Consider the following 102,208-nt stretch of genomic DNA (forward strand, 5'->3'; position numbering starts at 1 on the left):
CCGCCTCAACGCCAAGGCACGCGATGCGCGCACCGCCTACGCCAATGCAACTTGACAACAGAGATAGTCGCTCACCCCAACCCTCTCCCCGCAAGAGCGGGGCGAGGGAGCGCTCCGTTCGCGCCGCGAGCAGCGCGATGCCTCAACTATCCCAGCCGCTCCCCTTGATCCCCGGGTTCGCATAGACAATGCCGCCGTCCACCGCGATGGTCGCGCCCACCACATAATCTCCCGCGCGCGAGGCGAGATAGATCGCAGCGCCCGCCATGTCCTCATCGGTACCGATGCGGCCCGCGGGCACGCGCGTCGAAACCTCGTCGGCATGATCGCGTGCGGCCCGGTTCATGTCGGATTTGAACGGGCCCGGCGCGATCGCGGTGACCACGACGTGGTCGCCGATCAGCTTCACGGCCATGCGCCGCGTCAAATGGATCAGCCCGGCCTTGCTCGCCGCGTAAGAATAGGTCTCTCCCGGATTGACGAAGATGCCGTCGATCGAGGCGATGTTGATCACTTTCGCCGGTCGCTCTGCTGATGCCGCCGCGCGCAGCGTGGGCGCCAGCGCCTTGGTCAGGAAGAACGGCGCCTTGACGTTGAGGTTCATCACCTTGTCCCAGCCGCTCTCCGGAAATTCGTCGAACTCCGCGCCCCAGGCCGCGCCCGCATTGTTGACGAGGATGTCGAGCTTTGGCTCGCGCTTGGCGAATTCGCTCGCGAGCAGCTCGGCGCCGGCCAGCGTCGAGATGTCGATCGGCAGCGCGATGCATTCGCCGTCATATTGCGCGGAGAGCTCGTTCGCAGTCGCTTCGCAAGGCCCGGCCTTGCGCGCGGTGATGTAGACCTTCGCGGCCCCTGCACTGAGAAATCCCGCCGCGATCATCTTGCCGATGCCGCGCGAACCGCCGGTCACCAGCGCGACGCGGCCTTTGAGCGAGAACAGATCGTTGAACATGGTGCCTCCCCTTGGTGTTTGGCGACGTTTTGAGCGGGGTAGGGAGGGGAGTCAAGGAAGGCGCCGCCTCGTCGTCCTGGCGAAAGCCAGGACCCATTACCCCAAGACGGAATTGCCTGAATGAGCTATGGCCTCAGCGCGTCGCAAAGTGGACAGCGGTGGCAATGGGTCCTGGCTTTCGCCAGGACGACGTCTGAATTTGGGACGACAGCGGAGATTTGAAACTACGCCGCCGCGATCCTGCGGAAGCCGTTCCACATCGCGGTCGCGGCGCCCGAGGTCAGCACCGGCAGAATCCGCGTGTCCTGGTAATTGCCGTTGAGCGAGACGCGTGGCAGCGCGGTCATGTGGCCGGCGTTTTCGGCGAACAGCATGCCGGGCCGCGTCGTCACCGCGGTCTTGAAGCCGGCGGATGCAGCGAGCACGAATTCACGCTCGCCCGCCGCCTCCCGATCACCATAGGGATAGGCAAGATGCTGGACATTGCGGCCGAGCGCCTGCTCGATCCGGGCGCGGCTCCCGGCCATCTCCTGCGTGGCGATCGCTTCGCTTTGCTTGGCGAGATTGCAATGGCTGACGGAATGCGCGCCGATCGTGACCAGGGGATCGGCGGCAAACGTCTTCACCTCGTCCCAGGACAGGCAGAGGCTGCGGCACAGCGCGGCCATGTCGACACCGTACTTCGTGCAGAGCGCCTCGATCTCGCGCTTGAGATCGTGCTCGCCGGGCAATGCGCGCAACCAGTCGTGCAGGCGGTCGAACGCCGCCTGCTTGGCGGTTGGCGTCGTCGCATCGAGCCGCAGCGCGGCATTGCCGATTGTCACCTCGATCTGCTCGGCCTTGGCGATTACGGCCTCCAGCGCCTCCCACCACAGCCGACCGGTGCCCTCCGCGAAGTCGCTGGCGACATAGACCGTCAGAGGCGCGTCAAATTCGCGCAGAACCGGCAGCGCGAAATCGAGATTGTCGCGATAGCCATCGTCGAGGGTGAAGGCGGCGAAGCGGCGGTCGAACCGGCGCCGCACCAGCCGCTCATGCAGCTCGTCCATGCTGACGATGTCGATCTCGCGCGAGCGCAGATGGCGCAGGGTCGCGCGCAGGAATTCGGGGGTGACTTCGAGATGCCGGTTCGGCTGGAACGTCGCGGCGCGTGCCGGCCGCACGTGATGCAGCATGAAAATGGCGCCGACGCCCGACAAAAGCGGGCGCAACAGGTGGTGGGCGCCGCTGAAATAGAGTGCTTCCAGCCCGGCGCGGATGACGTTGTTACGAAGTTGTTTCATGACCCGCTGGCGGACTTTGGCATTCCGCCTTCAACTTACGGAAGAACCCTTGAAGAAAAAGTTATTCCAATTGTCCAGGCCCGGCCTTCGGAAGGGCGTCATTTCCGGTTTGACAGCCTGCCAAGGGTTTGTTTTGTCTCCGGTTCCAGAGTTCGGGTCGTCGAATGCACAAGCTTTTCAGGTGGGCCAGCAAATGGTGGCCGGGGCTCATCCCCCTGGCCGTCATGTGGGGATTTGCGGCCTGGAATAATACTTTGCCGGTCGAGGCCGACCTTTCCGCCCGCAGCTCGGCGGCTCTAAAGGATACCGTTCTGGACAAGACCCGGATCGCGGTGGACGGCCGCGACGTCAGCCTGGCTGCGGACGCCTTTTCCGAGGAGGGGCGCCGCGACGCTGTTGTGGCGGTCGAGTCTGTGCCCGGCGTGCGCCTGGTCGACGACCGGACCCGCCTCGTTCCCGAGGCAAAGCCCTTCGTCTGGAACGCCGAACGCGACGTGGTGCGGGTCACGCTGTCGGGCTCCGCGCCCCTGCCGTCGATGAAGGGCCGCCTGACCGAGGCGGCCCGCAAGGAAGTCGCCGGTACCGAGGTGGCCGATCAGATGGGTTTGGCGCGCGGCGCACCGCCGCGGTTCGAGGCGGCTGCGATGCTGCTGCTCGACCAGATCGGCAAGCTCAAGGACGGCAAGATCACGATCACAGACACCAAAGTCACTCTGTCGGGCATGGCGCGCGATCTCGGCGGCCGCGAAGCCGTCGCGGCGGCGCTGAAAAACCTGCCCGAGGGCTTTTCGATCGCCGCCAACGACGTCAAGGCGCCGCCTTACGTGTTCCAGGCTTACAAGGATCCGGTGGCTGCGACGGTGACGCTGACCGGCTATGTTCCCGACAACAATGTCCACGCGGCCATCGCCACCAGCGCGTCGCGCAAATTCTTCAACGAAAAGGTCGTCGACAATCTCAAGGCCAGCGTCGGCGCGCCCGGTTCCTTCAGCCTCGCCGTGGTCGCAGCGCTCGGCGCGCTGTCGCGACTGTCGACCGGCACGCTGGTCGTGTCCGACCGCGAGGTGAAGCTGTCGGGCGATGCGCTCTATGAAGGTGCCGCCAACGACATCCGCACAGGCCTTGGCAAGGATTTTCCGAAAAACTGGCAATACAAGCCGGAAATCACGGTGAAACCCGCGGCCGGCCCGGTCGACGGCACCGTGTGCCAGCAATTGTTCTCCGAGCTCTTGGCCAAGGCCAAGATTCGCTTCGCGGCGAAGCGCGCCGACATCGATCCGGATTCCGCCGGCATTCTCGATCATCTGATCGAGACGGCATTGCGATGTCCCACCACCAATATCGAGGTCGCCGGGCATACCGATGCCGACGGCGAGGATTCCTTCAACCAGGCACTCTCGGAGAAGCGCGCGCAGGCGGTGATCGACTATCTGGTCAAGGCCGGCCTGCCTGCCAGCCGCTTCACCGCGGTCGGCTACGGCAGCACGCAGCCGGTCGCCGGCAACGACAGCGAAGACGCCAAGGCGCAGAACCGCCGCATCGAATTTCTGGTGAGGTGACGATGCCCTATCTCGTCTCGTTTCATCTGGGCTGGCTGATCGGCTCGCTGCTGCTCGGCTTCTGCATGGGCTGGATCTCGGTGGTCCAGCGCGGCAACGGCACCTCGAAGGTGACCGCGCGCTGGCTCGCCGTGCTTGCTGCCGGCCTGGTCGCGGCCTCGTTCGCGCGTGTGGTCCCCGGCCGCTTCGGCTACTGGCTCGACCTCGGCCTGATCATGTTCGCCTGCTACCTCGTCGGCGGCGCCATCGGCGCCTGGCTGCGCGACCGGGTGGTCGCGCGCACCGCGCCTCCTGCCGCTCTGTGATGTTGCCCTGCACCCTGACTGCGGAAGTCAGGAGCGCCGCTGCGCGGCCTTCCCCGCACATCGAAAACCGTGAACAAACGCTCCGGCCTCCCCTCTTTCAACAGGCGAGGGTACCCCATAGATTGACGTCGGCTTAAGCCGTGACGGAACATTGTGCGGTGGAAATCATCAAAACTTCATGGCCACTGCGCAGGATTGCCATGGAGATTCGCGTCAGTCTTGCCGCCGAAAGCGCCAAACCGTGCATCAGGAGCCCGCAACCCTGCCTAAAATATTGAACGCACGAGTTTTTCTTCGAATTGCCGAATTCCACTCCGCCCGGAAACGCGCTAGTGGAGGGATAGCGGGTATGCGCGATGCCGGGACCGGCAGAGAGGGTTCGTCGGGTGCCTGCGTGTCATCCGCCTGTTCGCCGGCCACCCCGGCCGCTGAAGCGTTGTTCGAGGTCTAGATGCTGGAAGCCATACGCAGGGCGATGTCGTTTCTGCGCCAGAAGCAAATCCTGCATAAGCTTGGAGTTGTGATCAGCGTCGCGGTCATCGGCATCGCTTGCTATGTGCTCTACCACATGCTGCGCGGCATCGATGTCAACGAAGTCCTCGAGGCGATCAAGAGCACCGAGCCGAGCCAGATTGCACTGGCGGCTTTGTTCGTCGCCGCGGGCTATTTCACGCTGACCTTCTACGACCTGTTCGCCGTGCGCGCGATCGGCCACGCCCACGTGCCCTATCGGATCAACGCGCTCGCCGCTTTCACCAGCTATTCGATCGGCCACAATGTCGGCGCCAGCGTCTTCACCGGCGGCGCGGTGCGCTACCGCATCTATTCCGCCCACGGCCTGAACGCGATCGACGTCGCAAAGATCTGCTTCCTCGCCGGCCTGACCTTCTGGCTCGGCAATGCCGCGGTGCTGGGCCTCGGCATCTCCTATCATCCGGAGGCCGCGGCCTCGATCGACCAGCTTCCGCCCTGGCTGAACCGGACTCTGGCGATGATGATCATCGTCGGGCTGGTCGCTTACGTGGTCTGGGTCTGGACCCAGCCGCGGATGGTCGGCCGCGGGCCCTGGACCGTGATGCTGCCGGGCGGCCCGCTGACGTTGCTCCAGATCGCGATCGGCATCATCGATCTCGGCTTCTGCGCGCTGGCGATGTACGTGCTGGTCCCGGACGAGCCCAATCTCGGCTTCGTGGTGGTCGCGGTGATCTTCGTCTCGGCCACGCTGCTCGGCTTTGCCAGCCATTCGCCCGGAGGCCTTGGCGTGTTCGACGCGGCCATGCTGGTCGGGCTCTGGCAGATGGACCGCGAGGAGCTGCTGGGCGGCATGCTGCTGTTCCGCGTCCTCTATTATCTGTCCCCTTTCGTCATATCTGTAATCTTGCTGACGTTTCGCGAAGTTATCATCGGCGCACGATCGAAACGCCTGCAGCAGGCTGCGCTCAAGCTCGACCCTGGCCCCGCGCCTGAAGCCGCATACGTGAGAAAGCGCAGCGACAGCGGCGCCTGACCGGCGCAAGGTCCTTTGGAGAAGCCCGCCCCGATGGCGATCGACGCCCCATCTTCTCCCTCCTCCCAGCCCTGGTCCGACCGGCTGCGGCACTCGACCGTCATCTTGATCGCTGCGGCGCTGGCGCTGTCGGTGGTGGTCTCGCTGGGGGAATTATCGGCGCTGCATGCGATTGCGGTGTTCCTCTGCGTCGCGGCCGCAGCCCTGATCCCGTGGCGCCTGCACGATACCGCCGCCTCCCGCGAAGAGACCCGCCGGGTCAATCCGGTCGAGAGCGCGGCGGTGGCTGCGGTGGTCGCCGGCATGCCCGATCCCGCGGTGCTGCTCGACCGCGCCGGCCGCGTCATCCATCTCAACGCCGCGGCCGCCCAGCTCGCGCCGGCGCTGCGCCGGAATGAGCTCGCCCAGTTCGCGCTGCGCTCGCCCGAGATCATCACGGCGCTGCGCGAGTCGATCGCAACCACCGAGCCGCGGCGCGCGACCTATCTCGACCATGTCCCGGTCGATCGCTGGATGGAGCTGACCATCACGCCGGTGCCGGTGCCGACCACCTTTGGCGGCGCCGACAAATGCATGCTGATGACCTTCCACGACCAGACGCCGCTTCGTCGGGTCGAGGAGATGCGGGCCGATTTCGTCGCCAATGCCAGCCACGAGCTGCGCACGCCGCTGGCCGCGCTGTCCGGCTTCATCGACACGCTCCAGGGCCAGGCCAAGGACGATCCCAAGGCGCGCGAGCGCTTCCTCGGCATCATGCACAACCAGGCGACCCGCATGGCACGCCTGATCGACGATCTGCTGTCGCTGTCGCGGGTGGAGCTGTCGGCCCATGTGCGGCCCGACACCCTGGTCGACCTGCTGCCGATCATCTTGCAGGTCGCCGATGGGCTCGAGCCGCTGGCGCGGGAGCGCCAGGTCGAGGTCGAGACCCAGCTCCCCGAGAGCCCGGTGCTGATCGCGGGGGACCGCGAGGAGCTGCTCCGCCTGTTCGAGAATTTGATCGAGAACGCGCTCAAATACGGCGCCTCGGGCGGTCGCGTCATCGTGTCGCTGATTTCAGGCGCCGCGCCTGATGGAACTCAGGAAATCCGGGTCCTGGTCCGGGATTTCGGCCCCGGCATCGCGCCGGAGCATCTGCCGCGCCTGACCGAGCGCTTCTACCGGGTCGATGTCGGCGACAGCCGCTCGCAGGGCGGCACGGGCCTCGGATTATCGCTGGTGAAACATATTCTTAACCGCCACCGCGGCCGGCTTCTGATCGAAAGCGTGCCCAAACAGGGCGCCACTTTCACGGCCTGTTTTCCCCAGGGCAGGCCCGCGGCTCTGAGCTAAATTCCAGCGATTTCAGCTGCTTAACACTGTCATCCGACTGTCACCAAACCTTCGTAAAAGCTCAGCTGTCCGCTCCTAAAGGGGCGGCACGGGGAGCGCGATCGGGCGCGGATGGCGCTTCGCTCCCCTGTATGGAGACCAGCATGAATTTCCTCAAAACGATCGTTGCTGCTGGCTTGGTTGCCGCATCGACGACGGCGGCCTTTGCTGCCGACATCACCGGAGCCGGCGCGACGTTCCCGTTCCCGATCTATTCCAAATGGGCTGACGCCTACAAGAAGGAGACCGGCAACGGTCTGAACTACCAGTCGATCGGCTCCGGCGGCGGCATCAAGCAGATCCAGGCCAAGACCGTGACCTTCGGCGCCAGCGACGCGCCGCTCAAGGCCGAGCAGCTCGAGAAGGACGGCCTCGTCCAGTGGCCGATGGTGATGGGCGCCATCGTTCCCGTCGTCAACATCGAGGGCGTGAAGCCCGGTGAGATGGTGTTCGACGGCGAGACGCTGGCCAGCATCTACCTCGGCAAGATCACCAAATGGGACGACGCCGCGATCAAGAAGCTCAACCCGAACGTGAAGCTGCCCTCGGAGGCCATCACCGTGGTCCGCCGTTCGGACGGCTCGGGCACCACCTTCAACTTCACCAACTACCTCGCCAAGGCCAGCGCGGACTGGAAGAGCAAGGTCGGTGAGGGTACCGCGGTCGAGTGGCCGGTCGGCGTCGGCGCCAAGGGCAACGAAGGCGTGTCCGGCAACATCAGCCAGACCAAGAACTCGATCGGCTATGTCGAGTACGCCTATGCCAAGCAGAACAAGCTGACCTACACCGGTCTCGTCAACAAGGCCGGCAAGCCGGTGCAGCCCACCGTCGAAGCGTTCCAGGCGGCCGCGTCCAACGCCGACTGGGCCAAGGCTCCCGGCTACTACGTCATCCTGACCGACCAGCCCGGCGAGAAGTCCTGGCCGATCACGGCGGCGACCTTCATCCTCATGCACAAGGATGCCACCGACAAGGCGTCCTCGCAGGAAGCCATCAAGTTCTTCCGCTGGGCCTTCAAGAACGGCGGCAAGGCGGCTGAAGAGCTCGACTACATCCCGATGCCGGACCCGGTCGTCCAGCTGATCGAGAAGACCTGGGCTGCCGAAATCAAGAGCTAGGCTCGCGACGCTCGTGCCCCGGATGCGCTGCGCCGCATCCGGGGCACGGACCAACAAAAAACGTATACTATTTTCGTACAGGGGATCGGCGTGGCAGAGATGGCCGTTCAGAGCGATGTAATCGACGACGCCGGACCGTATGATCGCGCCAAGGCCTTGAGCGCGTTCAAGCTCGGCGACGTTACCTTCTACTGGATCACGCGGCTCTCCGCGATCTCGGTGCTTCTGATCCTCGGCGGCATCATCATTTCGCTGATCGTCGGCGCCTTCCCGGCGATGAAGGAATTCGGGGTCTCGTTCCTGTGGACGCAGCGCTGGGCGCCGTCCGCCGATCCGCCGGTGCTCGGCGCGCTCGGGCCGATGTACGGCACGCTCGTCACCTCCTTCATCGCGATGCTGATCGCCATTCCCGTGGGTCTCGGCATTGCCATCTTCCTCACCGAGCTCTGCCCGCAATGGCTGCGCCGCCCGATCGGCATGGCGATCGAGCTGCTCGCCGGCATCCCCTCGATCATCTACGGCATGTGGGGCTTCTTCGTGTTGGGTCCGTTCCTCGCCAACACGTTCCAGCCTTTCATGATCAAGATCTTCGACGGCGTGCCCGTGCTGGGCGCGATCTTCGCGGGACCGCCGTCCTATCTCAGCCTGTTCAATGCCGCGCTGATCCTCGCGATCATGGTGCTGCCATTCATCACCTCGATCTCGGTCGATGTGTTCAAGACGGTGCCTCCGGTCCTGAAGGAAGCCGCCTACGGCGTCGGCTGTACCACCTGGGAAGTCGTCCGCAGCGTGGTGATCCCCTACACCCGCGTCGGCGTCATCGGCGGGGTCATGCTGGCGCTGGGCCGCGCGCTCGGCGAGACCATGGCGGTGACCTTCATCATCGGCAACTCGTTCCGGATATCGTCGTCGATCTTCGCCCCCGGCACCACGATTTCGGCGGCGATCGCATCCGAGTTCGCCGAGAGCGACGGCCTGCACCAGTCCGGCCTGATCCTGCTCGGCCTCCTGCTGTTCGTGCTGACTTTCTTCGTGCTCGCAGCGGCGCGGCTGATGCTGATGCGGCTGGAAAAGAAGGCTGGGAACTAGCGCCATGAACCCGATCTATTCACGCCGCCGCCGCAAGGACATCGTCGTCCGCGGGCTCTGCATCGCCGCAACCGCCTTCGGCGTCACCTGGCTCGCGCTGATCCTGATCACGCTGCTCTACAACGGCTTGGCGGGACTCAATGTCCAGCTGTTCACCGAGAACACGCCGCCACCCGGATCGAACGAGGGCGGCCTGCTCAACGCCATCGTCGGCTCGCTGATCATGACCGTGATCGGCGTCGGCATCGGTGCGCCGCTCGGCATGTTTGCCGGCACCTACCTCGCCGAATACGGCCGCAACGACAAGCTGACCTCGGTGATCCGCTTCATCAACGACATCCTGCTCTCGGCGCCCTCGATCATCATCGGCCTGTTCATCTACGGCGCGGTGGTGGTGCCGATGCGCGGCTTCTCGGCGATCGCGGGCTCGCTCGCGCTCGCGGTCATCGTGATCCCGGTGGTGCTGCGCACGACTGAGGACATGCTGCTGCTGGTTCCGAACGCGCTGCGCGAGGCGGCCTCGGCGCTCGGCCTGCCGCGTTCGCTGGTGATCAAGCGGATCGCTTATCGCGCCGCGCGCTCCGGCCTCATCACCGGCGTGCTGCTCGCGACCGCTCGTGTCGCCGGCGAAACCGCGCCACTGCTGTTCACCGCATTGTCGAACCAGTTCTTCAGCCTCGGCCTGAACAAGACGATGGCGAACCTGCCTGTCACCATCAACAACTTCGTGCAGAGCCCCTATGCCTACTGGAAGCAGCTGGCCTGGAGCGGGGCGCTGCTCATCACGCTGACCGTTCTTGCCCTGAATATTGGCGCGCGCATCCTTGGCGCCGAGAGGACCGCAAAATGAGTGATCTTTCCGTATCGATGAGCGCGGCCGGTGGGCTGCCCCACGCGCCGGTGCTGCCGGAGGCGCCCCCCAAGGTGACCGTGCGCAACCTGAACTTCTATTACGGCGAGCACCACGCTCTGAAGAACATCAACCTGACGCTCGGCGCCAACCGCGTCACGGCGTTCATCGGTCCGTCGGGCTGCGGCAAGTCGACCCTGCTGCGCATCTTCAACCGGATGTACGACCTCTATCCCGGCCAGCGCGCCACCGGTCAGCTCATGCTCGATCAGACCAACATCCTGGACGGCAAGCTGGACCTCAATCTGCTGCGCGCCCGCGTCGGCATGGTGTTCCAGAAGCCGACGCCGTTCCCGATGACGATCTACGAGAACATCGCGTTCGGCATCCGTCTCTATGAGAAGATCTCGAAGTCCGAGATGGACGGCCGCGTCGAAAAGGCACTCCGCGGCGGCGCGCTGTGGAACGAGGTCAAGGACAAGCTCAACGCCTCCGGCCTGTCGCTCTCGGGCGGCCAGCAGCAGCGCCTCTGCATCGCCCGCACCGTCGCGGTGCGGCCCGAGGTGATCCTGTTCGACGAACCCTGTTCGGCGCTCGACCCGATCTCGACCGCCAAGGTCGAGGAGCTGATCCAGGAGCTGTCCGAGGATTACACGATCGCGATCGTCACTCACAACATGCAGCAGGCGGCGCGCGTCTCCGACAAGACCGCCTTCATGTATCTCGGCGAGCTGATCGAATTCGACGACACCAGCAAGATCTTCACGTCGCCGACTGACCGGCGCACGCAGGATTACATCACCGGCCGGTTCGGCTAGGAGACGCGACATGGGTTCTGAACATACCGCAAAGGCCTTCGATACCGACCTCCAGGAACTCACCCGCCTGGTCGCCGAGATGGGTGGCATCGCCGAGCGCATGATCGTCGAGTCCGTCGACGCGCTGATCCGCCGCGACGTCCCGCTCGGCCAGCGCGTCGTCGCCATCGACACCGAACTCGACGCGCTGCAGAAGCGCATCGAGGAGCGTGCGGTGCTCACCATCGCCCGCCGCCAGCCGATGGCGGTCGACCTGCGCGAGATCGTCGGCGCCATGCGCGTCGCGACCGATCTCGAGCGCATCGGCGACCTCGCCAAGAACATGGGCAAACGCGTCGCGGCACTGGAGACGGACTTCCATCCGCTCAAGCTGTTTCGCGGCCTCGAGCACATGACCGACCTCGTGCAGCAGCAGGTCAAGTCGGTGCTGGACGCCTATGCCGCGCATGATCTGCCGGCGGCGATGGCGGTGTGGAAGGGCGACGAGGAGGTCGACGCCATCTGCACCTCGCTGTTCCGCGAGCTCCTTACCTACATGATGGAGGATCCGCGCAACATCTCGTTCTGTATCCATTTGATGTTCTGCGCCAAGAACATCGAGCGGATCGGCGACCACGCCACCAACATCGCCGAGACCGTGTTCTACATGATCGAGGGACAGGCGATCACCGACAAGCGGCCGAAGGGCGACATGACGACCTTCGCCAACACGGTACCGAACACTTAAGGAGCGACGACCCGATGGGCGCACGCATTATGGTGGTTGAGGACGAGGAAGCTCTGACGGAGCTTCTCCGCTACAACCTCGAAGGCGACGGCTATGACGTCGAGACGGTGATGCGCGGCGACGACGCCGACACTCGCCTCAAGGAGCACATCCCCGATCTGATCGTGCTCGACTGGATGCTGCCGGGCCTGTCAGGCATCGAATTGTGCCGGCGGCTTCGCACCCGTCCCGAGACCAAGCAGCTCCCGATCATCATGCTCACCGCGCGCGGCGAGGAGAGCGAACGGGTGCGGGGTCTTGCGACCGGCGCCGACGATTACATCGTCAAGCCGTTCTCGGTGCCGGAGCTGCTCGCGCGCGTGAAAGGCCTGCTGCGGCGCGCGAGCCCCGAGCGGCTCGCCACCGTGCTTGCTTTTGGCGACATCGAGCTCGACCGCGACAAGCGCCGCGTGGCGCGCTCGGGCCGGCCGATCGATCTCGGTCCGACCGAATATCGCCTGCTGGAGTTCTTCCTGGAGCATCCGGGCCGGGTGTTCTCGCGCGAGCAACTGCTCGACAGCGTTTGGGGCCGCGACATCTACATCGATGAGCGTACCGTCGACGTGCATATCGGCCGCCTGCGCAAGCTGCTCAATCTCGGCCGCGAGCAGGACCCGATCCGCACCGTCCGCGGCGCCGGCTACGCGCTGGATGATCGTTTTGCCAAGGCGGAGCAGGTGTAGGGTTGCAGGCTTGTTTGCTGGCGAGCTGTCCCCGAATTCTCCGACGTCGTCCCGGACAAGCGAGCGAAGCGAGCGCTGATCCGGGACCCATAACCACCGAACGTGGTTTGGCGAAGACTCGGAGTGACCCCTTCCGCACGACTACTGCGTGCTCGGAGTATGGGTCCTGGCTTTCGCCAGGACGACACTGAAATTGTTGAACTGTCTTCGCGCGACGACTTGCCGTGATTACCGCGGACCCGGCTTCACCGGTGCGCGGCGCCGATCCGATGCCGGCTGGTACGCAACGCGCGAGTGCTGGGCGCAATAGGGCAGGCCGGACAGAGCCCGTCCACCACAGAAGAAGAAATCCGGGCTCGACGGATCGCCGACCGGCCAGTGGCAGGTCGCCTCGTTCAATTCCAGCAGCGACAGCCGCTGGCTCATCGGCACCACGTTGTCGTATGTGACCGGATCCGGCTCAGCCTCGACCTCAAAGGCCTGCGCCAGTGCGGTGTTGCCGCGCGAGATCGGGCGGCTCACCCGCATCATGTGCTGCGCGGGGCGCGCCTTGCGCGGCCGGGGCGCTGCCGACGAAGGGCTCTTGGCGCGGCCCGAAAGGCCGAGCCTGTGCACTTTGCCGATCACGGCATTGCGGGTCACATTGCCGAGCTCCGCCGCGATCTGGCTGGCCGAAAGTCCGGCCTCCCAGAGCTTTTTCAGCTGCTCGACGCGATCATCGGACCAGGTCAAAACCGTCATTGCACCCTTTCCCTCGCTGCGCGCCAGCCATCCTGGGGCCTCGCAGCGAATGCCTAAGCCTTCAAAAACCCGTGCCGCCAGAATCCCTTAAGGCTCGCCGGGCGCGTCTTGAACGCCCGAACGTTTACGCCGGTACATAAGGACTTAAAGATCAGAACCACTGCACGAGATGTCGTATCTGACAATTCAAACGCTACAATATGGCGTGACTCCCGCGCAAGAGTCCGCCGACTCGCTTCCACATGTTCCGTGGCTAAATCCCGCAAAATCGGCACCGCAAGACTACGGATTCAGCGTTTCGTGAGGCTTTCCGGACGGCATTGACACCCGTTTCACCAGGCCTAAGATAGTCGTGCGTGCCGCCCTCAAGAGGCGGCACGTTTCGTTTTCCGGGCCGGTCGATGGTGCGTTGCGCAATGCACGCTCACTCCGTCCGCAACATTCAAGTGACCGTCATGACTAACAGCGCAGCGCCGCATTTGCTCCCCGTTTTCGCCAGGTCCGACCTCGGTTTCGAGCGTGGCGAAGGCTGCTGGCTGATCGCGACCAACGGCGAGCGCTATCTCGATTTCACCTCCGGGGTGGCGGTGAATGCGCTCGGCCATGCCCATCCGGCGCTGGTCGCGGCGTTGCAGGAGCAGGCCACGAAGCTCTGGCACATGTCGAACCTGTTCCAGAGCCCGGACGGTGAGCGTCTCGCCGCTCGCCTCTGCCACGAGAGCTTTGCGGACTTCGTGTTCTTCTGCAATTCCGGCGCCGAGGCGCTGGAATGCGTGATCAAGGTCGTGCGCCGTTATCACGCCGCGAAGGGCCATCCAGACCGCTATCGCATGATCACCTTCGAAGGCGCCTTCCATGGCCGCACGCTGGCGACGCTGGCTGCGACGGGTTCGGCAAAATATCTCGAAGGTTTCGGACCCCCGATGGAGGGCTTCGACCAGGTTGCGCATGGCGATCTCGACGCGGTGAAAAAGGCGATCGGTCCGCAGACCGCCGGCATCCTGATCGAGCCGATCCAGGGCGAGGGCGGTGTGCGTTCGGCAACGCCCGCCTTCCTGAGGGCGTTGCGTCAGCTCTGCGACGAGAAGGGTCTGTTGCTCGCCTTCGACGAGGTGCAGACCGGCATGGGCCGCACCGGCGATCTGTTCGCGTACCGCCGCCTCGGCGTCGAACCCGACGTGATGTCGCTGGCCAAGGCGCTCGGCGGCGGCTTTCCGATCGGCGCCTGCCTTGCGACCGCGGAAGCGGCGTCCGGCATGACGCCGGGCTCGCACGGCTCGACCTTCGGCGGCAATCCGCTCGCGATCTCCGCTGCGAACGCCGTGCTCGACGTCATGCTCAAGCCCGGCTTCTTCGACCACGTGCAGAGGATGTCGCTGCTGCTCAAGCAGAAGCTCGCCTCCGTGATCGACCGTCACTCTGATGTCGTCAGCGAAGTGCGCGGCGAGGGCCTCCTGATCGGCATCAAGGCCGTGGTGCCTTCGGGCGATCTCGTTGCCGCCTTGCGCGCAGAGAAGCTGCTCACCGTCGGCGCCGGCGACAATGTCGTGCGTTTCCTGCCGCCTTTGATCGTCACCGAAGCCGAGATCGAGGACAGCGTCATGCGGCTCGAGCGCGCCTGCACGGCGTTGTCCGGCAACAAGCGGGCGGCAAGCTGATGAGCAAGTCGCCCGATAAAGCACCCAAGAAAACACCGAAGCACTTCCTCGATATCAACGAGCTGCCGCTGTCGGAGCTCAAGCGCATGCTGGCCGCGTCCTCCGCGATGAAGGCGAAGCAGAAGGCGCATCAGCCGGTCAGGCCGCTCGAAGGCAAAACGCTGGCGATGATCTTCGAGCGCCCCTCGACGCGGACGCGGGTGTCTTTCGACGTCGCCATGCGCCAGCTCGGCGGCGAGCCCATCATGCTCACGGGCGCCGAGATGCAGCTCGGCCGCGGCGAGACCATCGCCGACACCGCGCGCGTGCTGTCGCGCTATGTCGACGCCATCATGATCCGCATCCTCAACCACGATGCCCTGCTTGAGCTTGCGGCGAACGCCACCGTTCCGGTCATCAACGGCCTGACGCGGCGCTCGCATCCCTGCCAGGTGATGGCCGACCTCATGACGTACGAGGAACATCGCGGCCCGATCGAGGGCAAGACGGTGGCCTGGACCGGCGACGACAACAACGTGCTGGCGTCCTGGGCGCACGCCGCCGAGCGCTTCAAGTTCCAGCTCAATGTCGCGACGCCTCCAGAGCTCGCGCCGAAAAAGGCGATGCGCGACTTCATCAAGGCGACCGGCGCGCCGATCATGCTCGGCACGGATGCCGAAGCCGCCGTGCGCGGCGCCGATTGTGTCGTGACCGACACCTGGGTGTCGATGGGCGACAAGGAAGGCGAGCACCGCCATAACGTGCTCAAGCCTTATCAGGTCAATGCCCAGCTGATGTCGCTGGCCAAGCCCGATGCGCTGTTCATGCACTGCCTGCCCGCCCATCGCGGCGAGGAGGTCACCGACGAGGTGATCGACGGTCCGCAATCCGTCGTGTTCGACGAGGCCGAAAACCGCCTGCACGCGCAGAAGGGCATTCTGGCCTGGTGCTTCGACGCGGTGAAGTGATCTCGCTGGAATCCCGGCGGCCACCTCACATATGATCGTCGTCCCGGACAAGCGCAGCTTCTGGCAACGCGTAGCGTTGTCCAGAACGGAGCGCCGATCCGGGACCCATAACCACAGGAAGTCGTTTGGCGAGGATTCGGAGTTGTCATCTCGCGGAGTAGCGTAATCCTGTGGTTATGGGTCCCGGATCTGCGCTAGCGCTTGTCCGGGACGACACCGAGGTTGAGGTTGCTTCGTACAGTTCCCCAACCCCCCTTCCAATTCCGCCTTCCGACCCCAGATAAAGCGCCATGGTTTCCCAATCCCCTGACATGAAAACCGGGCCCGAAGGCCCGGTTCGCGCGCCATCCGCGGTTCCCGTCGATGACGCCGTGCTGCCCTACGAGGTTGACGCGCTCGACGTGCGCGGTCGGCTGGTGCGGCTTGGTCCGGCGCTCGACGAGATCCTGACCAAGCACGATTATCCGGCGCCGGTCGGCAAGCTGCTCGGCGAGGCCATCGTGCTGACCACGCTGCTCGGCTCGTCGCTGAAGTTCGAAGGCCGCTTCATCCTGCAGGCCCAGACCGACGGTCCGGTGTCATTCCTGGTCGTGGACTATCAGGCGCCGGATCGCCTGCGCGCCTATGCGCGCTACGACGCCGCGCGCCTCGGGGATGCAAAAGATTCCGGCGCGCTGCTGGGTCACGGTCACCTCGCCATGACCATCGACCAGGGCCCCGACATGAGCCGCTACCAGGGCCTGGTCGCGCTCGACGGCGGCAGCCTGGAAGACGCCGCTCACGAATATTTCCTGCGCTCCGAGCAGATCCCGACGCGCGTGCGCCTCGCCGTGGGCGAGGAATGGCGTTCGAACGACGGCGGCAAGCATCGCTGGCGTGCCGGTGGCATGCTGATGCAGTTCCTGCCGAAGGCGCCCGAGCGGGCGCGGCAGGCCGATCTGCATCCCGGCGATGCGCCCGAAGGCGTCGAGGTTCATGCCGTCGCTGAAGACGATGCCTGGGTCGAGGCGCGCTCGCTGATCGAAACCGTCGAAGATGTCGAGCTGATCGATCCCGAGCTCTCCGGCGAGCGGCTGCTCTACCGTCTCTTCCACGAGCGCGGTGTGCGCGTGTTCAATCCGCTGCCCTTGAAAGCGCAATGCTCCTGCTCGCGCGATGCGGTCGCATCGATGCTGAAGAGCTTTTCGTCCGACGACCGTGCCGCGATGGTCAAGGACGACAAGGTCGTCGTGACCTGCGAGTTCTGCTCATCGGTGTACGAGTTCACACCGGACGAGGCGGGCGTCCAGGACGCGTAGCGCGGTGCCGTAGGGTGGGCAAAGCGAAGCGCGCCCACCATTTCCAGCGCTAATTCAGCACCCTCTTGTTATCCGGGCTGTCCAGCGAGAACGTCGGCACGTCGATCTCGAAGCGCTCGCCGGTGGCACTGACCATCTGGTAGCGGCCGGTCATGAAGCCCGAGGCGGTCGTGAGCGGCACGCCGGAGGTATATTCGAAGCGTTCGCCGGGGGCGAGCGTCGGCTGCTCGCCGACGACACCCTCGCCCTTCACCTCCTGCTGCCGGCCGGTGGCGTCGGTGATGATCCAGTGCCGCGTCTTGAGCTGCACGGTCTCATCGCCGGAATTGGTGATGACGATGGTGTAGGCCCAGAAATAACGGGAGCGGTCAGCCGACGACTGCTCCGGAACAAAGTTCGGCTCGACGGTCACTTCGATCTGGCGGGTCACGGCGCGGTACATGATTGCCATCATACCGAAAACCGCCCGGGAACCAAACGCCGGAGGCGGCCTTGGCGACATCGTCCCGCCAGATTTCGCAGGGAAGTACACGTCCAAATGGACTTGCAAATGTACTTGCATGTGATCCGGCCGCTTTGCGAGATGACGGCCGAACCGGTACACTCCTTGCCACGTCGCGATTTGCGGAAGGGTTTTTAGGCCCCCGATGACCATTTCCGACCAAGTGACGGGATCGACGATCGCGGGAACCGCCAAGCCTGTGGAGGTCAAGTCCGCGGGGGCAAAGCGGCGCGCGGCCGCGCCGGCCATTTCGCTGCCCGCCATCGGCGAGCGCGAGCTCCGGCTCGACCTGTTCCGCGGCCTCGCGCTGTGGCTGATCTTCATCGACCATTTGCCGCCGAGCCTTCTGACCTGGTTCACGATCCGCAATTACGGCTTCAGCGACGCCACCGAGATCTTCATCTTCATCTCCGGCTATACCGCCGCCTTCGTCTACGGTCGGGCGATGCTGGAGTCCGGCATCGTCGTCGCCACCGCGCGCATCCTGCGGCGCGTCTGGCAGATCTATGTCGCCCACGTCTTCCTGTTCACGATCTTCCTTGCCGAAATCTCCTACGTCGCGACCCGGTTCGAGAACCCGCTCTACACCGAAGAGATGGGCATCATGGATTTCCTCAAGCAGCCCGACGTCACGATCGTGCAGGCGCTGCTGCTGCGCTTCCGTCCGGTCAACATGGACGTGCTGCCGCTCTACATCGTGCTGATGCTGGCGCTGCCCTTGATCCTGTGGCTGATGAAATGGCGCCCCGACGTGACGCTCGGCCTCTCGGTCGCGCTCTACGCGGTGACTTGGGAATACGACCTCTATCTGTCGGCCTATCCGAACGGCTTCTGGGCCTTCAATCCCTTCGCCTGGCAATTGCTGTTCGTGTTCGGGGCATGGTGCGCGCTCGGGGGTGCGCGGCGCATGTCGCACATTCTGGCTTCGCGGGTGACGATGTGGATCGCGATCGTCTATCTGGTCGCCGCATTCTACGTGACGCTGACCTGGTATGTGCCGCAGCTCTCCCACTTCATGCCGAAGCGGCTCGAGCAGTGGATGTATCCGATCGACAAGGCCGACCTTGACGTGCTGCGCTTTACGCATTTCCTGGCGCTGGCCGCGCTCACCGTGCGCGTCCTGCCGCGTGACTGGCCGGGCCTGAAATCGCCCTGGCTGCGGCCGCTGATCCTGTGCGGCTCGCATTCCCTGGAGATATTCTGTCTCGGCGTCTTCCTCGCCTTTGCCGGCCATTTCATCCTGGCCGAGGTCTCGGGCGGCCCGGTCATGCATGCGCTAATTAGTCTCTCCGGAATCCTGATCATGTGGGCCATGGCTTGGCTGATTTCGTGGTACAAGCGGGTGGCTGACAAGAGCGGTTCGAAAACCAAAAGCGCCGTCGGCAGCGCCGATATGGCGGGAGGGGGCTGATGAAGGCGAAGGTTTTCCTGAGCCTGATCCTGCTGTGCGGTGGTCTCGCCGCGCCTCCGGCGCGCGCGGACGATGCTGCGCCAGCTGCTTCAGCCGCGCCCGCAGCCTGTGAAGTGCCCTCCTATCTGCTCACCAGCGAAAGCCAGCTTCCCAAGGTCGCCGATGCCGTGAAGGCCGGCAAACCGCTCGAAATCCTGGTCATCGGCAGTCGCTCGACCACGATTCCGGCTTCCGAGGACGCCTCTTATCCGGCGCGGATGCAGGCCATCCTGAAGGACAAGCTGCCGCCGACGGAGACGGTGCATGTCTCCGTAGAAATACAGAGCAAGAAGACGGCCGAGGAGGCGGCCGCCAGCTTCGTTAAGCTGATGGAAGCAAAGACGCCTACTTTGGTCATCTGGCAGACCGGGACCGTCGATGCTATCCGAGCCATCGATCCCGATGATTTTCGTGGCGCGGTGACCGAAGGGGTTGTTGCGTTGCAAAAGGCAGGGGCTGACGTCGTCTTGATGAACTTGCAGTACAGTCCGCGTACCGAAACCATGATCTCGGTGCCGCCATACCTCGACAATATGCGGGTGGTGGCGCAGGAGCACGATATTCCGCTGTTCGATCGGTTCGCGATCATGCGGCAGTGGAATGATCAGGGGCAGTTCGACCTGTTCAGCCCGTCGCGCGGGCCTGAGCTGGCGAAACAGGTCCATGATTGCCTCGGCCGGGCGTTGGCACAGTTCGTGATCGACGCTGCGCATCTGGAGCCGGCCCAGCAGCAAAATTGAGGTCTAGCGTTAATGAGTTCTCTCCGCCCTTTTTGCCTGACGGCATGGCTGGCTGTGCCCGCAGCAGCGCTGCTGCTGGTGCTGAGTCCGGCCTCGCAGTCGTACGCGCAGACGCAGGCCGCACAGGCAACGCCGGCCCCGCAGCAGTCGGCTGATCCGGCTCTCGCTTCACCGTCCCAGACCACCATCGCCGCGACGTCCCCCGATCAGCGCGGCATCACGGCGCGCGCCATCGACAAGGTGAAGCAGGTTGCGAAATCCGCCGGCGACGTCTTCAGCCGCGTGCCCTGCCTGTCGCCGAAGGGCGGCTCGAAGGCGATGGGCTCGCTGCCGCATGTCGCGGGCAAGCTCGTCGCCGGCCAGCCCGTCGTCATCGTCGCCTTCGGCTCGTCCTCGACCGCGGGATTCGGCGCGAGCTCGCCGGAGTTCAACTATCCCAATCGCCTTGCTGCGCAGCTGCACCGGCACTATCCGACCGCCGACATCACCGTCGTCAATGCCGGCGTCGGCGGCGAGGACGCGCCCGAGATGATGAAGCGCCTCCAGAAAGAGGTGATTGACGTGCATCCGGATCTGGTGATCTGGCAGGTCGGCACCAATGCCGTGCTACGCAATCTCGATCCCGGCGATACCGCCAAACTGGTCGAGGACGGCATCAGCCGCATCCAGGCTGCCGGCGGCACCGACGTCGTGCTGGTCGATCCGCAATATTCGCCCGCCGTCAACCAGCGCGCGGACAGCGCCGGCAAGATGGTGAAGCTGCTCGGCAAGGTCGCCGAGCTCCGTCACGTCGGCATCTTCCCGCGCTTCGAGGTGATGCGCGATTGGCACGAGAAGCAATCGCTTCCGGTCGAGAGTTTCGTGATCGCCGACGGACTGCACATGAACGATTGGGGCTATGCCTGCTTCGCCCAGCTCCTCGGCGACGACATCATCCGTTCCGTCGGCCAGATCAAACTCGGCGTCAACGTGCCCGCGGACGTGCGGACCTATCGGCCGATGTGACCTGTCGTCCCGGCCTAGTGCGCAATTGCGCACTAGGCCGGGACGACAATAACTCACGCCTTCTCCAGCGCCGCGGTCAGATCCTCGATCAGATCGTCCGCGTGCTCGAGGCCTGCAGAGAAGCGGATGAAGCCCTCGCTGATGCCGAGCGCGGCGCGGTCCTCCGGCTTCAAACGCTGATGCGTCGTGGTGGCCGGATGCGTGACGAGGCTCTTGGCGTCGCCGAGATTGTTCGAGATCTTGGCGAGCTTGAGCTCGTTGAGCACGCGGAACGCCGCCTGCTTGCCGCCTTTGACCTCGAGGCCGACCAGCGTCGAGCCGCCGCGCATCTGCTTCTTCACCAATGCTGCCTGCGGATGATCGGCGCGGCCGGGAAACACCAGCCGCGAAATCTTCGGGTGGCTCGCCAGAACGTCCGCAATGCGCGCCGCCGTTTCGGTCTGCGCGCGCACGCGCACGGCGAGCGTCTCCAGGCCCTTGAGCAGGACCCAGGCGTTGAACGGCGAGATCGACGGGCCGGTCTGGCGCATGAAATTGTGGATGTGCTCGGCGATGAACGCTTCCGAGGACAGGATGATGCCGCCGAGACAGCGGCCCTGGCCGTCGATGTGCTTGGTCGCGGAATAGACGACGACGTCGGCGCCGAGCGCGAGCGGGCTCTGCCAGATCGGAGTGGCGAACACGTTGTCCACGACGAGCCGCGCGCCGCCACTGTGCGCGATCTCGGCGATGCCGGGAATGTCGAGTACATCCAGCGTCGGATTGGTCGGGCTCTCCAGGAAAAACGTCTTGGTGTTCGGCTTCATGGCGCGCTGCCACTGGTCGAGATCGAGGCCGTCGACCAGCGTGGTCTCGATGCCGTAGCGCGGCAGCAAATCCTGCACGACGTAGAGACACGAGCCGAACAGCGCGCGCGAGGCCACGACGTGATCGCCGGCCTTCAGCGGCGCCAGGATCGCGGTCGTCACCGCGGCCATGCCGGTCGCGGCGGAACGTGCCGCTTCGGCGCCCTCGAGCTCGATCATGCGGCGCTCGAACATCGCGATGGTCGGGTTGGAGTAGCGTGAATAGATGAAGCCGGGGTCCTCGCCCTTGAACCGCGCCTCGCACTCCTCGGCGCTGTTGTAGACGTAGCCTTGGGTCAGGAACAGCGACTCCGACGTCTCGCCATATTGCGAGCGCAGGGTGCCGGAATGGACCAGGCGGGTTTCGGGACGGTAGGACGCGGTGGGCGCCGGGGACTTCGACATAGGACCTCCTGAAGTGACCATCGAAAATGGTCACAAAAAAACCGGCCTGGAATATTTCCACGGGCCGGGATCACAGAGGTCCCCGGCCTGTTTAGCGACTTATTTAACGTGGCTGCAAGCCGGCCGGCTCAAATCACCACGGGATAAGTCATGCTCATATTCCGCAATGCCCTTTCCGTCAAGACGTCCATCGGATAGCCGTAAAACGCTCATATTTCCCGCATGTCGGGATGTGTTTGATCCCTGATGAGGACCCCCGGTTGACGTTCACGGTTGCCGCCGACGCCAATGGTATCCTGCCCGACCGCATGATCGCGGCGATGGCGGAGGGCGGTCTCATCCTGCCCGCTTACGACTTCGTCGAAAGCCAGATCCAGCCGGCGAGCCTCGACCTCCGCCTCGGCGACATCGCCTATCGCGTTCGCGCCAGCTTCCTGCCCGGTCCCGGTGCCACCGTCGCCGAGCGCATCGACGAGTTGAAGCTGCACGAGTTCAGCCTCGCCGACGGCGCAGTGCTGGAGACCAACTGCGTCTACATCGTGCCGCTGCTCGAAAGCCTCGCGCTGCCGCCGGAGATCGTCGCGGCCGCCAACCCGAAAAGCTCGACCGGCCGGCTCGACGTTTTCACCCGCGTGATCGCCGACGGCACCCGCCGCTTCGACATGATCGGTGCCGGCTATCATGGGCCGCTCTATGCCGAGATCAGCCCGAAGACGTTCCCGGTGCTGGTCAGCGAGGGCTCGCGCCTGAGCCAGGTGCGCTTCCGCACCGGCGATGCCATCCTCAACATCGACGACCTCGAGGCGCTGCATGCGACCGAGCGTCTCGTCGATGTCGACGATGCCGATCTCACCGGCGGCGTCGCCGTCTCTGTTGATCTCTCCGGCGAGAAGAGCGGCGGCTTCGTCGGCTATCGCGCCAAGCGCCACACCGGCGTGATCGACGTCGATCGCCGCGCCGGCTATTCCGTCGAGGACTTCTGGGAGCCGATCTCGGCCCGTCCCGACGGCAGCCTGATCCTCGATCCCGGCGAGTTCTATATCCTCGCGTCGAAAGAGGCGGTGCAGGTGCCGCCCGATTACGCCGCGGAGATGGTGCCGTTCGATCCGCTGGTCGGCGAGTTCCGTGTGCATTATGCCGGATTCTTCGATCCCGGCTTCGGCTATGCCGGCGCCGGCGGGCTGGGGTCGCGCGCCGTGCTCGAAGTGCGCTCGCGCGAGGTGCCGTTCATCCTCGAACACGGCCAGATCGTCGGCCGCCTCGTCTACGAGAAGATGCTGGCCCGCCCCGACGCCATGTACGGCCAGCGCATCGGCTCGAATTACCAGGCCCAGGGCCTGAAGCTGAGCAAGCATTTCCGGGTTTAGCCATCATCCGTAGCCCGGATGGAGCGCAAGCGTCATCCGGGAAAGTCTCACTTGTGGCGCGATCCCGGATTACGCTGCGCTCCATCCGGGCTACAAGGTGCTGACATGACCAATTCATCCGAACTCGACGCAAACATCCTCGACGACGTCGCCGATGCGCTGATCTATTCGGATCGCTCCGGCACGATCATGCGCTGGAATCGCGCATCGTCCGCACTGTTCGGCTTCTCCGCGGACGAAGCGCTGGGCCAGAATCTCGACCTGATCATTCCCGAACATCTGCGCGCCGCGCACTGGAAGGGTTTCGAGGCCGCGCTTGCCAGCGGCGCGATGAAGCTTGCGGGCAAGCCGACACTGACCCGCGCGCTGCACAAGGACGGACGCAAGCTCTACATCGAGATGACCTTCGCGCTGGTGCGAGACGCCGCTGGAGTTGTGCAGGGATCGGTGGCGATGGCACGCGACGTCACCGAGCGCGTCGAGCGCGAGCGTGCCGCCAAAGCTGTGCAAAATTAAGCCTGCGCAAAATTCGTGATGCGGAATTGGCGAGCCGGCGTGCAGGGCGCCCTGCGTGCGGCTCAGCTTGTCCGTCACCGGCTGCAGTGACACACTCGATCAAAACAACGATCGGGAGCGAACATGACCGCCGCATCAGACTCCACGCAGGAAGCTCTATGGAAACGCTGGCGCGCGGTTGCCGATCTCTATCACGCCTATTTCACCGGCCTGATCCTCACCGTGGTCACGCGTCGCGGCACGGCAGATGCTGCGGAGTTCGTCTTTCGCGTGTTCCGCCGCCAGCAGCAGGAACGCTTCCTGCCGGGGCTGGAGAAGCTCGGGCTGAGCCATCTGCCTCCCGCCGTGGCGGCCGCGCAATATCACTATCTCTCGAACTGGATCGGCGGCGTGCACGTCGAATACATGTATGAGAGCGATCGCAAAGCCTGGATCCGCTATCCCCCGCCGCGCTGGATCTGGAAAGGCACTGCGATCTGCGGCGTGCCGGGCGAAGTCTCGCGCGCGATGCTGCGCGGCTGGCACGCCAACAACGGCGTGGCGCTCGGCGATACCAGATTGGGGTTCGTCTGCACCAAGCAGAGCGTCGACGGCCAGGATGGGCTCGAAGGCTACTATTATCAATATGACCAGCCGCTCGAACTCGACCAGCGCCTCGTGTTCGCGCGGCACCTCGAAGCGCCGCTGTTCGATGCAGCCGCGGCTCCGGCGTTGCCGGTCGCAAGCTGGCCAAGACCGCGACTGGAAAAAGCCTATCGCAACTACGCCATGGAATATGTGCGCACGGCAGCGCCAGTGATGGTGCAGCTGTTCGGTCCGGAGGATGCCGGCTATCTCCTGCATCTCACCGGCAAGCTGATCGGGATGCAATATTTCGATGAGGTCGCTGCAGCACTGTCGATGGGCCGCGGCGGCGCGAGCGAATTCGCGACGTTCCTCAACGCACTGTTGGTCGCGCAGGACGATGTGGGTGAGACGACGCAATCCGAAGGCACGTTCGAAATCCGTCAGAAGAGTTGGAGGTTGATGGACGACGTCGCCGATAATCACCCCGCTTGCGCCAAGGTGCTGGCGGGGTTGTTCGAAGGGCTCGCGGCCGGATGCGGGCGGCACATCGGCGTGCACCTGTCCCCGACGCATGGCGGCCGTCCGCCATTGCTCTGGACGATTGGGTAATGCCGCGCGGGCGTTGGCCTCGTGGTTCGAGACGCCCGCTTCGAGGGCTCCTCACCATGAGGGTCCGACATGTCACCGCGAAACAAGACCTCATCCTGAGGAGCCCGCGAAGCGGGCGTCTCGAAGGATGGCCCCACGGAGACTGAGAGTCGCAATTCCACGGGCTGAAATGCGCTGCCGCAGGGCACGCCTGCATCAGGCGCAGGAGGAATCGGCAATTGCCGTGCTAACAAGCTGAACCTCGCGCCTTCTGCGCGAATAAATTCATTGGCACACCCAGTCATTGCCGCGCCGCAACTGGTGCTCGCGCCCGGGAGAGGACATGTCCGACATCGCCGAAATCCCGGTCGATGAACAAGAGCGTCCGCTGCCGCCGCCACCACGCCCCGTGAGGAGCGCGCTGATGGACGGGCCGATCCTGCGCACGCTGCTCGGGCTGGCTTGGCCCAACGTGGTCGCGCTCTCCGCCGGCACTTGCACGGTGATTGCGGAGACCTCCTATATCGGACGTCTTGGTGTGGAAGCGCTGGCCGCGATGGCGCTGGTGTTTCCGACAGTGATCCTGACCATGACCATGTCGGGCGGTGCGATGGGCGGCGCGGTGGCCTCCGCCATCGCGCGCGCACTCGGCGCCGGCGATCGCGAGCGTGCCGGGACGCTCGCCGCACATGCGCTGCTGATCGGCATCAGCTTCGGCCTGGTCTTCATGCTGGGCATGCTGATCTTCGGACCCAAGGTGCTTGAGATGCTCGGCGGCCGCGGCGACGTGCTGACGCATGCGATCGCCTACACCCAGGTGTTTTTCGGCGGCGCGGTGCTGCCCTGGCTGCTCAACACCATGGCCGGGGTCCTGCGCGGCACCGGCAACATGAAGCTGCCGTCGCTGTTGATCCTCAATTCTGCGGCCTGGCAGATCGTGCTCGGCGGCACGCTTGGGCTCGGGCTCGGTCCGGTGCCGCAATTCGGCATGCGCGGCGTCGCCGCCGGCGCGCTGATCGCCTATTGCATGAACATCGGCGTGATGGGCTGGTACCTGTTCTCCGGCCGCGCCCGCGTGACGCCGAAGCTGCGCGGCCTGCGCATCCAATGGGCGATGTTTTTCGACATCCTGAAGGTCGGCGCCATCGCCTGCTTCTCGCCGCTGCAATCGGTGCTGACGATCTCGATCTTCACCCACATGCTTGCGAAATTCGGCACCGCGATCCTCGCCGGCTACGGCATCGGTGCGCGGCTGGAATTCCTGCTGACCTCGATCGCGTTCTCGTTCGGCATCGCCTCGGTGCCGATGATCGGCATGGCGGTCGGCGCCGGCCGCATCGCCCGCGCCCGGCGCATCGCCTGGATCGCGGCGGCGAGCGCCTTCGTCGCCGTCGGTGCACCGGCGTGCCTGGTTGCGATCTTCCCCGATCTCTGGGTCAACATCTTCACCGACAGCGCGACCGTGCGCGCCACCAGCCATCAATATTTGTCCACGGTGGCACCATTCTACGCCTTCATCGGCCTCGCCTCGACGATGTATTTCTCGTCGCAGGGCGCTGCGAAGGTGATCGGCCCGGTGCTGGCGCAGACCGCGCGGCTGATCTACATCTCGGCGGTCGGCTGGTGGCTGTCCACGCATGATGCCACCGCGCAAAACTTCTTCTGGCTGGCGGCGAGCTCGATGGTCGTGCTCGGCCTGCTCTCGTGCTCCAGCGTGGTGCTGACGCGCTGGGGACCGCGCCAAACCAAACCTGCGATCAGGCCGGCTCTGTCGACCGCCGTGGACTAGCGGCGCCTGTGGCGGCGATGCCCGCCACCGCCGCCGACATTGGCGAGCCGCATCAGTTGCGGAATCATCGCCATCATGTCGCCGTCGCCGGCGCCGCCGAGCATGCCCATGATTTCGCCGCCACCCATGCCGCCCATTCCAGTCGGCATGGTGCCGCCTGCGCCCATCGGCGCGTAGCCGCCGTAATTTGGCGCACCGAAACCGCCGCCGAGATTGCCGCCGCCGAGGCCGCCAATTCCGCCGCCGCCCATCATGCCACCAAGACCACCACCGCCATTCTCCATCATGCGGCTCATCATGGGGCCCATGGTCTGCATCATCATGCCGAAGCGGCGCTTGCCCATCTTGGCCTTCATCATCTCCAGCATTGGCGCCATCTGGGTCATCATGTCCTCGCCGCCGGCACCTCCGCCGCCGAGGAACTGCGCCTTTGCCGGTCCGCTCGAAATCGAAAACATCAGCAGCACGGCGGCCGCCTGGCAGATCACCTTGTCCGCACCTCTCATGGCCTGCTCCTCGCGTGCGGGGCGCCGCCGGGAGAGCGGAGCCAACCGGACGCACGCCGCCATGGTTAGTGCGGACGAGGGCTGGGCTCCGTGAGAAAGATCACGCAGCCGCGGCCGGAAACGCTCGGTGTATGGCGGCGACGGCGTCCTTGGTCTGTCCCTGCACATAGGGCGCGAGCTCGTTCGGCAGCATGTCGATGATCCAGAGCAGGCGGCATCTCGCCTCGCCCTCGGCAATCACCTGCACCGAGGCGCTGTAATGCTTCAGCCGCTCGTTGTTGATCGCGTAGACCAGCCGCTGCCGCGCGTCGTCGCAATCGACCAGCACCTCGCGCGCCACCGATCCGTTGGCGAAGGTGACGACGCGCGCGTCGCCGTCGAGCGTGCAGGCCATGACGAAGCCCGGCGCCAGCCGCCGATGCAGCGCGCCGAAATCGCGCACCGCATCCCAGACGTCGCGCGCCGGGGCGGGCAGGGGAATGTCGTTGTGGATGGAGGCCATTGTTGAATCCTGGTTGAGTCCATTGATGTAGAGAGGGGAGCGATAGTACCGGCGTCTCAGCTGTCATCGCCCGACTTGATCGGGCGATCCAGCATTCCAGAGGCCGCTGTGATCGAATCGGGAAATTGCGGCGTACTGGATGCCCCGGTCAAGCCGGGGCATGACAGCGTGTGTGTAGTGAGGGCTGCCGCACTCACGTGCAAACCGCCTCGACATTGTTGCCATCGGGATCGATCAAAAACGCCGCGTAGTAAGTCGGGCTGTAATCCTTGCGCGGGCCGGCGCCGCCATTGTCGCGGCCGCCGCTCTTCAAGCCCTCGCTATGGAATGCCTTCACCGCGTCATGATCGCCGGCGCGAAACGCGATATGCGCGCCGTCGGCCTTGCGCCCCTTGTTCAGGTGCAGCCATAGCCCGGGTTCGCCCTTCGGCCCGAAGCCGGCATAACCGTCACCGCTCGAGCACAGGACATAACCGAGCGGCGCCAGCACCGCGGTGTAGAAGCGCGTGGCGGCGTCGAGGTCGGCAACGCGCAATCCGATATGGTCGTACATGGTCGTCTCCATTGCCAAAGCGCGCCGCAATCGGCGCGCGCCGGAGACGAACCTAGTCAGTTGAGGGCAAGTTGCTCTTGGAGAATCTTGCGCTCCCCCTTCGATGCCTGACGGAACTTGGTCGGCGAGACGCCGGCGGCGCGGTGGAAGGTGCGGACGAAGTTGGAGAGATCGCCGAATCCGACGTCATAGGCGATGTCGGTGACTGCGATGTCGTCGTCGGTGAGCAGCCGCGCCGCATGCCGCAGCCGCGAGCGCACCAGATATTGATGCGGGGTGACGCCGAGCACGGCGGAGAACAGCCGCAGGAAATGGAACGGGCTAAGGCCTGCCTGCCGCGCGGCCTGTTCGAGGTCGACCTCGGCGTGCGAATTGGCGTCGATCCACAGGGCGGCTTCCACGGCCCGGCGGCGGTCGCGTGCGGTCGGCGCCGTCGGCTTGCGCGCCTTGCCCGAGACGACATCGACGAAACGGCCGGCGAGGATCTGCCCGACCTCGTCGAGACCGAGGTCGCTGTTGCCATCTGCCGCCGTCTGGGCGAGCTCGCCCAGCACCATCAGCTCGGGCAGCGGCGGCGTCGCGCCGACCTGCCAGACGTCGCGCCGGCCGCCGAGCGCGTCGACCAGATCCTCGTTGAGGAAAAAGGACAGGCAGATGTCGCCGGCGACATGCTCATGCGTGCAGGTGTATTCCTCGCCCGGCGCGCCGACCAGCATCGATCCCGCGACCAGATCGAAGAAGCCGGCGCGGCAATGACAGCCAAAGCTGCCCGCGCGGACATAGGCAATGGAATGGCCGGTGCGACACTCCGCAAACGGGCTGTCGTCCGGTCCCGCGTCGCAGCGAAACTCGGAGACGGTCATCGAGGGAGTGGTCAGCAGCGTGGTTGCGTCCATGCCACCTATCTAGGTGGAGGGTCTCGGAGGGGCAACGGGCAGCAGCACGTCGAACAGCGTCTTGCTGGCGATTGGATGGGCGCCCTCCAGCGACAGCAGCCGCCGCTTGGAGATCACCCCGCCATAGGGCGAGAGCCGGTCGGTGTAATTGCCGGCCTCCAGCACCCGGTGGCAGGGCACGATCAGCATGTAGGGATTTTTCGCGATCGCCTGGGCCACAGAATGCGCGGCGCCGGAGGCGCCCAGCGCCTTGGCGATCTCGTGATAGGTCCGCGTCTCCCCGCGCGGGATGGCGCAGGCGGCTTCATAGACCCGCCGGTTAAAGCCGGGCACCCCGCTCGCGTCCAGGCTGACCTCGGAAAAATCAGCATCGCTGCCTTGCAGCAAGCCCACGATGCCCTCGATCGCGAACGCGGCGTTCGCGGAAGGCGGCTGCTCGCGCGCCTCGGGATGGACCTGGAAAATCCGGCGGCGGGTGTCGATCTCCCGCGCCTCCGGCAATTGCACGGCGACGATACCGGTGCCGCTCCAGATGATGCCGCAGCGCCCTATGGTCGTGTCGAATATCGCGTAGCCACGCCCCACCATGCACACGCCCCACTCAGTGCACGTCTCCCCAGACAGGCAATCATAACACCGCCACAATCCGGCGCACCCAAAATCTTGCCGGAAACTCAAGAAGGGTCGGGCGGGCTGCGCCAAAGCGCTTGGCGAGATGCGCCGTCTCGGCTAATCAGAGCGGGCGCAGGCTGCGCATCCGCGGGCGTAGTTCAATGGTAGAACGGCAGCTTCCCAAGCTGCATACGAGGGTTCGATTCCCTTCGCCCGCTCCAAAGCCTTGGCCGCAGCACAGTCGCACTGACTCGAAGTCTCTCTTGGCGATCCGCCCGGGCGCAACGGCACGTTGAGCTGACGCTCGCTGCGCTTAATCCATTGCGCTTAGCACGAACTGCAGGCTGTCGAAGGGCGGGCCGGGAGTTCATGTTTCCCGGTCCGGGTCACCCCCAACGCAAGTCCAGTGCGCAACACCTGCGGCCTCACTGAGGGCCTGGTCCGGATGAAGCGAGTTGCACTCCGTGTCGAGCGCAAATCGCAGACGGAGATGGTCCATGCCTGATGTACGAATCCATATCGCCGCAGCTGTGCTCGCGACACTCGCAATCGGCTCGGTGTACGCCATGAGCTCGGTGCAACAGCAGCCGGCCTCTGCGAGTTCTGCCCACGCCATGATCCCGCGGAAGCAAGCAGCCGTGCACCCGGTCAAGCCGGCGCCGCACAGGCTCGTGATCCAGGTCAACCAGAACGATGCCGCCGTGATGAATCTCGCGCTCAACAACGCCACCAACGTGCTCGACTATTACCGCAAGAAGGGCGAAGAGGCCGACGTCGAGATCGTGGCGTTCGGTCCTGGATTGCACATGCTGCGCAAGGACACGACGCCGGTCGCCGATCGCATTCACGCCATGACGGACCTCGCCTTCCCAAACAAGGTTCGCTTCGCCGCATGCGGCGTCACCCGGGAGGGGATGGAAAAGAAGGAAGGCAAGCCGCTCGAGCTGCTGCCGGAGGCTTCCATGGTTGCCTCGGGTGTCGTGCGCATGATGGAGCTGCAGGAAAAGGGCTGGAGCTACGTCCGGCCGTAGACAGGAACCAACAAGGGGAGGCCGGGATGATGCGCAAGCTGCTGTTCGTGCTGGCTGTGTCGCTGCTCGCGTTGCCCGCTTCCGCCCAAACTGCCACCAGGCCCGGCGCTGCCAAACAGACGACGGAACCGGTCGCGTCTGCGCCCGCGCGAGGGAACCGGTCGGTGCGGGCCACTCAACAGCGGACGACCGAAGAGGACGTGAGAGATCGCATCAATGCAGGCACGGTCGGATTAGCCGCCGGGCTCCTTGAAGGCGCACCACTCCGCTTCGCGACCGAGATCTCGCGCGTGGTCAACGAGAGCGGAAAGGTGCACGTGCTTCCGGTGGTGACGCGCGGACCGACCGAGAATGTCAACGATGTGCTCTATCTGAAGGGGATCGACATCGCGATCATCAACAGCGATTCGCTCGACGAGTATCGCGCGCAGGTGCCCGAGATCGGAAAGCGCATCGTGCATGTGATGAACCTGTTCCCGTCGGAGCTCCATGTCTTCGTGCGTCCCGAGATCAATTCGCTCGCCGACCTCGCCGGCAAGAAGGTGAACTTCAACACGCAGGGCACGGCGGCCGCCTATTCGGGTCCACTCATCTTCAGTCGTCTCGGCGTCGAGGTGGAGAAGGCCTTCGTGCCTCACCCGGCCGCGCTGGAGCAGATGCGCAAAGGCGAGATGGCGGCTGTGGTTTTCGTCACGTCGAAGCCGGTGGACGCGTTCGTCAAGCGCAAATGGGACGACGGCTTCAAGTTCCTGCCGGTCCCCTGGGGTGCCAAGCTGGCGGACTATTATGTGCCGGCCTCTCTGACGTCGGCCGACTATCCTGCTTTGGTGCAAGCAGGGCGGGATATCGAGACGATCGCGGTGCCGACGGTGCTGGTCGCCTATAACTGGAATCCGGGCACCCCACGCCATGACAGGGTCACCGCTTTCGTGAATGAACTGTTCAGCAGGCTCGATCAGCTGCGCGCGTCCGGCTTCGATCCGAAGTGGAAGGAGGCCAATCCCGGTGCGGGCGTTCCCGGACTGCAGCGCCTCAAGGCGGCTGAGAACTGGCAGGAGTCCCAAATGTCCAATCGGACGGGACGTCCATGAGACGGCTCGCCGCCGTCCTGTTCGCCAGCCTTGAGATCGCGGAAGCCCATGGTCAATCCGCCTCCAGCACGCTTAGGGGTCTGGACCAATGCTTTGCCCAGACGCGTGCAGCGGAAGCTGCCTGCGATCAGGCGGGCATCGACACCGCGCTGCGTCTCGGATGCAGGCTGAAGGCACACAGCGCGGAGAAACGGTGCCTCGACAGCCTGTTCGCCAACAAAGACGAGGTCCGACAACCCGACGATATCCCCTCCAAACCGCACGCCGGTATGCAGCCGTTGCCACCCGAAGCTGAACCGGCGCCGGCGATGACGCCGGCCAATCGGGACGACGCAATCGCGGGACTGTCAATCGCCGAGGGCTGGTTGATCAGCGAGACCACGTCTCCAAGGGACTTCTCGCCGCTCTTTGTCGCCAAATTGTATGCGCTTGCCCCGGTGACGGCCAATGCACCAGAAATGCTCGTGCTACGTTGCCGTAACCAGCGGACCGAGCTGTCCCTTGGCTCCAATGGCCTCTGGCGCGCGTTGCGCGGAGGGGAAGTCGACGTCGCGATCTCTCCCGACCAGGCCACGGCGCGGCCAATGCGTTGGCGATTGGCATCTGACGGTCGCACGGCGTCCATGCCGGAGGATCCGGTCCAATTGGTACGCGCATTGCGCGCCGGAAAGACGTCTATCTCCGTTACCGACGGTGCGGGGCGCAACACCAGCGCCATCTTCGAGCTCGCCGGCGTCGATTCCGTCCGCGCCAGGCTCGCAAGCGCCTGTCGTTGGGCGAGTGCGACGGTCGAATCCCGAGGACGATGAACGGATTTTGCGCCGAGGATGCATTCGCGCGCGCCGAAATTCCAATATATTGGCATCTCATTCCCGGCATTCGCTGTTTCCCGCGCTAGGCTCTCTCCCAAGCAAATGCGGCTGCCGAAACAGCGCTCGGATAGGGGCTATGGACCAGCAAAAGCTCGATCGCGCGATCGGTCGTCGCTTGAAGACGGTGCGGACGCAAGCCGGCATGACGCTGAATGAGCTGGCGGCGCGCTCCGGCGTCAGCCGGGCCATGATCGGGCGGGTGGAGCGGGCGCAGAGCAGTGCGACGGCGTCGCTGCTCAACAAGCTCTGTGCCGCGCTCGACGTGTCGCTCAGCGACGTCGTCGCGCTCGCCGAGAAGCCGCCGGAGCGGCTGGTGCGGCTCGCCGACCAGCCGCACTGGCGCGATCCCGACAGTGGCTATCGCCGCCGGCACGCCTCGCCGACGGACGCGGCGAGCGGCATCGAGGTCATCGTCGTCGATTTGCCGGCCGGCGCGCGGGTGCCGTACAGCCCCTGGGGGCGCAACGCCTTCACCCAGCAGCTGCTGATGCTGGAGGGCGCGATCGCCGTGCACATCGACGCCAAGGCGGTTCGCCTGCGCGAAGGCGACTGTCTCGACTTCGACGTGATGCGCGCGGTGATCTTCGAGAACGAGACCAGACAGGACGCGCGCTACGTCATCATCACGCGCCGCGGCGCGTCCTACGGCAAGATGTGAGACCGTGACGATGCAGATCCGCACCGGCGACACCTTTGATCCGCGCGTCATCGCGCTGCTCGACCATCACGTCACGGAGGCGCGAGCACAGACCGCGCCGGGCAGTGCCCATGCGCTTGACCTCGCCGGGCTTCGTGCCCCGGAAGTCGCGTTCTGGACCGGCTGGGACGGCGACACGCTGGTCGTCACCGGTGCGCTGAAGTCGCTGTCGGGAGCGCATGGCGAGGTGAAGTCGATGCACACGCTCCAGACCACGCGGCGGCGCGGCTTTGGCGGTGAGATGCTCCGCCACATCATCACGGAAGCCCGCGCGCGCGGCATAGTGCGGCTCAGCCTCGAAACCGGCTCGTGGGACTATTTCAAGCCGGCGCACGCGCTCTACCAGGCGCATGGCTTTGTCCTCTGCGGCCCGTTCCAGGGCTATGTCGAGGATCCCAACAGCCTGTTCCTGACCCTGGATCTGTCGGCGAGCCGATAGCTCAGGAGCGCGTCTCCTCGATCCTGTCGAGCACGCGCTCGGGGGCGATGTCCCGGCTGGCCTCCTCCAGATCCCGCTTCGAGTCGGGCTGGACGTCGAGCCGCTCGGCGATCTGCGTGAGCAGGCGGGCAACCTTGGTCAATTCGTGCTCGGCGAGAAGGCTGATCTGAAGATCGAGATCGGCGCGCTTGTCCGCTGCTGCGCTCATGCGGTTCTGCGAGATCAGCACGAATGTCGACAGGAAGATCGCCTCGACCGAAGCAATCATCGCCAGCACCACGAAGCTCTCGTCCCAGGCCGGGATTCCCGGCAGCCAATGCAGATTGGCGATGATCCAGAAGCCGAACACCGCGACATGGAGGTAGACGAAGGCCATGCTGCCGGTGAACGCCGTGATCGCATCGGCAAGCTTTTCTTGACCCCTGGCACCGCGCTGCTCGCGGCGGCGGCGCTCGACCAGGGCCTGGATGTTGCGCTCGAGCGTCGGGCTCAATCCCTCGCCGGGATCATGGGTGATATCGTTGCGCACGGGGCAGCAACGGCGGACGGAAGCGGCTGTTCCTGGACTCAGCTGCGGGAAAATGCCTGCCGCCCCTCAAAATGAGTTGCGCACCTCAAAACACCTCTGCTAGCCTTCAGCCATGGCCGAGACGCTCACCACGACCGCGCTGACGCTGAAGGACATCGCCCGCCAGGCCGGCGTCAGCCTCGCGACGGTGGACCGCGTCCTGCACAATCGCCCGGGCGTGCGGCCGGACACGGTCCGGCGCGTCAAAGAGGCGATCGAGCGCAATTCGTTCCAGCCGCACGTGGCCGCCGCCGAGCTCGCCCGCGGCCGCGCCCGCCGTTTCGCTTTCGTGATGCCGTCGGGGCCGAACCCGTTCATGCAGCAGATCCAGGATTATCTCGGCGAGATGTCGGGCTGGCTGTCGTCCCGTCGCCTCGGCGTCGAGACGGTCGCAACCGACGTGTTCGATCCGTCCGTGCTCGCCGCTTCCCTGGAAGGGCTCTCGGACGATTACGACGGCATCGCCGTGGTGGCGCTGGACCATCCCGGCGTCCGCGCCGCCATCGACGATCTCGTCGATGCCGGCGCCAAGGTCGTGACGCTGGTCTCGGACGTGCCGTCGTCGCGCCGGCACCATTATGTCGGCATCGACAACATTGCCGCGGGACGCACCGCCGGCGCGCTGGTCGGGCGGCTGGTCGGACAAAAGTCCGGCAAGGTTGCGATCGTCGCGGGCTCGCAGGGCCTGCGCGACCATGCCGAGCGCATTTTTGGCTTCAACCAGGTGATGGCGTCGGAATTCCCCGGCCTCAGTGTGCTGCCGGTGCTCGAAGGACGCGACGAGGACGCGCGTTCGGAACAATTGTTGGCGCGGCTGCTGGGCAGGCATGCTGACATTGTCGGCCTTTATAATGTCGGCGCCGGCACGCAAGGCGTCGCCAACGCGTTGAATGAGAAGGCCTTGAGCGATGCCGGCCGCGACAGGCAGGTGGTGTTCGTCGGACACGACGTCACCGCGCTGACGCGCCGGCTGCTGCTGCAGGGTGTGATGCATGCCGCGATCTCGCAGAACCCCGGACACGAAGCGCGCGCCGCCGTGCGCGTGCTGCTCGCGCTCGCCCGTGGCGAGCCGATCTTGCGCGAACAGGAGAAGATCAGGATCGACATCGTGATGCGAGACAATCTGCCTTAGCGGCAGGTGGATTCAAAACGACCCGTTGCGGATAAGGCGACCTTGAGTTCGCGCACCGCAACAGGCGAAAGGGAGGACGGCGTGTATCTCGGAATCGACATCGGCACATCAGGTGTGAAAGCGGTGCTCGTGAGCGAAGCCGGCGCGGTTGTCGCGACGGCGGCGCGCGAGCTTGCGCTGTCGCATCCCGCGCCGCTGTGGTCCGAGCAGGATCCCGATGCCTGGGTCGATGCGGCGGTCGGCGCGGTCGACGATCTGGCCGCCCGCCATCCGCGCGAGGTCGCACGGGTGCGCGGCATCGGGCTATCCGGCCAGATGCATGGCGCGACGCTGCTGGACGAGGACGGAGCGCCGCTGCGTCCCGCGATCCTCTGGAACGACGGCCGCTCGCATGCCGAATGCGTCGCGCTGGAGCGGCGCTGCCCGTCGCTGCACACGATCGCCGGCAATCTGGCCATGCCCGGCTTCACCGCGCCGAAGCTGCTCTGGGTCGCCAGGCACGAGCCGAAAATCTTCGCGCGGGTCGCAAAGGTGCTGCTGCCGAAGGCCTATGTCCGCTATCGCCTGACCGGCGAGATGATCGAGGACATGTCGGACGCGGCCGGCACGCTGTGGCTCGACGTCGGTCTGCGCCGCTGGTCGCCCCTGCTGCTGCACGCCACCGGGCTCGATCTCCATCACATGCCACGCCTGGTCGAGGGCAGCGACGTCAGCGCGACGCTTGCGCCGGATTACGCGCAACGCTGGGGCATGGCAAAGAATGTCGTGATCGCCGGCGGCGCCGGCGACAATGCCGCGAGCGCGATCGGGCTCGGCGCCATCGCGCCGGGCGATGCCTTCCTGTCGCTTGGCACATCCGGCGTGGTGTTCCGTGTCACGGATCGGTTTGCACCGGCGCCGGCCTCGGCGGTCCATGCGTTCTGTCACGCACTGCCCGGCCGCTGGCATCAGATGGGCGTGATGCTGTCGGCTGCGGCTTCGCTGGCCTGGCTCGCGGGCGTGATGGAGGTTCCGGCCGCAGCGCTGCTGGCGCCGCTCGGCGAGCGCGTCGATGGACCGAGCCCGGTCAAATTCCTGCCTTATCTCGACGGCGAGCGCACGCCGCACAACGATGCCGCAGCCAGCGGTGCCTTCGTCGGCCTGCGCGGTGCGACCGGCCGCTCCCAGATCGTTCAGGCCGTGCTCGAAGGCGTCGCCTTCGCCGCGCGCGACAATCTGGCGGCACTGAGCACGGCCGGCGGACCGCTTGCCGAGGTTGATCTCGTCGGCGGCGGCTCGCGCTCGCCGCTGTGGGCGCAGATCTGCGCCGATGTGCTCGGCATTCCCGTCCACCGCGTCGAGGAGGGCGAGGTCGGTGCGGCGCTCGGCGCCGCCAGGCTCGGCCGGCTCGCCGCCACCGGCGAAGGCGCGGCTGCGGTTTGCACTCGTCCGCGCCGGCTCGCGAGCTTCACGCCTCGCGCATCGGTCGCTGCCGCCTATGACGAGGCCTATCGCCGCTGGCGCGAGCTTTATCCTGCTTTGAAGGAGTGTGCCTGAGTGAACGCGTCTGTGAAATTCTTCGATACAACAGTGCCTGTCGCCTTCGCCGGCGGGGATGCGGGAAACACGCCCGCGTTCCGCTGGTATGACAAGGACCGCCTCGTCCATGGCCGCAGGATGGAAGAGCATTTGCGTTTTGCGGTCTGCTATTGGCACTCGTTGTGCTGGCCCGGCGGCGATCCCTTTGGCGGCGAGACGTTCCTGCGGCCCTGGCACCACGGCACTGATGCGATGGTGCAGGCGCGCGCCAAGGCCGACGTCGCCTTCGAGCTGTTTCGTCTGCTCGACGTGCCCTTCTTCACCTTCCACGACGTCGATGCGGCGCCGGAAGGCAACTCGCTTGGCGAATCTGTCGCCAACCTCAATGCCATCGCCGATCTGTTCGAAGCGAAGATGGCCTCGAGCAAAGTGCGCCTGCTCTGGGGTACCGCCAATCTGTTCACGCACCGCCGCTACATGGCGGGCGCGGCCACCAATCCAGACCCCGAGATATTCACCTATGCCGCCGGCCAGGTCCGCGCCGCGCTGGAGGTGACGCACCGTCTCGGCGGCCAGAACTACGTGCTGTGGGGCGGGCGCGAGGGCTACGAGACGCTGCTCAACACTGATCTCGAGCGCGAGCTCGACCAGCTCGGCCGCTTCGTCTCGCTGGTCGTCGAGCACAAGCACAAGATCGGCTTCAAGGGGCCGATTCTGATCGAGCCGAAGCCGAAGGAGCCGACCAAGCATCAATATGATTTCGACGTCGCCACTTGCTACGGCTTCCTCGCGCGTTACGACCTGCTGAAGGACGTCAAGCTCAACATCGAGCAGAACCACGCCATCCTCGCCGGCCACTCCTTCCATCACGAGGTCGCGCTCGCGGAGGCGCTGGGTGTGTTCGGCTCGCTCGACATCAACCGCGGCGACGATCTGCTCGGCTGGGACACTGACCAATTCGCGATGAACGTGCCCGAGCTTGCCCTGGTGTTCCACGAACTCCTGAGCCGCGGCGGCTTCAGCTCCGGCGGGCTGAATTTCGACGCCAAGATCCGCCGCCAGTCGATCGATCCCGACGATCTGATCCATGCCCATGTCGGCTCGATGGATGCCTGCGCGCGGGCGTTGCTCGCCGCCGCGGACATGCTCGACGCGGGCGTGCTCACTGCGCCGCTCGCGAAACGCTACGAGGGATGGGCCGGGCCCGAGGGCCGCGCCATTCTCGGCGGCCAGCGCTCGCTCGCCGAACTTGCCGACCGCGCGCACGGCCCGGGCTTTGACCCGCAGCCGCGCTCGGGCCGGCAGGAATATCTGGAATCCCTCGTCAACCGCTACGTCTGAGGAAGGCCGCTGATGACAAATGCACAAGCGACACCGGTCCTCGAATTGACCGGCATCGGCAAGGAGTTCGGCGCGATCCGCGCGCTGCATGAAGTCGACATGCAAGTCCTCCCCGGCGAGGTCGTCGGCCTGATGGGCGACAACGGCGCGGGCAAGTCGACGCTGGTCAAGATCATCGCCGGCAATTTCCGCCCCAGCCACGGCGAAATCCGTTTCGCCGGCAGCGCGGTTCATTTCAACCGGCCCGTCGATGCCCGCGGCGTCGGCATCGAGGTGGTCTATCAGGACCTTGCGCTCGCCGACAATCTCACCGCGGCAGCCAACGTCTTTCTCGGCCGCGAGCTGAAGCGCAGGATCGGGCCGTTCGCGTTGCTAGACCACAAGGCGATGGCTGCGCGTGCGCTGGAGCTGTTCGGCGAGCTGCGCTCGGAGACGCGCCCCGACGACCTCGTCAATAAGATGTCGGGCGGCCAGCGCCAGGCGGTTGCGATCGCGCGGACGCGGCTCTCCAACGCGAAGCTGGTCATGATGGACGAGCCCACGGCCGCGATCTCGGTCCGTCAGGTCGAGCAGGTGCTCGGCCTGATCCACCGGCTGAAGGAGCAGGGCGTTGCCGTGATGCTGATCTCGCATCGCATGCCCGACGTGTTCGCGGTGTGCGATCGCGTCATCGTCATGCGCCGCGGCGAAAAGCGGGCCGACAAGCCCATCCACCAGACCTCCCCCGAGGAAGTCACCGCCCTGATCACCGGCGCGAAGGAGGCGGCGTGATGGCCATGCCCATGGAATCCCCGATCACCTTCTCGAATGTCGGCAAGATCAGATGGTGGCAGCGCGGCATCTTCGCGTCCCAGACCGGCTATGTCCTGCTCGCGCTGGCAGTGCTGCTGGTGGTCATGCATTTCGCCAGCCCGTACTTCTTCACCGAAGGCAACATGCAGAACGTGGCGAAGAATTTCTCCTTCATCGCCATTGCGACGCTCGGCGTCACCTTCGTGATCATCACCGGCGGCATCGATCTGTCGGTGGGCTCGATGATGTGCTTCTCCGCCATGGTCACCTCGATGGTGATGACCGAGCTCTCGGCGCCCGGCTCGGCCGCGGGCTCCCTGTTGGTGCACATGGCGGCCGACGGCAAGACGGTGCTCGCCAATGTCCCCGGCCTGATCCTGGTGGTCTCGCTCCTCGCCGGTCTCGGCGTCGCGCTGCTCGCCGGCCTCGTCAACGGCTTCTGCATCGCGGTGCTCGGGCTGTCGCCGTTCGTCACCACGCTCGGCATGCTCTCGATCGTGCGCGGGCTCGGCTATGTCGTCTCCAACGGACGCGGCAGCTTTCCGGGTGGGCCGGATGCCGATTATTTCTACGCGCTCACATCGGGCGACGTGCTCGGCGTGCCCGTGCCATTCATTTATCTGATCGTCCTCGCGCTGGCGATGGCCGTGGTGCTGCACCACAGCTCGTTCGGCCGTCACGTGTTCGCGCTCGGCGGCAACGAGAAGGCGGCCGAACTCACCGGCATCCCGGTCGTGCGGGTGAAGATCGAGGTCTATGTGATCTGCGCGCTCGCCGCAGGCCTCCAGGGCATCATCATCTCGGGCTGGCTTGGGTCGGCGCCGGCCAACATGGCGACGTCCTACGAGCTCAACGTGATCGCCGCGGCCGTCATCGGTGGCGCCAATCTCGCCGGCGGCATCGGTGGTCCGCTCGGCGCCATCGTCGGCTGCGTGCTGCTCGAGGTGATCCGCAACGGCCTCGTGCTCGCCCAGGTCAGCTCCTACTGGCAGCAGACGCTGGTGGGCGTGATCATCATCCTGGCCGTATTGGTCGACCGCATCCGCTCGCGGATGATCTGAAACGAAATCGTTCCGGGACGGCAACGAAAATGCCGCCTGTCCGCTTCCCGGACGATCTCAAGAGGACAGGCGCCAAAGAAGGGTGGAGGAGACGATGAGGAAATATCTTCTTGCCGGCATCGCCGTCGCGATGATGGCTACGCCGGCGTTTGCCGCAAACTACCGGTTCGTGATCGTGCCCAAGGCGATGAACAATCCGTTCTTCGACTTCGCGCGCGACGGCTGCCTGAAGCGCGCCAAGGAGCTCGGCAATATCGAGTGCATCTACAAGGGACCGGTCGAGCACGAGCCGGCGACGCAGGCCCAGATCATCCAGGATTTCGTCACCCAGAAGGTCGACGGCCTCGCCATTTCGGTTGCCGACGTCGCGGCGATGACCAAGTCGATCGACGCGGCGACCGCGGCCGGCATCCCCGTCATCACCTTCGACGCCGATGCGCCCGGCGCCAAGCGCATCGCCTATATCGGCACCAACAACAAGGAGTTCGGCGTCGCCCTCGGCAAGCAGCTCCTGAAGCTGCGGCCCGACGGCGGCAAATACGCCATGGTCTCGGGTGGTCCCGGCGCCAAGAACCTCGCCGAACGCGTCGACGGCGTCCGCGAGGCGTTGAAGGGCTCAAAATGGACCGAGGTCGCGGGCTCTCCGACGTTCTGCAACGACGATCCCGCGTTGGCGGTTCAGCAGATGACTGACATGCGCACCGCGACGCCCGATCTCGCCGCGATCGTTCCCATCGGCGGCTGGCCGATGTTCGCCCCCGAAGGCTTCAAGGCCTTCGCGTCCAGATACAAGAAGGATATCGACTCCGGCAAGTTCACGCTTGTCGTCGCCGATACGCTGAAGATGCAGCTCGAGCTGTTGCGCGATGGCTATGCCAATGCGCTGGTTGGCCAGCGTCCGTTCGAGATGGGCGAGAAGGCCATGGACACGCTGCTCGCCATCAAGAAGGGCGAGAAGGTGCCGGAGATCGTTTATACCGGCCTCGATCTCGTGACCAAGGACAACGTTGCGCAGATGTTGAAGTAGGAGCGTCGCCAGCCCCGCGCTCCTGCGTGCCTCTCCCGCTTGCGCTTGTCGCAAGCGGGAGAGATGATTTTGGTTGTCGGGGAAGACTGTTGAGGCAATGGGAATGAAAAGGTCGCGGCTCGGCTCTCTCGATGTCACCTCACTCGGCCTCGGTTCCGCCCCGCTCGGCGGATTGTTCACCCCCGTCAGCGATGCCGATGCGGAAGCGACGATCGCCCGCGCCTGGTCGCTCGGAATCCGCTTCTTCGACACCGCGCCGCTCTACGGCTTTGGCCTCGCGGAGCGACGCTTGGGCGCATTCCTGCGGCAACAGCCCCGTGACTCCTACGCCATCTCGACCAAGGTCGGCCGCCTGCTGCGTGCGCCCGATGGCGTTGCCGCCGAGGACGAGCATTACAAGGGTACCCCGCGCGAGCGGCCGGTGTTCGATTTCAGTTATGACGGCGTGATGCGATCGGTGGAGGAAAGCCTGGCGCGGCTTGGGCTCGATCGCGTCGATGTCCTGCTCGTGCATGATCCCGACGATCACTACGACGACGCCGTCGCCGGCGCCTTCCGCGCGCTCCAGCGCCTGCGCACGGAGGGAACCGTCAAGGCGATCGGTGCCGGCATGAACCAGTCGGACATGCTGGTCCGGTTCGCAGCGGCCGTTCCGGTCGACTGCTTCCTGCTCGCCGGCCGCTACACGCTGCTCGACCAGGGCGCGCTGAATGCGCTATTCCCGGTCTGCGCCGCGAAGAACATCGGCATCCTGCTCGGCGGCATCTACAACAGCGGCATCCTGGCCAATCCGCACACGGGCGCGAAGTTCAACTACCAGGACGCCGATGCGGCCCTCGTCGCCCGTGCGCTGGCGCTCGACGAGCTCTGCCGCAAGCACGGCACCGAGCTAAAAGCCGCCGCGCTGCAGTTCTGCATGGCCCATCCGGCGGTCACGGTCGCCGTGATGGGCGCGCGCAACGCCGCGGAAGTTGCCGACAACATCGCGATGTCGGAGATGGCGGTGCCGGCGGCGTTCTGGCAGGAGCTGCGTGCGCGAAAACTCGTCGATGCCCGGGCGCCATTGCCGGGCGGAGCGTAAGGCATGATCGTCGACGGCCACCAGCATTTCTGGGATCCCGCGCGCGCCGACTATCCCTGGATGGACGCGCCCGAGCTCACGCCGATCCGGCGTGCCTTCGGTCCGGCCGATCTCGAGCCGCTTTTGAGCGCGAATGGCATCGACGCGAGCATCCTGGTGCAGTGCCGCTCCGCCCTGGCGGAGACCGAGGAATTCTTGGCGACCGCGCATGCGACGCAATCGGTGATCGGCGTCATCGGCTGGGCCGATCTGACCGATGCTGAACTTGGCGAGACGCTGGACCGGCTGCGTGCTTCGCCCGGCGGCGACAAGCTGGTCGGCATCCGCCACCAGGTCCATGACGAGGCCGACCCGGATTGGTTGTTGCGCGAGGACGTTCAGCGCGGCCTCACGGCCGTGTTCGCGCACGATCTCGCCTACGATTTCCTGGTCCGCACCCGCGAGCTGCCGGCCGCGATCGCAACCGCACAAGCGTTCCCGCAGGCGCGCTTCGTGCTCGACCACGCAGCCAAGCCGCCGATCGCCGATGGCGGAAGCAACGAATGGTCCAATGGAATCGCGGCACTCGCGGCCTGCGGCAATGTCTGGTGCAAGGTCTCGGGGCTGGCGACGGAAGCGGTGTGGAACGACTGGAATGCGGAGCGCCTGTTTCCGTTCGTCGCGCACGCCGCGACATGCTTTGGCGAAGATCGCCTGATCTTCGGCTCGGACTGGCCGGTATGTTTGCTCGCGGGGAGCTATGGTGAGATCAAGGGCGCGCTGGAAGCGTGCCTGATGAAGCTCGGGCTGCAGGTGCGGGAGAAGGCGTTTGGCGTGAATGCCAAGGCTGCGTATCGGCTGGCGGTTGGTTGAACCCGCCAGCGCGTGTCGCTCAGTGTTCTCCCCCAAACACCCGATCCAGCGCCGCATCGTACGTCGTCTGCACCAGCTCCGGATGCAACTTCGCCAGCGTCTCCATCATCACGCCGGAATTGATCTCGAGCACACGCCAGACACCGTCGACGTGCACGAGATCGATGGAGGCGAAGGTGATGCCGATGGCATTGGCGGCGTCGATGGCGAGCTTTGCGCAGGCTGCGCGTAGATCGCCGTCCCGCATCAGCACGGGCTTTGCGCCCGCATCGAGATTGTGCCGCCAATCCGAGCCACGCTGCTTGCTGTAGACGACGAGCGGCACATCATCGAGCAGGACCACGCGTACTTCGTCCTCGATCACGACATAGGGCGAGATCACGAGACCGGCGCTCATCGAAAAGGCCTCGCCAACCGCGTGATCGAGCTCCGTTTCCGTCGTGACGTTGAAGACCGATCGTCCCGACGTCCCCTCGTTCGGCTTCACCACCACGCCTTGCGGATTGTCGTGAAGCAGCGCCAGCATTGCCTCTCGCCAGGCGACGCCGACAACCTTCTCGCCCAACTTCGGATTGAGGAACAGGCGATGGGGAATGCAGGGCACGCCCTCGAGCGCCAGCACCTCGGCGGTGGCCGATTTGTCGTTGGCCAGGCGGTGCGCGATGGCGCTGTTGAGGCCGATGTCGTAGCCGAACGCGAAGCGGCGCTGCTCGCCCCGGCGCATCGCGAGCAGCCAGCCATCGGCGCGGACATCGAGCGCGATGCCATGAGTTGCGCAATAGCGCTTGATCGCCTGCACGAAGATTCGTTCGCCGCTCGCCATGTGTCTCAGTCGCCAGTTCCGGTCGCCGTTACCAGTCGCTTTTGGCGCCAAAAGCCGCACAAATGCGGGAAACAGCGCCAAACCCGAGGAAATCAGAGCTATTCTTAATGAAATTCTCGCGAGCACCACGGAAATTAAGTGCTGTATTCGAGCCCCGGACGGAAAAGAAATTGCCCGCCGCATGCGCCGGACAGCAGATCCATTAATGATGTGACCATTTCCGCCGCAAATGCCGGTTTGACCGGCATCAATTGCATCCGGAACGAGGTTGATTATTGGTCTCAATGGCGTAGATCACACTCGCGAAATCCTCCGCCATGGCAATGGTGTCCGCTCCGCCTTTCAGGGGCCGGGCAACGCTTTTGCCCTAAAACCGCAATTATTCGGAATATCGAAAATCATGAGCGCGTTTTACCGAGAGAAGGTTCTTTCCGTCCAGCACTGGACCGACACCCTGTTCAGCTTTCGCGCCACCCGCGATTCCGGCTTCCGCTTCCAGAACGGCCAGTTCGCGATGATCGGCCTCGAGGTTGAGGGCCGCCCGCTGCTCCGCGCCTACAGCATGGCGAGCGCCAACCACGAGGAAGAGCTCGAGTTCTTCTCGATCAAGGTTCAGGACGGCCCGCTGACGTCGCGTTTGCAGAAGATCAAGGAAGGCGACACCATCCTGGTCGGCCGCAAGGCGACCGGCACGCTGATCACCGACAATCTCATTCCCGGCAAGCGACTGATGCTGCTCTCGACCGGCACGGGCCTGGCGCCCTTCGCCAGCCTGATCAAGGACCCCGAGGTTTACGACCAGTTCGACAGCATCGTGCTGGTGCATGGCTGCCGTCAGGTCTCCGAGCTCGCCTATGGCGAGAAGCTCGTCGCCGGTCTTCGCGAGGACGAACTGTTCGGCGAGTTGCTCGCGGACAAGCTCATCTACTACCCGACCGTGACCCGCGAGCCGTTCAAGAACCGCGGCCGCATCACCGACCTCATCAGCTCCGAGCAGATCTTCAACGACATCGGCCAGGGTCCACTCGACATCGCGACCGACCGCATCATGATGTGCGGCAGCCCGGCGATGCTCGAAGAGCTGAAACTGATGTTCGAGGGCCGCGACTTCGTCGAGGGCTCCGGCAACAAGCCCGGCCATTTCGTGATCGAAAAGGCGTTCGTCGAGCGGTAGGCCCTCTCGTGTCGTCCTGGCAAAAGCCAGGACCCATACCCGCCGAATGAAGTTTGGCGAAGGCTGGTCGTTGTCAGTCTTCGAATCCGCCACGCTTAGGGGTCATCGCTTTCGCCAGGACGACGGCTGTGGGTAAAGCGTTTTGACCGGTTAGTGCCCCGGGCCTCCCCACCAGCCTCTGCTGCACCGCAAAAGCCCGCCCATCGGGCTGATTGATTTGTCCCCGCCGAATTCGCTAGCGTGAAACAACCGCCACGTCATATCCGTATGACAGGCGCGGGCGTATCGTACCGCCTCATGCTGGCGAGAGGATGGGAATCGTGGCCGACGAGAATAAGACGCAGGAATCCCCCAACTTATCGCCCAAACGGCTGCCGCTGGCGGAAGAGGGGATCATGGAGACCCTGCTGCTGCCATTCTCCCCACGGTTCATCGTCCTGACGATCTGCGCGGTGGTCACCGCGCTGCTGATCGGCATCGGCATCGCCGACCGCAAGATTTTCGACATCCTGCTGATCCCGATCCTGATCTTCGGCGCGCTGACGGCTCTTGGCGTTCGCGACCTCATGCAGAAAGGCCATGCCGTTCTGCGCAACTACCCGATCTCGGCGCATATCCGTTTCTTGCTCGAAGAGATACGGCCGGAGATGCGGCAGTACTTCTTCGAGAGCGAGAAGGACGGCATGCCGTTCTCGCGCGACATCCGTGCGGTGGTCTATCAGCGCGCCAAGATGCAGCTCGACAAGCGTCCGTTCGGCACCCAGGAGGACGTCTACCGCCAGGGTTATGAGTGGATGCATCACTCGGTCTCGCCGAAGACGCATGCCGAGGAGAAATTCCGCGTCACCATTGGCGGGCCGGATTGCGCCAAGCCGTATTCGGCTTCGGTGTTCAACATCTCCGCGATGAGTTTTGGCGCGCTCAGCCCGAACGCCGTGCGCGCGCTGAATGCCGGCGCCAAGAAGGGCGGCTTCGCGCACGACACCGGCGAGGGCGGCTTCAGCCCCTATCACGCGGAGATGGGTGGCGACATCATCTGGGAGATCGGTTCGGGCTATTTCGGCTGCCGTCATCTCGACGGCACCTTCGATCCCGAAGCCTTCGCGCGCGTCGCGCGCCAGGACCAGATCAAGATGGTCGAGCTCAAGATCAGCCAGGGCGCCAAGCCCGGTCATGGCGGCGTGCTGCCGGCGGCGAAAGTCTCGGAGGAGATTTCCAAGATCCGCGGGGTCGCCATGGGCGAGGATTGCATCTCGCCGGCCTCGCATCGCGCCTTCTCGACGCCTGTTGGCATGATGCAGTTCATCGGCGAGATGCGAAAGCTCTCCGGCGGCAAGCCGACCGGCTTCAAACTGTGCATCGGCCATCCCTGGGAATTCTTGGCAATCTGCAAGGCGATGATAGAGACCGGCATCTATCCCGACTTCATCGTCGTCGACGGCAACGAGGGCGGCACCGGCGCCGCGCCACTGGAGTTCATGGACCATCTCGGCATGCCGATGCGCGAAGGCGTCAACTTCGTCCACAACGCGCTGATCGGTATCAACGCACGCGACCGCATCAAGATCGGCGCTTCCGGCAAGATCGCCACCGCCTTCGACATGGCGCGCGCCATGTCGATCGGCGCGGACTACTGCAATTCTGCGCGCGGCTTCATGTTCTCGCTGGGCTGCATCCAGTCGCTGAGCTGCCACACCGACCGCTGCCCGACCGGCGTCGCGACCCAGGACCCGACGCGGGCGCGCGCGCTCTATGTGCCGCTCAAGATCGACCGTGTTCACAATTATCACCTTGCGACGCTGCATTCGCTGACCGAGCTGATCGCCGCGGCCGGTCTCGAACATCCGCAGCAGCTGCGCCCGATCCATTTCTCCCAGCGCACCTCGACGACGGACGTGAGATCCTTCGCGCAGCTTTATCCGTCGCTGCGCCCGGGCGAACTGCTCGAAGGCACCGAAGACCCGCGCTTCCGCGATGCCTGGCGGATGGCGCGGACGGAGACGTTCCAGCCGCTGTAGGCGCCGGTGCACTTGCAAGGCCGCAGGCCCCCACGCGCAAAAGGCATCGCGACGAGGGCTGCGTTTAACGTTTGGTTCAACTTTGGGTGTAGATTGTTCCGATGGACGAGCGGCGCGACAAGGCAAGGCATCGCGTGCTGAAGGCCGGAACGATCGAGTTCGGCGGCGGCGGCGCGATCGACTGCACGGTCCGCAACCTGTCCGATACCGGCGCCGCGCTCGACGTCAGCAGTCCCGTCGGCATCCCCGACCATTTCAGCCTGTTCGTCCAGGCCGACGGAACACATCTCGCCTGCATCGTGATCTGGCGCAAGGAAAAGCGGATCGGGGTGAGGTTCGGGTGAGGGTCTAGAGTTTGGCGCAAGCTCTAACCACAAACTCCGCCGTCGTCCCGGACAAGCGCCAGCGCAGATCCGGGACCCATACCGCGTGATCTGTCGATCATGCGCAGACAGCAGTACCGAGCAACTACCGCGTTCGCCAAACTCAATCCTGTGGCTATGGGTCCCGGATCTGCGCTCCGCTTCGCTGCGCTTGTCCGGGACGACGAGAGTGGCTCACCCCGTCTCTACTTCGCTCCGCCGGCTCGCGAGTATCTTGTCGATCCTCCGTCCGTCGAGATCGACCACCTCGATGTGCCAGTCGCCGAAGTCGAAGGCGTCGCCGACATCAGGCAGCACGTTGAATTGTTGCAGCACGAGGCCGGCGACTGTGTTGTAGCGGTGCGGCGGCAGTTCGATGCCGAGCAGCTCGCCGAATTCGTCGACCGGCATCCAGCCCGAGACCAGCAGCGAATCGTCCGCGCGCTTGACGTAGGCCGGTTCCGGCGGGCCTTCCTCGGAATGGAAGGCGCCGACGATGGATTCCAGAATGTCAGCCGTCGTCACGATGCCTTCGAAGGCGCCGTATTCGTCGTAGACGAGGCCGACATGCACCGGCGCAGCCTTCAGGATCGCCAGCACGTCGCGGGCATCGGCAGACGCCGGAATGCCGGGCGCCTCGCGAACCAGCACGCGCAAATCCGGCGTGCGCTCGTTCATGAAGGCGACCAGCAGGTCCTTGGCCTGGAGCACGCCGATCGGCTTGTCGCGGTCGCCGTCGGAGACGGGAAAGCGCGAATGCGGACTCTTGGCGATGGTCGCTTGAATGCTCTCCGGCGTATCGTTCAGGTCGATCTCGTTGACCTCCGTGCGCGGCGTCATGATCGCGCCGACCGGCCGGTCGCCGAGCCGCATCACGCCCGCGATCATTTCCTTTTCACCCGACTCGAGCACGCCCGCGCTTTCGGCTTCGCTGACGAGATGATGGATTTCGTCTTCCGAGACCTTCTCTTCAGATTTGCCGCCATGGCCGAGCAGGGTGAGGATCAACTTGCCGGAGAGATCGAGCAGGAAGACCAGCGGCAGCGAGACCTTCGCAAGCACGTGCATCGCGGGTGCAACCCTGACCGCGATGCTCTCGGGATCGCGCAGCGCCACCTGCTTGGGCACCAGTTCGCCGACGATCAGGGTGGCGTAGGTGATGAGCGTGACGACCAGGCCCACTCCGACGATGTCGGCAATCCCTGCGGACAGGCCGAGCTCGAGCAGCCATTGCGTCAGCCGCTGTCCGAGCGTCGCGCCCGAGAACGCGCCGGAGAGGACGCCGACCAGCGTGATCCCGATCTGCACCGTCGAGAGGAATTTGCCCGGATCGGCCGCGAGCGTCAGTGCCCGCTCGGCGCCGCGGACCCCCTTGGCGGCGAGCATCGACAGCCGGGCCGGGCGTGACGAGACCACGGCCAGCTCGGACATGGACAGCAAGCCGTTGATGACGATCAGGACGACGACGATGGCGAGTTCGGCGGAGAGCATTGATGTTCCGAGGTAAGGGAGTGTGGCGCGGATGGCGGCACCGGCCTTGATATAGGTATTCGGGGGAGAAATGCCGACGATTCTGTCGCATCCGGCATCGCCAGGGAACTTCGGCGACACCGTCCGGAAGGCACTCGAAGCCCAATACCCCGCGGAACTACGGGCATGCCGTTGCTTAACGGGCTCTTAGCGGCAACCGGCTAAGTTTTCGGCATTTGCAGGAATGTATTCGGGGGATCAGATGCGGATCGGGAAGCTCTTTGCGCTGTCGATGCTGACGGTGACGGTGTTTGCAGTCGTCCTTGGCGCCGAGGTGCTGATACCCCAGGCGCGTATCTTCGCGAACCGCTCCGACGCGATCAAGACGGTCGACGCCTTTGGTGCGACCCTGACGGTCAGTCAGCACATTGCCAGCCTTCGTGCCCCCTACATCTCCCCGATTTTCCAGGAGAACGCTGCGACGCAGGTCCAGATCGAAGCCGCCGCGAAGGCTGCGAAGGCGGCCGATGCCGCATTCGAGGGGGCAAGGCGCGCCATCATGGTGCTGGATGATTCCGGAGCGATGATCGAAAACCTGGACCGTACCGCGCGGCGGCTCAAGGATATCACCACGGCGGCAGATCGCGCGATGAGCGTTCCGCTGGCGACACGCGACAGCGCTGCGATCAAGGGCTTCCTGCCGGGCGTTGCCGAGGTCATCGGCAATATCGAGCCGATCATGAACCGGCTCGAAGCGAAGGTTATCAATGCCGATTCTTCGCTTGCGGCGCTGTTGGGCCTGGCGCGAACGGCGCAGGATCTGCGCGTCTCGGCCGGCAGTCGCGCCGCCTCGCTGTCGCCGGCGCTGAGCGCGCGCCGACCGCTCACGGCGACCGAATTCTCGCTGATGGATCGGATGCAGGGACGCGTCGAGGCCGACCGCGAACGCATCGAGGCCGGTATCGACCAGCTCGGAAGTCCGCCCCGCATCGCCACCGCGCTCAAGGCGGCGACGGATTCTTATTTCGGGAAGGCAGCGCTCGTCGTGGACAAGGAGATGCCTGCGGCACGAGCTGACGGCAAGTACGGCATCAATGCCGAAGAGCTGGCCAACGTCATCGTACCCGCCATCCAGATGTTCTACGGGGTGCGCGATGCCGCCCTGGCCGAAGCGGCCGAGCGCGCCTCGGCCGCGCGCGACGGCGCGCTGGCGATGCTCGCGCTCGCGGGCGTGGCGGTGCTGGCGCTGCTGGGGACACTCGGTGGCGTGACCATGATGCTGCGCCGGCGCGTTGTGACGCCGCTGAGCCGGCTCGCGGACGTGATCGCAACGCTTGCCGCCGGACAGCACGAGGTCGAGATTCCCGTGACCGGCCGCAACGACGAGATCAGCCAGGTGGCGGGCTCGCTCCAGCACTTCAAGGACTCGCTCTCCGCCAAGAAGGCCGCCGACGAGGCCGCCGCGGTCGAAGCCGAGGCAAAACTCCGGCGCAGCCAGCGCATGGACCAGATCGCGCGCGATTTCGAAGCGTTGATCGGCGACGTCATCAACACGGTGTCGTCGGCATCGTCGGAGCTGGAAGTGTCGGCGGGAACGCTGACGAGCACCGCCGATCAATCGGAAAAGGTCACCGCGACGGTGGCGGCCGCCTCCGAGCAGGCCTCCACCAACGTGCAGACCGTTGCCGCGGCCGCGGAGGAAATGGCGTCTTCGGTCGACGAGATCGGCCGGCAGGTTCAGGACTCCGCGCGGGTGGCCAGCGAAGCGGTGCAGCAGGCAGCGCGTACCAACGACTATGTCGGCGAGCTCGCCAAGGCTGCGGGCCGGATCGGCGACGTGGTCGAGCTCATCAGTCAGATCGCGGGCCAGACCAATCTTCTGGCGCTCAATGCCACGATCGAGGCGGCGCGCGCCGGCGAGGCCGGGCGCGGCTTTGCCGTGGTCGCGTCCGAGGTCAAGGCGCTGGCCGAGCAGACCGCCAAGGCCACCGGCGAGATCAGCCAGCAGATCACGGGAATCCAGAGCGCGACGGAGGATTCCGTCGGCGCCATCAAGTCGATCAGCGACACCATCACCCGGATGTCCGAGATCGCATCGGCGATCGCCTCCGCGGTCGAGGAGCAGGGCGCGGCGACGCGGGAGATTTCCCGCAACGTGCAGCAGGCGGCCCGCGGCACCCAGCAGGTCTCCGCCAGCATCGTCGACGTGCAGCGCGGCGCGAGCCAGACCGGATCGGCCTCCTCCACCGTGCTCGCGTCGGCGAAGTCGCTGTCCGGCGAGAGCAGCCGCCTCAAGGTCGAGGTCGGGAAATTCCTGGACGCGATCCGGGCTGCATAACAAGGTTATTGTGGAGGGAAGCGGCTTCACCTAGGCTTGCACCGCCGGGGATGTCGCAGCCTCCCCGTGAAATGGTGATCCCACGCAAGCGCTGCTCGCTGATGTTTGGAGCGAGCAATGGACGGGATCACGATCGAACTACCGCTTTTCCTGTTGGCCACCTTCGCCGGCGCGTTCGTCGCCGGCCTCTCCGGCTTTGCCTTCGGCCTCGTCGCGGCGTCGCTGTGGCTTTACGTGCTGACGCCGCTTCAGAGCGCCAGCCTGATCGTCGGCTTCGGCCTCCTGGTGCAGGGCTACTCGGTCTGGAAGCTGCGCAGCGCGCTCGACTGGCGCCGACTGTGGCCCTTCATGATCGGTGCCGTCGTGGGCGTGCCGGTCGGCGTGTCACTCCTGACTTCGGCCGATCCCAAGAGCGTCCGCATCGCAGTTGGAGCGATCCTGATCGTCTACAGCCTCTATGCGTTCTTCAGGCCAAAACTCAAGGTCGCGACCATCGTGGCGCCGTCCGCCGACATGACCATTGGTTTCGTCAACGGCCTGCTCGGCGGGCTGACTGGCCTTGCCGGCATCATCGTCACCATCTGGTGCAATCTGCGCGGCCTGCCCAGGGAGGTCCAGCGCGCCACGTTCCAGCCCGTCGCAGTCGTCGTGTTCGCCACGGCGGCACTCTTCCTGGGTGCCAAGAGAGCGCTGACGTTCGAGACCGCAAAGCTGTTCGCGCTCGGCCTGCCGTTTCTCTTCGCGGGAACGTGGCTCGGGCTGAAACTGTTCGGCCGCATCGATGAGGCCACGTTCCGCAAGATCGTGCTCGCGCTGCTGTTGGTCTCGGGCGTCGCGCTGCTGTTCTGAGCCGCGCTCAGAACTCGCCGTGCAGCCGTCCCGAGAATACCGACACCGGGCCGCGATCAGCGTTGTAGGCAGGGTTGACGATCAGCTGGTAGTCGGCGGTGAGGGTGAGACTCTTGTTCAGCGCGTAGGCGTAATAGGTTTCGAGGATCCGCTCGCGGCGATAGTTGAGCGCGCCATCGCCGATGAGAACACCGAGGCCGCCGGCGGCCAGGAAGTCGCGATAATCCTGCGAGATGGCATTGATGGCGCCACCGACGCCGACCACGTCATCGGGCCGGCCCCATTTCGTGCCCTTGATCGAAAGACCACCGGACAGGCTGCGGTGAATGTCGGTGAAGGCCAGCGTCTCGGTCTTGCCGTCATTCCAGCTCCAACGCCCGAACAGCCCGACATCCTCGGTGATCGCCTGCTCGAGGTTGAGCACGTAGCCATACTTCAGACGGCCGCGCCGGGTCTGCGCAATGTCGAGGTTGAGCGCGGGATTGTCCAGCGTCTCGCGGAAGCTGCCCATATTGGCGCTGTCGAGCCAGCCTATGGTCCTGAGCTTGCCGGGCTGGCCGAGCAGCGAGAAGCGCGTTTCGAGCTCGAGCACGTACTGGCCGCGCTCGCCGACCCTGGTGTCGAAATGATTCGAATTGGACTCGGCGACCATCAGGAAGTAGCCGCCGCGCAACGCCCACTGCTTCTGGTTCAGCTCGGCGGTGACGCCGTAGGTGAGGCCAACCTTGTCGGCGGAATAGTCGAAGGCGCCTGGCGCCCACAGGGACCAGTTCATGAAGTCCTTGCGGGTGTCCTTGGCGTAGGCGTTGCCATCGAACACGTCGATCACCGGGAATTTGCCGGCCTGCACCGTGAGCCTGGAAACATCCACCTTCTGCCCGAGCTGCAACTGGCCGCTCGCGAGCTCTTCCTGCTCGCCGCCAAAGCCGAACGTCTGACGCACGAACAGGCGCGAGGTGTTGTAATGCGGATAGGGAAAGTTCGACTTCTGCGCTTCGCCATTCGGGAAGCCGGCGGCACCGACGGTGTCGTTCAGTCCAAATCCCTGCAGCAGTTCGGGATTGTAATAGACCTCACCTCCGTCCCACAGCTTTGCGTTCAGGAACAGGCTGTTGCTCCAGGTCGCCTTGGCCTGCCTTGATGGCGAGAGCGAATTCGGGCCGGTGTAGAGGGCGGGGAACGACGGATAGCCTTGCGGCAGATACGTGCTCTGTCCGTGGATCTCCCAGCGGTCCGATTCCGTGTCGATCAGCGAGCTCTTCGGGTTGTAGCTCGGCATGCCCGGCCAATCGACCTTGCGGTTGAGGCCGAGCCGGACCGACTGGAAGTCGAGCGATGACGAATTGTACTGAGCGCCGGTGGAGAAGGCGACATTGGCGCCGTCGAAGCGGCTGTAGAGATATTCGACCCGTGCGCTCCAATGCGGTGCGAAACCGTATTCGATGCCGCCACCCGCGATCCAGCCGGGCCGCGTGTTCAGGGTTTTCGGGACTGCTTCCCCTCCGGCCGGCGTGTCGAAATAGCGCTCACCCATCCAAGCAAAGCCGCCGGTGGCATAGACCAGCCATGGGCCACTGGTGTAGCCGACGCGGCCGCGCAGGCTGGCGGTGTAGTCCCATTGCTGCGTGACGGTGTTGGCGGGTGTCGCCAGGAAAGAAACGATCGAGTTGGAGGTGATGTAGTTCGGAAACGAAAAATCGCCTTCGACGCCGAGGAGCCAACCGGAATTGAGCCGGTAATTGTAGCCGGCCTGCACGCCGCCGATCATGCCGCTGAAGACGCCGCTGTCGTTGATCCCGGTGCCGTCGTTCAGCGCGAAGCGCGACGAGCCGAGGCTGTAGCCGGCGTGCGCACCGATGTAGAGGCCGGTCCAGTCATAGACGGCCTTCAGCGCAGGTGCCTTCAGCGGCAGATCGGCCGCGCGGCTGGTGGCGGGCAAAGCCAAGACGCCCGTGGCAATCGCCGCGGCCGTCCGCAAATACCTGTAACGGTGACCCCTCAACGTCAAAACGCACGCCCCCAACGCGAATGTATCCACTCGCCGCACTATCCCTGCCGATTCGCGGCGACCCTGTCATCAGGCTTAGGCGCTCCGCGATCGGACCAGATGATCTCGATTCGGCGCGACTTCTTCCCAAGCCCCTGAGCCCGTTGCGAACCTTATTGCGATTAATTCGCAATAGCAACTGATGCGGATTGCCGCAGAGGAGGGTTCCCACGGCTGTGTGACGCGGCTGCAACATCGTTTGATGGGGCGGGGAAATCTGAGCCTGGCAGGGGGGCTGGCTCCTTGTTGGAGACCTATCCAGGACAGGGCAAATGCGAGAAGCCGGAAAGGTCGACGGTCGGCTAACGATCAGGCAGCTAGCAGCCGCGGCAGATGCCCTTGATCTTCTTGCTGAGCATCGCGTCATCCTTGCTCACTTGCTTGTCGACCGAGGAGGCATCCTTGATGGGCGGACTGCTCGTATCCTTGCTTGCCGGAACGATCGTATTCCACCGCTGCTGCCAAAGCTTCTCGCCGATCGTGCAGAGAACCCGCGGCTCCTTGTCGACAGACGGGGCAGTCGATCGCCTCGGAGTGAGGCCTGCGACCTCGAGCGCCAGCTTGGTCCGGATCGCCTCGTTGAAATTCTCGCGATCGGTGATCGGCACGACAAAAGAGCCTGGTCCGCCGATGACGCAATCCTCGTAGTACCAGTCGATGTGCTCGATATGGCTGATATCGGTCGTTCCGTTCGGCGTCGCATTGATCAAGACCGGCAGGCCGGTGATGACGATGCCCTGCTGCAACGCTGCGTCGCGCGCTGTGGCGACTGGATCGCCCACGTTGTTGGGACCGTCGCCCGAAATGTCGATGATCTGGCGCGAGCCACGGTATGGGTTCTGCTCGAACAGCGGCATGGCGAACTTGATCGCGCTCGAAATCGACGTGCGCGACCCGCGGAGGATTGGTGCCTTCATCAGTTCGTCTGCGAAAGCGTTGGCCGCTTCCGGTCCGTCGATCTGTCGCCAGGGGACGACTATCTTCTGGTCGTTCGTGGCTGACCATTCGAAATAGCTCAGCGCGATCTTGCCAATCGGGCCGCCCCGCAACGCCTGAAGAAATTCCCGCGAGACGATGGCTTTGGAAAAGCCGTCGCGTTGAGCTGCCAGGTCTTCCATTTCCATCGAGTAGGAAATATCGACCGCGATGACGAGTTCGACGTCCACGGCGGGCCGGCTGTCGCCCGGAGGCACTCCATGCGCCTGCGGCGCCGTCTCGGAAGATGCTTGCGTCGATGTCAGGATCGCAATCAGGATCGATCCAACCAAGACCCGCCAATTCACGCTCGCCCTCCAGCTACCCATTTACAGTCTGACACGCCAAACGTGCAATCGGAAGGGCAGTCTGGGCCAAGCCGTAGCAGAGCGGTCCTGGCGCTAAAACGGTTGACCCCGCCCGGGGGGACATCCGGGCGGGGTCGGGGGCACGACACGGGGTGGATGAGGCGCCCGTGTCGGACGCAGATCCACGTGAGATCGGCCTCAGGGCCTCAAATCAGAAGCAGGTGCGAACGCGGCCGACGTACTGGCCGAAGGCGTTGTACTGGGCGGTCCAGCCGCAGCGGTGATAGCCGTTGTAATAGGGGTCGTTGCTGGCGGCGATCGCGGAGCCGACGACGGCGGCGGTGGCGATGCCCAGGCCGACGCCGACGCCCCAGCCGAGCGGCTTGGCTTGCGCCTGCGAGGTGGTGGCGACGACGCTGCCAGTCAGGGTGAGCGCGGTGAGGGCAACTGCGAAAATCTTGGTCTTGATCGACATGTGAAACTCCATCCGGGTTGAGGCGGTCCGTTGTGGCCCGCGTACCGAGTTGGACGGAGGCTCCGCGCGTCCGGTTCGAAACCGGCAAAACCGGAGCTCGAGTCTGGCTCTTTCCCGAATGTTTCCAGGAGGATAGGCGCTAGCCGAGAGGGCCTTTGGCGAGCCTCTTCACGTCGAAGTTATCAACCTCGGCAAGCAGCTCGCAAAAAGCGCGGGCGCCCTGGTCGATCAGCCGCTCGCCTTTCGCGGCGACGGCCAGCGTCGCATTGCCGATAGCGCCACTTGGGTTGAGATCCTGCGCCTGCCAGGCGAACGGTGCGGGTCGCTGCGTCGACAGCCAGCGATATTGCTGCTCCATCGCGATGCTGCTCGCGGGAAAATCCGCGATCGCATCAACGCGCACCTGATCGGGATAGCGGGCCAGCATGATTGAGGTCTCGACTGCACCGCCGTGGATGCCGTGCCGTACTTCGTCGGCCGGGAACAGCTGGTCCGCGCCCGACAGCCGCGACCACGACGTGGTCACCACGAACAGCTTCTGATGCGCGCGAAGATCTTGCGCGATCAGCATCATGGCCGCGCTGTTGCCGCCATGGCTGGTGATGATGACGAGCTTCTTCAATCCGCGCCGCGCGACCTCTTCGCCAATCGCGGTCCATTTTTTCAACGCGACTTCAGTCGGCAGCGTCTGCGTGCCCGGATAGTCGATATGCTCGGTGGAAATCCCGATCGGTTCAACGGGCAGGAAAGTGGCCGGAGCGCTCTCGGGCAGCAGCTCGCGCACCCGCGCGAGATAGGCGTCCGCGATCAGCGCGTCGGTCTCCAGCGGCAGATGCGGGCCGTGCTGCTCGGTCGCCGCCAGCGGCAGCACCGCGATCCAGCGCGAAACCTCGGCGGGGCTGGCGTCGGCCCAGCGGATCTCGGTCCAGTCGCGGGAAGGCGTCATCAAGGTTTCTTTGCCCGAATTTGTCACGTATTTTGGGTTATCAGGGGACGCGGGCCAGGCCGGCTCGCGTCCCTGAATGTCTTGCGGTTTTATCGCGTTGCTTGGACATCGGCCAGCAGCGATCGACGGAGTCCCATCATGAGCCCCTCTTATCTGCGGCGAGCCTTAACGGCGGGCCTGATGGCCGCTTTCGTCTCGGTCGTTCCGGCGCGCGCCGAGACCCTGGACAAGGTCATGTTCGGCACCAATTGGGTCGCCGAGGCCGAGCATGGCGGCTTTTTCCAGGCGGTCGCAGACGGCACCTACAAGAAATATGGGCTGGACGTCACCATCGTCCCCGGCGGGCCCAACGAGAACAACCGGATGCTGTTGATCGCCGGCAAGATCGATTTCTTCATGGCAGCGAACACGCTGATGTCGTTCGACGCGGTCGCCAATAACGTCCCGGTCGTCACGATCGCCGCGGTGTTCCAGAAGGATCCGCAGGTGATGCTGACGCAGCCCGATGCCAAGGTCACCAAGATCGAGGACCTCAAGCCGCTGACGCTGTTCGTCTCCAAGGAGGGCATGACCAGCTATTTCCAGTGGCTGAAATCCGAATACGGTTTCAGCGAGAAGAACGTTCGCCCCTATAATTTCAATCCGCAGCCCTTCATCGCCAATCCCAAGAGTGCGATGCAGGGTTACGTCACCTCCGAGCCCTTCGCGGTCGAGAAGGCCGCCGGCTTCAAGCCCAACGTGTTGCTGCTTGCCGATTACGGCTTCAACACCTATTCGACCCTGATCGAGAGCCGCCGCGACGTGGTCGAGAAGAAGCCTGACCTGGTGCAGCGCTTTGTCGATGCCTCCATGGTCGGCTGGTACAATTACATCTACCGCGACAATTCTGCGGGCAACGCCATGATCAAGAAGCTCAATCCGGAGATGACCGACGAGCTGCTCGCCTATTCCGTCGCCAAGATGAAGGAATACGGCATCGTCGATTCCGGCGATTCGCTGAAGAACGGTATCGGCGCGATGAGCGATGAGCGCTACACCTCCTTCTTCAACAAGATGGTGAAGGCGGGCGTCGTGAAGGCGGACCTCGATTTCCGCAAATCCTATACGCTGCGCTTCGTCAACAAGGGCGTCGGCGCCGAGCTGCGCCCGAGCAAGCCGTAGCGCAAGGCCGATGTCATCAATCCAAACGTCGGCGGGGGCCGAGGCCGGCCTGACGGCCCTGGCTGTCAGCCTGCGCGGCGTGACGAAGACCTATGACAACGGCGTGCTGGCGCTCGGCCCGCTCGATCTTGCGGTGCGCAAGGGCGAGTTCGTTTCGTTGCTGGGCCCGTCAGGTTGCGGCAAATCCACCGCGCTGCGGCTGATCGCGGAGCTCAGCGCGCCGTCATCCGGAATCGTGAGGCTGGCGCGTCGGGAGAATAAGGCGCAGCCAGGTCTTGTTCAGCCAGGTCACGGCATCGGCTTCGTGTTTCAGGAGCCGACCCTGATGCCCTGGACCAGCGTGCGCGAAAACGTGCGACTGCCGCTGAAGCTCGCAGGCGTTCCGAAGGCGGAAGCGCGCGCGCGTGCCGACGAGGCGTTGGCCAGCGTGGGGCTTGGCGATTTCGCCGAGGCTTTCCCCCGCGAGCTCTCCGGCGGCATGAAGATGCGGGTGTCGCTGGCGCGCGCGCTCGTCACCGACCCTGACATCCTCCTGATGGATGAGCCGTTCGCGGCGCTCGACGAAATCACGCGCTTCCGCCTCAACGACGATTTGCTCGCGCTGTGGCGCAGGCTCGGCAAGACCGTCATCTTCGTCACGCATTCGGTGTTCGAATCCGTCTATCTGTCGCAGCGCGTGGTGGTCATGACGGCGCGGCCGGGTCGCATCCAGGCCGACTTCCGCATCGAGACGGTCGAGCCGCGCGGCCAGGAGTTTCGCACTTCAGTCGCCTATTCCGATTATTGCCGGAAAGTGTCGGCGGCGCTGGCGCCGTCCTATGCAGGGCAGTCGACGCTATGAACGCGCAAGCTTCCGTCACTGCGAAGCCGTCCGGCGCGCAACGCGCGGTGCGCTTCGTGCTGCCCGTCATCGTGTTCGCGGCGGGCCTGCTCGCCTGGGAGCTCGTGGTCCGCATCAAGGACATCCCGCCTTACGTGCTGCCGGCGCCCTCCGTCATATTCGTGACACTGATCAAGGATTGGGCGGTGCTGTCACAGTCGCTCGCCGCGACCCTGCTGACCACGCTTGAAGGTTTTGTCGCGGCCAGCATCGGCGGCATCGCGCTGGCGTTGCTGTTCAATCAGTCCAAATGGGTGGAAGCATCGCTATTCCCCTATGCCGTGGTGCTTCAGGTCACGCCGGTCATCGCGATCGCGCCGCTGCTGCTGATCTATCTGGAGCAGCAGACCGCGGTCGTGGTCTGCGCCTTCATCGTCGCCTTTTTCCCGGTGCTGTCGAACACCACGCTCGGACTCAATTCGGTCGACCGCAACCTCGCTGGCCTGTTCCAGCTCTATGGCGCCTCGCCGCAGCAGACCCTGCGCTTTCTCAAGCTGCCGGCGGCGCTGCCTTATATTCTCGGCGGCCTCCGCATTGCCGGCGGCCTGTCGCTGATCGGCGCGGTCGTGGCCGAGATCGCGGCGGGAACGGCCGGCGCCGGCTCCGGGCTCGCCTACAGGATCGCGGAATCCGGCTACCGCTTGAACATACCCCGCATGTTCGCAGCGCTGCTGCTGTTGTCGCTGGCCGGGATTGTCATCTATGGGGTGCTGGCGCTAGTTTCCCACCTCGTTTTACGGCGCTGGCACGAGAGCGCGCTTGGAAAGGACAACTGATGACCACCGATTCGATTTCGTCCGAAAAGATCGACCTTCTGATTTATGGGCCGGTCCGGCCGATCCTCGAGAACGGGTTTTCCGATCATTTCGTCGTGCACAAGGCCGAGACGCGGGGCGATCTCGAGCGGCTGACGCCGGCAATCCGCGAAAAGATCCGCGGCGTGGCGGTGACCTATCACACCGTGCGCGCCGACAGGGATTCGCTGTCGCAATTGCCCAAGATCGAGATGGTGGCGAGCTTCGGCGTCGGCTACGACCACGTCGACGCCAAATACGCCGCCGAGCACAACATCATCGTCACCAACACGCCAGACGTGCTGACCGAGGAGGTCGCCGACGTCGCAATGGGCCTTCTGATCTCCACGGTGCGTGAGTTCATCAAGGCCGATCGTTATGTGCGCTCCGGTCTCTGGCAGACCCAGAACTATCCGCTCAGCGTCGGCTCGCTGCGCGATCGCAAGGTCGGGATCGTCGGCATGGGCAGGATCGGACAGGCGATCGCGCGCCGGCTCGATGCCTCGCTGGTGCCGGTAGTCTATCACACCCGCAATCCGTCCAAGGACGTCTCCTACAAGCACTACCCCGACCTGATCGAGATGGCGAAGGCGGTGGACACGCTGATGGTGATCGTGCCCGGTGGCGCCTCGACCAACAAGATGATCAACGCCGAGGTGCTGAAGGCGCTCGGCCCGCGCGGTGTGCTGGTCAACGTCGCGCGCGGCTCGGTGATCGACGAACCGGCGCTGGTCCAGGCGCTCAAGTCGGGCACCATCCTCGCGGCCGGCCTCGACGTGTTCGCGGCCGAGCCGAACGTGCCGGACGAGCTCAAGGCCATGCAGAACGTCGTGCTGCTGCCGCATATCGGCTCGGCCTCGGTGGTGACGCGCAACGCGATGGATCAGCTCGTGGTCGACAATCTCAAGTCCTGGTTCGCCGGCAAGGCGCCGTTGACGCCGGTTGCGGAAACGCCTTTCAAGGGGCGCTGATGAGAGTTCTTCGGGTCGTTGCATTCGCCGTCGCGGCCTCCTTGGCCGCGATCGGCATTGCGCAGGCGCAGGATACGACGACCCTGAAGAAGGAGATGCCCGGGCAGTGGGAGCTCTCGACCACCGAGCGCAGCAAGACCTGCGTCGTCACGCTCAAGGCCGACACTGCCGCTCAAGGCTTCAAGCTCGAGCTGGAGCCGGCCTGCAAGGCCGCGCTGCCCTTCACCAAGGACATCGTCGCCTGGAGCGTCAGGGGTCTCGACATCGTCCGCTTGCAGGATTCGAGCGGTGAAGCCGTGATCGACTTCACCGAGGTCGAGGCCGGCATCTTCGAGGGCCTGCGGCAGGGCGAGGGCGTCTACATCCTGCAAGACCTCGCCGCCGCCCGCTCGATGGCGAAGTCGATGGACCAGATGATCGGCGACTGGTCGATCGTGCGCGGCAACGGCCAGCCGGTCTGCGGGCTGACGCTGACCAACACGGAAGCCGGACCGGACAATTTCCAGGTCTTCCTCAAGCCGAAATGCGACGCGGCCATCGCGCAGTTCAACCCGACGCAATGGCGGCTCGAGCGCGGCCAGATCATCCTGCTGTCGAAGGCCGGCGAGGCCTGGCAGTTCGAGGCCGACGACAACGCGCAATGGCGCCGCGTCCCTGATACCGCTGATCCCCTGATCATGCTGCGGCAGTAGGCGCCGCGAAACGCGACCTCATCCTGAGGGCCCGCCATAGGCGGGCGTCTCGAAGGATGGCCGCAGCCTAGGTCGTCGGCTTGGGCGGCGGCGCGGTGCCTTGGGCCCACTTCTCCATCTTGCCGAGCACGCCCCATGCCGTGAGCGCCAGCGAGATCGGCATTGCGAACTGGCCGAGGCCCGGCACCGCCGAGACGAGCGTCCCGAGCAACCCGGCAAGGCCGCCTGCGTTGGGGCTCGCGGTCACTGACGAGAGCAGCGCCGTGATCAGCGAGCCGCCGATGCCGAGCGCGGTCTTCTTGCCGTCGAGCATCTTGCCGATGGTGTCGCCGAGCGCGCCATTGACCTGGCCGAGGACGGGCTTGCCGTCCCGGTTGAGCAAGGTGCCGAGCAGGTCGACGACCTGCTTCAACTGGTCGACGGGGGCGGAACTGGTCGGGGTGAGGGGTCCTGGCATGGGGGCTGTCTTGTTGACGAGGGAAAAGAGCCGTTCGAGCAGGCTGATCGGATCCGTGGTGGCGGGCAGCGTATTGCCCGATGTCGTCGTTGCCGGTGTCGTCGTTGGCGGCGTCACACCGCCGACCGGCGGCCGCAGCAATTGCGCGAGGTCCTCCAGCCGCTTCATGATCCGGGACACATCGCCGGTCGCTCCTGTGGGACCCGACTGCGTCGCGCGCGTGAGGGCGGCGACCGTGGCGCCGTCGAGAAGTCCGGTATCTCTCAGGCCGTTCTGCTGCTGAAACTGCGAGACCGCGGCCCTGGTCTTCGGTCCGCTGATGCCGTCCTCGGCGAGCGGCGGATTGGCGCCAAGCTTGTTGAGCGCCTGCTGCATGAGAACGATCGTCGACGCCGCGTCGTCTTCCGGCTCCGCGCGGCTCGCGAATTGCAGGCTGTCGTCGAGGGTGATCGAGGAATCCAGCGACATCATGGCATGCAGGATCACCGCGGTGCCGAGCTGCGAATCGACGTGGTTCGAATCGAACACGTGATCGCGGACGAATTTGCCGGCCCTTGCCTCGGGCGGGCCATACAGCGTCGAACCGCCATAGAGATAGGGCGAATTGCAGCCCTTGGCGTGATAGCCGAAGCCGTTGAACGCTTCGAGCCGGAACAGAATCCGCGCGATCCCCCAGTCGTGAGCACCGATGAAATTCTCGATTCTGAAGGCGTCCACGGCGCCGTCCACGAACGTGGCAAACGGGCCGCGCCCTTTCGGAACGATGGTCGTGGCGCGATGAAGCGTTTCGCCGTTGCCGAGGTAGGTGTCGAAATCGAAATTGGACTCGCGGTAGTGGCAGAGGGCAGCGAAATACCAGGGGACGCCGGTCAGCCGTTCGATCTGCTGATAGGTCGCCTTGCCGTTGATGGCCTTGCGCGCGACCGCGTTCGCGTCGGACAGGCGTGAAGGCCGGATCTCGAGATTGGACCAATTGCCCTCGTATTCGCTTTTCAGACTCTCGAATGAAATCATTTTCCGCTCCCGCAATGAATGAATTTTCGCAACTGCGCGTCAGTCGAAATGGACCAGTGCCGTGATCAGGGCGCGAGGCCAGCGTGATCTCCCGCAAGTCTGGCAGGCCGCCGCGGCGCCGCGTGTGAAGTGGGTTACAACCTCGCCGGGAAAATGAGCGGCAGGACCGTGATCAGGGCGGCCGCCGGCGAGGGAACCGGCAGGACCGCTGCCCCGTTAGCGACGCGAGGCAGTCTGGCCAAGGAGCCCTGCATGACCACGCGCGTCCTCGCGATCGGCATCGAACCCGGCAATGCGGACTACAGCGCATTCCCGCAGCTCACGCCGGAGCTCGTGCGCAACTATATCGATGCGCAACTGCTGCGCCTGCGCGATCTCGGTTACGAGGTCACGAGTTGCCTGATTGATCTCGATGCCGCGGCGGAAGCCGCCGTCACGGCGGCGTTGCGCGAGGAGAATTTCGACTGCATCGTGATCGGCGCGGGCCTGCGCGAGCCTAGGGAGCGCCTGCTGCTGTTCGAGAAGGTGCTCAACCTCGTCCACCGCCTGGCACCCGACGCCGCGATCTGCTTCAACACCACGCCGGCCGACACCGCCGAGGCCGTGCAGCGTTGGGTCGATGCATGATATGACGCGGCCGGCCCGCGCTGCGCGCGCGGCATGGCCTGAGCCGCCTTCGAGCCGAGCCTCCGGCGCCATCGCGAGACGTGCCGGGCCCCGGCATGGTGATTTGTCTGGTCCGAATCCGGCTGCGGCGCTATGAGTCGTCTGACCACAGGGGAGGGCGAGCATGCTTCGAGGTCTTCGCATTGGAAGTTTCGCTGTCGCGGCATGTCTGGCAGTTGTGATGGCGATGCCTCATGAGGCAGCGGCGCAAGACGCAATTGGCGGTGCCATCCTCGGCGGCGTCGGTGGAGCGATCGTGGGTGGCGCCATCGGCGGAGGCCGCGGCGCCGCGATCGGCGCCGTCGTCGGTGCCGGCACGGGCGCCGCGATCGCCTCGGAAGGCGAGCGCCGCCGCTCCGGCTATTACGCCTATCAGCGCGGCTGCTACATGCAGCGCCGGGACGGCTCCTACGTCCCGGTCGATCCGAGATATTGCTACTAGATCAACCGCATCCCGCGCAAACTCGCATGGCCGCTCTTGCCGACGATGATGTGGTCGTGCACGGCGATGCCGAGCGGCTTTGCGATGTCGATGATCGCCTTGGTCATCTGGATGTCGGCCTGTGACGGCGAGGGATCGCCTGAGGGATGGTTGTGCACCAGGATCAGCGCGGTCGCGGACAATTCCAGCGCGCGCTTGATCACCTCGCGCGGATAGACCGGGGTGTGATCGACGGTGCCGGTCTGCTGCACCTCGTCGGCGATGAGCTGGTTGCGCTTGTCGAGGAACAGCAGCCGAAACTGCTCCTTGTCGGCGAACGCCATGCTGGTGCGGCAATAGTCGATCACCTCGTTCCAGGACGACAGCGCGTTGCGGCTGTTGACCCCGCCCTTGGCGACGCGATGCGACGCCGCCGCGAGCAGCTTGAGCTGGTGGATCGCGGATTCGCCGATGCCGTCCACTTCGCGCAGGCGCGCCACCGGCGCGTGCACGACCTCGGCAAATGAGCCAAAAATCTTGATCAGCGTCTTCGCCAGCGGCTTGGTGTCGCGTCGGGGCAGTGCCGGAAACAGCGCCATCTCCAGCAGCTCGTAGTCGCTGAGCGCGTCCGCACCCGCGCTGTAGAAGCGCTCGCGCAGCCGCTCGCGATGGCCGAGATAGTGCGGCGCCTCTTCGGGCTTGCTCTTGTCGTGGTCAGGCTTGGCGGGCATCGGCCGCCAGCATTGCCGCGGGCAATCGTTTTTGCAACCGTCAATTGCGGCGGCGAACCCGGTTCACGCCAGCCGGCGACCCGAAGGTCAGCCGTCAGCCGCCATCACCCGATCTGCTTCTCGCCGTGCCGCTCCGACAGCGTGAAGATCTCGACGCCGGTGGCGGTGACGCCGACCGAATGCTCGAACTGCGCCGACAGCGAGCGGTCGCGGGTCACGGCGGTCCAGCCGTCGGAGAGGATCTTCACATGCGGCTTGCCGAGATTGATCATCGGCTCGATGGTGAAGAACATGCCGGGCTTGAGCTGCACGCCTTCGCCGGGCCGGCCGATATGGATGATGTTCGGCTCGTCGTGGAACATGCGCCCGAGGCCATGGCCGCAGAAATCGCGCACCACGCTCATGGCCTGCGGCTCGACGAAACTCTGGATGGCGTGGCCGATGTCACCGGTGGTGGCGCCGGGCTTCACCGCGGCGATGCCGCGCATCATCGCCTCATAGGTCACCTCGATCAGCCGCTCGGCCTTGCGCGCGATCGGGCCGACCGCATACATCCGGCTGGAATCGCCGTACCAGCCGTCGACGATGAAGGTGACGTCGATGTTGACGATGTCGCCCTCTTTCAGCGGACGGTCGCCGGGCATGCCGTGGCAGACCACGTGGTTGAGCGAGGTGCAGGTCGAATAGCGGTAGCCGCGATACATCAGCGTCGCCGGATAGGCATTGTTGCTGAAGGCGAAGTCGCGGACGAACTGGTCGATGCGCTCGGTCGGAACGCCGGGCCCGACGATGTCGGTGAGCTCGTCGAGACACTTCGCCACCAGCGCGCCCGCCTTGCGCATGCCGGCAAAGGCGCTTGGTCCATGCAGCTTGATCTGTCCGGTCTTGCGGAGCGAGGTATCGGAAGCTTCAACGTAGCTCATGCGGATGCGGTCTTCTCGGCACGGGGCCGGTATCGAGGTGGGCGCAAGGGTCTGATTTAAGGCCCTAATTTAATGATCGCGAGCCTTCATGCAAGCCAAGCTTGGCGGGCATGCGCCCGAAAGCCGGCTCAATTCGGGACTTCTACGGTGGTTTCCACCGGCAGGGCGCCGCCGCGGACGCGGATTTCGCGGACGGGGTAGGGAACCCGGATGCCCTCGCGCTTGAAGGCGTCCCACAGCGCCAGCATCACGTCGCTCTTGACGCTGTCCATGCCGTCGGGGTCGGCGATCCAGAAGGTCAGCGAGAACTTCATCCCGGCTTCGGCGAATTCGGTCAGGATGCAATTCGGCGGCTTGCCCTTCTGCGCGCGCGGATGCGCGGCCGCGGTCTCGGCGGCGAGCTTGCAGACCAGCCGCGGGTCCGCGTCGTAATTGGTGCCGAAGGCGATCTTCACCAGCGTGTTCTTGTCGGTGTAGGTCCAGTTGACGACCTTCTGCGTCACCAGATCCTCGTTCGGCACCAGGAATTCGCGGCCATCGCCGGCGGCGACGGAGATATAGCGCGTCTTCATCGCGCTGATCCGCCCGGTGTTGTCGCCGATGGTGACGAGGTCGCCGGGCTTCACCGATTTGTCGGCGAGCAGGATGATGCCCGAGATGAAATTGGCGACGATCTTCTGCAGGCCGATACCGATGCCGACGCCGACCGCGCCGGAGAACACCGCGAGCGCCGAGAGATCGATGCCGACCGTGCCGAGCGCGATCACGATCGCGACCGCAAGCAGGCCGATGCGGATGATCTTGACCAGCAGCACCTGCACCGATGGCGTCAGATCTGTGGTCGAGTTGATCCGGCTCTCGGCGAAATTGCTGGCGATGTTGGTGAGCCAGAGCGCGATGAGCAGCAGCGCGCCGGCCTTGATCACGAGCAGCGGCGTCAGCCGCAGCCCGCCGAGCACGATGGCGAAGGAGTCGAGCAGGTCGACCGTCGCATCGAGCTGGCCCACGATGGAGAGCGCCGCGACGAACCAGGCCGTGATCGACACCAGCTTGACGATGAAGGCGTTGCGCAGCACCGAGGTCACCAGCCGGACCGCGAGCCAAGCCAGCCCCAGCTTGGCGGCGACCATCAGGAGATAGCTGCGGCTCGGCCAGGTCGCGTGGTACATGACCACGCGCGAGACGATCACGAGCAGGGTGAACGCCGCCGTCGAGGCGCTGGAGACCATCACCCGGGCGAAGTGCCGGAGCGGCAGCGGCCAGCGCATCGCCAGCGAGGTCATGTCGACCCGGCTGCGAACGGCGGCTTCCGTGGCATAGGCGATGCCGGCCGCGGCCAGAATGAGCCCGAATTGCAGGTAGAACCAGGGCGAGGAGATTTCCGCCCCGACGCTGCGCGCGGTGGTCTGCACGAACTCCATGAAGTCTTTGAGGTCCATGTCCATCGGTCTCGTGGGGAAGTCGTCGGGAGGCATTGATTCGAGCGCGCCGGAGAATCCCACAAAGGGCCCGGCGGGACCACCGATACACCGCTAAGTGAAGTGCGTTAAGGCCGCAAAATGCGGGCAGATCGCCGCGAGCGGGAGAAAATGGGTTGGCGTGAGAGTCCGCCGACGATAAGGATGCAATTCCAGCGATTTCGTACCCGGAAGGTGGATGGCTTCCCTCGACACTGTCAGCCTCGCCATATTGCTCGGCGCCGTCCTGGTGTTGGCCGGGATCCTGTCAAGCCTGCTTGCGCTGCGCTTCGGCGCGCCCCTTCTGCTCGTCTTCCTCGCGATCGGCATGCTCGCGGGCGATTCCGGTCCCGGGCAGCTGCAATTCGACGACGTCCGCACCACCTATCTGGTCGGCTCGGTCGCGCTCGCACTGATCCTGTTCGACGGCGGCCTGCGGACCCGCTTTGCCAGCATCCGCACCGTGCTCGCGCCTTCCATGGTGCTCGCGACCGTCGGCGTGCTGCTGACCGCGCTGATCACGGCACCGTTCGCGAAATATGCGCTCGATCTCAACTGGACGGAGTCGCTGCTGGTCGGCGCCGTGGTGGCCTCGACTGACGCGGCCGCAGTGTTCCTGCTGGTGCATACCCAGGGTCTGCGCCTGCGCCCGCGCGTCGGCGCGACGCTGGAGGTGGAATCCGGCACCAACGATCCCTTCGCGATCTTCCTGACCCTGATGCTGGTCGAATACATCTCGCTCGGAACGGGCACGGCCGCGCACGTGCTGATGGAGTTCGCCCAGGAGGCCGTGCTGGGCGCCGTCGTCGGGGTGATCGGCGGGCGTCTGGTCGTCATCGCGCTCAACAAGGTCGCGCTGCCGCAGGGCCTCCACGCGCCGTTTGTCACCACCGCCGCGCTCGTCATCTTCGGCGGCTCGCAGATCATGCATGCCTCGGGATTCCTCGCGGTCTATCTCGCCGGTATCATCATCGGCAACCGCCCGACGCGCGCGCATAATTCGGTGGTGGCCTTCCTGGACGCCGCGACCTGGCTGGCCCAGATCGTGATGTTCGTGCTGCTCGGCCTGCTGGTCTCGCCGAGCCGGCTCGGCGGCAGCGTGGTGCCGGCGGTCGGGATCGCATTCGTCCTGATGCTGGTGGCGCGGCCGATCGCCGTGTTCGTGTGCCTCGCACCGTTCCGCTTCAACTGGCGCGAAAAGATCTTCATCGCCTGGACCGGTCTGCGCGGCGCGGTCGCGATCTTCCTGGCCTCGATCCCGATGCTGGTCGGGCTGTCGAAGGCCTATCTCTATTTCGACGTCGCCTTCGTCGTCGTCATCATCTCGCTCCTGCTGCAAGGCTGGACCCTGGCGCCGGCCGCGCGCAAGTTGCACGTGGCGCTGCCGCGCGCCGAGCGTGGCCCGCGCCGGGTCGAATTGGACCTGCCCGGCCAGCTCGAGCAGCAGCTCGTCGGCTATCCGGTGCGGCCCAAGAGCCTGTATTTCCGTCGCGGGCTGATCCCGTCCTGGTCGAAGCCGACGCTGGTGATCCGCAACGAAAACATCTTGACGCCGACGGAAGCCGAGCCGATCGCGGCCGGCGATTACATCTATCTGCTGGCGCCGCCGGAAAAGGCCGAATCGCTCGACCGCTTCTTCGTCGACATGCAGCCGAGCTCGGCGCCGGACCCGCATCTGCTGGGCGACTTCATGGTCTCCGGCGAGCACACGCTGGCCGAGCTCGCGGAGATTTACGGCGTGAAGGTGAGCGAGGATGAGAGCGGGCACACGCTCGCTGATTATTTCGACGTCCATCTCGACCGCGCGCCGAAAGAGGGGGCGGAGCTCGTGCTGGACCCGATCGTGCTCGTGGCGCGCTCGATCTCCGGTGGCCGCGTCAACGTCGTCGGTCTGCGCCTGCCGGAAGACGAGGAAACGCCCGCGCCATTGACGCGCAGGCAGGTCCTGCGGCGCAAGCTTGCGGATCTGTGGACGTCGGTGGCCGGGGTTTAGCAGCGTTTCGCGCGTCGTGGCCGTGAGAATCGTTGAAGCGATATGCCTCCCCGATGTCGTCCTGGCGAAGGCCAGGACCCATAGCCACCGTCAGCTGTTTTGCGAGTGCTGGTGGTGACGATCTGCCCCCCACCACTCCTCCCTGGGGTAATTGGTCCTGGCTTTCGCCAGGACGACGGCGGAGAGCGATGGCGACAGCGCGGGAACCGCCACCAAATCGCCGCAACCGCCGAAGATTTGCGCGTCTTCGTGACCGCTGCTCCCGGAACGCTCCGTGATGCCGGTCGTTCTTAGCGGCGTATAGGCTTCCGACAGGAGTAACCCATGCGAAAGCTCATCTTGCCCGCGATCGTCGCGATCGGCCTCGGATCGGCCGCGCCCGCGATGGCCTATGACACCGGCGATCAGATCTCGATGCAGGTCGCGCTCGACGTCGCCACCGATATCGGCGTCATGACCGTCTCGCACACCGAGTTCCTCGGCGATGAATGGCAGATCGATGGTCGTGATCGCGCCGGCCGCTGGATGGAGGTCGACGTGGACGCGCGAACGGGAGAGGTGCGCAACGTCGATCGCGGCTGGTAGTGGCGGGTCTCGGTAGCGGTGTCGGCGAGGATCACTCGGCCGGCACCGCTACCATCCAATGCCGCGCGATCGCCGCTCGCGGCGCGACCCAGGCGGCGCCGCTCTTCGTGATATGCGTGAGAATGCGCTCCAGCGCGCCGATCCGGCCGGGGCGGCCGATCATGCGCAGATGCAACCCGATCGACATCATCTTTGGTGCCGTCTCGCCTTCGCGCTTGAGCCATTCGAAGGCGTCGATGACATAGTCGGCGAAGTCGTTTCCGCTGAAACGCGCGGCGTTGTAATACTGCATGTCGTTGGTGTCGAAAGCGTAGGGCAGCACCAGATGCTGCTTGCCGGCGACCTCCTTGTAGTAGGGCAAGTCGTCGTTATAGGCGTCACTGTCGTAGAGGAAGCCGCCGTCCTCGACCAGGAGCCGCCGCGTGTTCGGTGAGGTCGCCGAGCGCGTGTGCCAGCCAACCGGGCGCTGCCCGGTGGCGCGCTCGATCGCCGCCACGGTCCTGGCAATGATTTCGCGCTCGCTCGCTTCATCCATGTCGGCGTGGCTCTGCCAGCGCCAGCCATGGGCCGAGACCTCGTGGCCGCGGGCAATGGCATCGCGCGCCAGCTCCGGCGAGCGTTCGACCGCACGGCCGCAGGAGCTCACTGTCGCCTTGACGCCGTAGGCGTCGAACAGGTCCATGATGCGCCACCATGCAGCGCGCGTGCCGTATTCGAAATGACTGTCGATGCAGGAATCCGGGCCGTCGAGCTTGTGGACCACTTCGTAGATCGCCTCGTTGGCCACATCGCCGTCGTTGACGGAAAACTCCGAGCCCTCCTCGAAATTCACCACCAGCGACACCGCGACGCGCGCGCCGTTCGGCCAGTGCGGGTTCGGCAGCTTGCCGCGATAGCCGACGAAGTCGCGATGTGAGACGGGTTGCTTTGCTTCGCTCATGGAATCAGTCCGTGGTTCCGGCCATGCGATGCAGGCCGACGACGCGGTCGCTGACGAACAGCAGGATCACCGTGCCCGCGAGGATGAGGGTGGAGAGCGCCGCGAGCGTCGGGTCGGGCGCCTCCTCGATATATTGCAGCATGCGGATCGGCAGCGTCTTGGTGCGGACGTCGGCGAGGAAGATCGATACCGGATAATTGTCGAACGAGGCCAGGAACGAGAAGATTCCCGCGATCAGGAATGACGGCGCCAGCGCGGGCACCATCACCCGCAATACGCTGCCGGGATAGGTGCAGCCGAGCGTTCGCGCCGCCTCGATCAACGTGAAGTCGAACCGCGCGAGACCCGCGATCATCGTGCGCGCGACATAGGGTAGCGTGATGACGAGATGTGCGACCAGCAGCGTCGCCCAGGGCGCGGTGAAACCGACGGCGCGAAAGCCCTGCAGCAGCGCGATGCCGAGCACGAGGCCCGGCATCATCAGCGGCGAAACCAGCGCGGTCGCAAAGATGCCGGCGCCCGGCAGCTTTCCGCGCGCGATCGCGATCACCGCGAGCGTGCCTGATATCAGCGAGATCGCCGTCGACAGCAGCGCGATCTGAAGCGACAGCAGCAGCGACGGCCAGAAGCCGTCGAGCCGGCCGATCTTGCCGTACCAGCGCGTCGATGCGCCGGTCAGCGGCAGGTCGAACACCGGTGTCGGCGAGAAGCTCGCGGCGGCGATCACCAGCAGCGGCGCGATCAGGAACAGGGCCAGCCCGATCGCCATCACCCAGCAGACGATGATTGCGGCGCGCCTCATCATTTCGGCTCCCGCGACAGGCGCGCACTGAGCGCAACGATCGCGATCGCGATCGCCAGCAGCACGACGCCGGCGGCGGCACCGAAGCCGGGTTCGCGCGCCAGCAGATAGGCTTTTGCAATGGCAGTCGCGAGCGTCGGGTATTTTTCGCCAATCAGGAGCGTTGGCACCACATAGGCGGAGACCGAGAGCGAGAACACCAGCGCCACGCCAGCGACGATGCCGGGCAAGGTCAACGGCAGGATCACGCGAAAGAACGTCACGACCGGCGAGGCGCCGAGCGTGGCGGCGGCTTCGGCATAGCGCGGATCGAGCTGCGCCACGATCGCATAGATCGGCAGGATCATGAACGGTAGGAAGATGTTGACAGCGCCAACGATCAGCGCCGTCTCGGTGAAAATCATCCGGATCGGGTCTTCGATGATGCCGAGCGCGATCAGCGTCTCGTTGACGATGCCGTCGCTGCGCAACAGGATCGTCCAGGCAAACGCCTTGACGATGACGCTGGCCGCCAAGGGCAGAAACAGCGTCGCCAGCAGCACGGAGCGCAACGGCCCGCGGGCGCGGGCGAGCGCAAAGGCGGCGGGATAGCTGATCAGGAAAGCGATCAGCGTCGTCAGCAGCCCGAGCCGCAGGGAATTCCAGACCACGCCGAGATAATAGGGCGTGCCGAGCAGGCGCTTGTAGTTGGCGAAGGTCAGCCCGTTGGCATCGACGATGCTGACGCCGAGCAGCAGCACCAGCGGCAGCGCGAAAACGCCGGCGATGATGACGAAGGACGGCAGCACGAATCCGATCGCGGCGAGCCGCTCGCGGTCGACCGAAGGCGCGGCCAAAGGTGCCGGAAGGGCCGCCTCGGTCATGCCTGCGCCTCCATCGGAAATGCAAAGGTCTCGGTCACCGGCCAGCTCAGGCGGATCTCGTCATGCACAGCGGGGATCGCGCCGTCGCGCCCGGAGAGCTCTGCGAGCAGGCTTTCACCGGCCCCGGCATCGACCTCGACCAGCGTGCGCGAGCCCTGGAATACCACGGAGCGGACCCGGCCCGCGGCCGTATTCGCATCGCCCTGCTCGCCGATCCGCAACTGCTCGGGGCGCGCTGCGACGATGACGGGCGAACCCGCCTGGAAGTTGCCGAGCGCGGACAAGCGGCCGACCTTGGTCTCGACCTCGACCTGGCCGTTGCCAGCCGCTAGCACCGTGCCGGCAATTCGCGTCGAGAGGCCGACGAAGTTGAGTGCGAACAGGCTTGCGGGACGCAGATACAGTTCGCGCGGCTCGGCGAGCTGCTCGATGCGTCCCTTGTTCATGACCGCGACGCGGTCGGACATGGTCAGCGCTTCGTCCTGGTCATGCGTCACGAAGATCGCGGTGGCCTTCACGTCCTGGAGCAGGCGGCGCAGCTCGACCTGCATCTCCTCGCGCAACTTCCGATCGAGCGCCGACAGCGCTTCGTCGAACAGCAGCACATCGGGCTCGACAGCGATGGCGCGCGCCAGGGCCACGCGCTGCTGCTGGCCGCCCGACAGCGCCGTGATGCGTCGACCGGCGAGATGGCCGAGCTTGACCAGTGACAGCGCGCGTTCCACTGCAGCATCGATCTCGCGCCTGGCCGCGCCGCGCACCTTCAGCCCGAATGCGATGTTGCCGGCGACGGTGAGATGCGGAAACAGCGCGTAGCTCTGGAACACCACGCCGACATTGCGCTTGTGCGGGGGCACGTGGGTGACGTCGCGCCCGGCGAGCTCGACCTTGCCGGTGTCTGGTTGCGCCAGGCCGGCGATGGCACGGAGCAGCGTGGTCTTGCCGCAACCGGACGGGCCGAGCAGCGTGACCAGCTCGCCGCGCCGGATGGTCAGGTCGATGTGGTCGAGGACTGTCGTGGGTCCGTATGTCTTGGAGACGCCGCGAACGACGAGATGCGGGGCGGCCTCGCTCATGTCATCTCCTTGCTCCAGCGGTCGACCCAGGAGGCGCGGTTCTTGGCCACGAATGCCCAGTCCGGCCCGAACAGCGAAGCCGGGTCCGGGAAGCCCGCCGGCGTCGGCGTGCCCTTGTTGGTGGGCGCGACGAAAGCCTTGTCGGCGAGGATGATCTGCGCTTCCGGGCTCAGGAAGAAGTCGATCACGGCATCGGCGAGATCACCGGCCGGTGCGCCGTTCACCTTCGCGATGCCCGACGGCATCGCAAAGCCGCCGTCCTGCGGAACGGCGAGATCGACCGGTGATCCTTCCGCCTTGCGGATCAGCGTGTAGGCCGAGAATTGGCCGCCGATCATCCACGCCTCGCCCTGCTCCATCAGATTGATGGCCTGCGGCGCGTTGGTGTAGACGTTCAGGAGGTTGGCCCTCAGCTCCTTCACCTTCTTGAAGGCGGCGTCGATCTCGTACTGCGCCTCCTTGTAGGGCTTGCCGGTCTCGAGATGGGCGGCCGCGAGCAGCGTCCAGAATCCTTCGGTGTTCGACAGCGACGGCACGATCACCTTGGAGGCATATTTCGCGTCCCACAGGTCGGACCACTTTGCGGGCGCCGTCTTCATGCGCTTGGTCGAATAGGCGATGCCGGCCCAGGGCCGCTGATAGTTCGCCCACATTCCGTCCTGATGCACCGAGCCGTCGACCAGCTTGCCGAGGTTGGCGATCGACGATGCCGACATCTTGGTGATCAGGCCGTCGCTGGCTGCCGGCAGCATCACCGGATCGTCCATGATGACGACGGAGATTTTCGGCGCGGCCTTGTCAGCCTGCATCTTCTGGAGATTGGTCAGCGAGTTGGTGCCCTCATAGAGCACCTTGCAGTCGAGCTTCTTCTCCAGCACGGGAAACAAATCGGCATTGAAATATTTCGCGGCGCCCGCGGGGCCGCCGATGACGATCTCCCTGGGCGCGGCGCGCAGCCGCGCCGGGGCGGCAATGATCGCGGCCAGGGCCGCGCCGGAGGTCAAAACGCTGCGTCGGGAGGGGGTGTGCATGGGCATGTCCCGTTTGTTGTGCGTAAAGCTTGCAGCGAGGACGCAGCAAGCGCCGTGCCAAATGTGCACATTTTATTAATTATGAGTTGTATCAATGGGCTGAGCGGATGGTGATCCTGCCCCCTGCGCGGCGCCTGCATGCCGACAAGGCAAATGTGCACATTTTTTGGAGGTGACGCTGCGCAGTCTTTGGGCCTAGCTACCACCATGGCGACGCAGCGTAGGCGAGACGACAAGGGAAGCGGCAAGAGGAACGGCAAGGCCAATCCGGCGGAGGACGAGGCGGTCTATCAGGCCATCCTGCACGCGCTGCTGGAAGGCAAGCTGAAGGCCGGCGCCAAGCTCGCCGAGCCGCCGCTGGCCGAGATCTTCGGCGTCTCGCGCGAGCGCATCCGCAAGGTGCTGCATCGGCTCGGCGCCGAGCGGCGGCTGGAGATGATCCCCAACCGCGGCGCTCGCGTGCCGCGTCCGACGCTCGACGACGTCCGCAGCGTCTACGAGGCGCATCGCGTGCTCGAGGCCGGCGTGCTGACGCAGCTCGTGCGTCGTGTCGACGATGCCCTGATCGAGCGGCTGACGGCGCATCTCGCCGAGGAGCGCGCCGCCGCCACGCGCGGCGACCGCGCCGCCTCGGTGCGGCTGTCGGGCGCGTTCCACGTTCATCTGGTGGAAGCGCTCGGCAACGCGGAGCTGTCGTACTTCCTCGCCGATCTGCTCAGCCGGTCCTCGGTGATGGTCTCGGTCTACGAACCCGCCAGTGATTCGATCTGCGCGGTGGACGAGCACGGCGCCATCGTCGAAGCCCTTCGCGCCCGCGACGTCGCGCGTGCCATCGCGGTTTCGCGCGAGCATTTTTTGCATGTCGAGAGCCGGCTGCATCTGGATGACGATGCGGCGCCGGCGAGCGAGGATTTGGAAAGCGTGTTTAGCGCACTGAAGCCGAAGCGGCGGAAGGGGCGTTAGCCCCCGCTGTCATTGCCCGCGAAGGCGGGCAATCCAGTATTCCAGAGGCGGTCGTGATTGAATCGAGGGGCCGCGGCGTACTGGATGCCCCGCCTTCGCGGGGCATGACAGCGGGCGCGGAGCGGAAGCGTGTTCCGGCAAGCCGCCACCTCCCTCACGTCAGCACCTTCACCCCGCCGAACGACGTCACCCGGCCCTGCTTCAGCATCACGATCTGCGTCGCGAGCTGGCGCAGCTCGGCGACGTCGTGGCTGACATAGACCATGGGGACCTTGGCCTCGTCGCGCAGCCGCACCAGATAGGGCAGGATCTCCAGCTTGCGGCCCTCGTCGAGCGCGCCGAGCGGCTCGTCGAGCAGCAGCAGGCGCGGCCTCGACAGCAGTGCGCGGCCGAGCGCGACGCGCTGGCGCTCGCCGCCGGAGAGCTTTCCGGGGCGGCGCCCCTGCAGCGCGCCGATGTCGAGCAGCTCGATGACGCGCTTGTGCTGCGCCGGATCGGGCGCGAGGCCGTTCATCCGCCTGCCATAGTCGAGATTTTGCGCGACGTTGAGATGCGGAAACAGCCGCGCATCCTGGAACACATAGCCGATGCGGCGGCGCCAGGTCGGGACATGAATGCCGGCCGCGCTGTCGTCGACAGTCTCGCCGTCGATCACGATGGTGCCGCGGTCGGGCCGCAGCAGCCCCGCGATCATGTTGACCAGCGAGGTCTTGCCGGCGCCCGACGCTCCGAACAGGCCGATGACGCGGCCCTCGCTTTCGAAGGCGGCGGACAGCGAAAACTCGCCGAGCTTCTTTTCGATGTCGACGCGCAGCATGGTCAATTCCCGTGCAGGCGCGCGGTGGCGCGGCGGGCGAACCATTCGGCGGCGATCAGCGCACCGAGCGCGAGCACGATCGAGACGATCACGAGCCGTCCCGCGGCGGCGTCGCCATCGGGGGTCTGGATCAGCGAATAAATCGCGGACGAAATCGTCTGGGTCTCTCCGGGAATGTTGGACACGAAGGTGATAGTGGCGCCGAACTCGCCGATCGCTTTGGCAAAACCCAGCACCATGCCGGCGAGCACGCCAGGCAGCGCCAAGGGCAACGTCACCGTGAAGAACACTTTGAAAGGAGTGGCGCCGAGCGTCTCGGCGGCCTGCTCGAGCCGGCGGTCGATCGCCTCGATCGACAACCGCATCGGGCGCACCAGCAGCGGAAACGCCATCAGGCCGCAGGCAAGCGCAGCACCGGTCCAGCGGAAGGCGAAGACGATGCCGAGATGGTCCGCCAGAAAGCCGCCGACGAGGCCGCGGCGGCCGAAGGTCAGCAGCAGCAGATAGCCGGTGACGACGGGCGGCAGCACCAGCGGCAGATGCATCAGCGCATCGAGCACCGACTTGCCCCAGAAATCACGCCGCGCGAGCAACCATGCCAGCGCAATGCCGAACGGCGTTGCCACCAGCGTCGCGATCACGGCAACCCTGAGCGAGAGCAGGATCGCCGTCCATTCGGCGGGAGAGATGTCGAGCATCAAATCGCAAAATCAAGTGGAGGGGCTGATCAGGAACTTGAAACCGTATTTTTCCAGAATGGTCTTGGCGGCGGTCGAGCGCAGGAAGGCGAGATAGTCGCTGGTCTCGCCCTTTGCTGACGTGGTCGCAGCGAAGGGATAGATGATCGCGGGATGCGAATCCGCCGGGAAGGTGCCGACGATCTTCACACCGGGCTCGACCTTGGCATCGGTGGAATAGACGATGCCGAGATTGGCCTCGCCGCGCGCGACCAGCGTCAGCGCGGCACGCACGCTCTCGGCCATGGCGAATTTCGGCTCGGCCGCCTGCCAGGCGCCCAGGCTCGTAAGCGCCGCCTTGGCGTACTTCCCAACCGGTACGGACTTGACGTCGCCGGTCGCGATCCTGCCGTCGCCGGCGAGTTTTGCGAGGTCGAAGCCGTGTGCGATGGCGACGTTGTCGATCTTGGAATCCTTCGGCGCGATCAGCACGATGCTGTTGCCGAGCAGATTGACCCGGGTCGACTCGTTGATGGTCTTCTTGGAGATCGCGTAGTCCATCCAGTCGGTGTCGGCGGAGACGAACACATCGGCCGGCGCGCCCTGCTCGATCTGCCTGGCGAGCACGGAGCTTGCGGCGTAGCTGACGCTGAACTTGACGCCGGTCCTGGCGGTGTAGGCCGCGTCGACCTCGTCGAGCGCGTTCTTCATCGAGGCTGCCGCGAACACGGTGATGGTCTTGTCCTCGGCGGCGACAGGCGAAAGGCCGGCGGCGAGAACGAACAAAGCCGAGAAAAGCACGGAAAGGCGGGACATCGGAAGCGCTCCATGCGCGCGCTCAGGCACGCAAGGCGGCGCGCGCAAGACGGCGTTGGTTGAATGAGGCTTGCGACCGGCGGAAGCGCTGTTCCGGCAAGCCCGACGGACTTACGGTCCGGCAAGCGATCGCTGGGTCATCATAACAGGGTGGCGGAACAGGTCAAAGGCGACGGTTCGCATGGCGCCAATCAGGAATTCGTCATCCCGGCGGAGAGTTTTACGGCTTCGCGTTGCCCGCGTGCAGCACGGCCTTGCACGCCGCCGGCATCTGCGCCAGCGTCATCGGCGGTTTCGGCTTCGGCGGCTCCGGCGGGGGTTTGGGGTGCAGCACGCCGTCGCTGAACCAATAGGCGAGATCGGAGGGCTTGCAGCCTTCGTCCTCGGATTGCGACGGCTGGCCCTCGCAGTCGCTCGCGCCCGCCGGGCAGTGCATGCGGATGTGGAAGTGATAGTCGTGGCCCCACCACGGCCGGATCTTCGACAGCCAGGAACGGTCGCCCTTGGCCTCGCGGCACAGCGCCTTCTTGATCGCGGCATTGACGAAGATCCGCTGTACCGCCGGCTCCTGCGCCGCGTCGCGCAGCACCAGCACATGGCCCGGCGTGAACACCTTCGGATCGATGTCGAGCCGGTCCGGGCGCACCATCATCACCGCCGACATGTCCTCGCGCTCCTCGCGCGACAAGCGATGGTCAGGCATCGGCGTCAGCCAGATGTCGGCATCGAGGCCGATCTGGTGGCTGGCATGGCCGGACAGCGCTGGCCCGCCGCGCGGCTGGGCGATGTCGCCGACCAGGATGCCCGGCCATCCCGCGTCCTTGTGCGCCCTCGCCGCAAGCCGCTTGATCAGCGCGATCATCGCGGGGTGACCATAGCTGCGATTACGCGACAACCGCATCACCTGCCAGTTGTCGCCGTTGAGCGGCATCTGCTCGGCGCCGCCGATGCAGCCCTTCACATAGGAGCCGATGACGTGCGCCGGTCCCTTCGACGGCAGCAGCTTTCGCGCGAACAGCTCCTTGGCGCCGATATTGGGATCGTTCGGATTGGCGAGCGGCGGCAGCGGCTTTGGGTTGACGCTGCCCTTGTCCTGGGCCAGCGCGTCGCCGGCGGCCAGGAGCGTCATGACGAGCAGGAGAGGGGCGAGGCGGCGGGGACTCATGCTGACATTCTTATAGCCCAACACCGCGTCAGGGTTAAGAAACAGTCGTTCCGCCGAAATTTCGTTCAAAAGTCGCAGTTCCGCGGCGTCGGCCGGCCGTTTTTTAACCACGCGATAACCCTCTCATGCATTGACCAAAATTCGTGCGCGAGACGCGTACTCACGCCCTTCTGCATGCAATCGCGCGCGATCCCGGAAATGATTCAAGGCAGCGCGCAATTCTGCGCCATCTCGTTCTCCGATGACGACAATGCGATGGGCCTGGAGCGCCCATCAGCACTGCCGCGCCTTGCAAACGGGCAATGAGGGCTGTTTTTCCGAGACTGCCAGACCGTGCGTCCCATCGTCATGCCACCCAAGATTACCTTTTTTTCAGACACTTGCCCCAAGAGTTGCGATCGCTGGGCGCGACTGGGACGAGTGAAGTTGAGTTTGGGGTTTCGAAAGCCGAAAAAGCGAAAGGGCGGCGTGCTTGGCAGGTCCGGCCTGCACCCGCGCAAGCCGCGCTTTGCGCGCGCCCCTCATCCTCCGTTCGAACGCGACGAAGTTCTGCGCGGCCGTGCCGAGGCCGCGATCGCGGAAGCGCGCAAATCCCATGAGCGCCTGCGCCAGGCCATCGACATTCTGCCGCAAGGCATCGTGTTTCTCGATGCCGAAGGCCGCTACGTCCTCTGGAACAAGCAATACGCGGAAATCTACAGCAAGACTGCCGATCTGTTCGAGGAAGGCGCGCGCCTCGAGGACACGCTGCGCATCGGCGTCGCCCGCGGCGACTATCCCGAGGCCGCCGGCCATGAGGAAGAATGGATCGCCGAGCGGCTGCAAAAGCTCTATCAGCCCGGCTCGCGCCACGAGCAGAAGCTGGCGGACGGCCGCGTCATCCTGATCGACGAGCGGCTGACCGACGACGGCGGCGTCGTCGGCCTGCGCGTCGACATCACCGAGTTGAAGCAGCGCGAGGCCTCGTTCCGCCTGCTGTTCGACGGCAATCCGGTCCCCATGATCGTCTGCGCGCTGGACGACGAGCGCATCCTCGGCGTCAACGATGCCGCGGTCGCCCATTACGGCTACAGCCGCGCCGACTTCGAGCGGCTGACGATCCGCTCCCTTCAGGCTTTCGACAGTGAGCCGCCCTGGACCGCCGCTTCGGCCGGTGAGGAGCAGGCCGGACGCACCTGGAAGCACGTCAAGGCCGACGGCGCGTTGATCGACCTTGCGATCTATTCCCGCGAACTGACCTATGCCGAGCGGCCCGCGGTGCTGCTCGCGCTGATGGACATCACCGAGCGCAAGCGCGCCGAGGCGCGGCTCGCCTTCATGGCCCAGCATGACGGGCTGACCGGTCTGCCAAACCGCAATCTGCTGCGCCAGCAGGTCGACGAGATGCTGCTGCATACGAGGCGCAGCACCGACAAGGTCGCCCTGCTGATGCTGGGGCTCGACAATTTCAAGGCGGTCAACGACACGCTGGGGCACGCGGTCGGCGACAAGCTGCTGCGCGGCGTCGCCAAGCGGCTGCGTTCGACCTTGCGCGAGGAGGACGCGCTGGCGAGGTTGAACTCGGACGAGTTCGCGATCGTGCAGAGCGGCCTGACGCGTCCCGAGGATGCGGTGCTGTTGGCGAAGCGCCTGCTCGAAGCCATCGCCGATCCCTATCTGCTCGACGGCCATTCCGTGGTGATCAGCGCCTCCATCGGCATCGCGATGGCGCCGGGCGACGGCGACGATTCCGAAAAGCTGCTCAAGAGTGCCGACATGGCGCTGTCGCGTGCCAAGCTGGATGCGCGCGGCTCGTTCGCGTTCTTCGAGGCGGCGCTCGATGCGAAAGCGCAGACCCGCCGCAAGATCGAGGTCGAGCTGCGCGACGCGATCCAGAACGACGTGCTCCGGCCGTACTACCAGCCGCTGATCGACCTCCAGAGCGGCCGCATCACCGGCTTCGAGGCGCTGGTGCGCTGGCCGCATGCCGAGCGCGGCATGGTCTCGCCGGCCGAGTTCATACCGGTTGCGGAAGAAACCGGGCTGATCAATCCGCTCGGCGGTTTGATGCTGCGCCGAGCCTGTCACGACGCCGCCACCTGGCCGGACGACGTCCGCGTCGCCGTCAACCTGTCGCCGCTCCAGTTCCGCAGCGGCAATCTGCTTTCGGTGGTGACGGATGCGCTGAAGCATTCCGGCCTGCCGCCGCGGCGGCTCGAGCTCGAGATCACGGAGACGCTGCTGCTGGAAAAGAGCGCCCAGGTGCTGGCGACGTTGCATGCGCTGCGCGCGCTCGGCGTGCGCATCTCGATGGACGATTTCGGCACCGGCTATTCCAGCCTGAGCTATCTGCGCAGCTTCCCCTTCGACAAGATCAAGATCGACCAGTCCTTCGTGCGCGATCTCGGCGCCAATCGCGAGGCCCAGGCGATCATCCGCTCCATCGTCAGCCTCGGCAAAGGCCTCGGCGTCACCATCACCGCCGAAGGCGTCGAGACCGAGGCCGAGCTGAGCTGCCTCCGCACTGAGGGCTGCGACGAAGGCCAGGGGTTTCTGTTCAGCAAGGCCCGGCCGAATGCGGAGATCATCAGCCTGCTCGCCGCGCAACGGGGCATCGATGGAGTAGGCGAGGAAGACGCTGCGCTGGTGGCCTAGGCTGCGGGATGTCGGCTTGCGTCTTGAGCTGCGCACAGTTGAAAGTTCAGTGACCGACAAGCGATACGGCCTCATGCCCCTCGGCAGGAGCGGTTTGGTTGCTCCGCACGAATACGAAGCGGGATACCGCGGGGATCTGTGCGTCGGCGCTGCCATCCTGGCCGATGAGGATGAGTCCCGCGCCGCCATTGGCGACATTCAAGATGACGGGCGCGCCTTGCCAGGTCCTGATTGGCTCCATTCCGATGATGAGAAACTCACCGATCGGCTGGTCGAAATATTGAAGCCTCAGTTGGGGTCCGACTTCTGCAGCCGCCAAGCCGAAACCCAACTGTTTGGCGCGCGCGTAGATGTTCGCCAGCAACGCCGTGTCGGTCCGAAAGCCAAGTTCGGCTGCCGACACCGTGAAAAGCTCTACGCTCGTTTTCGTGGCGCTAACGGTAAACGTCGGCCGCGCGAGAATTTCGCCAGCCGAGTTTCCGATGCCGCAACCTGCCGCATCCAAAGCGTTGCTGAGGGCGAAGAAGTTTGCAAACGTCCCGATCCGGATCGTCTTCCACGCGGGGAGATCGACGGCGGATTTGATTGGGACTTGCGGCCGATCAGACGGCGCCTGCTTGAGCTTCAGCTGATTCCGCAGGACGTCTCGCGCCGAGCATTGAGCCACGGCTTCGCTCGCAAACAGGAGAGTGCATGCGATGCAGAGGGTGGCAACAATGAGAATGCCACCATGGTGCCATCCCGGCGAACGCCCCTGAATGGCATGGCAACTGACTTTCCTGCCAGCTGTTCGGCCCATAACGGACCTCTCTTGCGCAAATGCAGCGCGCAAAAAACAATTCGAATTATCACTTCCAAATGGTCGGCGCGGTCACGGCGGAAAAGCCGTCGTTTTTGTAGCTATAGAAATTGGTCCGAGGAAATCCGCAAAGGTTCAGCGGCGAAGACGCCGGATGGTGAGCTCAATATAGGTCAGCGTGCGTGCACTTTCGTAACTGGTCGACGTCAGCGGTCCCCTGAAAGGATCATCTTACCGACATCCTCGTAATGCGTGTCGCGCGCCTGGATCTGCTGGGCGATGGCGTGCATGTCGCGAAACCGTCGCTCGAACGGATTGCTGCGGAATACGGCCGTGGCGCCGGACATGTGATAGGCGGTGTCGACCACCTTGGCCGACTGGTGGATGGTCCAGGTCGCGGCGAGGCGAACCGAGCTCCGATGCGCCGCGCTGTACGCGCCGGTCGCGCAGAGATCGCGCCACATCGCACTTGCCGTCGCATAGAGATAAGCGCGCGCGGCCCGCAGGTCCCCCTCGGTGCGGCCGATCAGGCCCTGGACCGCCTGGTTGTCGTGCATGGCGTTGGCCGCCAGCGACTGATGCTTGCCGCGCGCCAGTGCAATTGCGGCATCCAGCGTGGCCCGTGCCACGCCGAGCGACACCGCGGCAAAGCCGAGGCTGAACGTCGAGCCGGTGCCGATCCTGTAAACCGGACCCTGCTCGCGTAGCGCGGACGGCACGTCGCGAAACGCGGTGAAGCGCTGGGGGATGAACAGGTCGGCGACCTCGTAGGAATCGGTGCCGGTGCCGGCGAGCCCGATCGCCTGCCAGACGTCGTGCAGCACGGCGCTCGCGACCGGAAACAGGATGGTGCGCACCTCCGCCGAGCCGTCTGCATTTTTCCGCGGCGCGCCGTCGGCCCCGACGATGCGGACATGCGCCCCGAGCCAGCTCGCCTGCCGCGAGCCCGAGGCAAAGTCCCAGCGCGCCGTGACGCGATAGCCGCCCTCGACGATGCGCGCCTCATGCGCGATCGCGCCCCACGCGAGAATGCCCGGCGCCGTGTTGAAGATCTCCTGCGCGGTGTCGTGGTCGAGCGAAGCTGCGATCATCGCGCAGACGCTGCATTGGCCGAGGCACCAGGCGGTGGAAGCATCCGCTTTCGCGATCTCCTCCAGCATCTGCATGAAGGCTTCCGGCGCGGCTTCGACGCCGCCAAGACTCTGCGGCAGCAGCGCGCGATAGAGCTCGTTCTCGATCAGCGCAGAGACGACGGCCGGCGTCAGCCGCCGCGACCGCTCGATCTCGTCGGCCTCGCCCGCGATCAGTGGCGCGATGGCGCGGGCGCGTTCGACGAGATCATGGCCTTGATCGAAGACTTGCGGCCTGTTCATGAGCCACCTCGCCAGGCCGCGGCGCGGCCAAGGTCGAGCGTTTGCTTGCGTCTGGTCGGGAAGCTCAGTGCCACCGCGACGGCGGCGAGCCCGATGGCGAAGGAGCCCGCATGCAACCATGTGTAGCGCTGGAAATTGTCGAACACGAGACCGCCGGCCCACGGCCCGATTGCCATGCCGAGGCTCGCGAAGGCCGACACCGCGCCGAACACCGTGCCCATGATGCGCGCGCCGAAGAACTCGCGGACCAGCACCGCATAGAGCGGCATCACCCCGCCATAGGCGAGACCGAACACGACGGACAGCGCGTAGAATTCGCCGAGCTGGGCCACCGCGAGATAAGTCGCGATGCACATCGCCTGCACGAACAGCCCGGCGACCAGCACCGGTTTGGCGCCGATGCGATCGGCAGCCGCGCCAAGCAGCAGGCGCCCGCCAAGCCCGGAGACACCGGCGACGCTGTAGACCGTCACCGCCGTGAGCGGGGCGATGCCGCACACCATCGCATAGGATACCATGTGGAAGATCGGGCCGGAATGCGCGGCGCAGCAGGCGAAATGCGCCGCCGCGAGCGCGATGAATTGCGGCGTGCGCAGCGCCTGCGACCCGGTCAACTCCATCTCCGGCGCGGTATTCGCCGTTGTGGGCCCAGTCGCTGCCGGCGCGGAGCGCACCAGGAAGCTGGCGGGGATCAGCAGCGCCCACGCCGCGATGCCGATCACCAGCATCGCGGTGCGCCAGTCGTAGGCGGTGATCAGCCAGCTTGCGGTCGGCGCGATCGTCACCGGCGACACGCCCATGCCGGCGGAGACCAGCGCCACCGCAAGGCTGCGGTTGGTCTCGATCCAGGCGCTCGCGAGCGCCATCATCGGCGCGTAGAAGCTGCCGGCGGCAACGCCGATCAGCACGCCGAAGCACAGCTGGAATTGCCACAGGCTTGCGGCCTGGCTCGCGGCCACGAGACCGAGCCCCAACAGAACGCTTCCGGCAAGAACCACGATGCGGGTGCCAAACCGGTCCGACAGCGTGCCCCAGACAAACGCGGCAGCACCCATGCAGAGGAAATCGATCGTCGCCGCCGCCGACACACCGGCGCGCGACCATCCCATCGAGTCCGAGATCGGCTGCAGGAAGACCGCAAGGGACAGCATCGTGCCGAAGCCGACGCATGTCATCAGCGCACCCGCGGCGACAACGACCCAGCCGTAGTTGAAGCCTGATGGCTTACTCATCCGTTTCCTCTGCGCTTTTGGTCTTGTTGATGGTGCGCAGCAGGGATGGTGACCGATCTGCCGGGAGAGGGCAAGGCGGCGATGTCAGCCCCTAGGAGTAGAGCGGAAGCGAAACCCACAAACTTCTAGGCTGCACTCGTCGGGCGATGGGTCTCGCAAGAGCTCAATCCATCCTGCGGGCTGCTTCACCTGAAAGCTTGCGCGTGCGCGTGATGCGTTTCGCGGCGACGTCCCTGCGCACGCGCACGGGTTGGCAGACAACAAGCATCAGGCCGCTGAATCCCAGAGAACGGCCCAAGCTGGATCTAGATCGGGTCCTTTAGCAGGCGCTCCATGATGATCGTGCGTTCGTCACCATGATGGCTGTCGTGCACCGCCTTGAACCCGAGCCGCGCGTAGAAAGTCTCGGCGGTGACGGAAGAGGGGACGGTCAGCGAAGCAACGTTTCGTGCGCGCGCCGTGCGCTCAATCTCGGCCATCAGCAGCTTGCCGATACCCCGGGCCTGAACATCGGGAGCCACGAAGACGGTGCGGACCACATTTCCGTCGAGACCTGCGGTCGCAACGATGCGGCTGCGGATCGTGGCGACAAAGACGGTGCGTAGTCCGATCAGCCGCCGTACGGCTTCGGGACTGAAGCTATGCGCGATCCTTTCGATGATCCCGTCCGCATAGTCCTTTGCGTTCGTCTCCCGCAGCGCCCGCAAGATGACCGCGCTGATCTCATTGGCATCATCTGCGAGTGCGGGCCGGATTGTGCATTCCATAGGTCGCTCCAGTCGTCGCGCCGGGTTCGCGGCCGTGAAAAGCACAATGACCGCTCGCTATTGCAGTCCCAGCCCGCTGCAGTACCACGCCATGTCTTCGTGTCTCCAGCCGCGCTTGACGCCTGATTCCTTGCATTCATTGTAGGTCTTGAAGTTTGCTCCCTTTCGGCAGCCCGACGGGTAGCTCCCGAAGCCGCCACCCGAGGTGGAACATGCGACCGGGCTGGCTGCCGTGGTCGGGGCAGCAGTGGCCTTGGGAGCTGCGTTCGCTCCGGTGATCGACAAAATGATCAAGCCCCCTAGCGCAAAAACCGAAGCTTTCATCGCATTCCCCTGATTGGAAGGAATGCGCAATACTATCCCAAGATGTGTTGTAGCGGTGGGCGCAACCTGAATAAATGAGCGCTGCGGGCGCTTTTCTGGTTTTCCCGCCGACAGCAAGCCGCGATTGCGTTAGTTCCTTGAGAGGAACGGTCATCAGCTCAACGCGTTTTAGGTCATGAAAGGACTCTTGCATGACCGAGAAATTCGATCCGGCACCGCCGGACAAGAACGCGGAAGATCTCAAACGTGGCATCCGACGCGATAAGGCCAAGGACGACGAGTTGGAAAAGGGCTTGAAGGACAGTTTCCCGGCGTCGGACCCGGTGAGCAGCACCCAGGCGTCCAAGGCAACACCGGACGCATGATGGAGGGATAGACGATGGGCCTCGCAGCCTATGATATCGTTGGCAGGGACGGTGCCTGGCACGTCGACCACGATGGCGAAATCCGGAACACCTACCAGACCAAGGAAGCCGCTTTCGAGGCGGCTGTCGCGGCTGCGTCGCTCGCCATGCGGCAGGGTCACTCTGTCCGGCTGACGGTGCCGGAGAGCGAGAACGCCGTCGGCGCGGAAAATTCGGGCGGATGACCCTCGAGGGCATCCTGATTCTACACGGCCGCCAGCAAATGGGCGGGCGCAAACGGCTTGTGCAAAAAAATCGTGTTGGGCGGCAGCGGCGCCATCATTGTCCCGGACATCAGCACGATGTTGAGCCCCGGATGAGCACTGCGTGCGTACTCTGCGAGTTCGAGCCCGGTCATTCTGCCCGCGAGGTTGTGATCGGTGATGAGCGCCCGTAGCTCCGTGCCCGTCGACGCCACGATAAGCTCCGCCGCTTCCGCGGTGGCACATTCGACGACTTCAAACCCTTCGTCCTTGAGAAGGTCGGATAGAACTTCGCGCTGGAGCGAGTCATCCTCGACCAGCAGCATGACGAAATTCGACATGCGGTCATTCCCAACTTATCGGATGTTAATGCGCATCCTGGAAGATTGTTCGGTTGTGATGTCTTCGTTCGCAGCGAGCTGCGCGCGGCATGATCAGTCGAACATGTTGCATTCTCCTTGAGCTTTCGACGGAGGCACCGAAGCGGGGGGATCGAACAGGAGCGGCAATGGCAATCGTCTTCATCACGGGCAGCACGGACGGTCTGGGCCGCGCAGCTGCCCAGTCTCTCCTCGAACAGGGCCACCAGGTCGTCCTGCACGCTCGATCGGCGGAACGTGCGGCGGCAATCTCCGAGCTTGAATCGCGTTCCGCACGGGTCGTGATCGGCGATCTCAAGAGCGCCGCCCAGACGAGGCACGTGGCAGATCAGGTCAACGCCATCGGACGAATGGACGCGGTCATTCACAACGCCGGGGTCTATACCGAGCGCAGCCGCGGCCCGACGCCCGAAGGCCACGCCTCCACCCTGGCGGTCAACACGCTCGCGCCCTATTTGCTCACCGCCCTGATGAAGCGCCCCGATCGGCTGGTGTATCTCAGCAGCGGGCTTCATCGCGGCGGAGAGGGATCGTTAGGCGATCTCGACTGGACGAAGCGAACCTGGGATCCCGCCAAGGCGTACGCGGAGAGCAAGCTGCACATGGTCGCACTGGCCTTTGCCTTGGCGCGGCGTTGGCCGCAGGTGCTGAGCAACGCCGTCGATCCCGGCTGGGCGCGCACCAAAATGGGCGGTGCCGGAGCGCCGGTCGGTGTGGTCACCGGACAACGGACGCAGACCTGGCTGGCGGTGAGCGATGATCCCGCCGCCCTGGTCAGCGGTCGCTACTGGCATGACATCCGCCAACAGGAGCCGGCGCACGAAGCGACCGATCCCGATTTTCAGGAGCGGCTTCTGGACAGACTGGGCGAGTTGACGGGGGTGACGCTGCCTCCGACGTAGAAGCAATTCGGCTGAAGTCCACATCTTCCCAAAGCGTTCGGAGGACGATGCTGCGTCTCATGCGCACGGCATTGCCACGTGCTGCATGGTGACATTATGCCCCTGTTTTGCCCGACAGGTCAAACGAAATTCTGAAAATCAAAACCTCAATCCGAACAAGCCCCTCGCTACTGTGCATGGGGTTGTTTTCGCGATTTTTATTTTCTGGCCCGAATAGCGCGGACCGAACTTGTCTCGTCTCGATCGAGGCGGGCGAGGCGCTCGCCTCAGCTGTCCACCTTCAGCGCGGCAATAAAAGCTTCCTGCGGGATGTCGACCTTGCCGAACTGCCGCATCTTCTTCTTGCCTTCCTTCTGCTTCTCCAGAAGTTTGCGCTTACGCGTGATGTCGCCGCCGTAGCACTTTGCGGTGACGTCCTTGCGCAGCGCGCGGACGGTTTCGCGCGCGATCACCTTGCCGCCGATCGCCGCCTGGATCGGGATCTGGAACATGTGCGGCGGGATCAAATCCTTCATCTTCTCGACCATGGCGCGGCCGCGCCCCTCCGCGCGGGTACGATGCACCAGCATCGAGAGCGCGTCGACCGGCTCGTTGTTGACGAGGATCTGCATCTTGACCAGATCGGCCGGCTTGTAGTCGGTGAGATGATAGTCGAACGAGGCGTAGCCCTTGGAGACCGACTTCAGACGGTCGTAGAAGTCGAACACGACCTCGTTGAGCGGCAGATCGTATTTCACCATCGCGCGGGAGCCGACGTAAGTCAGTTCCTTCTGCGCGCCGCGCCGGTCCTGGCACAGCTTCAGCACGCTGCCGAGATATTCGTCGGGGGTGAGGATCGTGGCCTCGATCCAGGGCTCCTGGATCTCCGCGATCTTGACCACATCAGGCATGTCGATGGGATTGTGAATCTCGATCTCGGTGCCGTCGTTGAGCTTCATCTTGTAGATGACGCTCGGCGCGGTCGCGATCAGATTGAGATCGAACTCGCGCGACAGCCGCTCCTGGATGATCTCGAGGTGCAACAGGCCGAGGAAGCCGCAGCGGAAGCCGAAGCCGAGTGCGGCCGAGGTTTCCATTTCGAACGAGAAGCTGGCGTCGTTCAGACGCAGCTTGCCCATCGCGGCGCGCAGTGTTTCGAAGTCGTCGGCATCGACCGGGAACAGGCCGCAGAACACCACCGGGATCGCCGGCTTGAAGCCCGGCAGCATCTCGGTGACAGGCTTCCTGTCGTCGGTGATGGTGTCGCCGACGCGGGTGTCGGCCACTTCCTTGATCGCGGCGGTGATGAAGCCGATCTCGCCGGGGCCGAGCTCGTCGACCTGCGTCATCTTCGGCGTGAAGAAGCCGACGCGCTCGATGTCATAGGCAGCGCCCGTGCCCATCATGCGAACCCGGCTGCCCTTCTTCATGACGCCGTCGACGACGCGGATCAGCACCACCACGCCGAGATAGACGTCGTACCAGCTGTCGACCAGCAGCGCCTTCAGCGTCGCATCGCGATCGCCCTTAGGCGGCGGCAGGCGGGTGACGATGGCTTCCAGCACATCGGCCACGCCGAGGCCGGTCTTGGCCGAGATCATCACCGCGTCCGACGCGTCGATGCCGATGACGTCCTCGATTTGCTGCTTGACCTTCTCGGGCTCTGCGGCGGGAAGGTCGACCTTGTTCAGGACCGGGACGATCTCGTGGTTGTTGTCGAGTGCCTGGTAGACGTTGGCGAGCGTCTGGGCTTCGACGCCCTGGCTGGCGTCGACCACCAGCAGGGAACCCTCGCACGCCGCCAGCGACCGCGAGACTTCGTAGGCGAAGTCGACATGGCCGGGCGTGTCCATCAGGTTGAAGATGTAATCCTTGCCGTCCTTGGCGCGGTAGGCGAGGCGGACCGTCTGCGCCTTGATGGTGATGCCGCGCTCGCGCTCGATGTCCATGGAATCGAGCACCTGCTCCTTGCCCGCCATTTCCCGGTCGGTGAGGCCGCCGGTCATCTGGATCAGGCGGTCGGCCAGCGTCGATTTGCCATGGTCGATATGGGCGACGATGGAGAAATTGCGGATGTTGGAAATGGGGACGGTCGTCATGGGCGCGGGATACCACTCACATCCCCGTGCGGCAACCATTCACTTGGTCCTGCTGCGTCCCAGAAGGCGCGTCCGGCAGTGCGCCTGCGCGTCCGGGACGGGGCAGCCGGCCCTGCCTCCCGCGGGACCAGGAGGGTGGACGGCATCGATCCGCCAGCCGCTGCAATCTCCAGCCTCCCTGCCATCGATTTCAGCGACCGCCTCTGCTAGTTTTCCGGCTTTCTGTCATGGAAACAGGCAATGCATTGGAAGCGCCTTTCCGCTTTGTTGTTTGCGGCGTGTTTCGCCTTCCCGGCCGCGGCTGAAAAACGCGTGGCCCTCGTCATAGGCAATTCCGCCTACCAGAACGTGTCGCGGCTGGAAAATCCCAGAAATGACGCGCTGCTGGTGGCCGATACCTTGCATAGGCTCGGCTTCGCGCTGGTCGGCGGCGGCGCCCAGGTCGAGCTGGACAAGGCAGGCTTCGACAATGCGGTCCAACGTTTCGGCAACCAGTTGATCGGCGCAGATGTCGCCCTGTTCTACTACGCCGGACACGGCATCCAGGTCCGCGGCACCAACTATCTCGTTCCGGTCTCGGCGAATCCGACACGCGAGTCCGATGTGGATTTCCAGATGGTCGACGCCGCGCTGGTGCTGCGGCAGATGGACGGCGCAGGAACCAAGCTGAACATCGTCATTCTCGATGCATGCAGGAACAATCCGTTCGGTGGTCGCGGCCTCCGTGGCTCCGACGGAGGTTTGGCGCAAATCCGGGCGCCGGAGGGAACGCTGCTCTCCTATGCCACACAACCGGGCAACGTCGCGCTCGACGGATCCGATGGACACAGCCCCTACACGCGGGCGCTGGTCGAGACGATGCAGAGACCCGGGCTCGACGTGCTCCAGGCGTTCAATCAGGTGGGGCTCATCGTCAAGCGCGCGACCGGTAGCTCGCAACAGCCCTGGGTCTCCAGCTCGCCGATCGATGGATCATTCTACTTTTCAGGTGCGCCTGCAGTGCAGGTCGCGCCGGTCAACGTGCCGGCGACGGTCACGTCGCCCCCTGCGAACCTTCCGCTTTCCACACCTCCGGTTGCGAGAACCCAATCGGATTTCCTTTTCCCGGATTCGGATAGCCGGCTGCTTGCCGACGGCGATTTGAAGACGCTGAGCAAGGAAGAGCTGCGCCTCGCCCGCAACGAAATCTTTGCGCGGCGAGGGCGCTACTTCAACTCGCCCGAACTGACGGCGAGGTTCAGCAAGTTCTCCTGGTATGTACCCCGCACCTGGGACCCGCCGCTGAACGCCGTCGAGAAGGCAAACGTCGCCCTGATCGACCGCTATGAATCCGGCGGCCCGGTTCAAGGCAGCTTCATCCTTCCCGATTCAGATCGACGCCTGCTCACGCCGGCGGATCTGCGCGGGCTGTCGAACGAGGAAATCCGTATCGCACGCAACGAGATCTACGCGCGGCGGGGGCGATATTTCGAGGCGGCAGATCTCAAGGCCCGTTTTGAACGCTTCCCGTGGTACTCTCCCAACACATGGAATCCGAAGCTCAATTCGATCGAGGAGACGAATGCCGCGCTGCTCGATCAGGCCGGCAGGCGTCGATGACAATCGCATTGCGGGCAGCGCAGATCGTCGTCGCCTTGGTGGCTGCGTCGGTGCCGGCGGACGCTCAAACCAGAACCGAACTTCTGGATCAGCTGGTGCGTGCCTATCCCGATTTCCTGACCGGCCACGATGGCAAGCAAATTTCGTGGCGCGATGGCACCAAGATGCCGGTGGACGATGGTGTCGACGACAAATCGTTTGACCAGCGGCTGCGCAATGCCTCGATCATCGACCAGCTCCGGTTGGCCTATCCCGTAGGGGCTTCTGCGCCGCCCGCGTTGAACGCCGATCCCGGCAGATTCCGGAACGAAGCGTTCTTCACGAAGATGTATGGCGACTGCCGTGCTGGAGCGGTGCAGCGGAATCTCGTGACCATCACCTGGTTGCCGCGATCATGGGGGAAGGCGGTCCAGGTGACGCGGATCAATGGCGTCGCGGATCGGCTCAAGGAGGTGTCGGCGGAAATCGACAAGCTCGAACCAGCGCTGAGGGCCGCAGCCTTTCCCATTGCCGGCGTGCTGTCGTGCCGGCCGGTCGTCGATACCGGTAAGATGAGCATGCATGGCTATGCCGTCGCGATCGATCTGAACCTGCGATATTCCGATTATTGGCTGTGGGCGGGCCGCGGAAAGTCGATCCCGTACAAGAACAGGATGCCGCAGGAGATCGTCGATATCTTCGAACGCCACGGGTTCATCTGGGGAGGCAAATGGTATCATTACGACACGATGCACTTTGAATATCGCCCGGAACTACTGGCCCGGTGATTCCGTATCGTTTCCGTGCTCCAGGCCGTCATTCATTCACGCCAAGCTGATTTCACTCAAGCGCGAAACGCGCTACCCAAGCGGCCATGTCTACAACATCGATCCCCTCCACCCGGCCACGCGCGAAAGCCCGGGTGAGTTTGATGCGTTTCCGGGCCTGGCTGGTTGCCAGCGCCACCCGCCCCGAGGCGCGCCTCTGGCTGGTGATCCAGCTCGCCATCCTGCATGCGGTGCTCTGGACCTTCATCCTGATCAACCTCAAGGCCGCGCAAGACGTTCACATGGACGTCGCGGAAGCCTGGGGCTGGGGCCAGAAATTCCTCTGGGGCTATGGCAAGCACCCGCCCTTGTCGGGCTGGGTCGCCGGCCTCTGGTTCACAATGTTCCCGCCGACGGACTGGGCGACCTATGCGCTCGCGATGGCGACCGTCGGCACCGGTATGGTGATCTGCTGGCTCATCGCGTTGCGCGTGGTGGATGCGCGGCGCGCGTTCCTGGTCGTGGTGATGGTCGCGCTCTACCCGATCTTCAATTTCAAGGGCTTCAAGTACAATCCCGACCTGCTCCAGCTCGTCACCTTGCCGCTCCTCGTGCTCGCTTATCTCAATGCGTTCGAGAAGCGGAGCTGGCAATCCGGAGTCTTGCTCGGCCTTGCCGGCGCGCTGGCGCTGATGACCAAGTACTGGGTGCTGACCATGATCGGCGCCATCGGGCTTGCCGCGCTAATCCATCCGGAGCGATTGAACTTCCTGTGGTCGCCGGCGCCGTGGATTGCGATCGCGACGATGGTGGTTGCGATGATCCCGCACATCGTCTGGCTGGCGGACGCGCATTTCGTGCCGCTGACCTATGCGGGCGACACCTACAGCCTCGAGGACAGCGGCCAGGTGCATCAGCTCGTGGCCGGCTATGCCCTGCATAATGTCGCGCTGCTGGCATTGCCGGTGGCGCTGGCCGCGCTGGCGATGGCGCTGGTGCCGCCCTGGTTCAGGCTGCTCCTGCATGCGCCCGCGCGCATCGTCACGCGGGCCTGGGCGCGCGGCGCGAATTCCAGCGTGAACCTTTCGCAGGCGCGCAACGTCTGGATCATCCAGATCATCGTCGCGGTCGGCCCCGCGCTCGGCGCGCTGGCGTTCAGCATCTACATGAAGACCGATTGGGGCATCTCGCTGTTCTTTCTGGTGCCGCTCGCGCTGGTCGCGATCCCGGCCTTGCGGGTGCAGAGTGCGGCGCTGTTCAACATTGTCGCGATCTGGCTGGTGCTCAGCGTCGCCACGCTCATTGCCTCGCCCTGGATCGCCGCGCGGGAGATGGCGGCCAATGCCGGCAACACGGCGACCTATGGCGCGCGCTCGGATCTCGCGCGCGAGCTGACGCAGGCCTGGCACGCGCGCTTCGCCTCGCGCTGGGCGGTCGTCGCCGGCACCATGGAGTCGATCCAGCCGATGGTGTTCTACAGCCCGGATCATCCGGCCGCGTTCACGCCGCTCGAAACCTGGGGGTCCGGGTTGATTTCGCCCGATGACGTCAAGAGATACGGCTTCATCGGCGTGTTCGATCCGGCCGACGGCCGCCTGCCGGCGTTCGAGAAATGGGTGTCCGAGGTTGCGCCGAATGCCGAGCGCATCGTGATGACGACGCGCCGTTTCACCCACGGCAAGGCCGGTCCGTCGATGAGCTGGAACATCTACATCGCGCCGCCGGGGAAGTGATCGAGGCGGCGCCGCCTAAATCCCTTCCTCGTTGAATTTGCTTTCAACGAGTTCGGTGATCGCCGCGAGCGCGGCTTCGGCATCATCGCCGGCAGCGGCGACCGTGATGGTGGTGCCGGGACCGGCGGCGAGCATCATCAGGCCCATGATCGAGGTGCCGCCGACGGTTTCGCCGCCGCGCGTCACCCAGACCTGCGCGCTGAAGCGCTCGACGGCCTGGACGAACTTCGCGGAGGCCCGCGCGTGCAGGCCGCGCTTGTTGATGATCAGGAGGTCCTTGGAGATCGCGCCCGCGGGCACGCCCGTCCCGGCTTGCGGCGCTTCGTCGCTCATTTGCCGGCGAGGACGCGGCTGGCGATGGTGACGTATTTGCGGCCGGCTTCCTGGGCCATCGCGATCGCGTCGGGGAGCGGACGCTCCTCGCGCACCTTGGCCAGCTTCACCAGCATGGGAAGGTTGATCCCCGCGAGCACTTCGACCTTCGGCCGGCTCATGCAGGATATTGCCAGGTTGGATGGCGTGCCGCCGAACATGTCGGTGAGGATCGCGACGCCATCGCCGGAATCGACGCGGTTAACCGCCTCGATGATGTCGCTTCGACAGAGATCGGAATCATCTTCGGCGCCGATCGTGATCGCTTCGATTTGCTTTTGTGGGCCCATGACATGTTCAAGCGCTGCCTTGAATTCGTCGGCAAGGCGCCCGTGGGTCACAAGTACTAGACCAATCATCGGAAAACTCCTCGCGGGCGCTTTTGGTGCACCGCACGAACGCGCCACTTTGACCATCCAGAGCCCCCGCGCAAGAGGGGATGTTGCGTATCTCCCTGAATCTAGACGGATGGATAAGGGGAGCTGCGCCGGTCTATTCGGTCGCGAGTGTGGGGTTCATATGGTTACCATTTCCCTTCAAACAATCGCCGGAAGGGTTAACGGAAGATGAACTCTTGGTAGTGGTCAAGGCCGCGACAACCAGAGGGAGGGGCAAATAGTCGCGGCCCACAGGGATTCGCGGTATTTCGACACCTAAAATGGCTGTTTTCAGGGATTCGGCCGGCGGCAGCCGCTCCGCATCCGCCGCGTCCAGATCGACCACGAGGCCGACGGTCGCATGCTCCACAAAGTCGCAGCGGCGGATTCCCAGCCCCCGGATCTCGATCATGCCGGCCAGGACCGGAGCGGGGCGGACCTCAATTTCGCGGCCGACTGTCGCCAGATGGACACGGTCATCACCGACCAGAACGGCCCTTTCGATCACGCCGCTACGTCCCGCCATGATCAAATCGAAGGCAAGGCGCGACTTGCCGGAGCCCGAGGGCCCGCGGATCAGCACCGCCAGATCTCCAACCTTGACCGCCGAGGCGTGAATGCTGGGGCCGCCTTCGTCCAAGCTGCCTTGGCTCATAGCGCCGGCAGCCTCACCACGAAGCGCGCGCCGACAACACTGGGCGCTCCGTCCTCGTCCGCCGGGCCGGGGCGGTTCTCGGCCCAGATGCGTCCGCCATGCGCGTCGACGATCTGCTTGGAGATCGACAGACCGAGGCCGGAATTCTGGCCAAAGCCCTGATGAGGTCGGTCGGTGTAGAAGCGCTCGAAGATGCGCTCCAGCGCGTCGTCGCGGATTCCGGGGCCGTCGTCGTCGATCACGATCTCGATCTCTCCGCGCACGCGGCGGCAGGTGAGGCGCACCTTGTTGCCGGGCTCGGAGAAGGACTGTGCGTTGGACAGCAGGTTGGAGACCACCTGTCCGAGCCGCGAATCGTGGCCGGTCACGGCGAAATTGTCGGTCGGGCTGCGGCCCTCGAAACGCATTTCGACCGCGACGTCATGGCCGAGCTTGGTTTCATTGGCGACGGAGACGAGCGTCGTCAGCAGGCGGCGCAAATCGACCGGGATCGCATCCTGGCGCTGCAGTTCGGCATCGAGACGGCTGGCATCGGAGATGTCCGAGATCAGCCGGTCGAGCCGCTTGACGTCATGCTCGATCACCTCGAGCAGGCGCGCGCGGCTGTTCTCGTTGCGCGCCAGCGGCAACGTCTCGACCGCGGAGCGCAAGGAGGTCAACGGGTTCTTCAATTCGTGCGCGACGTCGGCGGCGAACATCTCGATCGCTTCGATGCGGCTGTAGAGTGCACTGGTCATGTCGCGCAGCGCACCGGAGAGATGGCCGATCTCGTCGCGACGACGGGTGAAGTCGGGAATCTCGACGCGGGTCCTGATGCGGCGACGGATCAGCTCGGCGCTGTCGGCGAGCCGGCGGACCGGACCTGCGATCGTGCTGGCGAGCAGCAGCGACAGCATGATCATGACGGCGGCGGCGACGCCGCCCACTTTGAGGATGGCGAGGCGCTCGGCGGTGACCATCTGGTCGATGTCGTCGCCCTGCGTCGACAGCATCAGCGCGCCGTGGATGGCGCGCGAGCGCAGTACGGGGACCGCGACCGAGACGATCACCTCGCCGCGCGCATTAACCCGCACCATCGAGCGCTTCTGGCCCTGGAGCGCGTCGCCGACCTCAGCATAGCCATTGCCGTTCTCGGGTCCGAGCTCGCGATAGAGCGGCAGGTCGCCGCGATTGAGCCAGGTACGGACCGCGACCATGCCGCGTTCGACCATGCCCGGCTTCTCGGCGGAGACCGACGGCAGGGGGAAGCGCACGACGGTATCGAGGCTGCGGCTGTCGACCAGCAGGCTGCCGTTCGGGTCGTAGATGCGGGCGCGCGTCTTGGTCGGCGAGATCAGCGTGCGCAGCACCGGCGCCACGCGCTCCGGATTGATCGGAAAATCCAGCGGGGAATACTCGTCCGACCCGCCATAGGTCTCGCCCGGCTTGAGGTCGAGCAACCGGTCGGGGTCGATGGTGATGGCGTTGGTCTGCACCGTCGCGGAGGCCGCGATGGCGCCGGCGATGATCTCCGCCTGCACCAGCAGGCTCTGCGCGCGCGCGTCGATCAGGCCGGCGCGGAATTGCGACAGATAGAGGATGCTCGCCACCAGCGCGACCAGGCCGGCGAGGTTGAGCGAGACGATGCGGCGGGTCAGGCTCGAGAAGGACAGCGCGAAGAAGAACTGCCCGGCGCGCTTCAGCCAGTTCAGCGGACGCCAGCCCTGCACGGCCGGCTTGTCCTCGGCCAATTGATCCGGAGCGCCGTGGGCGGTGACGTCCTCGGCGTTCTGGTTCTCGTCAGGCTGCGTTCGGTCAAGCAATGCTCACGCCCGCGTTAGGACAGCTCGTGCGAAGGTCCCCGCATCCTAGAGCCATCCCGGTGCCGATGGAATCAGAACCGGCGATGCTCTCGGTCTTTCGTGGAGGCGCGTGCGCCTCAGGCTTCCTTGAAGCGGTAGCCGACGCCGTAGAGCGTCTCGATCATCTCGAACTCGTTGTCGACCACCTTGAACTTCTTGCGCAGCCGCTTGATGTGGCTGTCGATGGTGCGGTCGTCGACATAGACCTGGTCGTCATAGGCGGCGTCCATCAGCGCGTTGCGGCTCTTCACCACGCCGGGCCGGGTCGCGAGCGCCTGCAGGATCAGGAATTCGGTGACGGTCAGCGTCACCGGCTCGTTCTTCCAGGTGCAGGTGTGCCGTTCAGGATCCATGCGCAGCAGGCCGCGGTCGAGCGCCTTGGCGTCGTTCTCCTTCGGCGTGACGGTCGGGTCCTTCGGCGCCGAACGGCGCAGCACCGCCTTGACGCGCTCGACCAGCAGGCGCTGCGAGAACGGTTTGCGGATGAAGTCGTCGGCGCCCATCTTGAGGCCGAACAGCTCGTCGATCTCTTCGTCCTTGGAGGTCAGGAAGATCACGGGCAGGTCGGATTTCTGCCGCAGCCGGCGCAAGGTCTCCATGCCGTCCATGCGCGGCATCTTGATGTCGAGGATGGCAAGATCGGGCTGGGTGGTGCGGAAACCGTCGAGCGCGGAGGCGCCGTCGGTATAGGTCATGATGCGATAGCCTTCGGCCTCCAGCGCGATCGAGACGGATGTGAGAATGTTGCGGTCGTCGTCGACCAAAGCGATTGTGGGCATGAGCCTCTGCTTTCTGCTTTCCGTTTGGGTCGTGGCTTGAAAACGGCGAGCAATCCACTGATGCGCCGCATACATGGGTGCCGATGTTGGCATTCGAACCTTGTCACCGAGCAATGCAAGCTAGGCTGAAGTGTGACCAAGTTCCACGAAACACGGCAGATTCGCCGCGTCTCGACCCATAATCAGGCCCCGGTTTACCCGAAAAAAGGCCCTCCATGCAACCACCTGACCCGAGAAAGCCGATGCAACCGACCCCCGATTTCGACCCCGGAAAGCTCGCCAAATCGCTGCTGCGGCGGTCACGGCAGGGGGCCTTGGCGACATTGATGGCCGGCAGCGGCGATCCCTATTGTTCCCTGGTCAATCTGGCCAGCCACCCGGATGGCTGTCCGATCCTGCTGATCTCGGGATTGGCCGTGCACACCAAAAACATCCTGGCCGACAGCCGGGTGTCCCTGATGCTGGACGAGCGGGCGGCGGGTGATCCGCTGGAGGGCGCCCGGATCATGCTGTCCGGCCATGCCGAGCCGGCCGATGCGGACAAGGATCTGCTCCGGCGACGGTACCTCAATGCCCATCCCTCCGCGGAGGCCTTTGTTTCATTTAAGGATTTCTCCTTCTTCCGGATTCGGCCCACGGGAACCCATCTGGTCGCCGGCTTCGGCCGGATCGTCGACCTCAAGCCGGAGCAATTCCTGACCGACCTCACGGGGGCTGGGGAATTGCTGGCGGCGGAGGAGGGGGCGGTCGAGCACATGAATGCCGACCACCGCGACGCCATGGGCCTCTATGCAACAAAGCTGCTCGGCGCTGCCGCAGGCGACTGGCGCTGCACCGGCTGCGATCCGGAGGGCCTCGACATGCAGGACGGCCAGACCGCCTTGCGGCTGGACTTCCCGGAGCGCGTGGCTGATGGCACCGCGCTGCGCAAGATGCTGGTTCGACTCGCCGGCGAAGCGCGCACCAGGATGGACGAGAGCGCAACACATTGAACGCTGCTGCCCATCGCCGCGACCCAAGTTCGTTACCGGTCTGAAGGCGGCGGCGAGAGCGTCATGGCAGAATGGAAGAGACTGACGCTGGTTGCGGGTTTGGCGCTCGCGATCACCGCATCGCTAGTCACGCCTGGCGTTGCCCAAAAAGGTCTCGCCGCGGAGAGCGCGCGAATCAACGCACTGATGAGCGCCGGCAGATATTCGGAAGCACTGCCTTTGGCGCAAGGCATGGTCGCGAACCTGGAGAAGAGCGACACCGGTCGCGAGCTCGCCGCGGCGCTGAACAACCTCGGCCAGGTTCATGCCGGTCAGGGCCACGACGATCTGGCCGAGCCGCTCTACAAGCGCGCCATCATGCTGATGGAAAAGTCGCTCGGTCTCGAAACCCCGCTGATTGGAGCCGAACTGAGCAATCTCGCCGCGCTTTACCAGCGGCAGAGCCGCTACGCTGAGGCCGAGCCGCTGTTCAGGCGCGCGCTCGCCGTTCGCGAGAAGGGATTGTCGCGGGAGCATCCCGATGTCGGGCAGTCGCTCAATAATCTCGCCACGCTCTATGTGAAACAGCAGCACTATGCCGACGCGGAACCGTTGTTTCAGCGGGCGCTCGCGATCTATCAGAAGGCCGGCGGCCCCGAGCATCCGGCAGTGGCCACGGTCCTGAACAATCTCGGCCAAGTCTATCGCGATCTCAACCGCGATGCGGACGCGGAAGCGCCGATCAAGCGCTCGCTGGCGATCCGGGAGAAAGTGCTGGGACCGGATCATCCCGATGTTGCCCGCTCGCTGAACAATCTCGCCGGCCTCTACGAGCACCAGCAGCGCTACGGCGACGCCGAGCCGCTCTATCGCCGCGCGCTGGTCATCCGCGAAAATGCGCTCGGGCCCGATCATCCTGACGTCATGACCTCGACCAGCAATCTCGCTTATTTCCTCTACGTGGCCGGGCGCGCCGCGGACGCATTGCCGTTCGCGGAAAGGACACTTCGGGGCGATCGCGCCCAGTTGCGCGTCGTGTTGCCGGTCCTGTTCGCCGCACGGCAACAGGATCTGCTGGCCGGCGACAAGGCGCTGGACGAGGCCCTCGCCGCGATCCAGCGCGGCACGCAATCCTCCGCCGCATCCGCCGTGAACAAGCTCGCGGTTCGGCTTGCCGCCGGCAGCGACCGGCTCGCCGAGTTGGTGCGCCGGGACCAGGATCTCGCGGCTGAGTCCGAGGCGCTCGACAAGGCGATCGTCACCGCGGTCTCGAAGCAATCCGCGCAGCGCGATCTCGCAAGCGAGCAGCGCAGCCGCGCGCGGATTGCAACGATTACCAACGAGCGTGCGGGCTTGCAGAAGACGCTCGCGGTCGAGTTTCCCGACTATGCGTCGCTCTCCAATCCCCTGCCGTTGACGGCAAAGGACATTCAGCTGCTGCTGTCGGCCGACGAGGCGATGGTGCTCTACTCCGTCGTCGACAAGCAGAGCTATGTCATCGCGATCACGCGCGAGGGCGTCGACTGGAAGGCGATTCCACTCGGCGCGGATGCGCTGACGCAGAAGGTGACGGCATTCCGCAAGGGACTCGACGTCGGCAAAGCGCGCGATGCCTCCGGCAAATCCGGATTGTTCGATCTCGCGCTCGCCAACGAGCTCCATGTCGCGCTGCTCGGTCCGGTCGAGGCGTTGACAAAGGACAAGCGCAGCCTGCTGGTGGTGCCGTCGGCTGCGCTGACCGCATTGCCGTTTCATCTGCTCGTCACCGAGAAGCCGCAGGCTGCGATCCCGGACACGCTCGAAGGCTATCGCGGCGCTGCCTGGCTGCTGCGGCGTCAGGCCGTCTCGGTGCTGCCCTCGGTGGTCAGTCTGAAATCGCTGCGCGCCTTCGCGCGCCGGGACCAAAGCGTGAAGCCGATGACCGGCTTCGGCGATCCCGTGTTCAATCCTGCACTGGAAGGGACCGCCGAGCGGCGCGCGGCGAACGGCAAGGTCGCCGCGCGCAGCATCGCGACCATCGCCTATAGTGATTTCTGGCGCGGTGCCGGCGTCGATCGCGCACGGCTTGCGCAGGCGCTGCCGCAACTGCCTGATACCGCCGATGAGTTGAACGCGGTGGCCAGGGATGTCGGGGCTGCTGAGGCCGATATCCATCTCGGCCGCGACGCCAGCGAGACGACGCTCAAGCGTGCAGCGCTTGCTCAATACGGCATCATCTACTTTGCCACCCACGGCCTCGTTGCCGGGGACATCAAGGGACTGGGTGAGCCCTCGCTCGCGCTCTCCATTCCCGATCAGCCGACTGAGTTCGACGACGGTCTGCTCACCGCGAGTGAAGTCGCTCAGCTCAAGCTTAATGCGGATTGGGTTGTGCTGTCGGCCTGCAACACCATCGCGGGCGACAAGCCGGGCGCCGAGGCCCTGTCCGGACTGGCGCGCTCGTTCTTCTATGCCGGCGCGCGCGCACTCCTGGTCTCGCATTGGGCCGTGGATTCGGAGGCTGCCACCCGCCTGACCACGATGACTTTCGAGCTGCTCAAAAGCGAACCAAAAATCGGCCGTGCCGAGGCCTTGCGCCGCGCGATGTTAACCTATGTTGACGACACCTCGTCACCGCGCAACGCCTATCCTGCGATGTGGGGGCCCTTCGCGCTGATCGGCGAAGGCGCGGTACGATAGGGTGGGCTTGGAAATTTCATCGAGACCGTATTCGGCGTTGTGCGTCGCAATAACCTTGGGAAACGCCGAAACGCCTATTTGGTTGCGCGATCATTGTTGATTTTTTGATGCGCCTGCTCAGAGCTGACATGCGCGACGTTTGGCGCGGTCCTTGAATAAACCAAATCCTAAGGGATCAGCTTGGCAACGCCAGCGTTCATCAGTATTAGGTCGTTCCAACCGAGGCCGGACGGCCTGTAATCACGGTGACCGCGGCGGCGCCAAGCATGATCGCGCTGAGTGGGTTCTAGGAGGATTTTTCGTGCAAGAGACGGGCGTGCGCAACGGTGCCTTCGGCGCCGACAAATTCGGCTTAAAGAATCTCAAGCAGGTTCACTGGAACCTCGGTGC

99 protein-coding genes, 1 tRNA gene and 1 riboswitch are annotated in these 102,208 nt (G+C 64.9%); of the genes, 59 read left to right on the forward strand and 41 right to left on the reverse strand.

Annotated features, from left to right (window positions below; translation table 11 throughout):
* Positions 1-142: 142 nt before the first annotated feature.
* Positions 143-952, reverse strand: coding sequence for an SDR family oxidoreductase (locus AC0L3S_RS25575; RefSeq protein WP_473282067.1), 810 nt, complete (start codon positions 950-952; stop codon positions 143-145).
* A 224-nt stretch (positions 953-1,176) separates the two neighbouring features.
* The gene (locus AC0L3S_RS25580; RefSeq protein ID WP_473265885.1) at positions 1,177-2,235 is read right to left on the reverse strand and encodes a polysaccharide deacetylase family protein; all 1,059 of its coding nucleotides are present in this window, start codon (positions 2,233-2,235) and stop codon (positions 1,177-1,179) included.
* 164 nt (positions 2,236-2,399) lie between these two features.
* On the opposite strand from AC0L3S_RS25580, the gene AC0L3S_RS25585 reads away from it, so the two are divergent.
* From AC0L3S_RS25585 to phoB, 10 genes are all read left to right on the forward strand, one after another.
* The gene (locus AC0L3S_RS25585; protein WP_473265886.1) at positions 2,400-3,794 is read left to right on the forward strand and encodes an OmpA family protein; all 1,395 of its coding nucleotides are present in this window, start codon (positions 2,400-2,402) and stop codon (positions 3,792-3,794) included.
* Positions 3,795-3,796: 2 nt separating this feature from the next.
* Positions 3,797-4,099 (forward strand): hypothetical protein, encoded by a 303-nt coding sequence (locus AC0L3S_RS25590; RefSeq protein WP_007615705.1) that lies wholly within the window; start codon positions 3,797-3,799, stop codon positions 4,097-4,099.
* 451 nt (positions 4,100-4,550) lie between these two features.
* A complete protein-coding gene (locus AC0L3S_RS25595) occupies positions 4,551-5,606 on the forward strand; it encodes a lysylphosphatidylglycerol synthase domain-containing protein (RefSeq protein ID WP_007615704.1) in 1,056 nt (351 codons plus the stop codon).
* 33 nt (positions 5,607-5,639) lie between these two features.
* Positions 5,640-6,938 (forward strand): ATP-binding protein, encoded by a 1,299-nt coding sequence (locus tag AC0L3S_RS25600; RefSeq protein ID WP_473282069.1) that lies wholly within the window; start codon positions 5,640-5,642, stop codon positions 6,936-6,938.
* A 143-nt stretch (positions 6,939-7,081) separates the two neighbouring features.
* On the forward strand, positions 7,082-8,095 hold the full coding sequence (pstS, locus tag AC0L3S_RS25605; RefSeq protein WP_473265888.1) for a phosphate ABC transporter substrate-binding protein PstS: 1,014 nt from the start codon (positions 7,082-7,084) through the stop codon (positions 8,093-8,095).
* A 99-nt stretch (positions 8,096-8,194) separates the two neighbouring features.
* On the forward strand, positions 8,195-9,184 hold the full coding sequence (gene pstC / locus AC0L3S_RS25610; RefSeq protein WP_007615692.1) for a phosphate ABC transporter permease subunit PstC: 990 nt from the start codon (positions 8,195-8,197) through the stop codon (positions 9,182-9,184).
* 4 nt (positions 9,185-9,188) lie between these two features.
* Positions 9,189-10,034 carry a phosphate ABC transporter permease PstA gene (pstA, locus tag AC0L3S_RS25615; protein ID WP_007615690.1) on the forward strand — a complete coding sequence of 282 codons (846 nt, stop codon included), beginning with the start codon at positions 9,189-9,191 and terminating at the stop codon, positions 10,032-10,034.
* Positions 10,031-10,852: a phosphate ABC transporter ATP-binding protein PstB gene (pstB, locus tag AC0L3S_RS25620; protein ID WP_007597875.1), complete on the forward strand. Its 822-nt coding sequence runs from the start codon at positions 10,031-10,033 to the stop codon at positions 10,850-10,852. Before pstA ends, pstB begins: the two co-directional genes overlap by 4 nt.
* Positions 10,853-10,862: 10 nt before the next feature.
* Positions 10,863-11,579: a phosphate signaling complex protein PhoU gene (gene phoU / locus AC0L3S_RS25625; protein WP_018456067.1), complete on the forward strand. Its 717-nt coding sequence runs from the start codon at positions 10,863-10,865 to the stop codon at positions 11,577-11,579.
* A 14-nt stretch (positions 11,580-11,593) separates the two neighbouring features.
* A complete protein-coding gene (gene phoB, locus AC0L3S_RS25630; protein WP_007597871.1) occupies positions 11,594-12,301 on the forward strand; it encodes a phosphate regulon transcriptional regulator PhoB in 708 nt (235 codons plus the stop codon).
* A gap of 228 nt (positions 12,302-12,529) precedes the next feature.
* On the opposite strand, the gene AC0L3S_RS25635 is transcribed toward phoB, so the two are convergent.
* Positions 12,530-13,042, reverse strand: coding sequence for a GcrA family cell cycle regulator (locus tag AC0L3S_RS25635; protein WP_007597869.1), 513 nt, complete (start codon positions 13,040-13,042; stop codon positions 12,530-12,532).
* A gap of 455 nt (positions 13,043-13,497) precedes the next feature.
* Between AC0L3S_RS25635 and AC0L3S_RS25640 the strand changes: the two genes are divergently transcribed.
* The 3 genes from AC0L3S_RS25640 to AC0L3S_RS25650 all read left to right on the forward strand — a co-directional run bounded on the left by AC0L3S_RS25640 (position 13,498) and on the right by AC0L3S_RS25650 (position 16,945).
* Positions 13,498-14,700, forward strand: a complete 1,203-nt coding sequence (locus AC0L3S_RS25640; RefSeq protein WP_473282071.1) for an acetylornithine transaminase — start codon at positions 13,498-13,500, stop codon at positions 14,698-14,700.
* On the forward strand, positions 14,700-15,647 hold the full coding sequence (gene argF / locus AC0L3S_RS25645; protein WP_473265890.1) for an ornithine carbamoyltransferase: 948 nt from the start codon (positions 14,700-14,702) through the stop codon (positions 15,645-15,647). The genes AC0L3S_RS25640 and argF overlap by 1 nt, the downstream gene beginning before the upstream one ends.
* A gap of 290 nt (positions 15,648-15,937) precedes the next feature.
* Positions 15,938-16,945 carry an Hsp33 family molecular chaperone gene (locus tag AC0L3S_RS25650; protein WP_473282073.1) on the forward strand — a complete coding sequence of 336 codons (1,008 nt, stop codon included), beginning with the start codon at positions 15,938-15,940 and terminating at the stop codon, positions 16,943-16,945.
* 49 nt (positions 16,946-16,994) lie between these two features.
* On the opposite strand, the gene apaG is transcribed toward AC0L3S_RS25650, so the two are convergent.
* Complete coding sequence (gene apaG, locus AC0L3S_RS25655) at positions 16,995-17,387, reverse strand: Co2+/Mg2+ efflux protein ApaG (protein ID WP_027514422.1); 393 nt, start codon at positions 17,385-17,387, stop codon at positions 16,995-16,997.
* Between the two features lie 205 nt (positions 17,388-17,592).
* Between apaG and AC0L3S_RS25660 the strand changes: the two genes are divergently transcribed.
* The 3 genes from AC0L3S_RS25660 to AC0L3S_RS25670 are packed head-to-tail and all read left to right on the forward strand — an operon-like array spanning position 17,593 to position 20,642.
* Entirely contained in the window at positions 17,593-18,858 is a 1,266-nt protein-coding gene (locus tag AC0L3S_RS25660; RefSeq protein WP_473282075.1) for an OpgC domain-containing protein, read from the forward strand.
* A complete protein-coding gene (locus tag AC0L3S_RS25665; protein ID WP_473265893.1) occupies positions 18,858-19,637 on the forward strand; it encodes an SGNH/GDSL hydrolase family protein in 780 nt (259 codons plus the stop codon). The genes AC0L3S_RS25660 and AC0L3S_RS25665 overlap by 1 nt, the downstream gene beginning before the upstream one ends.
* Before the next feature lie 12 nt (positions 19,638-19,649).
* The gene (locus tag AC0L3S_RS25670) at positions 19,650-20,642 is read left to right on the forward strand and encodes an SGNH/GDSL hydrolase family protein (RefSeq protein WP_473282077.1); all 993 of its coding nucleotides are present in this window, start codon (positions 19,650-19,652) and stop codon (positions 20,640-20,642) included.
* A 53-nt stretch (positions 20,643-20,695) separates the two neighbouring features.
* On the opposite strand, the gene AC0L3S_RS25675 is transcribed toward AC0L3S_RS25670, so the two are convergent.
* The gene (locus AC0L3S_RS25675; RefSeq protein ID WP_247285330.1) at positions 20,696-21,892 is read right to left on the reverse strand and encodes an O-succinylhomoserine sulfhydrylase; all 1,197 of its coding nucleotides are present in this window, start codon (positions 21,890-21,892) and stop codon (positions 20,696-20,698) included.
* Between the two features lie 70 nt (positions 21,893-21,962).
* Positions 21,963-22,042, reverse strand: a riboswitch (SAM riboswitch).
* 80 nt (positions 22,043-22,122) lie between these two features.
* Between AC0L3S_RS25675 and AC0L3S_RS25680 the strand changes: the two genes are divergently transcribed.
* The 4 genes from AC0L3S_RS25680 (at position 22,123) to AC0L3S_RS25695 (ending at position 26,719) form a co-directional block, all read left to right on the forward strand.
* Complete coding sequence (locus AC0L3S_RS25680) at positions 22,123-23,259, forward strand: 2'-deoxycytidine 5'-triphosphate deaminase (RefSeq protein WP_473267048.1); 1,137 nt, start codon at positions 22,123-22,125, stop codon at positions 23,257-23,259.
* Between the two features lie 105 nt (positions 23,260-23,364).
* The gene (locus AC0L3S_RS25685) at positions 23,365-23,775 is read left to right on the forward strand and encodes a PAS domain-containing protein (protein WP_473282079.1); all 411 of its coding nucleotides are present in this window, start codon (positions 23,365-23,367) and stop codon (positions 23,773-23,775) included.
* 123 nt (positions 23,776-23,898) lie between these two features.
* Entirely contained in the window at positions 23,899-24,951 is a 1,053-nt protein-coding gene (locus AC0L3S_RS25690; protein ID WP_473265052.1) for a hypothetical protein, read from the forward strand.
* Positions 24,952-25,273: 322 nt separating this feature from the next.
* On the forward strand, positions 25,274-26,719 hold the full coding sequence (locus AC0L3S_RS25695) for an MATE family efflux transporter (protein ID WP_473265053.1): 1,446 nt from the start codon (positions 25,274-25,276) through the stop codon (positions 26,717-26,719).
* Here AC0L3S_RS25695 and AC0L3S_RS25700 read toward each other — a convergent pair.
* The 5 genes from AC0L3S_RS25700 to AC0L3S_RS25720 all read right to left on the reverse strand — a co-directional run bounded on the left by AC0L3S_RS25700 (position 26,716) and on the right by AC0L3S_RS25720 (position 29,764).
* Entirely contained in the window at positions 26,716-27,225 is a 510-nt protein-coding gene (locus AC0L3S_RS25700) for a hypothetical protein (protein ID WP_473282081.1), read from the reverse strand. The genes AC0L3S_RS25695 and AC0L3S_RS25700 overlap by 4 nt on opposite strands.
* Positions 27,226-27,325: 100 nt before the next feature.
* Positions 27,326-27,727: an SRPBCC family protein gene (locus AC0L3S_RS25705; RefSeq protein ID WP_473265055.1), complete on the reverse strand. Its 402-nt coding sequence runs from the start codon at positions 27,725-27,727 to the stop codon at positions 27,326-27,328.
* Positions 27,728-27,920: 193 nt separating this feature from the next.
* Positions 27,921-28,280, reverse strand: coding sequence for a VOC family protein (locus tag AC0L3S_RS25710; RefSeq protein ID WP_354063977.1), 360 nt, complete (start codon positions 28,278-28,280; stop codon positions 27,921-27,923).
* Between the two features lie 56 nt (positions 28,281-28,336).
* A complete protein-coding gene (locus AC0L3S_RS25715) occupies positions 28,337-29,176 on the reverse strand; it encodes a helix-turn-helix transcriptional regulator (RefSeq protein ID WP_473282083.1) in 840 nt (279 codons plus the stop codon).
* Positions 29,177-29,185: 9 nt separating this feature from the next.
* A complete protein-coding gene (locus AC0L3S_RS25720) occupies positions 29,186-29,764 on the reverse strand; it encodes a methylated-DNA--[protein]-cysteine S-methyltransferase (protein ID WP_473282085.1) in 579 nt (192 codons plus the stop codon).
* 171 nt (positions 29,765-29,935) lie between these two features.
* Between AC0L3S_RS25720 and AC0L3S_RS25725 the strand changes: the two genes are divergently transcribed.
* The 6 genes from AC0L3S_RS25725 (at position 29,936) to AC0L3S_RS25750 (ending at position 33,918) form a co-directional block, all read left to right on the forward strand.
* Positions 29,936-30,009, forward strand: a tRNA-Gly gene (locus AC0L3S_RS25725).
* 276 nt (positions 30,010-30,285) lie between these two features.
* Positions 30,286-30,819 carry a DsrE family protein gene (locus AC0L3S_RS25730; RefSeq protein WP_473282087.1) on the forward strand — a complete coding sequence of 178 codons (534 nt, stop codon included), beginning with the start codon at positions 30,286-30,288 and terminating at the stop codon, positions 30,817-30,819.
* 26 nt (positions 30,820-30,845) lie between these two features.
* Positions 30,846-31,910 carry a TAXI family TRAP transporter solute-binding subunit gene (locus tag AC0L3S_RS25735; protein WP_473282089.1) on the forward strand — a complete coding sequence of 355 codons (1,065 nt, stop codon included), beginning with the start codon at positions 30,846-30,848 and terminating at the stop codon, positions 31,908-31,910.
* Positions 31,907-32,719, forward strand: coding sequence for a type VI secretion system-associated protein TagO (locus AC0L3S_RS25740; RefSeq protein ID WP_473265060.1), 813 nt, complete (start codon positions 31,907-31,909; stop codon positions 32,717-32,719). Before AC0L3S_RS25735 ends, AC0L3S_RS25740 begins: the two co-directional genes overlap by 4 nt.
* Before the next feature lie 139 nt (positions 32,720-32,858).
* On the forward strand, positions 32,859-33,440 hold the full coding sequence (locus tag AC0L3S_RS25745; protein ID WP_007597841.1) for a helix-turn-helix domain-containing protein: 582 nt from the start codon (positions 32,859-32,861) through the stop codon (positions 33,438-33,440).
* Between the two features lie 10 nt (positions 33,441-33,450).
* Positions 33,451-33,918: a GNAT family N-acetyltransferase gene (locus AC0L3S_RS25750; protein ID WP_473282162.1), complete on the forward strand. Its 468-nt coding sequence runs from the start codon at positions 33,451-33,453 to the stop codon at positions 33,916-33,918.
* Between the two features lies 1 nt (position 33,919).
* Here AC0L3S_RS25750 and AC0L3S_RS25755 read toward each other — a convergent pair whose 3' ends face one another.
* Positions 33,920-34,447 carry a DUF1003 domain-containing protein gene (locus AC0L3S_RS25755; protein ID WP_473255897.1) on the reverse strand — a complete coding sequence of 176 codons (528 nt, stop codon included), beginning with the start codon at positions 34,445-34,447 and terminating at the stop codon, positions 33,920-33,922.
* Positions 34,448-34,559: 112 nt separating this feature from the next.
* On the opposite strand from AC0L3S_RS25755, the gene AC0L3S_RS25760 reads away from it, so the two are divergent.
* From AC0L3S_RS25760 to AC0L3S_RS25795, 8 genes are all read left to right on the forward strand, one after another.
* Positions 34,560-35,618: a LacI family DNA-binding transcriptional regulator gene (locus AC0L3S_RS25760; protein WP_473265061.1), complete on the forward strand. Its 1,059-nt coding sequence runs from the start codon at positions 34,560-34,562 to the stop codon at positions 35,616-35,618.
* An 81-nt stretch (positions 35,619-35,699) separates the two neighbouring features.
* Positions 35,700-37,154 (forward strand): xylulokinase, encoded by a 1,455-nt coding sequence (gene xylB / locus AC0L3S_RS25765; protein ID WP_473282091.1) that lies wholly within the window; start codon positions 35,700-35,702, stop codon positions 37,152-37,154.
* The gene (gene xylA, locus AC0L3S_RS25770) at positions 37,155-38,477 is read left to right on the forward strand and encodes a xylose isomerase (RefSeq protein WP_473282093.1); all 1,323 of its coding nucleotides are present in this window, start codon (positions 37,155-37,157) and stop codon (positions 38,475-38,477) included.
* Between the two features lie 12 nt (positions 38,478-38,489).
* A complete protein-coding gene (locus tag AC0L3S_RS25775; RefSeq protein ID WP_473282095.1) occupies positions 38,490-39,248 on the forward strand; it encodes an ATP-binding cassette domain-containing protein in 759 nt (252 codons plus the stop codon).
* Positions 39,248-40,330 carry an ABC transporter permease gene (locus AC0L3S_RS25780; RefSeq protein WP_473265065.1) on the forward strand — a complete coding sequence of 361 codons (1,083 nt, stop codon included), beginning with the start codon at positions 39,248-39,250 and terminating at the stop codon, positions 40,328-40,330. Before AC0L3S_RS25775 ends, AC0L3S_RS25780 begins: the two co-directional genes overlap by 1 nt.
* 94 nt (positions 40,331-40,424) lie before the next feature.
* On the forward strand, positions 40,425-41,357 hold the full coding sequence (locus tag AC0L3S_RS25785; protein ID WP_027514400.1) for a sugar-binding protein: 933 nt from the start codon (positions 40,425-40,427) through the stop codon (positions 41,355-41,357).
* A gap of 103 nt (positions 41,358-41,460) precedes the next feature.
* On the forward strand, positions 41,461-42,438 hold the full coding sequence (locus AC0L3S_RS25790) for an aldo/keto reductase (RefSeq protein ID WP_473282097.1): 978 nt from the start codon (positions 41,461-41,463) through the stop codon (positions 42,436-42,438).
* Positions 42,439-42,441: 3 nt separating this feature from the next.
* Positions 42,442-43,290, forward strand: a complete 849-nt coding sequence (locus AC0L3S_RS25795) for an amidohydrolase family protein (RefSeq protein WP_473282099.1) — start codon at positions 42,442-42,444, stop codon at positions 43,288-43,290.
* 19 nt (positions 43,291-43,309) lie between these two features.
* On the opposite strand, the gene AC0L3S_RS25800 is transcribed toward AC0L3S_RS25795, so the two are convergent.
* On the reverse strand, positions 43,310-44,113 hold the full coding sequence (locus AC0L3S_RS25800; RefSeq protein ID WP_473282101.1) for an ATP-grasp domain-containing protein: 804 nt from the start codon (positions 44,111-44,113) through the stop codon (positions 43,310-43,312).
* A gap of 400 nt (positions 44,114-44,513) precedes the next feature.
* Between AC0L3S_RS25800 and AC0L3S_RS25805 the strand changes: the two genes are divergently transcribed.
* The 3 genes from AC0L3S_RS25805 to AC0L3S_RS25815 all read left to right on the forward strand — a co-directional run bounded on the left by AC0L3S_RS25805 (position 44,514) and on the right by AC0L3S_RS25815 (position 47,649).
* Positions 44,514-45,287 (forward strand): ferredoxin--NADP reductase, encoded by a 774-nt coding sequence (locus AC0L3S_RS25805; RefSeq protein WP_007597827.1) that lies wholly within the window; start codon positions 44,514-44,516, stop codon positions 45,285-45,287.
* Positions 45,288-45,682: 395 nt separating this feature from the next.
* A complete protein-coding gene (locus AC0L3S_RS25810) occupies positions 45,683-47,305 on the forward strand; it encodes an FMN-binding glutamate synthase family protein (protein WP_473282164.1) in 1,623 nt (540 codons plus the stop codon).
* Between the two features lie 101 nt (positions 47,306-47,406).
* Positions 47,407-47,649, forward strand: coding sequence for a PilZ domain-containing protein (locus tag AC0L3S_RS25815; RefSeq protein ID WP_473265070.1), 243 nt, complete (start codon positions 47,407-47,409; stop codon positions 47,647-47,649).
* Between the two features lie 213 nt (positions 47,650-47,862).
* Here AC0L3S_RS25815 and AC0L3S_RS25820 read toward each other — a convergent pair whose 3' ends face one another.
* The gene (locus tag AC0L3S_RS25820; RefSeq protein ID WP_007604938.1) at positions 47,863-49,158 is read right to left on the reverse strand and encodes a hemolysin family protein; all 1,296 of its coding nucleotides are present in this window, start codon (positions 49,156-49,158) and stop codon (positions 47,863-47,865) included.
* Positions 49,159-49,399: 241 nt separating this feature from the next.
* On the opposite strand from AC0L3S_RS25820, the gene AC0L3S_RS25825 reads away from it, so the two are divergent.
* Positions 49,400-51,475, forward strand: coding sequence for a methyl-accepting chemotaxis protein (locus tag AC0L3S_RS25825; protein WP_473282103.1), 2,076 nt, complete (start codon positions 49,400-49,402; stop codon positions 51,473-51,475).
* Between the two features lie 117 nt (positions 51,476-51,592).
* Entirely contained in the window at positions 51,593-52,324 is a 732-nt protein-coding gene (locus AC0L3S_RS25830) for a sulfite exporter TauE/SafE family protein (RefSeq protein ID WP_473282105.1), read from the forward strand.
* Positions 52,325-52,331: 7 nt separating this feature from the next.
* Here the strand turns inward: AC0L3S_RS25830 and AC0L3S_RS25835 are convergent, their stop codons facing one another.
* The 4 genes from AC0L3S_RS25835 to AC0L3S_RS25850 form a co-directional block, all read right to left on the reverse strand.
* A complete protein-coding gene (locus AC0L3S_RS25835; RefSeq protein ID WP_473282166.1) occupies positions 52,332-54,302 on the reverse strand; it encodes a carbohydrate porin in 1,971 nt (656 codons plus the stop codon).
* 386 nt (positions 54,303-54,688) lie between these two features.
* Positions 54,689-55,654, reverse strand: a complete 966-nt coding sequence (locus tag AC0L3S_RS25840) for a DUF1194 domain-containing protein (RefSeq protein ID WP_473282107.1) — start codon at positions 55,652-55,654, stop codon at positions 54,689-54,691.
* Between the two features lie 211 nt (positions 55,655-55,865).
* Entirely contained in the window at positions 55,866-56,129 is a 264-nt protein-coding gene (locus AC0L3S_RS25845) for a hypothetical protein (RefSeq protein ID WP_473282109.1), read from the reverse strand.
* A gap of 139 nt (positions 56,130-56,268) precedes the next feature.
* A complete protein-coding gene (locus AC0L3S_RS25850; protein ID WP_473282111.1) occupies positions 56,269-57,075 on the reverse strand; it encodes a creatininase family protein in 807 nt (268 codons plus the stop codon).
* A 138-nt stretch (positions 57,076-57,213) separates the two neighbouring features.
* On the opposite strand from AC0L3S_RS25850, the gene AC0L3S_RS25855 reads away from it, so the two are divergent.
* Genes AC0L3S_RS25855 through AC0L3S_RS25875 form a run of 5 tightly spaced genes read left to right on the forward strand, consistent with a single transcriptional unit; the run spans position 57,214 to position 61,573 of the window.
* Complete coding sequence (locus tag AC0L3S_RS25855; protein WP_473282113.1) at positions 57,214-58,236, forward strand: ABC transporter substrate-binding protein; 1,023 nt, start codon at positions 57,214-57,216, stop codon at positions 58,234-58,236.
* A gap of 10 nt (positions 58,237-58,246) precedes the next feature.
* Positions 58,247-59,077 (forward strand): ABC transporter ATP-binding protein, encoded by an 831-nt coding sequence (locus tag AC0L3S_RS25860; protein WP_473282115.1) that lies wholly within the window; start codon positions 58,247-58,249, stop codon positions 59,075-59,077.
* On the forward strand, positions 59,074-59,892 hold the full coding sequence (locus tag AC0L3S_RS25865) for an ABC transporter permease (RefSeq protein WP_473265078.1): 819 nt from the start codon (positions 59,074-59,076) through the stop codon (positions 59,890-59,892). The genes AC0L3S_RS25860 and AC0L3S_RS25865 overlap by 4 nt, the downstream gene beginning before the upstream one ends.
* Positions 59,892-60,881 (forward strand): 2-hydroxyacid dehydrogenase, encoded by a 990-nt coding sequence (locus tag AC0L3S_RS25870; protein ID WP_473282117.1) that lies wholly within the window; start codon positions 59,892-59,894, stop codon positions 60,879-60,881. Before AC0L3S_RS25865 ends, AC0L3S_RS25870 begins: the two co-directional genes overlap by 1 nt.
* Entirely contained in the window at positions 60,881-61,573 is a 693-nt protein-coding gene (locus AC0L3S_RS25875; protein ID WP_473282119.1) for an AprI/Inh family metalloprotease inhibitor, read from the forward strand. Before AC0L3S_RS25870 ends, AC0L3S_RS25875 begins: the two co-directional genes overlap by 1 nt.
* Positions 61,574-61,640: 67 nt before the next feature.
* Here the strand turns inward: AC0L3S_RS25875 and AC0L3S_RS25880 are convergent, their stop codons facing one another.
* Positions 61,641-63,044, reverse strand: coding sequence for a peptidoglycan-binding protein (locus AC0L3S_RS25880; RefSeq protein ID WP_473282121.1), 1,404 nt, complete (start codon positions 63,042-63,044; stop codon positions 61,641-61,643).
* Positions 63,045-63,296: 252 nt separating this feature from the next.
* Between AC0L3S_RS25880 and AC0L3S_RS25885 the strand changes: the two genes are divergently transcribed.
* Complete coding sequence (locus AC0L3S_RS25885; RefSeq protein ID WP_204513176.1) at positions 63,297-63,671, forward strand: hypothetical protein; 375 nt, start codon at positions 63,297-63,299, stop codon at positions 63,669-63,671.
* A 163-nt stretch (positions 63,672-63,834) separates the two neighbouring features.
* The gene (locus AC0L3S_RS25890) at positions 63,835-64,152 is read left to right on the forward strand and encodes a glycine zipper domain-containing protein (RefSeq protein WP_473265082.1); all 318 of its coding nucleotides are present in this window, start codon (positions 63,835-63,837) and stop codon (positions 64,150-64,152) included.
* Here the strand turns inward: AC0L3S_RS25890 and radC are convergent.
* From radC to AC0L3S_RS25905, 3 genes are all read right to left on the reverse strand, one after another.
* Positions 64,149-64,862 carry a RadC family protein gene (gene radC / locus AC0L3S_RS25895; RefSeq protein WP_473265083.1) on the reverse strand — a complete coding sequence of 238 codons (714 nt, stop codon included), beginning with the start codon at positions 64,860-64,862 and terminating at the stop codon, positions 64,149-64,151. The genes AC0L3S_RS25890 and radC overlap by 4 nt on opposite strands.
* A gap of 104 nt (positions 64,863-64,966) precedes the next feature.
* Positions 64,967-65,785, reverse strand: a complete 819-nt coding sequence (map, locus tag AC0L3S_RS25900; protein ID WP_007597786.1) for a type I methionyl aminopeptidase — start codon at positions 65,783-65,785, stop codon at positions 64,967-64,969.
* A 128-nt stretch (positions 65,786-65,913) separates the two neighbouring features.
* Entirely contained in the window at positions 65,914-67,230 is a 1,317-nt protein-coding gene (locus AC0L3S_RS25905) for a mechanosensitive ion channel family protein (RefSeq protein WP_473282123.1), read from the reverse strand.
* 211 nt (positions 67,231-67,441) lie between these two features.
* Here AC0L3S_RS25905 and AC0L3S_RS25910 point away from each other — a divergent pair, with 211 nt between their 5' ends.
* On the forward strand, positions 67,442-69,235 hold the full coding sequence (locus AC0L3S_RS25910; protein WP_473282125.1) for a potassium/proton antiporter: 1,794 nt from the start codon (positions 67,442-67,444) through the stop codon (positions 69,233-69,235).
* Positions 69,236-69,559: 324 nt separating this feature from the next.
* Entirely contained in the window at positions 69,560-69,820 is a 261-nt protein-coding gene (locus AC0L3S_RS25915; protein WP_473265086.1) for a PepSY domain-containing protein, read from the forward strand.
* Between the two features lie 31 nt (positions 69,821-69,851).
* On the opposite strand, the gene AC0L3S_RS25920 is transcribed toward AC0L3S_RS25915, so the two are convergent.
* The 5 genes from AC0L3S_RS25920 to AC0L3S_RS25940 are packed head-to-tail and all read right to left on the reverse strand — an operon-like array spanning position 69,852 to position 74,532.
* Positions 69,852-70,760: a polysaccharide deacetylase family protein gene (locus AC0L3S_RS25920; RefSeq protein WP_473282127.1), complete on the reverse strand. Its 909-nt coding sequence runs from the start codon at positions 70,758-70,760 to the stop codon at positions 69,852-69,854.
* A gap of 4 nt (positions 70,761-70,764) precedes the next feature.
* A complete protein-coding gene (locus AC0L3S_RS25925; RefSeq protein WP_473282129.1) occupies positions 70,765-71,562 on the reverse strand; it encodes an ABC transporter permease in 798 nt (265 codons plus the stop codon).
* A complete protein-coding gene (locus AC0L3S_RS25930; protein ID WP_473282131.1) occupies positions 71,562-72,425 on the reverse strand; it encodes an ABC transporter permease in 864 nt (287 codons plus the stop codon). Before AC0L3S_RS25930 ends, AC0L3S_RS25925 begins: the two co-directional genes overlap by 1 nt.
* Positions 72,422-73,501 (reverse strand): ABC transporter ATP-binding protein, encoded by a 1,080-nt coding sequence (locus tag AC0L3S_RS25935; RefSeq protein WP_473282133.1) that lies wholly within the window; start codon positions 73,499-73,501, stop codon positions 72,422-72,424. Before AC0L3S_RS25935 ends, AC0L3S_RS25930 begins: the two co-directional genes overlap by 4 nt.
* On the reverse strand, positions 73,498-74,532 hold the full coding sequence (locus AC0L3S_RS25940) for an extracellular solute-binding protein (RefSeq protein ID WP_473282135.1): 1,035 nt from the start codon (positions 74,530-74,532) through the stop codon (positions 73,498-73,500). The genes AC0L3S_RS25935 and AC0L3S_RS25940 overlap by 4 nt, the downstream gene beginning before the upstream one ends.
* Before the next feature lie 207 nt (positions 74,533-74,739).
* Between AC0L3S_RS25940 and AC0L3S_RS25945 the strand changes: the two genes are divergently transcribed.
* Positions 74,740-75,495, forward strand: coding sequence for a GntR family transcriptional regulator (locus tag AC0L3S_RS25945; protein WP_473265092.1), 756 nt, complete (start codon positions 74,740-74,742; stop codon positions 75,493-75,495).
* Between the two features lie 154 nt (positions 75,496-75,649).
* On the opposite strand, the gene modC is transcribed toward AC0L3S_RS25945, so the two are convergent.
* From modC to mepA, 4 genes are all read right to left on the reverse strand, one after another.
* Positions 75,650-76,312: a molybdenum ABC transporter ATP-binding protein gene (modC, locus tag AC0L3S_RS25950; RefSeq protein WP_473265093.1), complete on the reverse strand. Its 663-nt coding sequence runs from the start codon at positions 76,310-76,312 to the stop codon at positions 75,650-75,652.
* A 2-nt stretch (positions 76,313-76,314) separates the two neighbouring features.
* The gene (modB, locus tag AC0L3S_RS25955; protein ID WP_473265094.1) at positions 76,315-77,010 is read right to left on the reverse strand and encodes a molybdate ABC transporter permease subunit; all 696 of its coding nucleotides are present in this window, start codon (positions 77,008-77,010) and stop codon (positions 76,315-76,317) included.
* 12 nt (positions 77,011-77,022) lie between these two features.
* A complete protein-coding gene (gene modA / locus AC0L3S_RS25960; RefSeq protein ID WP_473282137.1) occupies positions 77,023-77,805 on the reverse strand; it encodes a molybdate ABC transporter substrate-binding protein in 783 nt (260 codons plus the stop codon).
* A 220-nt stretch (positions 77,806-78,025) separates the two neighbouring features.
* Positions 78,026-78,970, reverse strand: a complete 945-nt coding sequence (mepA, locus tag AC0L3S_RS25965; RefSeq protein ID WP_473265096.1) for a penicillin-insensitive murein endopeptidase — start codon at positions 78,968-78,970, stop codon at positions 78,026-78,028.
* A 468-nt stretch (positions 78,971-79,438) separates the two neighbouring features.
* Here mepA and AC0L3S_RS25970 point away from each other — a divergent pair, with 468 nt between their 5' ends.
* Positions 79,439-81,604 carry a putative bifunctional diguanylate cyclase/phosphodiesterase gene (locus AC0L3S_RS25970; protein ID WP_473265097.1) on the forward strand — a complete coding sequence of 722 codons (2,166 nt, stop codon included), beginning with the start codon at positions 79,439-79,441 and terminating at the stop codon, positions 81,602-81,604.
* A gap of 46 nt (positions 81,605-81,650) precedes the next feature.
* Here AC0L3S_RS25970 and AC0L3S_RS25975 read toward each other — a convergent pair whose 3' ends face one another.
* The 4 genes from AC0L3S_RS25975 to AC0L3S_RS25990 form a co-directional block, all read right to left on the reverse strand.
* A complete protein-coding gene (locus AC0L3S_RS25975; protein ID WP_473282139.1) occupies positions 81,651-82,403 on the reverse strand; it encodes a hypothetical protein in 753 nt (250 codons plus the stop codon).
* A gap of 206 nt (positions 82,404-82,609) precedes the next feature.
* Positions 82,610-83,776 carry an acyl-CoA dehydrogenase family protein gene (locus tag AC0L3S_RS25980; RefSeq protein ID WP_473265099.1) on the reverse strand — a complete coding sequence of 389 codons (1,167 nt, stop codon included), beginning with the start codon at positions 83,774-83,776 and terminating at the stop codon, positions 82,610-82,612.
* The gene (locus AC0L3S_RS25985) at positions 83,773-85,008 is read right to left on the reverse strand and encodes an MFS transporter (RefSeq protein WP_473282141.1); all 1,236 of its coding nucleotides are present in this window, start codon (positions 85,006-85,008) and stop codon (positions 83,773-83,775) included. The genes AC0L3S_RS25980 and AC0L3S_RS25985 overlap by 4 nt, the downstream gene beginning before the upstream one ends.
* A 305-nt stretch (positions 85,009-85,313) precedes the next feature.
* Positions 85,314-85,820, reverse strand: coding sequence for a GNAT family N-acetyltransferase (locus tag AC0L3S_RS25990; protein ID WP_473282143.1), 507 nt, complete (start codon positions 85,818-85,820; stop codon positions 85,314-85,316).
* A 470-nt stretch (positions 85,821-86,290) separates the two neighbouring features.
* Between AC0L3S_RS25990 and AC0L3S_RS25995 the strand changes: the two genes are divergently transcribed.
* Together AC0L3S_RS25995 and AC0L3S_RS26000 are read left to right on the forward strand one after the other, a co-directional pair.
* Positions 86,291-86,464 (forward strand): hypothetical protein, encoded by a 174-nt coding sequence (locus AC0L3S_RS25995; protein ID WP_219679146.1) that lies wholly within the window; start codon positions 86,291-86,293, stop codon positions 86,462-86,464.
* 14 nt (positions 86,465-86,478) lie between these two features.
* Positions 86,479-86,688: a hypothetical protein gene (locus AC0L3S_RS26000; RefSeq protein ID WP_027514367.1), complete on the forward strand. Its 210-nt coding sequence runs from the start codon at positions 86,479-86,481 to the stop codon at positions 86,686-86,688.
* Between the two features lie 20 nt (positions 86,689-86,708).
* Here the strand turns inward: AC0L3S_RS26000 and AC0L3S_RS26005 are convergent, their stop codons facing one another.
* Positions 86,709-87,047: a response regulator gene (locus AC0L3S_RS26005; RefSeq protein WP_473282145.1), complete on the reverse strand. Its 339-nt coding sequence runs from the start codon at positions 87,045-87,047 to the stop codon at positions 86,709-86,711.
* Positions 87,048-87,214: 167 nt separating this feature from the next.
* Here AC0L3S_RS26005 and AC0L3S_RS26010 point away from each other — a divergent pair, with 167 nt between their 5' ends.
* Positions 87,215-87,988, forward strand: a complete 774-nt coding sequence (locus AC0L3S_RS26010) for an SDR family NAD(P)-dependent oxidoreductase (protein ID WP_473282147.1) — start codon at positions 87,215-87,217, stop codon at positions 87,986-87,988.
* Positions 87,989-88,254: 266 nt separating this feature from the next.
* Here AC0L3S_RS26010 and lepA read toward each other — a convergent pair whose 3' ends face one another.
* Positions 88,255-90,066: a translation elongation factor 4 gene (gene lepA / locus AC0L3S_RS26015; protein ID WP_473282149.1), complete on the reverse strand. Its 1,812-nt coding sequence runs from the start codon at positions 90,064-90,066 to the stop codon at positions 88,255-88,257.
* Positions 90,067-90,306: 240 nt separating this feature from the next.
* On the opposite strand from lepA, the gene AC0L3S_RS26020 reads away from it, so the two are divergent.
* The 3 genes from AC0L3S_RS26020 (at position 90,307) to AC0L3S_RS26030 (ending at position 94,144) form a co-directional block, all read left to right on the forward strand.
* Positions 90,307-91,665 (forward strand): caspase family protein, encoded by a 1,359-nt coding sequence (locus AC0L3S_RS26020; protein WP_473282151.1) that lies wholly within the window; start codon positions 90,307-90,309, stop codon positions 91,663-91,665.
* Positions 91,666-91,673: 8 nt separating this feature from the next.
* On the forward strand, positions 91,674-92,432 hold the full coding sequence (locus tag AC0L3S_RS26025; RefSeq protein WP_473282153.1) for a M15 family metallopeptidase: 759 nt from the start codon (positions 91,674-91,676) through the stop codon (positions 92,430-92,432).
* Positions 92,433-92,518: 86 nt separating this feature from the next.
* Positions 92,519-94,144: a glycosyltransferase family 39 protein gene (locus tag AC0L3S_RS26030; RefSeq protein WP_473282155.1), complete on the forward strand. Its 1,626-nt coding sequence runs from the start codon at positions 92,519-92,521 to the stop codon at positions 94,142-94,144.
* 15 nt (positions 94,145-94,159) lie between these two features.
* On the opposite strand, the gene AC0L3S_RS26035 is transcribed toward AC0L3S_RS26030, so the two are convergent.
* The 5 genes from AC0L3S_RS26035 to AC0L3S_RS26055 form a co-directional block, all read right to left on the reverse strand.
* Positions 94,160-94,477 (reverse strand): HPr family phosphocarrier protein, encoded by a 318-nt coding sequence (locus AC0L3S_RS26035; protein WP_007604995.1) that lies wholly within the window; start codon positions 94,475-94,477, stop codon positions 94,160-94,162.
* On the reverse strand, positions 94,474-94,875 hold the full coding sequence (locus AC0L3S_RS26040; RefSeq protein WP_007597752.1) for a PTS sugar transporter subunit IIA: 402 nt from the start codon (positions 94,873-94,875) through the stop codon (positions 94,474-94,476). The genes AC0L3S_RS26035 and AC0L3S_RS26040 overlap by 4 nt, the downstream gene beginning before the upstream one ends.
* A 133-nt stretch (positions 94,876-95,008) precedes the next feature.
* Positions 95,009-95,533, reverse strand: coding sequence for an HPr kinase/phosphorylase (locus AC0L3S_RS26045; RefSeq protein ID WP_473282167.1), 525 nt, complete (start codon positions 95,531-95,533; stop codon positions 95,009-95,011).
* Between the two features lie 11 nt (positions 95,534-95,544).
* Positions 95,545-97,350, reverse strand: coding sequence for a stimulus-sensing domain-containing protein (locus AC0L3S_RS26050; RefSeq protein WP_473282156.1), 1,806 nt, complete (start codon positions 97,348-97,350; stop codon positions 95,545-95,547).
* Positions 97,351-97,466: 116 nt separating this feature from the next.
* A complete protein-coding gene (locus AC0L3S_RS26055) occupies positions 97,467-98,168 on the reverse strand; it encodes a response regulator transcription factor (protein ID WP_007597749.1) in 702 nt (233 codons plus the stop codon).
* Between the two features lie 242 nt (positions 98,169-98,410).
* Between AC0L3S_RS26055 and AC0L3S_RS26060 the strand changes: the two genes are divergently transcribed.
* From AC0L3S_RS26060 to AC0L3S_RS26070, 3 genes are all read left to right on the forward strand, one after another.
* Positions 98,411-99,160: a HugZ family pyridoxamine 5'-phosphate oxidase gene (locus tag AC0L3S_RS26060; protein ID WP_473282157.1), complete on the forward strand. Its 750-nt coding sequence runs from the start codon at positions 98,411-98,413 to the stop codon at positions 99,158-99,160.
* 63 nt (positions 99,161-99,223) lie between these two features.
* Positions 99,224-101,818, forward strand: coding sequence for a CHAT domain-containing protein (locus tag AC0L3S_RS26065; protein WP_473282159.1), 2,595 nt, complete (start codon positions 99,224-99,226; stop codon positions 101,816-101,818).
* 151 nt (positions 101,819-101,969) lie between these two features.
* The coding region (locus AC0L3S_RS26070; RefSeq protein ID WP_473282161.1) for a hypothetical protein at positions 101,970-102,208 on the forward strand (239 nt) is incomplete at its 3' end.

It is taken from the genome of Bradyrhizobium sp. Ken01, assembly GCF_055807355.1.

Excerpts from the sequence above, each read along its gene's own strand:
- AC0L3S_RS25820 (WP_007604938.1), bottom strand. The coding sequence starts at position 49,158 with ATGCTCTCCGCCGAACTCGCCATCGTCGTCGTCCTGATCGTCATCAAC.
- phoB (WP_007597871.1), top strand. The coding sequence starts at position 11,594 with ATGGGCGCACGCATTATGGTGGTTGAGGACGAGGAAGCTCTGACGGAG.
- map (WP_007597786.1), bottom strand. The coding sequence starts at position 65,785 with ATGAGCTACGTTGAAGCTTCCGATACCTCGCTCCGCAAGACCGGACAG.
- AC0L3S_RS25905 (WP_473282123.1), bottom strand. The coding sequence starts at position 67,230 with ATGGACATGGACCTCAAAGACTTCATGGAGTTCGTGCAGACCACCGCG.
- AC0L3S_RS26010 (WP_473282147.1), top strand. The coding sequence starts at position 87,215 with ATGGCAATCGTCTTCATCACGGGCAGCACGGACGGTCTGGGCCGCGCA.
- AC0L3S_RS25915 (WP_473265086.1), top strand. The coding sequence starts at position 69,560 with ATGCGAAAGCTCATCTTGCCCGCGATCGTCGCGATCGGCCTCGGATCG.
- AC0L3S_RS25830 (WP_473282105.1), top strand. The coding sequence starts at position 51,593 with ATGGACGGGATCACGATCGAACTACCGCTTTTCCTGTTGGCCACCTTC.
- AC0L3S_RS25585 (WP_473265886.1), top strand. The coding sequence starts at position 2,400 with ATGCACAAGCTTTTCAGGTGGGCCAGCAAATGGTGGCCGGGGCTCATC.
- AC0L3S_RS25855 (WP_473282113.1), top strand. The coding sequence starts at position 57,214 with ATGAGCCCCTCTTATCTGCGGCGAGCCTTAACGGCGGGCCTGATGGCC.
- AC0L3S_RS25690 (WP_473265052.1), top strand. The coding sequence starts at position 23,899 with ATGACCGCCGCATCAGACTCCACGCAGGAAGCTCTATGGAAACGCTGG.
- AC0L3S_RS25720 (WP_473282085.1), bottom strand. The coding sequence starts at position 29,764 with ATGGTGGGGCGTGGCTACGCGATATTCGACACGACCATAGGGCGCTGC.
- AC0L3S_RS25850 (WP_473282111.1), bottom strand. The coding sequence starts at position 57,075 with ATGACGCCTTCCCGCGACTGGACCGAGATCCGCTGGGCCGACGCCAGC.
- AC0L3S_RS25750 (WP_473282162.1), top strand. The coding sequence starts at position 33,451 with ATGCAGATCCGCACCGGCGACACCTTTGATCCGCGCGTCATCGCGCTG.
- AC0L3S_RS25920 (WP_473282127.1), bottom strand. The coding sequence starts at position 70,760 with ATGAGCGAAGCAAAGCAACCCGTCTCACATCGCGACTTCGTCGGCTAT.
- AC0L3S_RS26065 (WP_473282159.1), top strand. The coding sequence starts at position 99,224 with ATGGCAGAATGGAAGAGACTGACGCTGGTTGCGGGTTTGGCGCTCGCG.
- AC0L3S_RS25600 (WP_473282069.1), top strand. The coding sequence starts at position 5,640 with ATGGCGATCGACGCCCCATCTTCTCCCTCCTCCCAGCCCTGGTCCGAC.
- AC0L3S_RS25760 (WP_473265061.1), top strand. The coding sequence starts at position 34,560 with ATGGCCGAGACGCTCACCACGACCGCGCTGACGCTGAAGGACATCGCC.
- AC0L3S_RS25940 (WP_473282135.1), bottom strand. The coding sequence starts at position 74,532 with ATGCACACCCCCTCCCGACGCAGCGTTTTGACCTCCGGCGCGGCCCTG.
- AC0L3S_RS25700 (WP_473282081.1), bottom strand. The coding sequence starts at position 27,225 with ATGAGAGGTGCGGACAAGGTGATCTGCCAGGCGGCCGCCGTGCTGCTG.
- AC0L3S_RS25980 (WP_473265099.1), bottom strand. The coding sequence starts at position 83,776 with ATGAACAGGCCGCAAGTCTTCGATCAAGGCCATGATCTCGTCGAACGC.
- pstA (WP_007615690.1), top strand. The coding sequence starts at position 9,189 with ATGAACCCGATCTATTCACGCCGCCGCCGCAAGGACATCGTCGTCCGC.
- AC0L3S_RS25945 (WP_473265092.1), top strand. The coding sequence starts at position 74,740 with ATGGCGACGCAGCGTAGGCGAGACGACAAGGGAAGCGGCAAGAGGAAC.
- lepA (WP_473282149.1), bottom strand. The coding sequence starts at position 90,066 with ATGACGACCGTCCCCATTTCCAACATCCGCAATTTCTCCATCGTCGCC.
- AC0L3S_RS25595 (WP_007615704.1), top strand. The coding sequence starts at position 4,551 with ATGCTGGAAGCCATACGCAGGGCGATGTCGTTTCTGCGCCAGAAGCAA.
- AC0L3S_RS25865 (WP_473265078.1), top strand. The coding sequence starts at position 59,074 with ATGAACGCGCAAGCTTCCGTCACTGCGAAGCCGTCCGGCGCGCAACGC.
- AC0L3S_RS25685 (WP_473282079.1), top strand. The coding sequence starts at position 23,365 with ATGACCAATTCATCCGAACTCGACGCAAACATCCTCGACGACGTCGCC.
- AC0L3S_RS25675 (WP_247285330.1), bottom strand. The coding sequence starts at position 21,892 with ATGTCGAAGTCCCCGGCGCCCACCGCGTCCTACCGTCCCGAAACCCGC.
- mepA (WP_473265096.1), bottom strand. The coding sequence starts at position 78,970 with ATGAGTCCCCGCCGCCTCGCCCCTCTCCTGCTCGTCATGACGCTCCTG.
- AC0L3S_RS25680 (WP_473267048.1), top strand. The coding sequence starts at position 22,123 with ATGTGTTTGATCCCTGATGAGGACCCCCGGTTGACGTTCACGGTTGCC.
- AC0L3S_RS25800 (WP_473282101.1), bottom strand. The coding sequence starts at position 44,113 with ATGGCGAGCGGCGAACGAATCTTCGTGCAGGCGATCAAGCGCTATTGC.
- AC0L3S_RS25810 (WP_473282164.1), top strand. The coding sequence starts at position 45,683 with ATGGAGACCCTGCTGCTGCCATTCTCCCCACGGTTCATCGTCCTGACG.
- AC0L3S_RS25790 (WP_473282097.1), top strand. The coding sequence starts at position 41,461 with ATGAAAAGGTCGCGGCTCGGCTCTCTCGATGTCACCTCACTCGGCCTC.
- AC0L3S_RS26040 (WP_007597752.1), bottom strand. The coding sequence starts at position 94,875 with ATGATTGGTCTAGTACTTGTGACCCACGGGCGCCTTGCCGACGAATTC.
- AC0L3S_RS25650 (WP_473282073.1), top strand. The coding sequence starts at position 15,938 with ATGGTTTCCCAATCCCCTGACATGAAAACCGGGCCCGAAGGCCCGGTT.
- AC0L3S_RS25740 (WP_473265060.1), top strand. The coding sequence starts at position 31,907 with ATGAGACGGCTCGCCGCCGTCCTGTTCGCCAGCCTTGAGATCGCGGAA.
- AC0L3S_RS25735 (WP_473282089.1), top strand. The coding sequence starts at position 30,846 with ATGATGCGCAAGCTGCTGTTCGTGCTGGCTGTGTCGCTGCTCGCGTTG.
- AC0L3S_RS25640 (WP_473282071.1), top strand. The coding sequence starts at position 13,498 with ATGACTAACAGCGCAGCGCCGCATTTGCTCCCCGTTTTCGCCAGGTCC.
- AC0L3S_RS26000 (WP_027514367.1), top strand. The coding sequence starts at position 86,479 with ATGGGCCTCGCAGCCTATGATATCGTTGGCAGGGACGGTGCCTGGCAC.
- AC0L3S_RS26035 (WP_007604995.1), bottom strand. The coding sequence starts at position 94,477 with ATGAGCGACGAAGCGCCGCAAGCCGGGACGGGCGTGCCCGCGGGCGCG.
- AC0L3S_RS25880 (WP_473282121.1), bottom strand. The coding sequence starts at position 63,044 with ATGATTTCATTCGAGAGTCTGAAAAGCGAATACGAGGGCAATTGGTCC.
- AC0L3S_RS25695 (WP_473265053.1), top strand. The coding sequence starts at position 25,274 with ATGTCCGACATCGCCGAAATCCCGGTCGATGAACAAGAGCGTCCGCTG.
- pstB (WP_007597875.1), top strand. The coding sequence starts at position 10,031 with ATGAGTGATCTTTCCGTATCGATGAGCGCGGCCGGTGGGCTGCCCCAC.
- AC0L3S_RS25660 (WP_473282075.1), top strand. The coding sequence starts at position 17,593 with ATGACCATTTCCGACCAAGTGACGGGATCGACGATCGCGGGAACCGCC.
- AC0L3S_RS25730 (WP_473282087.1), top strand. The coding sequence starts at position 30,286 with ATGCCTGATGTACGAATCCATATCGCCGCAGCTGTGCTCGCGACACTC.
- AC0L3S_RS25890 (WP_473265082.1), top strand. The coding sequence starts at position 63,835 with ATGCTTCGAGGTCTTCGCATTGGAAGTTTCGCTGTCGCGGCATGTCTG.
- AC0L3S_RS26055 (WP_007597749.1), bottom strand. The coding sequence starts at position 98,168 with ATGCCCACAATCGCTTTGGTCGACGACGACCGCAACATTCTCACATCC.
- radC (WP_473265083.1), bottom strand. The coding sequence starts at position 64,862 with ATGCCCGCCAAGCCTGACCACGACAAGAGCAAGCCCGAAGAGGCGCCG.
- AC0L3S_RS25995 (WP_219679146.1), top strand. The coding sequence starts at position 86,291 with ATGACCGAGAAATTCGATCCGGCACCGCCGGACAAGAACGCGGAAGAT.
- AC0L3S_RS25845 (WP_473282109.1), bottom strand. The coding sequence starts at position 56,129 with ATGTCGATCAAGACCAAGATTTTCGCAGTTGCCCTCACCGCGCTCACC.
- AC0L3S_RS25575 (WP_473282067.1), bottom strand. The coding sequence starts at position 952 with ATGTTCAACGATCTGTTCTCGCTCAAAGGCCGCGTCGCGCTGGTGACC.
- AC0L3S_RS25670 (WP_473282077.1), top strand. The coding sequence starts at position 19,650 with ATGAGTTCTCTCCGCCCTTTTTGCCTGACGGCATGGCTGGCTGTGCCC.
- pstS (WP_473265888.1), top strand. The coding sequence starts at position 7,082 with ATGAATTTCCTCAAAACGATCGTTGCTGCTGGCTTGGTTGCCGCATCG.
- AC0L3S_RS25930 (WP_473282131.1), bottom strand. The coding sequence starts at position 72,425 with ATGACCGAGGCGGCCCTTCCGGCACCTTTGGCCGCGCCTTCGGTCGAC.
- modB (WP_473265094.1), bottom strand. The coding sequence starts at position 77,010 with ATGCTCGACATCTCTCCCGCCGAATGGACGGCGATCCTGCTCTCGCTC.
- AC0L3S_RS25975 (WP_473282139.1), bottom strand. The coding sequence starts at position 82,403 with ATGGGCCGAACAGCTGGCAGGAAAGTCAGTTGCCATGCCATTCAGGGG.
- AC0L3S_RS26060 (WP_473282157.1), top strand. The coding sequence starts at position 98,411 with ATGCAACCGACCCCCGATTTCGACCCCGGAAAGCTCGCCAAATCGCTG.
- AC0L3S_RS25875 (WP_473282119.1), top strand. The coding sequence starts at position 60,881 with ATGAGAGTTCTTCGGGTCGTTGCATTCGCCGTCGCGGCCTCCTTGGCC.
- AC0L3S_RS25590 (WP_007615705.1), top strand. The coding sequence starts at position 3,797 with ATGCCCTATCTCGTCTCGTTTCATCTGGGCTGGCTGATCGGCTCGCTG.
- AC0L3S_RS26020 (WP_473282151.1), top strand. The coding sequence starts at position 90,307 with ATGCATTGGAAGCGCCTTTCCGCTTTGTTGTTTGCGGCGTGTTTCGCC.
- AC0L3S_RS25885 (WP_204513176.1), top strand. The coding sequence starts at position 63,297 with ATGACCACGCGCGTCCTCGCGATCGGCATCGAACCCGGCAATGCGGAC.
- AC0L3S_RS25985 (WP_473282141.1), bottom strand. The coding sequence starts at position 85,008 with ATGAGTAAGCCATCAGGCTTCAACTACGGCTGGGTCGTTGTCGCCGCG.
- AC0L3S_RS25745 (WP_007597841.1), top strand. The coding sequence starts at position 32,859 with ATGGACCAGCAAAAGCTCGATCGCGCGATCGGTCGTCGCTTGAAGACG.
- modC (WP_473265093.1), bottom strand. The coding sequence starts at position 76,312 with ATGCTGCGCGTCGACATCGAAAAGAAGCTCGGCGAGTTTTCGCTGTCC.
- AC0L3S_RS25925 (WP_473282129.1), bottom strand. The coding sequence starts at position 71,562 with ATGAGGCGCGCCGCAATCATCGTCTGCTGGGTGATGGCGATCGGGCTG.
- AC0L3S_RS25775 (WP_473282095.1), top strand. The coding sequence starts at position 38,490 with ATGACAAATGCACAAGCGACACCGGTCCTCGAATTGACCGGCATCGGC.
- AC0L3S_RS26005 (WP_473282145.1), bottom strand. The coding sequence starts at position 87,047 with ATGTCGAATTTCGTCATGCTGCTGGTCGAGGATGACTCGCTCCAGCGC.
- AC0L3S_RS25795 (WP_473282099.1), top strand. The coding sequence starts at position 42,442 with ATGATCGTCGACGGCCACCAGCATTTCTGGGATCCCGCGCGCGCCGAC.
- AC0L3S_RS25785 (WP_027514400.1), top strand. The coding sequence starts at position 40,425 with ATGAGGAAATATCTTCTTGCCGGCATCGCCGTCGCGATGATGGCTACG.
- AC0L3S_RS25635 (WP_007597869.1), bottom strand. The coding sequence starts at position 13,042 with ATGACGGTTTTGACCTGGTCCGATGATCGCGTCGAGCAGCTGAAAAAG.
- apaG (WP_027514422.1), bottom strand. The coding sequence starts at position 17,387 with ATGTACCGCGCCGTGACCCGCCAGATCGAAGTGACCGTCGAGCCGAAC.
- AC0L3S_RS25705 (WP_473265055.1), bottom strand. The coding sequence starts at position 27,727 with ATGGCCTCCATCCACAACGACATTCCCCTGCCCGCCCCGGCGCGCGAC.
- AC0L3S_RS25710 (WP_354063977.1), bottom strand. The coding sequence starts at position 28,280 with ATGTACGACCATATCGGATTGCGCGTTGCCGACCTCGACGCCGCCACG.
- AC0L3S_RS26030 (WP_473282155.1), top strand. The coding sequence starts at position 92,519 with ATGTCTACAACATCGATCCCCTCCACCCGGCCACGCGCGAAAGCCCGG.
- AC0L3S_RS25815 (WP_473265070.1), top strand. The coding sequence starts at position 47,407 with ATGGACGAGCGGCGCGACAAGGCAAGGCATCGCGTGCTGAAGGCCGGA.
- AC0L3S_RS25665 (WP_473265893.1), top strand. The coding sequence starts at position 18,858 with ATGAAGGCGAAGGTTTTCCTGAGCCTGATCCTGCTGTGCGGTGGTCTC.
- pstC (WP_007615692.1), top strand. The coding sequence starts at position 8,195 with ATGGCCGTTCAGAGCGATGTAATCGACGACGCCGGACCGTATGATCGC.
- AC0L3S_RS25935 (WP_473282133.1), bottom strand. The coding sequence starts at position 73,501 with ATGAGCGAGGCCGCCCCGCATCTCGTCGTTCGCGGCGTCTCCAAGACA.
- phoU (WP_018456067.1), top strand. The coding sequence starts at position 10,863 with ATGGGTTCTGAACATACCGCAAAGGCCTTCGATACCGACCTCCAGGAA.
- AC0L3S_RS25780 (WP_473265065.1), top strand. The coding sequence starts at position 39,248 with ATGGCCATGCCCATGGAATCCCCGATCACCTTCTCGAATGTCGGCAAG.
- AC0L3S_RS25715 (WP_473282083.1), bottom strand. The coding sequence starts at position 29,176 with ATGGACGCAACCACGCTGCTGACCACTCCCTCGATGACCGTCTCCGAG.
- argF (WP_473265890.1), top strand. The coding sequence starts at position 14,700 with ATGAGCAAGTCGCCCGATAAAGCACCCAAGAAAACACCGAAGCACTTC.
- AC0L3S_RS25805 (WP_007597827.1), top strand. The coding sequence starts at position 44,514 with ATGAGCGCGTTTTACCGAGAGAAGGTTCTTTCCGTCCAGCACTGGACC.
- modA (WP_473282137.1), bottom strand. The coding sequence starts at position 77,805 with ATGTCCCGCCTTTCCGTGCTTTTCTCGGCTTTGTTCGTTCTCGCCGCC.
- AC0L3S_RS25870 (WP_473282117.1), top strand. The coding sequence starts at position 59,892 with ATGACCACCGATTCGATTTCGTCCGAAAAGATCGACCTTCTGATTTAT.
- AC0L3S_RS25910 (WP_473282125.1), top strand. The coding sequence starts at position 67,442 with ATGGCTTCCCTCGACACTGTCAGCCTCGCCATATTGCTCGGCGCCGTC.
- AC0L3S_RS25825 (WP_473282103.1), top strand. The coding sequence starts at position 49,400 with ATGCGGATCGGGAAGCTCTTTGCGCTGTCGATGCTGACGGTGACGGTG.
- AC0L3S_RS25580 (WP_473265885.1), bottom strand. The coding sequence starts at position 2,235 with ATGAAACAACTTCGTAACAACGTCATCCGCGCCGGGCTGGAAGCACTC.
- AC0L3S_RS25860 (WP_473282115.1), top strand. The coding sequence starts at position 58,247 with ATGTCATCAATCCAAACGTCGGCGGGGGCCGAGGCCGGCCTGACGGCC.